At 68.3% G+C, this 111,095-nt stretch carries 110 protein-coding genes and 1 tRNA gene (2 of these 111 running past the window's edge); 50 read left to right on the forward strand and 61 right to left on the reverse strand.

The annotated features are described in order from the left end of the window. Both glmS and glmU read right to left on the reverse strand, forming a co-directional pair. Positions 1 to 10 carry the 5' portion of a glutamine--fructose-6-phosphate transaminase (isomerizing) gene (glmS, locus tag I7X12_RS00840; protein ID WP_198062006.1) on the reverse strand. It extends 1,799 nt beyond the left edge of the window, so only the first 10 of its 1,809 coding nucleotides appear in the window; it begins with the start codon at positions 8 to 10; the stop codon falls past the left edge of the window. Further along, complete coding sequence (glmU, locus tag I7X12_RS00845) at positions 10 to 1,215, reverse strand: bifunctional sugar-1-phosphate nucleotidylyltransferase/acetyltransferase (protein WP_198062007.1); 1,206 nt, start codon at positions 1,213 to 1,215, stop codon at positions 10 to 12. The genes glmS and glmU overlap by 1 nt, the downstream gene beginning before the upstream one ends. A 248-nt stretch (positions 1,216 to 1,463) precedes the next feature. Here glmU and I7X12_RS00850 point away from each other — a divergent pair, with 248 nt between their 5' ends. From I7X12_RS00850 to I7X12_RS00860, 3 genes are all read left to right on the forward strand, one after another. Further along, entirely contained in the window at positions 1,464 to 2,045 is a 582-nt protein-coding gene (locus I7X12_RS00850; RefSeq protein WP_198062008.1) for a flavodoxin domain-containing protein, read from the forward strand. Between the two features lie 304 nt (positions 2,046 to 2,349). Continuing rightward, complete coding sequence (locus tag I7X12_RS00855) at positions 2,350 to 2,898, forward strand: winged helix-turn-helix domain-containing protein (protein ID WP_394355635.1); 549 nt, start codon at positions 2,350 to 2,352, stop codon at positions 2,896 to 2,898. Continuing rightward, entirely contained in the window at positions 2,895 to 3,371 is a 477-nt protein-coding gene (locus I7X12_RS00860) for a hypothetical protein (RefSeq protein WP_198062010.1), read from the forward strand. The genes I7X12_RS00855 and I7X12_RS00860 overlap by 4 nt, the downstream gene beginning before the upstream one ends. 7 nt (positions 3,372 to 3,378) lie before the next feature. Here I7X12_RS00860 and I7X12_RS00865 read toward each other — a convergent pair whose 3' ends face one another. Beyond that, complete coding sequence (locus I7X12_RS00865; protein WP_198063752.1) at positions 3,379 to 3,603, reverse strand: type II toxin-antitoxin system RelE family toxin; 225 nt, start codon at positions 3,601 to 3,603, stop codon at positions 3,379 to 3,381. A 189-nt stretch (positions 3,604 to 3,792) separates the two neighbouring features. Between I7X12_RS00865 and I7X12_RS00870 the strand changes: the two genes are divergently transcribed. Next, entirely contained in the window at positions 3,793 to 3,930 is a 138-nt protein-coding gene (locus I7X12_RS00870; RefSeq protein WP_198062011.1) for a hypothetical protein, read from the forward strand. Next, positions 3,927 to 5,246: a transposase gene (locus tag I7X12_RS00875; RefSeq protein WP_232342962.1), complete on the forward strand. Its 1,320-nt coding sequence runs from the start codon at positions 3,927 to 3,929 to the stop codon at positions 5,244 to 5,246. The genes I7X12_RS00870 and I7X12_RS00875 overlap by 4 nt, the downstream gene beginning before the upstream one ends. A gap of 127 nt (positions 5,247 to 5,373) precedes the next feature. Here I7X12_RS00875 and I7X12_RS00880 read toward each other — a convergent pair whose 3' ends face one another. Next, positions 5,374 to 5,649, reverse strand: coding sequence for a ribbon-helix-helix domain-containing protein (locus I7X12_RS00880; protein ID WP_198062012.1), 276 nt, complete (start codon positions 5,647 to 5,649; stop codon positions 5,374 to 5,376). 269 nt (positions 5,650 to 5,918) lie between these two features. Here I7X12_RS00880 and I7X12_RS00885 point away from each other — a divergent pair, with 269 nt between their 5' ends. Then, the gene (locus I7X12_RS00885) at positions 5,919 to 6,839 is read left to right on the forward strand and encodes a polysaccharide deacetylase family protein (RefSeq protein ID WP_198062013.1); all 921 of its coding nucleotides are present in this window, start codon (positions 5,919 to 5,921) and stop codon (positions 6,837 to 6,839) included. A gap of 115 nt (positions 6,840 to 6,954) precedes the next feature. Here the strand turns inward: I7X12_RS00885 and I7X12_RS00890 are convergent, their stop codons facing one another. Next, entirely contained in the window at positions 6,955 to 8,205 is a 1,251-nt protein-coding gene (locus tag I7X12_RS00890) for a carboxylate--amine ligase (protein WP_232342964.1), read from the reverse strand. 202 nt (positions 8,206 to 8,407) lie between these two features. Here I7X12_RS00890 and I7X12_RS00895 point away from each other — a divergent pair, with 202 nt between their 5' ends. The 4 genes from I7X12_RS00895 to I7X12_RS00910 all read left to right on the forward strand — a co-directional run bounded on the left by I7X12_RS00895 (position 8,408) and on the right by I7X12_RS00910 (position 15,198). After that, positions 8,408 to 9,667 (forward strand): glycoside hydrolase family protein, encoded by a 1,260-nt coding sequence (locus tag I7X12_RS00895; RefSeq protein WP_232342966.1) that lies wholly within the window; start codon positions 8,408 to 8,410, stop codon positions 9,665 to 9,667. 133 nt (positions 9,668 to 9,800) lie between these two features. After that, positions 9,801 to 10,982, forward strand: a complete 1,182-nt coding sequence (locus I7X12_RS00900; RefSeq protein ID WP_198062014.1) for a glycosyltransferase family 4 protein — start codon at positions 9,801 to 9,803, stop codon at positions 10,980 to 10,982. Between the two features lie 343 nt (positions 10,983 to 11,325). Further along, entirely contained in the window at positions 11,326 to 13,800 is a 2,475-nt protein-coding gene (locus I7X12_RS00905; RefSeq protein WP_198062015.1) for a PKD domain-containing protein, read from the forward strand. A 366-nt stretch (positions 13,801 to 14,166) separates the two neighbouring features. Continuing rightward, positions 14,167 to 15,198 carry a polysaccharide deacetylase family protein gene (locus I7X12_RS00910; protein ID WP_198062016.1) on the forward strand — a complete coding sequence of 344 codons (1,032 nt, stop codon included), beginning with the start codon at positions 14,167 to 14,169 and terminating at the stop codon, positions 15,196 to 15,198. Positions 15,199 to 15,361: 163 nt separating this feature from the next. On the opposite strand, the gene I7X12_RS00915 is transcribed toward I7X12_RS00910, so the two are convergent. Beyond that, a complete protein-coding gene (locus I7X12_RS00915) occupies positions 15,362 to 17,152 on the reverse strand; it encodes an asparagine synthase-related protein (RefSeq protein ID WP_198062017.1) in 1,791 nt (596 codons plus the stop codon). A 269-nt stretch (positions 17,153 to 17,421) separates the two neighbouring features. Here I7X12_RS00915 and I7X12_RS00920 point away from each other — a divergent pair, with 269 nt between their 5' ends. Beyond that, the gene (locus I7X12_RS00920) at positions 17,422 to 18,372 is read left to right on the forward strand and encodes an alkaline phosphatase family protein (RefSeq protein WP_198062018.1); all 951 of its coding nucleotides are present in this window, start codon (positions 17,422 to 17,424) and stop codon (positions 18,370 to 18,372) included. A gap of 38 nt (positions 18,373 to 18,410) precedes the next feature. Here I7X12_RS00920 and I7X12_RS00925 read toward each other — a convergent pair whose 3' ends face one another. Together I7X12_RS00925 and I7X12_RS00930 are read right to left on the reverse strand one after the other, a co-directional pair. Next, positions 18,411 to 19,304, reverse strand: coding sequence for a methionyl-tRNA formyltransferase-like protein (locus I7X12_RS00925; protein WP_198062019.1), 894 nt, complete (start codon positions 19,302 to 19,304; stop codon positions 18,411 to 18,413). 25 nt (positions 19,305 to 19,329) lie between these two features. Beyond that, the gene (locus tag I7X12_RS00930; protein ID WP_198062020.1) at positions 19,330 to 20,511 is read right to left on the reverse strand and encodes a beta propeller repeat protein; all 1,182 of its coding nucleotides are present in this window, start codon (positions 20,509 to 20,511) and stop codon (positions 19,330 to 19,332) included. A 213-nt stretch (positions 20,512 to 20,724) separates the two neighbouring features. Here I7X12_RS00930 and I7X12_RS00935 point away from each other — a divergent pair, with 213 nt between their 5' ends. Beyond that, on the forward strand, positions 20,725 to 21,747 hold the full coding sequence (locus tag I7X12_RS00935) for a DUF1616 domain-containing protein (RefSeq protein ID WP_198062021.1): 1,023 nt from the start codon (positions 20,725 to 20,727) through the stop codon (positions 21,745 to 21,747). A gap of 51 nt (positions 21,748 to 21,798) precedes the next feature. On the opposite strand, the gene I7X12_RS00940 is transcribed toward I7X12_RS00935, so the two are convergent. Continuing rightward, positions 21,799 to 23,238, reverse strand: coding sequence for a hypothetical protein (locus I7X12_RS00940; protein ID WP_198062022.1), 1,440 nt, complete (start codon positions 23,236 to 23,238; stop codon positions 21,799 to 21,801). Between the two features lie 491 nt (positions 23,239 to 23,729). On the opposite strand from I7X12_RS00940, the gene I7X12_RS00945 reads away from it, so the two are divergent. The 3 genes from I7X12_RS00945 (at position 23,730) to I7X12_RS00955 (ending at position 28,541) form a co-directional block, all read left to right on the forward strand. Next, positions 23,730 to 25,118: a sulfatase gene (locus I7X12_RS00945; protein WP_198062023.1), complete on the forward strand. Its 1,389-nt coding sequence runs from the start codon at positions 23,730 to 23,732 to the stop codon at positions 25,116 to 25,118. A 128-nt stretch (positions 25,119 to 25,246) separates the two neighbouring features. Continuing rightward, positions 25,247 to 27,046 (forward strand): hypothetical protein, encoded by a 1,800-nt coding sequence (locus I7X12_RS00950; RefSeq protein ID WP_198062024.1) that lies wholly within the window; start codon positions 25,247 to 25,249, stop codon positions 27,044 to 27,046. 7 nt (positions 27,047 to 27,053) lie between these two features. Beyond that, positions 27,054 to 28,541 carry a flippase gene (locus tag I7X12_RS00955; protein ID WP_198062025.1) on the forward strand — a complete coding sequence of 496 codons (1,488 nt, stop codon included), beginning with the start codon at positions 27,054 to 27,056 and terminating at the stop codon, positions 28,539 to 28,541. 50 nt (positions 28,542 to 28,591) lie between these two features. Here the strand turns inward: I7X12_RS00955 and I7X12_RS00960 are convergent, their stop codons facing one another. From I7X12_RS00960 to I7X12_RS00985, 6 genes are all read right to left on the reverse strand, one after another. Beyond that, the gene (locus I7X12_RS00960; protein WP_198062026.1) at positions 28,592 to 30,088 is read right to left on the reverse strand and encodes a hypothetical protein; all 1,497 of its coding nucleotides are present in this window, start codon (positions 30,086 to 30,088) and stop codon (positions 28,592 to 28,594) included. A gap of 133 nt (positions 30,089 to 30,221) precedes the next feature. Continuing rightward, positions 30,222 to 31,724 carry a TrkH family potassium uptake protein gene (locus I7X12_RS00965; protein WP_198062027.1) on the reverse strand — a complete coding sequence of 501 codons (1,503 nt, stop codon included), beginning with the start codon at positions 31,722 to 31,724 and terminating at the stop codon, positions 30,222 to 30,224. 7 nt (positions 31,725 to 31,731) lie between these two features. Continuing rightward, positions 31,732 to 33,063 (reverse strand): Trk system potassium transporter TrkA, encoded by a 1,332-nt coding sequence (trkA, locus tag I7X12_RS00970; protein ID WP_198062028.1) that lies wholly within the window; start codon positions 33,061 to 33,063, stop codon positions 31,732 to 31,734. A 157-nt stretch (positions 33,064 to 33,220) separates the two neighbouring features. After that, positions 33,221 to 34,417 (reverse strand): cation:proton antiporter, encoded by a 1,197-nt coding sequence (locus I7X12_RS00975; RefSeq protein ID WP_198062029.1) that lies wholly within the window; start codon positions 34,415 to 34,417, stop codon positions 33,221 to 33,223. Next, positions 34,414 to 34,896, reverse strand: a complete 483-nt coding sequence (locus I7X12_RS00980) for a cation:proton antiporter regulatory subunit (RefSeq protein ID WP_198062030.1) — start codon at positions 34,894 to 34,896, stop codon at positions 34,414 to 34,416. Before I7X12_RS00980 ends, I7X12_RS00975 begins: the two co-directional genes overlap by 4 nt. A gap of 95 nt (positions 34,897 to 34,991) precedes the next feature. Further along, the gene (locus tag I7X12_RS00985; protein ID WP_198062031.1) at positions 34,992 to 36,551 is read right to left on the reverse strand and encodes a TrkH family potassium uptake protein; all 1,560 of its coding nucleotides are present in this window, start codon (positions 36,549 to 36,551) and stop codon (positions 34,992 to 34,994) included. Positions 36,552 to 36,866: 315 nt separating this feature from the next. Here I7X12_RS00985 and I7X12_RS00990 point away from each other — a divergent pair, with 315 nt between their 5' ends. Next, complete coding sequence (locus I7X12_RS00990) at positions 36,867 to 37,415, forward strand: universal stress protein (protein WP_198062032.1); 549 nt, start codon at positions 36,867 to 36,869, stop codon at positions 37,413 to 37,415. Then, on the forward strand, positions 37,408 to 39,645 hold the full coding sequence (locus I7X12_RS00995; protein WP_198062033.1) for an amino acid permease: 2,238 nt from the start codon (positions 37,408 to 37,410) through the stop codon (positions 39,643 to 39,645). Before I7X12_RS00990 ends, I7X12_RS00995 begins: the two co-directional genes overlap by 8 nt. 33 nt (positions 39,646 to 39,678) lie before the next feature. Here the strand turns inward: I7X12_RS00995 and I7X12_RS01000 are convergent, their stop codons facing one another. Then, positions 39,679 to 40,428: an Lrp/AsnC family transcriptional regulator gene (locus tag I7X12_RS01000; protein WP_198062034.1), complete on the reverse strand. Its 750-nt coding sequence runs from the start codon at positions 40,426 to 40,428 to the stop codon at positions 39,679 to 39,681. A gap of 228 nt (positions 40,429 to 40,656) precedes the next feature. On the opposite strand from I7X12_RS01000, the gene I7X12_RS01005 reads away from it, so the two are divergent. Further along, entirely contained in the window at positions 40,657 to 41,148 is a 492-nt protein-coding gene (locus I7X12_RS01005) for a universal stress protein (protein ID WP_198062035.1), read from the forward strand. Continuing rightward, the gene (locus tag I7X12_RS01010; RefSeq protein WP_198062036.1) at positions 41,145 to 43,394 is read left to right on the forward strand and encodes an amino acid permease; all 2,250 of its coding nucleotides are present in this window, start codon (positions 41,145 to 41,147) and stop codon (positions 43,392 to 43,394) included. Before I7X12_RS01005 ends, I7X12_RS01010 begins: the two co-directional genes overlap by 4 nt. On the opposite strand, the gene I7X12_RS01015 is transcribed toward I7X12_RS01010, so the two are convergent. The 27 genes from I7X12_RS01015 to I7X12_RS01145 all read right to left on the reverse strand — a co-directional run bounded on the left by I7X12_RS01015 (position 43,388) and on the right by I7X12_RS01145 (position 61,541). Further along, positions 43,388 to 44,323: a DNA adenine methylase gene (locus I7X12_RS01015; protein WP_198062037.1), complete on the reverse strand. Its 936-nt coding sequence runs from the start codon at positions 44,321 to 44,323 to the stop codon at positions 43,388 to 43,390. The genes I7X12_RS01010 and I7X12_RS01015 overlap by 7 nt on opposite strands. 78 nt (positions 44,324 to 44,401) lie before the next feature. Then, positions 44,402 to 46,909: a bacterio-opsin activator domain-containing protein gene (locus I7X12_RS01020; protein ID WP_198062038.1), complete on the reverse strand. Its 2,508-nt coding sequence runs from the start codon at positions 46,907 to 46,909 to the stop codon at positions 44,402 to 44,404. Positions 46,910 to 47,126: 217 nt separating this feature from the next. Then, a complete protein-coding gene (secY, locus tag I7X12_RS01025; protein ID WP_198062039.1) occupies positions 47,127 to 48,611 on the reverse strand; it encodes a preprotein translocase subunit SecY in 1,485 nt (494 codons plus the stop codon). Between the two features lie 2 nt (positions 48,612 to 48,613). Continuing rightward, positions 48,614 to 49,111, reverse strand: a complete 498-nt coding sequence (locus tag I7X12_RS01030; RefSeq protein WP_198062040.1) for an uL15m family ribosomal protein — start codon at positions 49,109 to 49,111, stop codon at positions 48,614 to 48,616. Beyond that, positions 49,108 to 49,572 (reverse strand): 50S ribosomal protein L30, encoded by a 465-nt coding sequence (rpmD, locus tag I7X12_RS01035; RefSeq protein ID WP_198062041.1) that lies wholly within the window; start codon positions 49,570 to 49,572, stop codon positions 49,108 to 49,110. The genes I7X12_RS01030 and rpmD overlap by 4 nt, the downstream gene beginning before the upstream one ends. Further along, positions 49,572 to 50,204, reverse strand: coding sequence for a 30S ribosomal protein S5 (locus I7X12_RS01040; RefSeq protein ID WP_198062042.1), 633 nt, complete (start codon positions 50,202 to 50,204; stop codon positions 49,572 to 49,574). Before I7X12_RS01040 ends, rpmD begins: the two co-directional genes overlap by 1 nt. Next, complete coding sequence (locus I7X12_RS01045) at positions 50,201 to 50,761, reverse strand: 50S ribosomal protein L18 (protein ID WP_198062043.1); 561 nt, start codon at positions 50,759 to 50,761, stop codon at positions 50,201 to 50,203. The genes I7X12_RS01040 and I7X12_RS01045 overlap by 4 nt, the downstream gene beginning before the upstream one ends. After that, positions 50,761 to 51,198, reverse strand: coding sequence for a 50S ribosomal protein L19e (locus tag I7X12_RS01050; protein ID WP_198062044.1), 438 nt, complete (start codon positions 51,196 to 51,198; stop codon positions 50,761 to 50,763). Before I7X12_RS01050 ends, I7X12_RS01045 begins: the two co-directional genes overlap by 1 nt. After that, positions 51,191 to 51,934 (reverse strand): 50S ribosomal protein L32e, encoded by a 744-nt coding sequence (locus I7X12_RS01055; protein ID WP_198062045.1) that lies wholly within the window; start codon positions 51,932 to 51,934, stop codon positions 51,191 to 51,193. Before I7X12_RS01055 ends, I7X12_RS01050 begins: the two co-directional genes overlap by 8 nt. After that, the gene (locus tag I7X12_RS01060; protein WP_198062046.1) at positions 51,934 to 52,470 is read right to left on the reverse strand and encodes a 50S ribosomal protein L6; all 537 of its coding nucleotides are present in this window, start codon (positions 52,468 to 52,470) and stop codon (positions 51,934 to 51,936) included. Before I7X12_RS01060 ends, I7X12_RS01055 begins: the two co-directional genes overlap by 1 nt. A 2-nt stretch (positions 52,471 to 52,472) precedes the next feature. Continuing rightward, on the reverse strand, positions 52,473 to 52,865 hold the full coding sequence (locus I7X12_RS01065; RefSeq protein WP_198062047.1) for a 30S ribosomal protein S8: 393 nt from the start codon (positions 52,863 to 52,865) through the stop codon (positions 52,473 to 52,475). Beyond that, on the reverse strand, positions 52,862 to 53,041 hold the full coding sequence (locus tag I7X12_RS01070) for a 30S ribosomal protein S14 (protein WP_198062048.1): 180 nt from the start codon (positions 53,039 to 53,041) through the stop codon (positions 52,862 to 52,864). The genes I7X12_RS01065 and I7X12_RS01070 overlap by 4 nt, the downstream gene beginning before the upstream one ends. Next, entirely contained in the window at positions 53,038 to 53,568 is a 531-nt protein-coding gene (locus I7X12_RS01075; protein ID WP_198062049.1) for a 50S ribosomal protein L5, read from the reverse strand. The genes I7X12_RS01070 and I7X12_RS01075 overlap by 4 nt, the downstream gene beginning before the upstream one ends. Next, positions 53,565 to 54,332: a 30S ribosomal protein S4e gene (locus I7X12_RS01080; protein WP_198062050.1), complete on the reverse strand. Its 768-nt coding sequence runs from the start codon at positions 54,330 to 54,332 to the stop codon at positions 53,565 to 53,567. The genes I7X12_RS01075 and I7X12_RS01080 overlap by 4 nt, the downstream gene beginning before the upstream one ends. Then, positions 54,329 to 54,691 carry a 50S ribosomal protein L24 gene (gene rplX, locus I7X12_RS01085; protein WP_198062051.1) on the reverse strand — a complete coding sequence of 121 codons (363 nt, stop codon included), beginning with the start codon at positions 54,689 to 54,691 and terminating at the stop codon, positions 54,329 to 54,331. Before rplX ends, I7X12_RS01080 begins: the two co-directional genes overlap by 4 nt. Further along, positions 54,688 to 55,086, reverse strand: coding sequence for a 50S ribosomal protein L14 (locus I7X12_RS01090; RefSeq protein WP_006884834.1), 399 nt, complete (start codon positions 55,084 to 55,086; stop codon positions 54,688 to 54,690). Before I7X12_RS01090 ends, rplX begins: the two co-directional genes overlap by 4 nt. Then, the gene (locus tag I7X12_RS01095) at positions 55,086 to 55,412 is read right to left on the reverse strand and encodes a 30S ribosomal protein S17 (protein ID WP_006884835.1); all 327 of its coding nucleotides are present in this window, start codon (positions 55,410 to 55,412) and stop codon (positions 55,086 to 55,088) included. The genes I7X12_RS01090 and I7X12_RS01095 overlap by 1 nt, the downstream gene beginning before the upstream one ends. Then, the gene (locus tag I7X12_RS01100) at positions 55,403 to 55,687 is read right to left on the reverse strand and encodes a ribonuclease P protein component 1 (protein WP_198062052.1); all 285 of its coding nucleotides are present in this window, start codon (positions 55,685 to 55,687) and stop codon (positions 55,403 to 55,405) included. Before I7X12_RS01100 ends, I7X12_RS01095 begins: the two co-directional genes overlap by 10 nt. Positions 55,688 to 55,751: 64 nt before the next feature. Beyond that, on the reverse strand, positions 55,752 to 55,958 hold the full coding sequence (gene rpmC, locus I7X12_RS01105) for a 50S ribosomal protein L29 (protein WP_198062053.1): 207 nt from the start codon (positions 55,956 to 55,958) through the stop codon (positions 55,752 to 55,754). Beyond that, entirely contained in the window at positions 55,955 to 56,902 is a 948-nt protein-coding gene (locus I7X12_RS01110; protein ID WP_198062054.1) for a 30S ribosomal protein S3, read from the reverse strand. Before I7X12_RS01110 ends, rpmC begins: the two co-directional genes overlap by 4 nt. Next, complete coding sequence (locus tag I7X12_RS01115) at positions 56,902 to 57,369, reverse strand: 50S ribosomal protein L22 (protein ID WP_179918219.1); 468 nt, start codon at positions 57,367 to 57,369, stop codon at positions 56,902 to 56,904. The genes I7X12_RS01110 and I7X12_RS01115 overlap by 1 nt, the downstream gene beginning before the upstream one ends. A gap of 1 nt (position 57,370) precedes the next feature. Continuing rightward, positions 57,371 to 57,793, reverse strand: coding sequence for a 30S ribosomal protein S19 (locus I7X12_RS01120; RefSeq protein ID WP_198062055.1), 423 nt, complete (start codon positions 57,791 to 57,793; stop codon positions 57,371 to 57,373). Continuing rightward, the gene (locus tag I7X12_RS01125) at positions 57,790 to 58,512 is read right to left on the reverse strand and encodes a 50S ribosomal protein L2 (protein ID WP_198062056.1); all 723 of its coding nucleotides are present in this window, start codon (positions 58,510 to 58,512) and stop codon (positions 57,790 to 57,792) included. Before I7X12_RS01125 ends, I7X12_RS01120 begins: the two co-directional genes overlap by 4 nt. Before the next feature lie 2 nt (positions 58,513 to 58,514). Further along, complete coding sequence (locus I7X12_RS01130; RefSeq protein WP_198062057.1) at positions 58,515 to 58,769, reverse strand: 50S ribosomal protein L23; 255 nt, start codon at positions 58,767 to 58,769, stop codon at positions 58,515 to 58,517. A 58-nt stretch (positions 58,770 to 58,827) separates the two neighbouring features. Next, positions 58,828 to 59,571 carry a 50S ribosomal protein L4 gene (gene rpl4p, locus I7X12_RS01135; protein WP_198062058.1) on the reverse strand — a complete coding sequence of 248 codons (744 nt, stop codon included), beginning with the start codon at positions 59,569 to 59,571 and terminating at the stop codon, positions 58,828 to 58,830. Between the two features lie 3 nt (positions 59,572 to 59,574). After that, a complete protein-coding gene (gene rpl3p, locus I7X12_RS01140) occupies positions 59,575 to 60,624 on the reverse strand; it encodes a 50S ribosomal protein L3 (protein ID WP_198062059.1) in 1,050 nt (349 codons plus the stop codon). A gap of 5 nt (positions 60,625 to 60,629) precedes the next feature. Then, positions 60,630 to 61,541, reverse strand: a complete 912-nt coding sequence (locus tag I7X12_RS01145) for a putative RNA uridine N3 methyltransferase (RefSeq protein WP_198062060.1) — start codon at positions 61,539 to 61,541, stop codon at positions 60,630 to 60,632. A gap of 604 nt (positions 61,542 to 62,145) precedes the next feature. On the opposite strand from I7X12_RS01145, the gene I7X12_RS01150 reads away from it, so the two are divergent. Next, a tRNA-Gly gene (locus I7X12_RS01150) sits at positions 62,146 to 62,216 on the forward strand. 192 nt (positions 62,217 to 62,408) lie between these two features. Here the strand turns inward: I7X12_RS01150 and I7X12_RS01155 are convergent. After that, on the reverse strand, positions 62,409 to 62,582 hold the full coding sequence (locus I7X12_RS01155; RefSeq protein WP_198062061.1) for a hypothetical protein: 174 nt from the start codon (positions 62,580 to 62,582) through the stop codon (positions 62,409 to 62,411). Positions 62,583 to 62,831: 249 nt separating this feature from the next. Between I7X12_RS01155 and I7X12_RS01160 the strand changes: the two genes are divergently transcribed. From I7X12_RS01160 to I7X12_RS01210, 11 genes are all read left to right on the forward strand, one after another. Further along, positions 62,832 to 63,656 carry a hypothetical protein gene (locus I7X12_RS01160; RefSeq protein ID WP_198062062.1) on the forward strand — a complete coding sequence of 275 codons (825 nt, stop codon included), beginning with the start codon at positions 62,832 to 62,834 and terminating at the stop codon, positions 63,654 to 63,656. A 113-nt stretch (positions 63,657 to 63,769) separates the two neighbouring features. After that, positions 63,770 to 64,579: an aldo/keto reductase gene (locus tag I7X12_RS01165; protein ID WP_198062063.1), complete on the forward strand. Its 810-nt coding sequence runs from the start codon at positions 63,770 to 63,772 to the stop codon at positions 64,577 to 64,579. A gap of 78 nt (positions 64,580 to 64,657) precedes the next feature. Next, positions 64,658 to 65,815 carry an ABC transporter ATP-binding protein gene (locus tag I7X12_RS01170; protein WP_198062064.1) on the forward strand — a complete coding sequence of 386 codons (1,158 nt, stop codon included), beginning with the start codon at positions 64,658 to 64,660 and terminating at the stop codon, positions 65,813 to 65,815. A gap of 284 nt (positions 65,816 to 66,099) precedes the next feature. Beyond that, positions 66,100 to 67,389, forward strand: a complete 1,290-nt coding sequence (locus I7X12_RS01175; RefSeq protein ID WP_232342969.1) for an ABC transporter substrate-binding protein — start codon at positions 66,100 to 66,102, stop codon at positions 67,387 to 67,389. 32 nt (positions 67,390 to 67,421) lie between these two features. Then, a complete protein-coding gene (locus I7X12_RS01180) occupies positions 67,422 to 68,384 on the forward strand; it encodes a carbohydrate ABC transporter permease (RefSeq protein ID WP_198062066.1) in 963 nt (320 codons plus the stop codon). A 1-nt stretch (position 68,385) separates the two neighbouring features. Next, positions 68,386 to 69,318 carry a carbohydrate ABC transporter permease gene (locus I7X12_RS01185; RefSeq protein ID WP_198062067.1) on the forward strand — a complete coding sequence of 311 codons (933 nt, stop codon included), beginning with the start codon at positions 68,386 to 68,388 and terminating at the stop codon, positions 69,316 to 69,318. 126 nt (positions 69,319 to 69,444) lie between these two features. Beyond that, positions 69,445 to 69,855, forward strand: a complete 411-nt coding sequence (locus I7X12_RS01190; protein WP_198062068.1) for a hypothetical protein — start codon at positions 69,445 to 69,447, stop codon at positions 69,853 to 69,855. Positions 69,856 to 69,930: 75 nt separating this feature from the next. Beyond that, positions 69,931 to 70,944 carry a class II fructose-bisphosphate aldolase gene (gene fba / locus I7X12_RS01195; protein ID WP_198062069.1) on the forward strand — a complete coding sequence of 338 codons (1,014 nt, stop codon included), beginning with the start codon at positions 69,931 to 69,933 and terminating at the stop codon, positions 70,942 to 70,944. After that, positions 70,941 to 72,455 carry an FGGY-family carbohydrate kinase gene (locus I7X12_RS01200; protein ID WP_198062070.1) on the forward strand — a complete coding sequence of 505 codons (1,515 nt, stop codon included), beginning with the start codon at positions 70,941 to 70,943 and terminating at the stop codon, positions 72,453 to 72,455. The genes fba and I7X12_RS01200 overlap by 4 nt, the downstream gene beginning before the upstream one ends. Next, complete coding sequence (locus tag I7X12_RS01205; protein ID WP_232342973.1) at positions 72,452 to 73,489, forward strand: 2-hydroxyacid dehydrogenase; 1,038 nt, start codon at positions 72,452 to 72,454, stop codon at positions 73,487 to 73,489. The genes I7X12_RS01200 and I7X12_RS01205 overlap by 4 nt, the downstream gene beginning before the upstream one ends. Before the next feature lie 79 nt (positions 73,490 to 73,568). Further along, positions 73,569 to 74,546 carry a Gfo/Idh/MocA family protein gene (locus I7X12_RS01210; protein ID WP_198062071.1) on the forward strand — a complete coding sequence of 326 codons (978 nt, stop codon included), beginning with the start codon at positions 73,569 to 73,571 and terminating at the stop codon, positions 74,544 to 74,546. Between the two features lie 127 nt (positions 74,547 to 74,673). On the opposite strand, the gene I7X12_RS01215 is transcribed toward I7X12_RS01210, so the two are convergent. After that, the gene (locus tag I7X12_RS01215; protein WP_198062072.1) at positions 74,674 to 75,435 is read right to left on the reverse strand and encodes an SDR family oxidoreductase; all 762 of its coding nucleotides are present in this window, start codon (positions 75,433 to 75,435) and stop codon (positions 74,674 to 74,676) included. A 202-nt stretch (positions 75,436 to 75,637) separates the two neighbouring features. On the opposite strand from I7X12_RS01215, the gene I7X12_RS01220 reads away from it, so the two are divergent. The 4 genes from I7X12_RS01220 to I7X12_RS01235 all read left to right on the forward strand — a co-directional run bounded on the left by I7X12_RS01220 (position 75,638) and on the right by I7X12_RS01235 (position 78,497). Further along, positions 75,638 to 76,567: an NAD-dependent epimerase/dehydratase family protein gene (locus I7X12_RS01220; protein ID WP_198062073.1), complete on the forward strand. Its 930-nt coding sequence runs from the start codon at positions 75,638 to 75,640 to the stop codon at positions 76,565 to 76,567. A 99-nt stretch (positions 76,568 to 76,666) separates the two neighbouring features. After that, entirely contained in the window at positions 76,667 to 76,984 is a 318-nt protein-coding gene (locus I7X12_RS01225; RefSeq protein ID WP_198062074.1) for an MTH1187 family thiamine-binding protein, read from the forward strand. 90 nt (positions 76,985 to 77,074) lie between these two features. Then, on the forward strand, positions 77,075 to 78,007 hold the full coding sequence (gene mch, locus I7X12_RS01230; RefSeq protein ID WP_198062075.1) for a methenyltetrahydromethanopterin cyclohydrolase: 933 nt from the start codon (positions 77,075 to 77,077) through the stop codon (positions 78,005 to 78,007). 1 nt (position 78,008) lies between these two features. Then, positions 78,009 to 78,497 (forward strand): hypothetical protein, encoded by a 489-nt coding sequence (locus tag I7X12_RS01235; protein ID WP_198062076.1) that lies wholly within the window; start codon positions 78,009 to 78,011, stop codon positions 78,495 to 78,497. A 62-nt stretch (positions 78,498 to 78,559) separates the two neighbouring features. Here I7X12_RS01235 and I7X12_RS01240 read toward each other — a convergent pair whose 3' ends face one another. Both I7X12_RS01240 and I7X12_RS01245 read right to left on the reverse strand, forming a co-directional pair. Further along, the gene (locus tag I7X12_RS01240; protein WP_198062077.1) at positions 78,560 to 78,892 is read right to left on the reverse strand and encodes a hypothetical protein; all 333 of its coding nucleotides are present in this window, start codon (positions 78,890 to 78,892) and stop codon (positions 78,560 to 78,562) included. A gap of 96 nt (positions 78,893 to 78,988) precedes the next feature. Continuing rightward, positions 78,989 to 83,224: a S8 family serine peptidase gene (locus I7X12_RS01245; protein WP_198062078.1), complete on the reverse strand. Its 4,236-nt coding sequence runs from the start codon at positions 83,222 to 83,224 to the stop codon at positions 78,989 to 78,991. 224 nt (positions 83,225 to 83,448) lie between these two features. On the opposite strand from I7X12_RS01245, the gene I7X12_RS01250 reads away from it, so the two are divergent. Further along, complete coding sequence (locus tag I7X12_RS01250; protein ID WP_198062079.1) at positions 83,449 to 83,625, forward strand: hypothetical protein; 177 nt, start codon at positions 83,449 to 83,451, stop codon at positions 83,623 to 83,625. Here the strand turns inward: I7X12_RS01250 and I7X12_RS01255 are convergent. Continuing rightward, positions 83,618 to 84,859, reverse strand: coding sequence for a DUF6498-containing protein (locus I7X12_RS01255; RefSeq protein ID WP_232342975.1), 1,242 nt, complete (start codon positions 84,857 to 84,859; stop codon positions 83,618 to 83,620). The two genes, I7X12_RS01250 and I7X12_RS01255, sit on opposite strands and share 8 nt — an antisense overlap. Positions 84,860 to 85,012: 153 nt before the next feature. Next, complete coding sequence (locus tag I7X12_RS01260) at positions 85,013 to 87,115, reverse strand: hypothetical protein (RefSeq protein ID WP_198062080.1); 2,103 nt, start codon at positions 87,113 to 87,115, stop codon at positions 85,013 to 85,015. 370 nt (positions 87,116 to 87,485) lie between these two features. Between I7X12_RS01260 and I7X12_RS01265 the strand changes: the two genes are divergently transcribed. After that, positions 87,486 to 88,205: a helix-turn-helix domain-containing protein gene (locus I7X12_RS01265; RefSeq protein WP_198062081.1), complete on the forward strand. Its 720-nt coding sequence runs from the start codon at positions 87,486 to 87,488 to the stop codon at positions 88,203 to 88,205. A gap of 31 nt (positions 88,206 to 88,236) precedes the next feature. Here the strand turns inward: I7X12_RS01265 and I7X12_RS01270 are convergent, their stop codons facing one another. The 3 genes from I7X12_RS01270 to I7X12_RS01280 form a co-directional block, all read right to left on the reverse strand. Continuing rightward, positions 88,237 to 88,878 (reverse strand): alpha/beta hydrolase, encoded by a 642-nt coding sequence (locus I7X12_RS01270; protein ID WP_198062082.1) that lies wholly within the window; start codon positions 88,876 to 88,878, stop codon positions 88,237 to 88,239. A 199-nt stretch (positions 88,879 to 89,077) separates the two neighbouring features. After that, complete coding sequence (locus I7X12_RS01275) at positions 89,078 to 89,920, reverse strand: BKACE family enzyme (RefSeq protein WP_198062083.1); 843 nt, start codon at positions 89,918 to 89,920, stop codon at positions 89,078 to 89,080. Beyond that, on the reverse strand, positions 89,917 to 90,144 hold the full coding sequence (locus I7X12_RS01280; RefSeq protein WP_198062084.1) for a hypothetical protein: 228 nt from the start codon (positions 90,142 to 90,144) through the stop codon (positions 89,917 to 89,919). The genes I7X12_RS01275 and I7X12_RS01280 overlap by 4 nt, the downstream gene beginning before the upstream one ends. Positions 90,145 to 90,264: 120 nt before the next feature. On the opposite strand from I7X12_RS01280, the gene pyrF reads away from it, so the two are divergent. Together pyrF and I7X12_RS01290 are read left to right on the forward strand one after the other, a co-directional pair. Continuing rightward, positions 90,265 to 91,122 carry an orotidine-5'-phosphate decarboxylase gene (gene pyrF / locus I7X12_RS01285; RefSeq protein WP_198062085.1) on the forward strand — a complete coding sequence of 286 codons (858 nt, stop codon included), beginning with the start codon at positions 90,265 to 90,267 and terminating at the stop codon, positions 91,120 to 91,122. A gap of 96 nt (positions 91,123 to 91,218) precedes the next feature. Then, positions 91,219 to 91,854, forward strand: coding sequence for a sensor domain-containing protein (locus tag I7X12_RS01290; RefSeq protein ID WP_198062086.1), 636 nt, complete (start codon positions 91,219 to 91,221; stop codon positions 91,852 to 91,854). A gap of 54 nt (positions 91,855 to 91,908) precedes the next feature. On the opposite strand, the gene I7X12_RS01295 is transcribed toward I7X12_RS01290, so the two are convergent. Continuing rightward, complete coding sequence (locus I7X12_RS01295) at positions 91,909 to 92,118, reverse strand: hypothetical protein (protein ID WP_198062087.1); 210 nt, start codon at positions 92,116 to 92,118, stop codon at positions 91,909 to 91,911. Positions 92,119 to 92,513: 395 nt separating this feature from the next. Between I7X12_RS01295 and I7X12_RS01300 the strand changes: the two genes are divergently transcribed. The 4 genes from I7X12_RS01300 (at position 92,514) to I7X12_RS01315 (ending at position 97,324) form a co-directional block, all read left to right on the forward strand. Continuing rightward, a complete protein-coding gene (locus I7X12_RS01300; RefSeq protein WP_198062088.1) occupies positions 92,514 to 93,590 on the forward strand; it encodes an outer membrane protein assembly factor BamB family protein in 1,077 nt (358 codons plus the stop codon). A 69-nt stretch (positions 93,591 to 93,659) separates the two neighbouring features. Next, the gene (locus tag I7X12_RS01305) at positions 93,660 to 94,247 is read left to right on the forward strand and encodes a DnaJ domain-containing protein (protein ID WP_198062089.1); all 588 of its coding nucleotides are present in this window, start codon (positions 93,660 to 93,662) and stop codon (positions 94,245 to 94,247) included. A gap of 587 nt (positions 94,248 to 94,834) precedes the next feature. Next, on the forward strand, positions 94,835 to 95,506 hold the full coding sequence (locus I7X12_RS01310) for a phosphoglycolate phosphatase (RefSeq protein WP_198062090.1): 672 nt from the start codon (positions 94,835 to 94,837) through the stop codon (positions 95,504 to 95,506). Positions 95,507 to 95,641: 135 nt separating this feature from the next. Further along, entirely contained in the window at positions 95,642 to 97,324 is a 1,683-nt protein-coding gene (locus I7X12_RS01315; RefSeq protein ID WP_198062091.1) for a GTPBP1 family GTP-binding protein, read from the forward strand. Between the two features lie 260 nt (positions 97,325 to 97,584). On the opposite strand, the gene I7X12_RS01320 is transcribed toward I7X12_RS01315, so the two are convergent. The 3 genes from I7X12_RS01320 to I7X12_RS01330 all read right to left on the reverse strand — a co-directional run bounded on the left by I7X12_RS01320 (position 97,585) and on the right by I7X12_RS01330 (position 99,583). After that, positions 97,585 to 98,400 (reverse strand): hypothetical protein, encoded by an 816-nt coding sequence (locus tag I7X12_RS01320; protein ID WP_198062092.1) that lies wholly within the window; start codon positions 98,398 to 98,400, stop codon positions 97,585 to 97,587. 166 nt (positions 98,401 to 98,566) lie between these two features. Beyond that, positions 98,567 to 98,842, reverse strand: a complete 276-nt coding sequence (locus I7X12_RS01325) for a hypothetical protein (protein ID WP_198062093.1) — start codon at positions 98,840 to 98,842, stop codon at positions 98,567 to 98,569. A 78-nt stretch (positions 98,843 to 98,920) separates the two neighbouring features. After that, positions 98,921 to 99,583 (reverse strand): helix-turn-helix domain-containing protein, encoded by a 663-nt coding sequence (locus tag I7X12_RS01330; RefSeq protein ID WP_198062094.1) that lies wholly within the window; start codon positions 99,581 to 99,583, stop codon positions 98,921 to 98,923. Positions 99,584 to 99,668: 85 nt separating this feature from the next. On the opposite strand from I7X12_RS01330, the gene I7X12_RS01335 reads away from it, so the two are divergent. After that, complete coding sequence (locus tag I7X12_RS01335) at positions 99,669 to 100,508, forward strand: SDR family oxidoreductase (RefSeq protein WP_198062095.1); 840 nt, start codon at positions 99,669 to 99,671, stop codon at positions 100,506 to 100,508. A gap of 39 nt (positions 100,509 to 100,547) precedes the next feature. On the opposite strand, the gene I7X12_RS01340 is transcribed toward I7X12_RS01335, so the two are convergent. The 3 genes from I7X12_RS01340 to I7X12_RS01350 form a co-directional block, all read right to left on the reverse strand. After that, positions 100,548 to 101,228, reverse strand: a complete 681-nt coding sequence (locus tag I7X12_RS01340) for an HAD family hydrolase (RefSeq protein ID WP_198062096.1) — start codon at positions 101,226 to 101,228, stop codon at positions 100,548 to 100,550. Positions 101,229 to 101,297: 69 nt separating this feature from the next. Beyond that, the gene (locus tag I7X12_RS01345; RefSeq protein WP_198062097.1) at positions 101,298 to 101,702 is read right to left on the reverse strand and encodes a hypothetical protein; all 405 of its coding nucleotides are present in this window, start codon (positions 101,700 to 101,702) and stop codon (positions 101,298 to 101,300) included. Next, positions 101,702 to 102,151, reverse strand: coding sequence for a DUF2240 family protein (locus I7X12_RS01350; protein ID WP_198062098.1), 450 nt, complete (start codon positions 102,149 to 102,151; stop codon positions 101,702 to 101,704). Before I7X12_RS01350 ends, I7X12_RS01345 begins: the two co-directional genes overlap by 1 nt. A 135-nt stretch (positions 102,152 to 102,286) precedes the next feature. Here I7X12_RS01350 and I7X12_RS01355 point away from each other — a divergent pair, with 135 nt between their 5' ends. After that, complete coding sequence (locus I7X12_RS01355; RefSeq protein ID WP_198062099.1) at positions 102,287 to 102,658, forward strand: 30S ribosomal protein S8e; 372 nt, start codon at positions 102,287 to 102,289, stop codon at positions 102,656 to 102,658. Positions 102,659 to 103,072: 414 nt separating this feature from the next. Here the strand turns inward: I7X12_RS01355 and I7X12_RS01360 are convergent, their stop codons facing one another. After that, positions 103,073 to 104,071, reverse strand: coding sequence for a phosphate uptake regulator PhoU (locus I7X12_RS01360; protein WP_198062100.1), 999 nt, complete (start codon positions 104,069 to 104,071; stop codon positions 103,073 to 103,075). 462 nt (positions 104,072 to 104,533) lie between these two features. On the opposite strand from I7X12_RS01360, the gene I7X12_RS01365 reads away from it, so the two are divergent. From I7X12_RS01365 to pstB, 4 genes are read left to right on the forward strand one after another with little or no spacing between them, the layout of a single operon-like run. Further along, positions 104,534 to 105,619 (forward strand): PstS family phosphate ABC transporter substrate-binding protein, encoded by a 1,086-nt coding sequence (locus tag I7X12_RS01365; protein WP_198062101.1) that lies wholly within the window; start codon positions 104,534 to 104,536, stop codon positions 105,617 to 105,619. Continuing rightward, the gene (pstC, locus tag I7X12_RS01370; protein WP_198062102.1) at positions 105,616 to 106,659 is read left to right on the forward strand and encodes a phosphate ABC transporter permease subunit PstC; all 1,044 of its coding nucleotides are present in this window, start codon (positions 105,616 to 105,618) and stop codon (positions 106,657 to 106,659) included. The genes I7X12_RS01365 and pstC overlap by 4 nt, the downstream gene beginning before the upstream one ends. Continuing rightward, positions 106,656 to 108,296 carry a phosphate ABC transporter permease PstA gene (pstA, locus tag I7X12_RS01375; protein WP_198062103.1) on the forward strand — a complete coding sequence of 547 codons (1,641 nt, stop codon included), beginning with the start codon at positions 106,656 to 106,658 and terminating at the stop codon, positions 108,294 to 108,296. Before pstC ends, pstA begins: the two co-directional genes overlap by 4 nt. Beyond that, on the forward strand, positions 108,293 to 109,222 hold the full coding sequence (pstB, locus tag I7X12_RS01380; RefSeq protein WP_198062104.1) for a phosphate ABC transporter ATP-binding protein PstB: 930 nt from the start codon (positions 108,293 to 108,295) through the stop codon (positions 109,220 to 109,222). Before pstA ends, pstB begins: the two co-directional genes overlap by 4 nt. A gap of 36 nt (positions 109,223 to 109,258) precedes the next feature. Here pstB and I7X12_RS01385 read toward each other — a convergent pair whose 3' ends face one another. Then, a complete protein-coding gene (locus I7X12_RS01385) occupies positions 109,259 to 110,296 on the reverse strand; it encodes a phosphate signaling complex PhoU family protein (RefSeq protein ID WP_198062105.1) in 1,038 nt (345 codons plus the stop codon). A gap of 195 nt (positions 110,297 to 110,491) precedes the next feature. Between I7X12_RS01385 and I7X12_RS01390 the strand changes: the two genes are divergently transcribed. Further along, positions 110,492 to 111,095 carry the 5' portion of a PhoU family transcriptional regulator gene (locus I7X12_RS01390; protein ID WP_198062106.1) on the forward strand. 329 nt of this gene lie beyond the right edge of the window, so the window shows 604 of its 933 coding nt (coding positions 1-604); it begins with the start codon at positions 110,492 to 110,494; its stop codon lies off the right edge, out of view.

The following is a 111,095-nucleotide window of genomic DNA, read 5'->3' on the forward strand; positions in this document are numbered from 1 at the left end:
TGCCACACATCAGCGAGTCACCTCCGCGCGGCTCGCGATGCGGCCGCTCGCGCGGACGCTGGTCCCGATGTGCGCGCCGGGGCCGACGAGCGTCCCCGGCGAGAAACTCGCGTCGCCCTCGGCGGTGACGCGGTCGGCGACGACGGCACCGAGGCGCTGGTCCTCGAACACCTGGCGGCCGACGCGCACGTCCGCGGGACCGCCCGGGACGACGGTCCCGGCGCCGAGGGTCACGTCCTGGCCCGTCACCGCGTCGATGAGCGTCGAGCCCGACTCGACGCGGGTGTCCGTGTCGAGGACGGAGTTCCGGACCGTCGCGTTCGCGCCGACGGTCACGTTCTGGCCCAGCGCCGCGTTCGGCCCGACGACGGCGCCGGGACCGACCTCGCAGTCCGGTCCGACCACGACCGGTCCCTGGAGGACTGCCGTGTCGTGGACGGTCGCCACGGGATCGACCCACACGCCGGCGTCACGGCCGCCGTCGCCGCTCGCGGGTTCGTCGACGTGCCCGCGGGCGAGCACTTCGTCGGCCACCGCCAGCAGGTCCCAGGGGTAGGTCGCGTCGACCCACATCCCCTCGGTCCGGATACCGCGCACCCGGCCGTCGTCCATCAGCCGGCCGATCGTGTCGGTCAGCGCGAGTTCGCCGTCCGAACGCTCGGTCGCGTCGATGGCGTCGAATACCGACGACTCGAAGGCGTAGACGCCGGCGTTGATCAGTCGGTATTCGTCGGTCTCGGGCTTCTCGACGAGTTCGGCCACGTCGCCCTCGTGGAGGACGACCGCGCCGTACTGGCTGGTCTCGGGCCGTTCGAGGACGGCCATCGACGGGTCGCCGCTGCGCTCGAACTCGTCGACCACGTCGCGGACGATGTCGGCGTCGACGACCCGGTCGCCGTTGACGACCAGCGCCGGCCCGTCGACGACTTCGCGAGCCTGGAGGAGGGCGTGCCCGCTGCCGAGTTGCTTGTGCTGGGTGACATACTCGATCTCGACCCCCTCGTAGGCCGGCCCGAAGTGGTCCTGTACCCGACCGCGCTTGTACCCCACCACGACCACGATCTCCCGCACGTCCGCCGAGACCAGCGCGTCGAAGACGTACTCCAGGATCGGCCGGTTGGCCGCGGGTAACATCGGCTTGGGCCGGTTGCGCGTCAGCGGCCGCAACCGCGTCCCCTCACCCGCCGCGAGGACCACCGCCGTATCGATGCTCATACAGAGTGGTCGTGGTCGCCCACTTTCAAGTTTCTGGGCCGAGGATCCCACGCCCGTCGGGGATCCCCTCCCGTTTCGCCCCAGAACGACGGTCTCACGTCGTCCCACTCGTCGACCAGCCGAGATGCTCCCGAGCCCGTCGGTACCGCTTTCGAACCGGTCGATACCGCCCCAGTCAGGAGAGTCTCACCTGTACTGCTTGTGTTTCCAAAGACACAGTTCATCCTGTCCGCGATACGAGACTCCGCATGGCATCGTTTCTCGTCGCCTACGGAACGGGGGAGGGGCAGACAGCCAAGGTGGCCGACCGGATCGTCGCGACGCTCGGCGACCGCGGTCACGACGCGACGGCGGTGAACATCACGGCGGGGGCCGAGGACGTGGACGCTACAGAGTACGACGCGGTGCTGGTCGGGGCGTCGGTTCGCGTCGGGAAACACCAAGGAGCGGTCGTCGACTTCGTGACCGACGAGCGCGAGGCGCTCTCGGCGCGGCCGACCGCGTTCTTTCAGGTCTCGCTGGCCTCGGCGTCCGACCGAGGCGTCGAGCAGGCCGCGGAGTACGTCGAGTCGTTCTGCTCGGAGACGGGGTGGAACCCCGACCGGATCGCGCAGTTCGGCGGCGCGCTGCGATTCTCGGAGTACGGCTTCCTCACGCGGCTCGCGATGAAACTGATCGCGAAACGACGGCTGCCGGGGGTCGACACGACCCGGGATTCGGAGTTTACCGACTGGCACGCGGCGGCGGACTTCGCCGACGACGTCGCCGCCTTCGTCGAGGGTCGCCACGGTATCGACGCACCGAACGTCGACGCGTCGGAGGGGCGATGACAACCGGCTGAGTTCCACGGGCAGCCTGCGAAATCGATCAGGTACAGCCGACGACGAGTGAATTTTGAGCGTCGAACAAGAGTTAATCTCCCTAATGGGTCTCGGTAACGGGAGAGGGCTTCTTGAGTTGAGGAACCGAGCGTTCGAACTCGGACCCGCGATTCGATGCCGACAGCGAGAGGACAGCGAAAATCAGTATGCTGGTCCGTGGATTCATATACTTGTGCAGCCTACCGTACCGTAGATGCCCGAAGACGAACCACGGGGTCGTCCCCAGGAAAGCGGGGGCGCTGATACGCGGGACGTGAACGAGGCCGTCGAAGCGGAGTGGGTCGACGAAACGACGCCGTTCGAACGAGTATACGAAGTCGTTCGACGGACGTACGAAGCCGAATCGGCCGACGAACTCGCCGATCGCGCCCGCGTCTCTCCGACGACCGCGCGAAAGCACCTTCGAACGCTCACCGATGCCGGCGAGGTCACGACGACCGAAGACGGGGGGACGACGCTGTACCGGCGGTCGGAGACGGCCATCGTGACGGAACACGCCCAGACACTCCTACAGGAGCGGTCGCCCGAAGCGATCAGCACCGGGATCGCCGAAATGAAGGCGACGATCCGGGGGTGGCGCGAGGAGTACGGCGTCGACTCGCCCGAGGAGTTCGCCCGCGAGTTGGCCGTGGCCGACGCCGACGGCGAACACGGGTCCGTACTCACCGAGTGGCAGACGACTCGGCGCAATCTCGCGCTCGCACAGGCGGCGTTAGCGATCGCCGACGCGCAACGCGACGGCCACCTCACGGGAACGGACGACGGAGACGGCGGCCACGGCGACTCCTCGCTGCCGGTATGACTGAAGACGGTCCGACAGCGGACGATACGGACGGACACTCCGAAGTGTTCGGTCCGATCGACGCCAGCGCACTCCGCGAGATCCGTGATCTGTTCCTCGACCACGAACCGCTCGTCGAAACCGCGTCACTGGACGACCCGCTGAACCCACAGACGCTGTCGATCGAACTCGCCGACGGTATCGGGGAGGCGGCGACCGCCAGGTTCGACGTGCGCTGGAGCCTCTCCGACAATTACGCGTTCCACTACAGGGACGCGCTCGGCCGAGATCTCCGGTTCGACTGCCATCCCAAACCCGACGCGCCGGCGCGGCATTTCCATCTGCCTCCGAACGCCCCGAGTCGACCGGTCGAACCCTCCTGTATCACCGTCATCGAAGTGTCACTGGTCGCTCGTGCAGTCGTTCGACTGTGGCGTGATGCCTACGAACGCGGTAGCCTAGACGGGATCAACGACGCGGAGAATCCGCCCTGAGATCCGTTCAGTCGTCATCAGCTGTGTACGCGCCTTCGCGTTTCCGGACGCTCTCGACGCGGAGTGTCTTCGACTCGTGGAGTAGGCGACAGCCCACTCGATATCCACCGACCCGAAGTTTTCGGTAAGGAGACCCCGTTAGCGGTTCGAGAAAATCGCTCGGCTCGCGCCACTCGGAGGAGACTACCTCGTCCAGCTTGTCCATGATCCTGTCCTGCGTGGACGGGTCTATCTTTTAACAGCGAGAGAATCCCGCCGTCGACGGCGCTTCGCGCCGTCTGCCCGTGGCGTCTTCGACGCCACGCTGTTCACGGCGGGCGTGAATCGCGTCACTCCACTACGCAAACCACGAGCGACAGCCCTCTGAATACCCCACGCCAACACGAACCATTAAGATACGAAGAAACGTACTGAAAAACGGATGCGGGTTGACATCGCCATCGACCGTAGAAGCGACCTCCACGAACGAGTGAAAGAATACTCTCGTGAGAACGGACTGCGAATGGACTTCGCATACGCCGAACTCGTCGAAGAAGGACTCGATACTGTTGAAGAATGAGTGAGGAATGCAAGACGCTCGAAGCGTATCTTGCTACACCCACTCAGCACAAGCAGCGCAAACTCCACGACGAACACGACCGATACGAAGCGTTGCTCCGAGAGAGCTTCAACGACGAGTGTGACACGATGACTGCCGTCAACGAGGTCGTCACAGGTGAAGACCTCAACTGGCACTCCAAAAATGCACTCAAACAATACGTACCAAACCTCCTTGACGAGGACACGTACAACGCGAGTCAACTCGCAGACACCCATCCAATCCGCTACGCCAACACCGCAGCCGTCTTCGACCACGATGACAACCGCCACCACGAGATCTGCTGGGAAGTCCCTCTTCCCGGTCGTGGAACGAACGTCTGGATACCGCTCCAGTTGAACCCAGAGCAAGAAGACTGGTGGCACTCTCTGATTGACGACGAAGACGGCAGCGTGTGCGCGGGCGAACTCCGTCTGCAACGCGACGGCAACCGTTGGGTGTTGCACGTCACGGCGAACTACGAAGTTGAACCAGACCACTCGTGTTCGCGCGTGAGTGACGACGTGACGCCAGTCGGGTTCGACGTGGGTGAGTCGAAACTCTTGGTGGGCTGTGCCCTCCGAGACGACACGCCCGTTGACCCGTTGTTCGTGGATGGTGGTCGCGTTCGACACCTCCGACAAAAACAAGCGAGCGCTGAAGACCGCTTGAAATCACGGTATGCTTCGAAACTCCTCGATGACCTCGTGTGGGGGCGGTGGCAAGGCACCATCGAAGATGAAATCGAGAAAGCCTCCAGACAGGCTGTCGAATACACCTCTCAGTTCGAGAACCCAGTTATTGTCCTCGAATACCTCGACGGAATCACCGACGAGGACATCGGGAAGTACTGGAACCGACGCCTCGGCAAGTGGCTGTTCTCCCGCTTACAGTCACGCATTGAGGATAAGGCAGCGGATCACGGCATTCCTGTGGAATACGTGTATCCGCATCACACGTCGAAGACGTGCCACGCCTGTCAACACATCGGGTACAGGCCGCATCAGGGCACGTTCAAGTGTACGAACGAGGAGTGTTGGGTGTCGGAGTATCAAGCGGATTTGAACGCAGCTGCGAACATAGCCAACCGGCTGAATCCGTGGGGAGAGAGCCTGCCCGTGAAATGGGTGGGCGATGACTCGCCACGGAGTGGGGGCCAGTGGCAGGCCCACGAAGACACGTCACCGAGAGAGGGACTCCTGTCCGAGAGGCGGGCTTCCGATGACAAGGTTTCGTCTAGCTCACCAGCAGTGGGAGCAGGGGCGGAGCCGGAGACCGGTGACGCGAACACGTCTTGAAACCTCAATCCAGCATCTTGCTGGTATTCCACCTGCGGTGGAAGCCCCGGCGTTCACGCCGGGCGAGGATGTCACCTGTGCGAACTGGGATTCTCCGCGCGGAGAGAACTTCCAGGTCCACCCGTCGTCACTCGGCGTCTGTCCCATACTTCTCCCGCATCTCCTCGCTCGAAGTCCCCTCACCCTTGTCGAACTGCGCTTCACTGATCGCCAGATCCTTCCAGACGCCCGCTCCCTCGGGATGATTTACGGAGTCGCGGAGCGCATAGCGAATAAACTCACTCCGGCTGTTGAATCCACGTTCGCGCCACGTCTCGTCGACCACGTCGAGAAACGACCGTGAAATTCGGAGATTGATCCGGTCGATCTCGGGATCGTTTCCGTCCGAATCGGTTTTCGACATACGTTCGTACGTCGGACGCACACACACAAACCACTACTGGCGCTCCCGGGACCCTCTGTCCGCCTGTCTCTTCGCTGGCGACTGGGTTCCCGTGAGTCGGTGTCCCACCCTCAGGACGCTTGCGGATATCCCGTCGATCATATCCACTCACTGCTCGCCCAACGGTTCGCCGGTGCGGATCGCTTTCGAGAGCCCTCGTATGGACTCTATAATTAAGCAGTCCATGCGCCACCTCTCGATCCGAACGAGCACACTCGGACGGATCCCCAATGAGCGATAGCGAACACGAGTTCGGTCTGTGTCTCACGCACGACGTGGACCGGCCGTACAAGACCTGGGCGCACGCGCTGTTCTACACCGCGCTGGAGCGAGACCCGAGCCACCTCAGCGCGCTCCGGTACGAGAGAAACCCCTACTGGCAGTTCGACCGGATCGCCCGACTCGAAGACGACCTCGGCGTCCGCTCGGCGTTTTACTTCCTCTCGGAGCCGTCGCTGCGCTCGAAATCCGCGTCACAGCTCCGCGACTGGAACGAGTGGGTCCAGCTGCTCTTCCGGTACGACCTCACCCAGCCGGAGCTCGCGGAGGCGATGTGGAAACTCGCCGACGGCGGCTGGGAGGTTGGCCTCCACGGTTCGTACGACTCCTACGACGACCGCGAGCGGCTGGCCCACGAGAAAGAGCGCATCGAACGCACCCTCGGCGAGGAGATCACGGGCGGTCGCCAGCACTACCTCAACCTCGACCCGCCCGCGTCGTGGCGCCACCACCGGGCGATCGGGCTCGACTACGACGCGAGCCTCGGCGCCGACACCTACGGCTTCCAGCACGGCTACGACGTGCGACGGCCGTTCGACGACGAGTTCGTCGTCTTCCCGCTGACGTTCATGGAGACGGACCTCCCCGACCCAGGTGAGTCGTTCGAGGCGGCGTGGGCCGTCTGCGCGGAGCTGCTCGAGGAGGCCGCGGCCAACGACGCCGTGATGACCGTCCTCTGGCACCCCCGCTACTTCGCGACCGACGAGTTTCCCGGCCACGCGCGGCTGTATCGCCGACTGATCGAGACGGCCGAGGAGATGGGCGCCTGGGTCGGGTCGCCCGGCGCGTACTACGAGCGATATCTCTCGGGCGAAGACGAGCGCGAGCGAGCCACGGCGACCGACGACCGAGCGGAGACGGCCGACGACTGAGCTAAGGCGACCGACGACTGAGTGGAAGCCATCGACGACCGAGCGGAACGGTTTCTCGACGGCCGCGGACTGCGGTGGGAGAAACCCCTCGGAGCGGCGGCGTCGCGCTCGACGTCTATGCGGGCGGCTCGTCGGTGGCCGTCCCGGCGACGTACTGTCTGCCACCGGACTCGTCCGAGGAGAGGGCGTTTCGGACGGCGTCGACGAAAAACTGCGGGTCGTCGAGTCGGATGTTGTCGAATCGAGGGTCCACGACGCACGAGGTGGCGATGTTCAGGAGCGTCTGTCCGAACGCCGGGCGGTCGAGGAACGGCGAGTCGTCGGTGCGGATGCTCAGCAGGTGCGAGAGTTCACCGTAGGCCATGTGCGTCCCGACCCCGGTCTCGTACGTCGGGTCGATCGCTTCGGGTCGACCCTGCGCCCGAAGCCAGTAGTAGTACGGGAAGTCGGCGTTCGCGCGGGTGGCGGCGGGCAGCGACTGCCAGACCCGCGGATTGAGTTCGAGGAACTTCCACTCGCCGGTCTCCTCGTCTCTGGCGTACTCCGCACAGACCAGGCCGTGCCAGTCGAGGTGCGAGAGCAGCCGGGTCGCCACCCGGTTGACCTCCTGGGAGTACGCGGACACGCGGTAGACCGCCCCGCCGCCGACCCAGGAGTTACTCCGGATCTGCTTGTGCTGGGACGACGCCAGCGGCTCCCCGTGGTCCCACAGCCCGCAGTACAGATACCGGTCGCTCTCGTGGATGTAGTCCTGGACGATGGGGTCGTGAGCCATCTCGGCGCGGATCGCATCCGGGTCGGGTTCCTCGCCCGCCCGGAGGAATCGGACGCTCCGGGACTCCTCGGCGTCGTCGGCCGACAGCGAGTCGACGTAGTCGCTCGTCAGCAGGTTGTACCGGGACTTGATCACCACGTCCGAGTCCCACTCGTCGACGTCGGAGAGCCGGCGCGTCCGCGCCTGCGGGACGCCCGCTCGTCGCGCCTCCTCGGAGAGCCGCATCCGGTCCTGGGCCTTCCCCAGGGTGTCGAGGTCGGGGGTCACGAGCGAGACGTACTCCTCGAACCGATCCCGGTACTTCGCGAAGAGATACGTGTCGCACTCCCGGATGGGGAGGATCGTCTCGACGTCCGACCGGGCGGCGATATCCAGCAGCGCGTCCCTGTAGGCGGTCAGCTCTTCGGGAGCCGCCGACAGCTGTACCTGTTCGGAACAGTACTGTGAGGCGAAATGAGGGATCTGCTCGTGCTCGGACGCCACGACCGTCCGGACGCCCCGCTGGGCGAGCGACCGCATGCACGCGTAACTCTTCATCTGTCGCGCCGTCGGGATGAGCACCGCGCCCTCCGAGTGCCGTCCGGTTGCCATGTTCGATAGGGGAGAAATCCTCGCACGCGGATATCAGTATACAGCCGCTAACGGGGCGTACTCGGTCGCTGTGGTCCGGGTGCAGGCAAGCTATAACAAAGTGCGAGAGCCGAAGATAGCCGGCCGAGACCCAGATGACCGATCCACGAGCCCGACGGGCGAGCCCGGAGGCGATTCCGTCGACCGGGAGCACTGAGCGACCATGAGCGGCCAGCGGGACCCTCCGGCGTCGGACCGCGAGCGCGAGGGACGGAACACCGGCGAGCGCGGTGTCGACACCGGTGGTCGAGACGTCGTGCGACCGACCTTCGAGGACACGCTGGCCTACGCCCGGGAACGCGACTACACCGGCTGGGACCTCTACGACGGCGAGAGCAGCCGGATCCTGCGAGCGCTCCCGGTCGACAGCAAGTGGCTCAACCTCGCCTTCCAGCAGTCGGTCCGTCGCTCGCCCGTGAACGTCCGGCCGCTGTTGTTCGTCGAACAGCGGCCCAATCCGATGGGGACCGCGCTGTTCTCGATGGCGAATCTCACCGCATACGACGTGACGGGCGACGAGCGCTACCGCGCCGACGCCCGCCGGCTCGCCGACTGGGTCGTCGAGAACCAGGTCGACGGCTACGGCGGGTTTTGCGTCGGCCACAGCCACCCCCTGCAGGGGCTCTCGAAGCGCACGACACCGGATATCCCCGGGGTCGTCGGGACGTCGTGGGCGACGAAAGCGCTGATCGCGGCCGGCGACCGCTTCGACGGGCCGTATCACGAGGTTGCGCGTAGCGCCGCCGACTTCGTGTTCGAGAGCCTCGACTACGGCGAGGCGCCCACCGGTGCGCGGATCGACTACAAGGCGACCGACACGGGCGACCACTACACGCTCAACGCCAACGCGCTCGGGGCGCGACTGCTGGTCGACCTCTACGACGCCTTCGGCGACGCGACACACCGGGCCCGCGCCGAGCGCATCCTCGAATACGTGGCCGCCCAGCAGACCGACCGCGGCGGCTGGATGTACCGCGACCCCCCGGAGGCCTCGCACCTCTCGATGGACAACTTCCACAACGGGTTCATCGTCCAGTCGTTCCTCCGGTACCGCGAGGTCTGCGACCCGGAAGCGTTCGCGACGACCGTCGACGACGCGGTCGCGTTCTACCGGGAACTGTTCACCGCCGACGGCGCGCCCCACTTCGACGAATCGAACGTCTACCCCCGGGACGTCCACTCCTCTTCCCAGGGGGCGATCGTCTTCTCGATGCTCGGCGAGTTCGACCGCGCCGAGACGATCCTCCGGTGGGCACGCGAAAATCTCTCGGACGGTCAGGGGCGATTCTTCCACGAGCAGCGGCGCTTCTACACCGACCGCACGACGCTGATGCGCTGGTGTCAAGCCTGGATGGCCTACGCGATGGGGGAGTATCTCCGCCGGTCGGAGACGGCGACCGCGAGCGGGCGCGTTCCGGCCTGACGTGACTGGGCGCGGGCCCGCGAGTCTCCGCCCGACGCGACCGCGCAGGCAGCGGCGGAAAGGGGGCGACGCGGACCGCGCGGGACCGGAATGGCGTCCATAACAAAAGTTCGCTCCCGAGAGGGCCCGATCGATGTCAGACAGTTCGGCGGGTGAGACGGTCCGGGCCGAAACGGTCGCCGGCGGGTCGTCCGAGGGCGTCCGACGACCGGGGGACGACCCCATCGAGTCGGACGCCGACCGAGCGGCGCCACGCATCCCCGATGGCTTCGAGGTACTGGTCGTCGGCCCGACCTACGGCGGCGGGATAGTGAGTTACATCTCCGAGCAGACCGAGCGGTTGGCCGAGTACCTGACGGTCACCGTTCACGACTCGGGCGCGCCGCCGGCGGGGTCGGGGATACGCCGGGTCCTCTACGGGCTGGTGATGGCGGTCGTCGCGCTCGCCCGATTCGCCACCCGTTCGCCTCCAGATATCGTCCACGTACACGCCTCACACCACTTTTCGTTCTACCGGAAGGGTCCGTACGTCTTCTTCGCGAGGCACGTCTGGGACGTGCCCGTCGTCGTCCACGTCCACGGGTCCGGGTTCGACGACTTCGTCGAGACGGATTCCCGAGCGGTCGCCGGGTATCAGCGGGCCGTGTTCGGCGCGTGCGACGAGATCGTCGTCCTCTCGGAGTCCTGGAAAGATATCGTGGCCGCCCGTACGTCCAGGTCGAAACTGCGCGTGATCCCCAACGCCGTCGACCCCGAGGACTACCGGGCAGAGCCGACCGACGACCACCCTCACTTCGTGTTCATTTCGAACCTGATCGAACGGAAGGGGACCGAGGAGTTCGCGTCGGCGGTCGAGACGCTGGCCGATCGCCACCCGGGAGCGTTCCGCGTCTCCATCGCGGGCGATGGCCCGCTGTCGGATCGGATCGAAGCGCTGGCCGCGGCCCACGACGAAGTCACGTATCACGGCTACGTCTCCGAGCAGCGAAAGCGGGAACTGCTCTCCGAGGGGTCGGTGTTCGTCCTCCCGACCTACGCGGAGGGGCTCCCGATCGCGATGCTGGAGGGAATGGCGGGTGCGAACGCCGTCGTCTCGACGGACGTCGCCGCGATCCCGGAAGTAATCGACGACGACCGTGGGGTCCTCGTCGACCCCGGCGACGTTCCAGCGCTGGTCGACGCAATCGAAGCGTTGCTGATCGACCCCGACCGGCGGACCCAGATGGCCGAGACCAACAGACGAACCGTCGAAGCCGAGTACTCCTGGCAATCGGCTGTCGACGAGCTCCTCCGGATGTACGCGAGCTACGCGTGACTCCTCGCCCGTCCCACGCGGGTTCACCGCCCCCTATCTCGCGAACCGGGTAGTCGCGCCGACCCCGTCTGTCCCTATCCTCGATCCACGGGGACGACCGCCCTCGACCGTCGGAAACAGGAGATTACCGCTGGAACCGGTCGGGAAAGCAGTTCCTAACGCCCGTGTTCGACGGTTTCGGACCGGACGGCCGCGGTAGACAGAGTGGGCTGTATCCGGGTACAATTTGGCTCGTTTCCGAGAGCAACTCACACGTTTGCGTGTATTATCCTGGGGTAACCGGAGCGAGAACGACACAGTTACCGAAAGAAGGGTTAATTCAGTATGGTAGGGATACCGGGCCATGTCGCCTCACAACGGCGAGGGTCACGGGCGCGATCGGAACGGGTACGATTACCCTACCGACGACGAGGAGGAGTACACACAGCATACCGAGAACGGGGCCGGGTTCGATCGGCGGTCGTTTCTGAAGTTCGCGGGGGTCGCCACGGCGGGGCTGGCCGCGACTGGGCTGTCCGGGACGGCCGGCGCCGTCCCGACGCGGGACAGTTTCTCTTTCGACCGAGTGGTGAACGCGGTCGAGGACCTGGGGATGGACCCGAACGGGAACACCCCTATCGACGACGCCCTCGACGGGGCGCTCCAGTCGGGGACGCTCGTCGAGTTCCCGCCGGGGACGTACTTCGTCCAGAACACCCACTCGATCGCCGGGATGTCGAACGTCGGGATCCGCGGGACCGGCGAGAACTGGCGCGACGTGACGTTTCGCTCCCCACAGGGGCGGGCGACCGGTCTGCTGTCGACCGGTGGGTCGGGCGGTCGAAACGTGCTCGTCGAGAACCTCTCCGTCGACAACAGAAACGACGACTCGACGCTCGTGTGGTTCCGCCTCAGCTGTCAGGGAGGGGTACTCGTCCGCGACGTGGAGTGGCTCGGGCGGACACCACCGGACGACGACAAGGGGTACAACCTCACCGTCGAGGCGTTCGACCGCGACGGCGTGAATCTCGTCGAGAACGTCCGCACTGGGCTCGACGCGTCGGCGACCACCGTCGAGTACCCGGACGGCGTTCAGTTCGTCCGCGGGGGCCCCTCGCACAAGGGTGAGACCGTCATCCGCGACGCGAAGATCCACAACCACAACTCGGCGGCCATGCGGTACACGCAGGGTGGCGTCGTCACGGTCGAGAACTCGGAGTTCGTGAACAACCAGAACGCCAACCTCCGGTTCACGGGCGGCGACCACCCCGACAAGCACTCCAGCGCGACCGGCTGTTACGTGAAAGTCGACGACAGCGCCACGGACGTCGGGGACGCGATCCGCGTCGACTCCTCCGGACAGGGACAGTCCGGCGCGGTGTTCCGGGATATCGTGATCGAGTGGGACGACCAGAGCGGCCGCGGCGTGATCGCCTTCCCGAGCTGGGGCGACCACGGGCGCGCGGAGTTCTACAACTGTGTCGTCCGCAACGACAGTCCCTCCGCCACCGTCAACGCCACCTCGACCTCGGCCTCCGACGACGCGGTCGTCTTCGAGAACTGCAGCTTCACGGGTGACGGCGGCGGTTTCTTCGCCGACGACCGGCCCGGTTCGGTCATCCGCGACTCCTGTATCGGCATCCCGGACGCGACGATCGAAGGGTTCGAGACGGAGAACGTGAGCGATTCCGCGTGCCGAACCCCCTCAGATGTCGAGGGAAACGGTAGCGGCGGTGACGAAACGTCCGACGAGACCGACGGGTCGGCAGAGACCGACAGCACCGACGAGACCACCGACCTCCCTAACGAACTCGTCGTCCAGGGGACGGGGACGGCGACGCGGTACGCGTTCACCGTCTCGGAGGAGTTAGCGCCTGTCGCGAGTACCATCGAGAGCCACGACACCGTCGACGGGTCGACCGTCGAGGCCTGGGTGACCACGTCATCGCACGTCGACGAGTTCGCGTTTGCCGGGTCGATCACGGCGTTCGAGTACCTCGAAGGCGGTCCCGCCGAGATCACGCTGAACGGCGAGTCGGTCGCGGCCGAAGACCTCGTCGACACCAACGATGGACCGACCGCCGAGGTGACCGTGACCGAGACCGACGGACTGACCGCGGAGCTGTCCGCCGAGGAGTCCTCGGACCCCGACGGCTCGATCGAATCCTACGAGTGGGCGGTCGGCGACGAGACCTACGCGGGGAGTACGGCCACGCACACGTTCGGCGACGCCGGGACCTACGCCGTCTCGCTGACCGTCAGCGACGACGACGGCGCGAGCGCCAGCGCCACGACCGACGTGTCCGTCAGCGACGAGTCCCGGCTGCGCATCCAGGGGGCGGGCACGCCCACGCAGGTCTTCGTCGAGGTCAGCGGCGAACTCACCGCCGTCGAGGACACTATCGAACCCTGGGACGAAGTCGGCGACGCCAGCGCCACCGTCTGGGTGACCGACTCCGAGGACGTCGACGAGTTCACGTTCACCGGCGAACTCACCACCGTCGAGTTCGACGGGGGCGACGCCGACATCTTCCTCGACGGGAGCGCCGTCGACCCCTCCTCGGTCGGCTCGACCGACGAGACGCCCAAAGACCTCGAGATCCGCGGGACCGGCGCGCCGACGCAGGTCGCCGTCGCAGTCGACGGCGAACTCACCGCCGTCGAGGACACCATCGAGGAGTGGGACGAAGTCGGCGATACCAGCGCGACAGTCTGGGTGACCGACGGCGATGACGTCGACCGGTTCACCTTCACGGGCGAGCTCACGACCCTCGAGTTCATCGAGGGGGAAGCCGCGGTCGCCGTCGACGGGACCGCAGTCGAGCCCTCCGAGCTGTAGGCTTCGGTTCCCGATCGGTCGCCCCCGCGTCGGATGCGATAGGCGATCGACCGGCACCGCGTCGGTACGGCCGTTCACTCTCAGCTAGCCGGGCTGACTGGATAGCGTTCCCACGGATCTCGCACGAGAGACGTTCGCATCCAGTTATAGGGAGCATTACAATGGGAACGATCGGTAATTATTCGAATCGAAATGAGACGGCGTTCGTTTCTGAGAGCGGTTCCGGCGGTCGCGGTCGGTGGGTGTGTCTCGCAACCGAACACGGCCGGGCAGGCGATCCCTTCGGCCGCCCCGACCGACGAGCGACCGCGGGAGCTGGCGGCTGGGCGTCTCGATAGCTTCGCAGACCTCTCGCGGTGGTCGGCGATGGACGGGTCGGTCGCGGGCGACGCCGAGCGAACGGTGAGCGGTCCGCAATCGGCCCACCTGCGTGCGGGCGCGACCGACTCACGCGCTCGGATCGCCCGGCGGTTCGAACGGCCGATCGACATCAGCGACATGGGGATCAGGTTGTCGGCTCGCGCGAACCGGAGTATCAACCCGTACGTCCAGGTGTTCGACGTCGACGGGAACAAGATCAACTTCCGGGCGCCGATCCGCGGCGGGCTCTCGTTCCAGCCCTTCGACTTCGGGATCAGCAAGGTGGGCGGGTCGCCCGACCTCTCGGCGGTGGAAGAGATCCGGATCACGGTCTGGGCAGGGGAGGGACAGGCGGTCGACGTGTGGTGTGACGACCTGGCGCTCGTCGAGCGCTCCGAGACGGGGACCGTCGTCGTCCAGTTCGACGACGGGAATCTGACCGATTACAGCGAGGCGTTCCCCGTGCTGGAGGAACACGGGTTCACCGCGTCGACGTTCGTCTGTCCGGGATCGATCGGAGCGGACGGCAAACTCGGCCTCTCGGAGCTCTCGGAGTTGCGGGACGCCGGGTGGGACGTCGCCAGCCACACCGTCGACCACGAACACCTGTCGGCGCTGGACGAGGCGGCCCAGGAGGCGCAGATCGCGGGCGCCAAAGACTGGCTGGTCGACCACGGGTTCGAACGCGGTGCCGAGTACCTCGTCTACCCGTTCGGCGAGTACGACCAGACGACGCTGAACCTGGCCGACCGATATCACGAACTCTCGTTCGCCGGTGGCTACCCAGGGTACGGCCGACCGACGAACCGTCACGTGATCCAGCGCGTCTCCTCGCCGGATGTCGAGACGGCGACCAGAGCGATCGATATCGCCGCCGCCTACGACGGGATCACCGTGCTGTTCTATCACCAGCTCACTGCGAACTCCGAACCGACGCGATCGGCGTTCGCGTCGACCATGTCGCACCTCGCCGACCGGGAATCGAACGGCGACCTGCGGGTCGTCCCCGCGCGGGATCTCGAATCGATTGTCGTCTAAGAAATTCCTCCGACACCCGCACAGAGCACCGCTGTTCTGAAAACCGGTCGAACCACCGAGCCCACGGGGGCGACCGGACCGAGACCGATCCCGCCCAGCGGGCGCGAGATCCACACCCTCTGAACTGGGGTGACGAAGCGGCAATCGGCCGACCGAATCACGGTCAGTCGAAGTGCCGTTGCAGCCAGAGCTCGATCGTCGTGATCGAACAGAGCGCGCTCGACTCGTCGCTCTCGCCGTCGAGGTGGCGCTGGCGGCGGTCCTCGACGGCGACGCCGTCGAGGAACCAGCGGTCGCGCGCGTCGTCGATCAGGTCGTCGAGCCGCGACTGAATTTCGTCGTGATCCCTGTACCACTGGCCGGCCATCGAAGTGCCGCCGTAGGTCGGGTCGCCGAGCAGGTGCGAGAGGCCGGTGCTGGCGAAGAAGCCGGCGACGTGGAGCGGGTACGGGAGACTCGGCTTCAACCGCGACCGTTCGTAGGGGATCTCGGCGAGGTCGGCGTCCAGCAAGCGTATCATCCCGATTTTCGGCTTGACGACGCCGAAGATCAGCTCGCCGTCGGAGCCGGGAAGCGCGCCCATCCGCCACGAGGGCGGGAGCCGCGCGGCGCTCTCGAGGAAGTCGCCGTCGGCGTAGGCGACGCGGGTCCCGCTCCGGCCGCGGGCGACGGGGTTGCTCGCGTGCGCGAGGCGAGGATAGTAGTTCTGGAAGTGGGCGTCCACGACCGCCTGTTCGAAGTCGGTCTCCTCGGTTCGGGCCGCTTCGCGTCGATACGAGCCCATCGGGTCCACGTCGGCGTCGACGATGTCCGTCACCTCCTCGGCCGGCAGCGACGCCTCGCTGTGGTACATCGAGTCGACGAGCGACGACGCCTCCTGCAGGTGATACCGGCTGAGGTGCTGGCCCAACAGTTCGCCGACGATCCCCTCCATGAGGACGTTCGGCTCGCGGCCGTCGATGTTGTCGGTCGCGGTCAGGTTGAGCGCGAAGTTCCAGTTGACCAGCCCGTCGGTGGCGTCCACGGTCTTCTCCAGCGTCGGGAGGAATCGGTCGGGCGTCAACGGGACCGTCTCGTTGGGCAGTTCCAGCGTCTCCGCGACGTCCTCGGCGAGGCGGACGTTGATGCCGCCGCCGGGGTTGGCGTCGTACGTGTAGGTGGTCAGCGAGTCGAAGGCGTCACGCTCGCGCTGGACGCGCGCGAACTCGCTCACCGTCGCGCGGCTGTCGAGCCCCCCCGAGAGCCAGATCCCCACGTCGCCCGAGACGGTGTTGGCAGTCCGGTCGACCGTCCGCTTGAACTCCGCGGTCAGGTCGTGGAAGTACTCCGTCGTCGGTTCGGCGGGGTCGTAGTCCGGCCGCCAGTAGCGTCGCCCGGTCACCTCGCCGCCGTGATACTCGACGACAGTCCCCGGGTGAACCGACTTGACCCCCTCCAGCAGCGTCGTGTCGCTCCACATGTGGCCCATCAGGATCAGGTCGCTCACGCCCTGGGGGTCCACGCTGGGGTCGTCGAGCGCGGGCATGAGCTGTGAGGTCCCTGAGGCGAAGGAGAATCCGTCGTCGTGTCGGTACACCGGCGGCCGGCTGCCGATCTTGTCGGTGGCGAGCAGGACCCGGTCCTCGCTCGCGTCGACCGCGGCGATCGTGAACGGCCCGTCCAGCGTTTCGAGCGTCGGGTCGGGCGCCTGGAGCAGCCGCTCGAAGATCGTCTCCGTGTCCCACCCGAGTTCGGCGCGGTTCGAGACCGCACCGTCGATCACGCCCGCGGCCTGTCCGTCGCGCCAGAACGTATGCCCCTCCGGGTCCTTCTCGCCGTGGTGGCGGATCCCCACGCCGTGGGACCCGGTGTCGAAGCGGTCGGTCCCGTACCAGGACTCCCGGGCCATGGTGTCCAGCATGTCGTCGAGGACCGACTCGCCGACGGTGCCGCCGACGATCCCCGTCAGTGCCATCGCCGCCCCTCGGTCGTCGCGCCGCCGGCCTGTCTCCTGTCCCGCTCGTACGCAGTTCCCGTCATCGCCCCGAAGGTATCCGGCAGTGGGCTTTGGTATACGCCTCCTAAGCGGCGAGCGTGGGGATCGGGCGGCTCGAACGGGCGCCGCCGTGAGCCGGCGTCGACGGGTCGAGCTCCCGGTCGGCGTCGCCCGCATCGGGCAGCCGGCCAGGGTACAAGCCTTATAACAATTCGGCTACGCAGGAAGGCTTACTCGACAGCGAAACGATGCTCTCGAAACGCCAACTGCGACGAGTCGCGACGTGGGCCGTCGACAGCCCGAACCTGCTCGCCCGACAGGTCAACCGGGCCTATCACACCCGGGCGTTCAACCGCGAGTTCAACCACGACGGAGTGTCCGTCGTCGACGAGGACTGGGACACCCTGATCGTACTCGACGCCTGTCGGTACGACCTGTTCGAAGAACGCCACGACCTCCCAGGGACGCTCTCGGCCAGGGAGTCACGGGCCGCCCACACCTCTGAGTTTATCCTCGGGAACTTCCACGAGCGGGACCTGACCGACACCGTCTACGTGACGGCCAGCCCGATCCTCGAACGGGGCTACCAGCACAAGTACGACCCGTCGTTCCACGCGGTCGTCAACGTCTGGCAGGAGGACGGGTGGGACGACGAGTACAACACCGTGCTGCCGGAGACGATGGCCGAGTACGCGCTGGAGACCGCCGAGCGCTACCCGAACAAGCGGCTGATCGTCCACTTCATGCAACCGCACTACCCGTTCGTCGGCTCGGGGCTGGCCCTGGACAAGGAGACCGTGCCCGATCCCGAGGAGATCGAGACCGACGTCTGGCACGAGATGATGCGCGAACGGGCGTCGATCACCCGAGAGGAGATCACCGAGGCCTACCATCGCAACTTCGACGTGGTCCAGCCCCACGTGCGGGAGTTGCTCGACGAACTCTCCGGCAAGAGCGTCGTCACCTCCGACCACGGCAACATGCTTGGCGAACGGGCCCGCCCGATCCCGATCCGCGAGTGGGGCCACCCCGACGGCGTCTACACCCCGGAGCTGGTGACGGTCCCGTGGCTCGAATACGAGAGCGGCCCGAGGCGAGAGGTCGTCGCCGAGGCGCCCATCGACGAGACCGAGGGCGACGACGCCGTCGAGGACGACGTGGTGACCGAGCGACTCAGGAACCTCGGCTACGCCGAGTAGGGGCGCGGTCGAGACGTGATCGAAGCCGGCCTCGCCGTTCAGTCCGAGAGCCGACGTTTGACGCGCCGGTAGTTGTTCTTCAGGAGGAACCGGCCGACGAAGCCGGGCTCCTCGCGCTGTTTCGTGTGGCTGTGGTAGGTCCCGAGTTCGTCTGGCTCCCACGGTTCGAAGTCGGGCGAGCGGAGCTTCTCGACGCCGGTGGCGAAGATCTCCCGCTGGATGGCCGCGGTCGCTTCGCCGATGTCGGCGTACGTCGGGTCGGGCGGGAGTTCCCGGGAGTCGATCTCGACGATCCGCCCGCCGTCGATGTCCTCCGTGAGCCGCTGGAGCGTCACGGCGACCCTGTCGTCGTCGTTGACGAAGGTGATCTTCGGTCCCATCCCGCGGTAGTCGCGGATGTCGCAGCCGTGCGTGCTGAGGACGCCGTGTTCGGGCGCGTCGAGGACCGGCCCCTTGAGGAGGCCGAACCCGAATCGGACGAGCACGTCGCACTCCTCGCCGAGGGTCTCGGTGACATCCTCGGGGAGCGTGTTCCAGGCGCCGCCGGCCGGGACCGGGTCGACCTCGTGGGTCCGCACGTCGGAGAGGACGTCGACCGACTCGATAGGCTTGGACTGGCGCGCCTCCATCTGCTGGCGCTCGTCGAACAGCATCCACCCCAGCTTCCGGTCGGCGTAGATGAACGCCTTCAGTTTCTCGTCGCGCAGCACGTCGAAAAAGAGGCCGACGTCGGACGGGGCGACGCTGGCGCCGCGGTTGATCGCGTTGGCGCCCTGTTTGACTACCGAGGAGTCGTCCCTGACCGACGCGTCGACGACGACGCGTTCGATGCTCGCGCCGTCGACGGCGTCGACGTTTTCGAGGGCCGCTTCCTGCCAGTGCAGTACCATGGGGTTCGCGAGAACCCCGACTCGGATCGTGTTCTCAGTCATGGGTTCGGTCCAGTCGTGGGTTGGGTCAGTCGTTCCCGGCGGCGCCCACCGCCGGGACGGCCGCCGGGTCGTCGTCGAACAGCAGTCGTTCGAGGTCGCTCGGCGGAACGCGGAGTATCTCGCCGTGGTGGCGGCTCGTGTTGTACGGGTTGATCAGCACGCCCAGGTCGTCGTCGGCGCGGACGAACACGTAGGCGCTGGCGGCCGGGAGCGCCGCCAGCGCCTCGCCGAGGGCGGACCGACGGGTGAACGTGCACAGCTCGTGCCACTCGCGGTAGTCGGTCGCCGACGTAGTCGCGAGCACGCGGGCCGTCCGACTCCCGGAGTCGTCCCGGTCGGCGGTCGGCGCCGTGCTGTCGTAGCCACACTCGGCGGCCGTCGCGGCGACGACGACCGACTCGCCGCCCACCGACAGCGTCTCGACGTAGTAGACCGACTCCGCGGTCGTCCCGACCGTCACGGGTTCGGGCTCCTCGTCGCCGATCCGCTCGCGCGGCAGCGCGAGCAGTTCGACTGTGTCGACGTACGGACAGTCCATCCCCCAGAGGACGGCGTCGGGCGTGAACGCCAGCCCGACCGCGCGCCAGCGCTGGCTTCCGGTCCCCACGGACCGAAACTCGCCGTCGACGAAGTAGCCGACCGCACTCTCGTCGTCCGTGTCGCCGGTGGTCCCCCAGAGCCGTTCGCCGTAGGGGTCGTGGAACAGCCCGTGGAAGTGCCGGGCGTCCGCCCGGACATGATACGTCGACCACGAGTGCCCCGCATCGTCACTGTGGAGGACGCGCGCGTCGTCGTCACCCAGCGGGTACTCCGCGAGATACAGACCGCCCTCGTGTTCGCACAGCGACGTGGGGAGTACGCCCATCGGGCCGGATGGGTCGGGCAACTCGTGGGCGACCGACCACGACCGCCCGCCGTCGGCGGAGGCGAACACCCACTGCCCGACGGTGGCGACCAGGCCCTCGGCGCCGACCGGCCAGACGTTCGTCGTCGTGTACGCCCCGACGAGCGGTCCGAGCAAGCGCTTGGTCCGTCCCGCGTTCAGGACGCGGAACCGAACCCCGTCCAGCCCGCGACCGGGACTCGGAATCGTCCCGCGGTCCGTAATCTCACTCCCTGGCCGCCACGCCGAGACGCGACGACCGTCCGCGCAGTAGCCGACCTGATTCCGGATCCCACCGAGTTGCATCGGTGTTCCGTACCCCACGGTCGCCCTTTGTTAACGACTCAATACAGGGTCGGCCGTTCGTCTCACCCGACCGCCAGTCCAGCGTCGTCCGGCGCGATCCGCCGCGTCGAGGCCAGCGACACTCGACCACAGCGAACGAGCCCATAGACTCGGGACGGTTCGTTTAAGCTGAAAATAACAAGACCACCACGGGTCGATAGCTCGAACAGCATCTAGGTGACCACTCCAGCAATGTCATTCATCACCGACGCGGGCGGCGCTCACAGCGAAGCGAAATCCCTTCTGAAGGCAGCCGTGAGCCACCCGACAGCGTTGGCCGTGTTCGTCACCACCGGCGGGCTCGTCGTTCAGCTCGACGGGGTCCCGGGACCCGTCCGGACGGTCGTCGCGCTGCCGCTGGTGTTTTTCGCCCCGGGCTACATGCTCGCGGCGACGATATACCCCGAGCGGTACACTGGATCGCACGGCGACGACGCGCTGCTGTCCGGCGGCGGGCGGGACCGCCACGGGCTCCACCCGCTCGAACGGATCGCCCTCTCCATCGGCCTCAGCGTCGCGATCGTTCCGCTGCTCGGCGTGGCCGTCTGGGCCGCCTTCGGCGAGTTCACTCGCGCACTCGTTCTCGCCGGTCTCGTGAGCGTCGTCGGTCTGCTGCTCCCGGTCGCGCTCGCTCGCCGCTACGGTCTCGCCCCGGACCGACGACTGGTCACCCGGCCCCGGACCCAGATCCGGCGTTTCGGTCGATGGCTCTCCGGGTCGTCGACCGCGGAGACAGCGACGAACGTGGTCCTCGTGGCCAGTATCGTCCTCGCGGCGGGCGCGTTCACGTACGGGGTCGCGGTCCCCGTCGACGGCGAGTCCTACTCTACCGCCGCGCTGCTCACGGATCAGGACGGCGGCCCGACCGCCGAGGGCTATCCGACGAACTTCACCGCCGGTGAGCCGGAGTCGCTGACGATACAGGTGACCAACAGCGAGAACGCGGAGACGAAGTACACGATCGTCGAAACGGTCGAACGGGTGACGATACGGAACTCCGGGATCGACGTCGTCGACCGGTCGGAACTCGGTCGCGAACGGGTCACGCTCCGGGAGGGAGCGACCGCACGGCTCGACCGCGAAGTCGCGCCCGATTTGACGGGCGAGTCGCTCCAGCTCTCCTACTACGTGTACAAGGGATCCGCACCGGAGCAGCCGAGTCGATCGACCGCGTACCGCGATCTCCACCTGTGGATCACCGTCGAGCCGGCCTGAGAGACCACCGGTTCGGCGCTCCGGCGGAATCGCCTCCCGTTCCCTCCCCGGTCACGGCTGGGCGTATTTGAGATACTCCGGCGACCGGTCCAGCACCCGCCCGAAGTAGGTTCCGCCCTCGTTGCGGGTAGAGGCGACCGAGTACGGCGCGGTCGCGGACATCTCGACGCAGACGTTCGAGTCGGTTCCTGATTCGTCCGTCCCGAACACCTGTGTCTGGTCGGCGCCGGCCGATGCCTCGGTCGCGATGGAGATCCGCGGCCCGAGACAGAGCAACTCTTCGGCGCTGTCCGACGAGTCGTCGGTGTACACCCAGAGCGGGTACCGGCTCGATTCACAGGCGTAGCGCGTCACTCGCGACCCGGCGGAGTTCGCCAGAAAGAGCCCGTCTCGCCCGCGGGCGTCCCGCTGGGTGATCGTCAGCCCGTCTATCTCCGACCCCGGCCGACCGTTGACGAGCACGTCGACGGCCTGCGACGCGGTGGTGTCGATCTCGATGTCCCGGAGCGTGATATCCCAGGGCCGCTCCGGGGCTCCGCCCATCTCACTGGCGCCCGGCGGCGCGACCTGTATCGCTCGGAAGCCGTCTCGGTCGATATCGAAGGTGCAGTCGCGCACGGCCAGCCGCCCCGCGGTCCCGTCGACCTCGACGAGTCCGCGGGCGTATTCGGCCGATCTGACCGCGAACTCGCAGCTCTCGATGGCACCGCCGGTCTTCCCCTGCCAGCCCGACTCCCACCAGATACCACGGACGGCGTTGTAGTCGCCGGCGACGCGGTCGGCGGCGTCCGTGTCTATCTCGATGGTCGCGTCCCTGACGAACGAGTCCTCGCCGCAGACCCTGATCTGGGAGACCGCGTTGTTCCTGAACGTCCCGCCGGTGATCTGGACCGGACCGTTGGTTCTGCTGGCGTAGACGCCGTTGCTTCCGCACTGTTCGATGTGACAGTCGAGCAGCTGCAGCGTGCCGTAGTGATGGGGGCCGCTGAAGAACGCGACGAACGCGTCGGGGTACACGCCCACTTCCCCGCCGCCTCTGTTCACGTACCGTTCGACCGTGCCCCGTCCGGACGAGTCGGTGACCTGGACGATGAGATCCTTCGTGCCGTTCTCGGTCGGGGAGAATCCCCCGACCTCGACGTCGCGGACGACGAGCCCGTCTCGCTGGTGTATCAACAGCCCGGAGTTGGTCACCCTGTCGTCGGTCTGGTCGGCAGTGAAGTTCTCGAACAGCGAGCCGCTGCCGGAGGTGACGTGTAGCAGCCGACTGCTGTACCCCTCCGGGTGGACGAACCGCACGTCACGCCGGCTGTCGCCCGTGCCTCGCATACCGAAGGAGATGTCGCCGTCGACCTCGATCGGTCTGGTCACCAGGTACTCGCCCGGCGGGAACTCGATCAACGTCCCGTCGGCGATCGCCGCCTCGATGGCGTCGTCGCAGGGCTCGGAGCCGTCGGGCGCACACCCGCTGTCGGCCACGGCGTCGACCACCGTCCGGAATTCGGGTTCCGGCGTCGGCGTCGGTGACGGCGTGGACGACGCCGTCGAGAGGGCGCGCGCGTCCGTCTCTGCCGGAGGGGACCGCGTCGCGGTCGGAGGGGTCGCCCGCGACCGCTCCGGCCGCTCGTCGGATCCCAACCAGTTACACCCCGCGACGGAGCCCGTCGCGCCGACACTCACGAGTCCGAGGAACTGACGCCTGTTCATTTCGTCGGCGGACGTTTCGGCGGTACGCACATTGTTATACCCAGAGTCACTCGCCGGTAAGGCCCGTTTTCGCCGCGCAGTACGGCCGTTTCCGGCCCGCTCGCGCGTTCCGGCTCGACTCGTGGCGCCGACTCGGGACCCGGCTCGCGCCCGGGCCGAGCGTCGGCGATCGAGCGGTGGAGTCGGTCCCGGACCGCGTCCGGTGTCGTCTCGACGCGCTCCCCGCCGGTAGTATGGATTACATTACATTGGCGGTGGAACGCGCGTCCCCACGCATGAGCCAACAGGACGTGGTCTGGGTGACGCTCGAAAGCGTCCGGTGGGACCACACGTCGCTGTCGGAACACGCCCGGGACACGACGCCGACGCTGTCCCGACTCGCGGCGGAGGGCCGGGGGTACGACGACTGCTTCTCCCACGACATCTGGACGCGGGCCTCGACCGCGTCCATCCTCACCGGCCGGGCGTCGTCGGCCCACCGAACCTGGTCGAACGACGCGGGCCTCCCCGACCCCATCGAGACGATCCCCGAGGCCTTCCGCGAGGCGGGCTATCGGACGGTCGGGATCTCGCCCAACGGCCAGTTCGGGCCGGGGACCGGACTCGACCGCGGCTTCGACGACTTCCACTATCTCACCAGGTCGACGCTGTCGAGCGAAGTCGGACTCGTCTCGCTCGTGCGGTGGGCCGCGAACCTCCGCCGGCACTCGGGCGGGTTCACCCGCGACGGGAACCAGCACTGTCTCGGCTACCTCAGCACGAACGTTGCCAAGCGACACGTCCGCCGGGCCGCGACGGACGACCGACCGCTCTTTCTCTACGTCCACTACGGCGACTCTCACCACGCGTACGTGCCGCCGATCGCCTGGCGCGAGCGGTTCGCCGACGACCTCCCGATGCCGGTCGACGAGGCGGTCGACGTCGCGCTCGACATGTCCGACCGGATGTACGAACACATCGCCGACGGGGTCCCGTTCGACGACGACGAGTGGACGGCGCTCCGGACGCTGTACGACACCGCCGTCGCCTACGTCGACCACCTGACCGGGGAGCTGGTCGCCGCGGCCCGACGCGACCTGGCGGACCCGGTCATCGTCGTGACCGCCGACCACGGCGAGCTGTTCGGCGAGCGGGGGCTGCTCGCGCACATGCTCGTCAACAACGCCGCCGTCTCGAACGTCCCCCTGGTCGTCGCCGGCGGGACGGACTTCCCCGAGACGGGGCCGATACAGCACGCGGACGTGATGAAGATGCTCTGTCGCGACCTCGGCGTGGACCACCCGGTCCCGGTCGGTCGCGACCTGCGCGAGCGAGACAGGGAGTTCGCCGTCGTACAGCGGAGCGGCGCTCGAACGCGGCACAAGCTGGACCAGATCACGAGGCACAATCCGGAGTTTCCACAGGGAGAGTACCACACCGACGACGTCACCGCACTGTTCACGTCCGAGTGGTGCTACCGACGCACCGACGACGACGAGGAACTCGTCGCCCGGGGCGGAGAATCGGTCGACGCGAGCGCCGACCGACCGGCGGTGACGGCCGAACTGCGGGCCGAGTGCCAGCGATGGCTCGAAGAGCACGGCCGACCCGTCGGCGAGACCGAGCGCGTGGACTTCGACGAGAACACCGAGGCGCAGCTCCGCGAGCTCGGATACCTGCAGTGACCGACGCGGGCACCGTCCGTCGACCGGGCGGAACCGGACACGACCGGCCGGGGACGGAGACCGGGTATGCGTGGTATAATACGGGATCTACGGGCTATAACAAAGGGCCGAGTCGCTGATGTCCCGATATGCTCACGGGGACCGGATCGGTTCGACATCGGTCCGATACGGCATCGAAGGGCGCACTCGCCGTCGGGTATCTCGCGTTGCTGGTCGCGGTCGTCGCCGCCCACACGTCCCCCGCGACCGGGTACGAGCTCTCCGTCTACGCGCGGACGCCGACCGCGTTCTGGATCGGCGTCGGCGTGGCGACGGCCGTCGGACTCGTCACGGCGCTGTTCGCGAGGACCGTCGCGAGTCGAGTGCTCGGGCTCGGACTGGGCGTGGGTTCCTACGCCGCGCTCGTCTGCCTCCCGCTGTTGCGAAACTACCACTACTTCGGACGCGGCGACGGCCTGACTCATCTGGGCTGGACCCGGGGGATCCTCGCCGGCCAGAAGGAGGTGCTCTCGATGCTTTACCCCGGGATCCACACGTTCGCGATATTCGTCGGCGAGTCCGCCGGCCTGCCGCTCACTCGGTCGCTGCTGTACGTCGTCTCCGCGTTCGCGGTGGTGTTCGCGCTGTTCGTCCCGATGTGCGCCTGGGCACTCACCGGGGACCTGCGGACGACCACGATCGCGGCGTTCTCGGCGTTCCTGCTGTTGCCGATCACCAACGTCAGCACGCAGCTCGCGCCCCACACCACGACGCAGACGGTGTTGTTCCTGCCCGTGGTCGTCTATCTGTTCGTCCGGTACCTGCGCTCGGACCGGGACGGAACGCTCGTCCCGACCGGCGTCGGGGCACTGTTCGCGCTCGTGCTCGCCGCGCTCGTGGTCTATCACCCGCAGCAGGCGCTGAACTTCCTGTTGATGCTGGCGACGGTCTGCGGTCTGCAACTGGTCGCCCGTCGATGGACCTCGCACCCGTCGGTCACCGAACCGCGCCGGGTGTACGCCCCGACGGGATTCCTCGCGGTGTTCTGGATCGCCTGGTCCCGAGGCCACGAGCGATTCCAGTCGGGCGCGACCAACGCCCTGGGGGAAATCGTGACGGCGCTTACCGGCGGCGGCGGGGTCGCGGCCGACACGGCCCAGCGAGGCGGGTCGCTGGCGGCGATCGGCTCGGGTCTGGTCGAGATCTTCCTGAAGATCTTCTCGGTCGCGAGCGTCTACAGCGCCGTCACCGCCGCCGTGCTACTCCTCGCCCTGTTCTGGAAACTCGGCGGCGACGACCCCGTCGAATCGTCGTTTCACCGCTACGTGGCGGCTGCGCTCGTCCCGGTGACGGCGCTGTTCGGCCTCTACCTGGTCGGGAGCGTCAGCACGCAGGCGTTCCGTCACCTCGGATTCCTGCTGGTCTTCGTCACGCTGCTCGGAGCGGTCGGGCTCGGCCGAGGGTGGGACACGCTCTCCGACCGGCTGCCGGGGGCGCCGGTGGGGTCGGCGATCGCGGCCTTCCTCGCGGTCGCACTCGTCGTCTCCGCCCTGACTGTCTTCCCGTCGCCGTGGATCTACCTGCCCTCCCAGCACGTCTCCGAACAGAGCATGTCCGGGTACGAGACGACCTTCGAACACGCGACCGTGAGCGATGGAGTGTACAGCGTCCGGGGCGGTTCCGACCGCTTCGCGGACGCATACTACGCCCGGAAGGTGCCCAACACGCCGTTCGGGTCGGTCAACGAGACCGCCATGCGGACTGACCTCTCGACCTATCACGGGACTGGGTGGTACTTCGCCGTCAGCGAAGCCGACCGCAAACGCGAGGTGTCTGCCTACGACCAGCTGCGGTACTCCCGCGAGAGCTTCGCGCTCGTTCGCACCCAACGCGGCGTGAACAGTATCGTCGACAACGGCGATTTCGAGCTGTACTACGTGACCGGGTGAGTCCCGAATGAGCGAGCAAACGACGGTCCGACGGCTGCTCGTCGGCCTTCAGGCGAAGCTGGGCGCCGATATCCTCCGTACGGGATCCAAGGGGCTGCTGTTGTTGGTACTCACGCGATATCTGTTGGCCCCGGAGGAGTTCGGGCTCCTGTTTTTCGCGATATCCGTCCTGGCGGTGGCGCGGCTGGGCGCGAACCTCGGCTTCGCCAAGTCCACGGCACGGTACGTCTCCGACTACATGCAGAGCGACGAGTCCCAGATCCGACACATCGTCCGCACCGGTGTGGCGTACAATCTGGTTGCGATAACCGTCGTCGGTCTCGCCCTGGCGGGCTTCCATCGCGAGATAGCGGCGCTACTGAACGAACCCGCGCTGGCACCGTTCCTGCTGCTGGGTCCGTTGTTCGTCATGTTCACGTCCCTGCGGGTGTTCGCGCGGTTGATCTTTCAGGGGTTCAACGAGGTGTGGTGGAGCGCGCTCGTCTCGACGGTCTCCAGCGTGGCACAGCTCGCACTCGTGGTGGGGTTCGTCCTGCTGGGCTACGACGCGGTCGGCGCCTTCCTCGGGTACATCGGCGCGGCCGCACTCGCGTCACTGGCGGGGTTCGCCGTCCTCTACTGGAAGTTCTATCGACGGCTCCCGGAGACCGACGCCGTCGACGAGAGCCTGAGAGGGAGGATCCTGCGATACAGCTTCCCGCTCGCCGGGACCCGCGGGGCCGGCGTGCTCACGAACAGAGTCGACCAGCTCCTCATCGGATACCTCCTCACGCCGGCGGCCGTCTCGTTCTACACGCTCGGTAAACAGATCTCGGAGTTCGTCATGACGCCCGCGATGTCGCTCGGGTTCGTCGTCTCGCCGGCGTACAGCAGCGAGAAAGCCGACGACCAGCTCGGGCGCGCCAGCCGGATGTACGAGAAGAGCTTCGAGAACATCGTGTTGCTGTACGTGCCCGCCGCCACCGGGCTCGTCCTGGTCGCGAGGCCCACCATCCGATTCGTCGTCGGACAGGAGTACCTGGGCGCGGTCCCGGTCATTCAGGTGCTCTCCGTGTTCGTCGTCGTGAAGTCTATCGACAACATCACCAACGACGGGCTGGATTACCTCGGTCGAGCGCGCGAGCGCGCGGTCGTCAAAATCTCCGGTGCGGTGGCCAACTTCGTCCTGAACGTCCTGTTCATCCCGGTGATGGGGGTCGTGGGGGCCGCGGTCGCAACGGTCCTGACGACGTCGGCCGTCGTCGCCGTCAACGTCTACATCATCGGGCAAGAGCTGGAGATCTCGCTGTGGGCGCTCGGTGCGGCCACGGTCCGGATCGCCGCGATCGCGGCCGTGATGGGGGGTATCGTCTGGGCCGCCCTCCCGTTCGTCTCGGGGATCCCGTCGCTGCTCGCCGTGATCGCCGCCGGCGCGATCGCCTGGGCGGTCATGGCGACCGTCGGCGGGTTCATCGACCCGGACGATGTGGAGACGGTTCTGGCGAACATCACCTGACCGCGGGACCGAGCGAGCCGCTCCGACCGCCCCGCCGCGCGACGACCGTCTCAGAGCCAGCCGACCAGCGGCGCGAGCAGCAGGGTGACCCACAGTAGGGTGCCGGCGGCGACGATCCGGTCGACCGTCTCGGTCGACGCGCGCGGACTGACCGATCCCGCCGCGAGGAGTCCGATCGCGACGACGATCCCGACGCGGTGGACCACAACGTCGAGCGACAGCACGGTGACGCCGAGGCTCTGGTAGTCGACGACGATAGCCGAGCCCACGCCGAGGGCCGCGACCGCGAAGCTCCGGATGGGGTCCAGATTCCGCCCGAACACCTGTGCGGCCGCCGGGAGCCCGAGCGCCAGAATCGGGTACAGCAGGGCGGCGATGACCTTCGGCGAGGTGTCGGCGAATCGGTGTTCGAGCGCGATCCCACCGAACCTGACCGCCAGGTACAGCCCGAACAGCGCCGCGAACAGCGAGAGGTACGACAGTCCGCGGACGGCCAGGATCGACCGCTCGCGGTCGAGCCAGCCGCGCGTGACCAGCCCGGAGACGAGCGCGCGCCGTGCGGTCCCGACGGGGCCCGTCTTCAGGCGTCCGGATCGGCCAGCCCCGCCGGACCCGGTCGCCAGCGCGCCGTCGGCGGACGCGCTTCCCCATCGGCGCCGCCGGGTCAGCGCGGCCGCGTCCCGGCCGGCGACGAGCCCCATCGCGGCGAGTCCCGACCCGAGGTTCGGAACGCCGACCAGGCCGGCGAAGTCGACGACCGTCGCCCAGCCGTCGGAGCCCAGCGCCCGCCTGTTCCCGAGATACATCCGCCAGACGGTGTCGACCGAGGGCTCGCCCATGAACTCGGCTTCGAGTCGGTCGCGCGTCCCGTCGGTCGAGTGGACGGTGTGACGCAGCCGGAACCAGTCCCAGTGGTCGCTGTGGGCCTGGACGGCGACCCACTCGTCGGACTCGAACGGTGACTCGTAGATCCGGAGGTGGTCGCGAGCGCCGAAGTAGGTCCCGTCGTGTAACTGGTAGGTCTCGTCTATCCACCGCCCGCCCGGATTGGGGTCGAGGTGGCCGGTGAACGGCGCCGCGCGGTAGGGTCGGCGCGTCTCGTTGGGACCCGGTTCGGTCAGCGCGTAGTTGTGAACGTAGAGATACCGGGTCGCGCCGCGCGCCCCGGCCCACTCGACGACCGTGCCGTTCGCCGCCTCGACCGGCGGCCCACCGGTGTCGGGGCCCACGTCTTCCCACTCGGCGGCCGTCTCGTTCCAGGTAGCGCCGCCCCGTTCGGCCAGGAAGTACCGGACGGTCTCGGCGTCCGCGTAGACGACGAGGTTGATCGCGAGGGTCCGCCCGCCCGCCGACTGGCGGGTGCTCGTGTACGGCCAGAAGACGTTCTCGCCCGGCCGGGGTTCGACCAGTGTCGCCGGCGTCGTCCCGACCGCGGGGTCGGCCGGGCCCGCCGCCGAGAGCACGAGCGATCCCGCGCCCGCGACCAGCACGACGGCGACGAGCAGGCCCAGCGCGGTCGACGTCTTCGGGGGCCACGACTGCTTCACGCGCGCCGTATGCGGCCGACGCGTTTACGCGTTCCGGGCGACCGCGCGCGGTTCGCCGACCGAACGGACTCCGGTGTGAGGCGGGGGCCGACCGGCCGACGCGGCGGGCACCGAGCAACGGGGTGCCCAGCCGTCACGACCGCCAGAACGCCGGCGTCAACAGGACGAGCACGGGGATTATTTCGATCCGGCCGATCCACATCAGGAGGATGAACGCCGCCTTCGTCGTCCAGGGGAAACCCACGTAGCTCCCGTAGGGCCCGGCGTCGCCGAAGGCGGGACCGACGTTGAGGAACGTCGCCGCCGACGCGCCCATCGCCTCGAACTCGCCGATCCCGTTCCCGACCCTCGCGGCGTCGGTGACGACGAACACCGTCAGCAACACGAAGATGATCCCGCTCAGGAGGACGTAGGCGTACACGTCGCGGACGACCTCCTCGTCGACGACCTGCCCGGACAGCCGCACCGGCCGGATGGCGTCGGGGTGGACCTCCCGGAACAGGTCCCGGCGGAACGACTTGACGACGACCAGCCAGCGCAGCGTCTTGATCGAACACGTCGTGCTCCCGGCCATCCCGCCGGAGAACATCGCGAGAAAGAGCATGTGCTTGGCCGCCGGCGACCAGTCGACGAAGTCGACCGTCGCGTACCCCGTCGTCGTCAGGATCGAGACGACCTGGAACAGTGAGTGGCGGGCCACCTGCTCGATCCGGGTGAACTGGTCGGAGGCGACCAGGAAGCCCGCGGTCAGTCCCGTCAGCCCGAGCACCACCGCGAGGTAGAAGCGGAACTCGTCGCTGTCGACCAGCCGCGAGAGGTTCCCACGCGTCAGGTGATACAGCAACACGAAGTTCGTCGCACCGAGGAACATGAAAGGGATCGTCGCCCACTGGACCGCCGGCGAGAACGCGCCCAGGCTCTCGGCCCGCGGCGAGAACCCGGCCGTCGAGACGGCGGTGAAGGCGTGGGCCACGGCGTCGTAGAGCGTCACCTCCGGCCCCAGCCCGACCGCGCCGAGCGCGAGCCACGTCGCGACCATCAGCCCGGTCAGCCCGGCGTAGAGCCACCCGAGCAGTCGAGCGGTCGCCTCGATCGACGGGGTCAGTTTGTTCACGTCCTGGGTCTGTGACTCGGTCTCCATGAGCTGGGCACCACCGATCGACAGCTGCGAGAGGACCGCGACGGCGATCACGAGGATGCCCAGCCCGCCCATCCACTGCAGCAGCGACCGCCAGAGGTGGATCGACCGGCCGTGTGCGTCGAAGTTCTCGACGACGGTCGCACCCGTCGTGGTGACGCCGCTGGTCGACTCGAACAGCGCGTTGACGGGGGTCGCGAGGTTCCCCTCGCTCGCGATCAGGAACGGGACCGCGCCGACGACGGCGATCGCCAGCCACGTCAGCGCGACCATCAGGAACCCCTCGCGGATGCCGAGATCGTCCCGGTCGAGCCGTTCGAGCGCGACGCCGGCCGCGAGCGTCAGGACCGCAGTCGCCAGGAAGGGAGCGAGCGGCTCGCGGTACCACAGCGCGACGAGCGCCGTCCCGACCAGCGGCACGGTCAACGCCTTCAGCACGGTCCCGACGAGGCTCAAGCTGGTGGCCCAGTCGACCCTGAGTTCGCCGGCGAAGCTCATCGCGCGCTCAGAGCTTCTCCGTCACTTCGCTCAGGACCTCGGTGTCGACGAAGACGACGACGTGGTCGCCCTCGCGGACGATCGTGTCACCACGGGGCGTGATGTGTTCGTCGCCGCGCGTGATCGCGCCGATGACGACGCCCTCCGGGATGTCCGCCGCCACGTCTCGGATCGACCGGTCGACGAGGACGCTGTCGGGGTCGACCTCCAGTTCGAGCACTTCGGCTTTGTCGCCCTCGATGATCGAGACGTTCTCCGCCCGGCGGGCGCGGGTGAACCGGGTGATCTCCTCGGCGGTCGCCTTCCGCGGGCTGACGGCCACGTCGACGCCGACCGCCTCGAACAGCTCCGCGAAATCGCCCGTGTTCACCACGGTGATCGCCCGGTCGGTCCCTTTCCGTTTGGCCAGCAGCGTCGCCAGGAGGTTCTGCTGGTCGTTTTCCAGCGCCGCGACGACCACGTCCGCCATCCCGACGTTCTCTCGTTCGAGCAGCTCCTGGTCGGTCGCGTCGCTGTTCAACACGGTGGTGTTCGGCAGCTTCTCGGCGAGCCAGCGGGCCCGCTCCTCGTCCTGTTCGATGAGTCGCGGGGAGAACCCCCGTTCCTCGAGCAGCCGGGCGGTCTGGTAGCCGATCTCGCCGCCGCCGACGATCACCACGTCCTCGGGCCCCTGTTCCTCGGGTGCGATCTCGGAGCTAAAGGCGCGGATACTGTCGGGGCTGCCGATCGCGATGACCTCGTCGCCGGCCGTCAGACGGGTGTCCCCGCGGGGGATCACCACGTGGTCGTCGCGGATGATCGCCGCGAACGTCAGCGAATCGAAGCGGTCGGCCTCGGCGACGGTCTGGTCGGCCACCGGGCTCTCGGCCGGGATCTCGAACTCCGTCATCTGGACGAGGCCGTCGGCGAAGGTGTCCACGTCCTGGGCGGTCGGCAGGCCCGCCAGCCCGACGATGGCCTCCGCGGTGAGCAGGTCCGAACAGACCATGAAGTCGACCCCGAAGGCGCCGCGGGCGCGCTGCCACGCCTGGAGGTACTTCGGACTCTTGACCCGGGCGATGGTGAAGGCGTCACTGACGACGTTCGCGGCGCCGCAGGCGACGATGTTCGTCTCGTCGTCGTCCGTACTGGCGATGAACAGGTCGGCGTCGGCCACGTCGGCCTCCTCCAGCGTGTCGATGTCGCTGCCGTCGCCCTCGATCGGGAGCACGTCCAGCGAGTAGGTGAGCGACTCCACGCGGTCGCTGTCGATGTCGATGACGACCACGTCGTGGGACTTGGCGAGGCTCTCTGCGATCGTCGAGCCGACCTCGCCGGCGCCGACGATGACTACCCGCATTGGCTGCCCTCCGCGTGCATGGAGTCGGGTTTTCGCGGCGCGCGTAAGTGGATTTCCCTCCGCCGTGGGATGTGGACCCGGAAGTGAGGGGTTCCCTCCGAAACGAGGGGCCATCTCGGAGGCGACGCCACCGACGACCCCCGCGCCACCGATCGGCTCAGTCCCGCGTCGGGGCGACCGGTACCAGCGTGTCGGTCACCCGGTCGGAGTACTGGATGAGGACCGTGCCGACGACGCTCATGACGAGGACGTACCCGACCGCGAACGGCGGAACGACGTCGCTGATCGGTGCCGGAGCGGTCAGCGCCAGCGCCGCGATGACCAGCGAGAACTCCCCGCGAGGGACCAGTCCGATCCCGGTCCGGAGCGACCGCAGCGGGGAGAGATCGTAGAACCGTCCGGAGACGGTCCCGCTGAGGAGCTTGGTCCCCGTCGACAGGACGACCGCGGCCCCGAGCAGCCCCGCGACCGACGGGAGGACCGTCACGTCGATCGTCAGCCCGATCGAGAAGAAGAAAAACGCCGCGAACAGGTCGCGGACGGCGGCGACCTGATGCTCGATCCGGTCGACGTGGTCGGTCTGGCTGAACCCGGCGCCGACGAAGAAGGCGGCGACGGCCTCGCTCAGTCCCAGCGTCAGCGCCGCGCCCGCGACGAGCGTCGTCGTCGCGAGTACGCCGATGAGGAACAGTTCGTCCGAGTCGACGGCGAACACCCGGTCGAGGACCGCCGTCCCGCCCCACGCGCCGACGGCCAGGACCGCGAGGAACGCGAACGCGACGCCCACGTCGCGTGCGACCGTCGCAGCGTCGCCCCCTCCGGCTGCGAGCGCGGCCAGGACCGCCAGATAGACCGCGATGAAGAGGTCCTCGTAGACGAGCGTCCCGAGGATCGGCCCGCTCTCGGGGTTGGCGATCCACCCCTGTTCGATCAGCGACTTCGTGACGATGGCCGACGAGGAGATGTACACCACTCCCGCCACGAACAGCGTCGGCACGACGCCCAGCCCGAACACCAGACCGATCGCGATCCCGACGCCCAGGTTCAGAGCGAGGTCGACGGTTCCCGCCGCCAGGATCCGCCGGCGGTCGGCGAGCAACTGGTCGACGCTGAACTCCAGCCCGAGAAAGAAGAGCAGGAGGACGACGCCGAGTTCGGCCAGCACGTCGACGAACTCCGTCTCCGAGACGAGCGTGAGCGACATCCCGAACAGCGCCGTGGGCTCGTGGGGCCCGACGACGATCCCAGCCACGATGTAGGCGGGGATGACCGACAGCGAGACTCGGTGGGCGAGATAGCCGGTCAGCGCGAGGGCGGCGAGCCCGATGCCGACCTCGACGAGCGCCGCGCTCATTCGTCCCCGAGCAGGGTCTCGAACTCCGACTGCTCCTCCCGAGTGCCGAGCGTCACCAGGGTGTCACCGGACCGGACTCGCGTGTCGGGCGTCGGATTCGGGATCGTCTCCGCGCCGCGCTGGATGGCGATGATCGACGCGCCCGTCTCTTCCCTGACCGACGCAGTCTCCAGGGAGACGCCCGCCAGCTCCGCGTCGTCACCGACCTCGTGCCACTCGATGATCGCCTCGCCCAGCGGCACCGCGACCTCGTCCAGCTCGACCGGCTGGAAGTACGCCCCCTCCAGGATCGACCCGAACTTGCGCGCCTGGTCGCCCGACAGCGTGAACAACTGTTCGCTGTCGGCGTCCTCGTCCGGTCGCAGATACACGTCGCGCTTGCCGTCGTGGTGGAGCACGACGACCAGTCGCTGCCCGCCGTCGATCTCCATCTCGAACTTCCGGCCGACCCCGGGCACCTCCGTCTCGTAGATAGTCATGGCCCGACGTTGGACCGGAGGACCATTAAGTGGTACCGCCCGCCGCTCCGCAGAGCCCCCGATACGCCGGCACTCTCACGGTCGGTGCGCCGCGCTCACGACCGCCAGTACGCCGGCGTCAGGATGACGAGCACCGAGAGGATCTCCAGGCGGCCGATCCACATCAGGAAGACCATGTACAGCTTCGCCGGGGCCGAGAACAGCTCGAAGCTGTTCATCGGCCCGACCGCGCCGAAGCCCGGGCCGACGTTGCCCAGCGTCGCGATCGCGACGCTCATCGCCTGGAGCCCGGTCAGGTCGATCCCGTCGACGAACAGACTGTCGACGTACAGCAGGACCGTCGAGACGACGAACAGCGTCAGGAATATCATGATGAAGACGAACACGTCCCGGAGCGTCTCCTCGGCGACGGCCTCGTCGCCCACTCGGACCGGCTCGACGGCGTCGGGGTGGACCGACGTGAACAGCGAGCGATACATCGCCTTCCGGACGAGCACCCACCGGACGATCTTGATCGACCCCGCGGCGGAGCCGGCCGACCCGCCCAGGAAGAAGGCGAACAGGAGGACCGTCTGGGCGACGGGGTGCCAGCTGTTGAAGTCCATGCTGGCGTAGCCCGTCGTCGTCACGATGGCCGCGACCTGGAAGGTCGCCTGGCGCAACGAGTGCTCGATGTTCCCCGGGATGGTGCCGACGTTCGGCGTGGCCCCCGAAATTCCCAGCCCGGTGAACAGCAGGGCGGTGAGCGCGGCGGTGACCAGGCCCATCACGGCGAGATAGGACCGGAACTCCGCGTTGCCGGTCAGCTTGTCGACCCGGCCGTCCAGGGCGTACCAGAACAGCGCGAAGTTCGTCCCCGCGACGACCATGAACGGGACGAACGCCCACTGGATGGCCGGCGAGAACGCCTCGACGCTGCGTCCTTCCGGCGAGAACCCGCCCGTCGGAAGCGTCGTGAGCGCGTGGGCGACGGCGTTGTAGGCGCCCATGTTCGTGCCGAGCCCGACGGCGTCGAGGCCGAAGTACACCAGCGCCGCCAGGACGGTGAGTCCGACGTAGATCTTCCAGAGCGCGCGGGCGGTCTCCTGGATCCGCGGCGTGAGCTTCTCGATGGAGATGCCGGGCGCCTCCTCGTTCATGATCTGGGCGCCACCGACCGACAGTTCCGGGAGGATGGCGACCATGAGGACGAGGATGCCCATCCCACCGAGCCACTGGGAGAGCTGGCGCCACATGAGCAACGCGCGGGAGTGGGTGTCGAAGGAGATGCTCCCCATGACCGTCGACCCGGTGGTCGTGAACCCGCTCATACTCTCGAACAGCGCGTTGACCGGGCCGGCGACCGGGCCCGTGAACACGCCGTTCCCGGCGACGAGGTAGGGGACGGTCCCGAGGATCGGGATCACGAGCCACGAGAGACTGACCAGCAGGAACGCCTCGCGGTGGCCCAGGTCGGAGTCGTCGGAGAGCTGCTCGAGGAGGAGTCCGACCGCGACCATGACCGCGCTGGTCGCGACGAACGGGACTACGCTCTCGCCGTAGTAGATTGCGACGAGCACCGGGAAGAGGGGAGCGGCCGCCAGGTACTTGACGACCGTCCCGACCAGCGAGAGGCTGAGACGATAGTCGACGTACCGATCGGTGGCGACCGCCATGAGACAACTGTCACGGTCCGAGCCGTACAAGATGTGTGTTTCGGAACGACCACGCCGGCTCGGACCGGAGTTCTGTGTGACCACGCCGGTTCGAACCGACTACGATCGACTCCCGAGACCGCCAGTTTCCGTCGCTGAAGCGCGGTATCGGCTGTACTGACGGATCGGCGACACCACCGAGCCGTCGTCGGTCACAGCGGTTAAGTCGGGTCGGGCGTACAGACCGAGCATGCAACGGTTCGTCTCCCCCGGTAGCGCTCTCGCTTCGACCGCCGGAGCGGAATCGAACTGCCGCCGACCGCCGGAGCGGCGCCGATGAGCGACCTCCTGAACCGGGTCGTCCTCCCGGTCGCCAGCGACGACGACGCCGAGGCCACCGCCCGCGCGCTCGACGGCCACGAGTTCGGCTCGATGCTGGCGGTCCACGTGGTCGAGAAGGCCGGCGGCGCCCCCGACAAGGCCGGCGTCGAACAGCGCGAGGCGGCCGCCGAGGAAGCGTTCGCGATCCTCGAATCCCACCTCGGCGACGCCGACCTCGACACCGAGATCCGCTACGACACCGACGTGGCCGACGCTATCTTCGCGGCCGCAGACGAGTTCGACGCGTCGGCTATCGTCATCACGCCCCGGGGCGGCAGCCGGTGGATCCAGCTGCTGACCGGCGACGTGGCGCTGTCACTCGTGACCGAGACCGACCGCCCGGTGGTCGTCCTGCCGGACGTCCCCCACCCAGACGGCGGCGAACCGGCGGCCGACGCGACCGACGGAAGCGAACCGGCGGCCGACGCGACCGACGGAAGCGAACCGGCGGACGACGCGACCGGCGAATCGGCCCACGACACCGGAGGATCCGAGAGTGAGTGACGAGGACCTTGCCAAAGACCTCGGGCCGCTCGCGGCGCTGACGATCGGCGTCGGGACGATGATCGGCGCCGGGATCTTCGTCCTCCCGGGCGTCGCCATCGAGGAAGCCGGGAGCCTCGCCATCGCTGCGTTCGTCCTCGGCGGGGTCATCGCGCTGTTCACGGCGATGTCCGCCAGCGAACTCGGGACGGCGATGCCCCGCTCTGGCGGCGCGTACTTCTACGTCAACCACGCCCTCGGACCGCTCTTCGGCTCGGTCGCGGGCTGGGCGAACTGGCTCGGGCTCGCCTTCGCGAGCGCCTTCTACATGTACGGGTTCGGCGACTACATGAGCCAGATAATCGGGGTCGAGGGCACGTTCGGCGTCGGCCCGATTCAGATAACCGCGATCAAGCTCATCGCGCTGGTCGGCGCCGCCTTCTTCACCATGGTCAACTACGTCGGCGCCAAGGAGACCGGCAAACTCCAGAACGTCATCGTCGTCGTCCTCGTCGCTATCCTCACCGTCTTCACCATCTTCGGGTCGCTCCGGGCCGACCCCGCGAACCTCCCGACGGCGGAGGGCTACGGGCCGATGATGGCCACCACGGGCCTGATCTTCGTCTCCTATCTGGGCTTCGTCCAGATCACGAGCGTCGCCGAGGAGATCAAAGAGCCCGGCAAGAACCTCCCGCGGGCGGTCATCGGAAGCGTCCTCATCGTGACGACCATCTACGCGCTCGTCCTGCTGATCATGAGCGCGGCCGTCCCCGAGGGGTTCGTCGCCCAGGTGTCCGCCCGGGGCGACACGGCGGTCGTCGAGGTCGGTCGCCAGATCCAGGGGACGATCATGGCCGGCGCCCTGCTGTTCGGCGGCCTGCTCGCGACGGCCTCGTCGGCCAACGCCTCCATCCTCGCCTCCTCGCGGATCAACTTCGCGATGGGCCGTGACAACATCGTCACGCCGAAGCTCAACGAGATCCACGACCGCTTCGCGACGCCCTATCGCGCCATCGGGATCACGGGGCTGCTCATCCTCGTGTTCATCGTCACCGCCGACCTGGAACTGCTCTCCTCGATCGGCTCGGCGCTGCACCTGATCATCTACGGGCTGCTCAACATCGCGCTCATCGTCATGCGGACGGCCGACCCCGACGAGTACCAGCCCGACTACACCGTCCCGCTGTACCCCATCGTCCCGATCGTCGGAACGTTGAGCTCCTTCGCGCTCCTGTATTTCATCATCGGGACCGCGAAGGTCGTCAGCGCCGTCCTCGTCGTCGGCGCGATGGTCTGGTACGTCTTCTACGCCCGGACGCGCACCGAGAAGCAGGGCATCCTCTCGCAGTACATCCTCGAACGCTCCGACGAGATGCCCGAACCGGCCGTCTCGGCCGCGGCCGGCGTCGCCCCCGACGGCGGCGACTACCGCGTGATGGTCCCGCTCGCCAACCCCGAGCACGAGGAGGAACTCATCACCCTCGCCAGCGCGATGGCCAAAGCCAGGGGCGGGACGGTCGTCGCGACCCACATCGTCACCGTCCCCGACCAGACGTCGCTGGCGAGCGCCCGCGACCGCGCCGACGACATCGACGCCACCTCGGAGACGCTGCTCGACCACGCCCGGACGAACGCCGAGACGTTCGGCGTCCCCGTCGAGACCCACACCATCCTCTCCCACCGCGGGTTCGAGCAGATCTTCGACGCCGCGCGCACCCACGACGCCGACCAGGTCGTCATGGGTTGGGGCCCGGACTCCCACGGCTCGCCCGGACGCGCCGAGTCGGCCTTCGACGAGATGGCCGGCGACCTCCCCGCCGACTTCCTCGTCCTGCGCGACCGCGGGCTCGACACCGAGCGCGTGCTCGTCCCGACCGCCGGCGGCCCCGATTCGGACCTCTCCGCCGAGATCGCTACCGTCCTCCGCCGGGAGTTCGGCTCTGAGGTGACGCTGCTGTACGTCGCCGACGAAGGCGAGAGCGCCGAGGGCGCGGACTTCCTTGCCGAGTGGGCCAGCGACCACGACCTCGGCGACGCGAACATGCGCGTCGAGACCGGCGACGTCGAGACCGCCATCGAAGCGGCGGCCGGCGACGCCACCCTCGTGATACTCGGCGCCAGCGAACGCGGCCTGCTCCAGCGGCTGATCGGCGGGTCCGTGGTCATGGACGTCGTCGACGACGTGGACTGTTCGGTCCTCCTCGCGGAGAAACGCACCCAGCGGTCGCTGCGCGAGCGGCTGTTCGGCTGACCGGCCACGGGTTTCCCCCTCGCGGACCGAGGGCTAGTGCCCCGTGAACACGCGGAGCGTCTCCTCGGCGAGGCCCGTTCTGGAGAACAGCGTCACCGTCTCGCCGCCCGATATCGCGGTCGTCCCGTCCGGCGTCACGCCGTCTTCCCCCTCGCCGCTGTCGACCGACACGACGAGCACGTCCCGGTCCAGCAACCCCTCCTTCGCCGCGTTTTCCAGCGTCTTCCCGACGATGGGCGCGTCCTCACCGACCTGCAGTTCGACCACGTCCGCGTCGTCGCTGATGTCCGCGATGCCCGTCACCGGCGGCGCGGGGTCGGTGCCGTCGGAGCCGAACGCCTCGTAGGGCTGGAAGTGCTCGCGGTGTAGCAGGTCCTCGTCGTCGATGTGGACCCCGATCGCGGCGATCTCCCGCGAAATCCGCCTGATGTCGGCCATATCCCTGCCGACCACGGTCACGTGGAGGTCTTCGTCGCCCGTCATGATCTCCCGGACGTTGACGACGCCGGGGATGTCGAGGACCCGCTGGGCGAACCGCTTGCGGTCCGTCGCCGACGCCGTACAGAGAAACAGGTTCGTCAATCGACCGCCGAGTTTCTCGTAGTCGATCTGGGCGTGGTACCCCTCGATCACTCCCTCCGCTTCGAGACGGCGGATCCGGTTCCGTATCGTCGCCGGCGACACGTCGACCTCGGCGGCGATGTCCGGCGCCGACGTGTGTCGCGCGTCCTCCGCGAGCATGTAGACGATCCGCCTGTCTATCTCGTCGAACCGATCGCTCATATTTATACCAACGACCGGATCGAAAATAAGCACCCCTGTTTCGTCGGCGTTCGTTCCACGAACGGGGGTTTCACGCCGGTATCACTCGCTACCGAGGTCGGAAACGTCGAAAACGAGCGGATAGCGAGGCCCTCGCCCCTTCCAAACGATTACTTAGAAAAGGTGCAAATATTTTCTCGATAGCCAACTTATCGGAACGTATTTTACGGATTCGGTTAATCTAGGAGTATGACAGCGTCGATAGACGGGGAACGGGACGTGATGGCACACGCGCTCGTCCCGGTAGCCGACGATTCGGATGCGAGGGCGACGGCCAGGGCGCTCGCGCCGCACGATCCCGACCGGGTGACCGTCGCGTACGTCGTCGAGAAGGGCGGCGGCGTGCCGGACAAGACCCCGGTCGAACAGAGCGAGGAAGTCGCGAAGGCGGCGTTCGAGGCCTTCCGTGAGGAGTTCGGCCCGGCGGACGACCGAGTGCTGTACGACCGCGACGTGGTCGACGCGATCGTCCGGGTGGCCGAGGAGGTCGACGCGTCGGTGATCGCGTTCCGCCCGCGCGGGGGCAACCGGATCGTCCAGTTCCTGGCCGGCGACAAGACCCTCCGGCTCGTCACCGAGTCCGACCGACCGGTCGTGACGCTCCCCGATCCCGAGACGGACGCGGCGGTCACGGAGATCACTCCCGACGACACGACCGAGACGGGAGACGGGACGGAATGAGCAGCGACGAGGACCTCGCGAAGGACCTGGGCCTGCTCTCGGCGATGACGATCGGGATCGGGACGATGATCGGCGCGGGCATCTTCGTCCTCCCGGGGGTCGCCGCCCAGGAGGCGGGCCCGGTCGTCGTCGCTTCCTTCCTCGTCGGCGGCGTCGTCGCGATGATCAACGCCTTCTCCGTGTCGGAACTCGGGACGGCGATGCCCAAGGCCGGCGGGGGCTACTACTACATCAACCGCTCGCTCGGTCCCCTGTTCGGCTCGATCGCCGGGATGGGCGACTGGATGGGGCTGGCGTTCGCTTCGGCCTTCTACTGCATCGGGTTCGGCCAGTACCTCGCGACGCTCGCGCCGATACCCGGCTTCCTGTTCCTCGCGGACATCCAGGTCGGCGCGCTGATAGCCGGCGTCATCTTCGTCGGCGTCAACTACATCGGCGCCAAGGAGACCGGCGGCATCCAGACGGTGATCGTCCTCACGCTCCTGTCGATCCTGAGTGTCTTCGCCGTCTTCGGCTGGCTCTCCTTCGACTACGCCGTCCTCGTCGGCGACGGGGGTCTCACCCCGATGGGCTACGGCGCCATCCTCCCGGGGACCGCGGTCGTGTTCGTCTCCTTCCTCGGCTACGCCAAGATCGCGACCGTCGCGGAGGAGCTGAAGAACCCGGGGCGGAACCTCCCGATCGCCGTCATCGGAAGCGTCGCCCTCGTGACCGTCGTCTACGGGATCCTCGTGACCATCATGCTGGGGGTCGTCCCATGGCCGGACCTGAGCCGAGACGCCCCCGTCGCCCAGGTGACGAGGATCGCGTTCCCCGGCGGACTGACCGGCATCGCGGTGACGGTCGTCACGCTCGCGGCGCTGCTGGCGACCGCGTCGTCGGCCAACGCGAGCATCCTCGCGTCGGCGCGGATCAACTTCGCGATGGGCCGAGACGGGATCGTCACCGACTGGCTCAACGATATCCACCCCTCATTCGCCACGCCCTACCGGTCGATCCTCGTCACGGGAGCGGTGATCCTCGTGTTCATCGCCGCGCTGGGCCAGCAACTCGAAGTGCTCGCGAAGGCCGCCAGCGTCCTCCACCTCGTCGTCTACGCGCTGATCAACGTCGGACTCATCGTCTTCCGGGAGGCCGACGTCGAGGAGTACGACCCCGACTTCACGGTGCCGTTCTACCCCGTGACGCCGATCCTCGGGGCCGTCGCGTCGCTGGCACTCGTGACGTTCATGGACCCGATCGAGATCGGCCTCTCGATGGCGTTCGTCGTGACCGCCGTGGTCTGGTATCTCGTCTACGCCCGGCGCCACACGGTCTACGAAGGCGCGCTCGGCGAGTTCGTGACCGAACGTTCCGAGGAGATGCCGGACATCGCGGTCTCGGCGGCGGAGACGGTCGCACCGGACGGCGGCGACTACCGCGTGATGGTCCCGCTCGCCAACCCCGAACACGAGCAGGAACTCATCACCCTCGCCAGCGCCGTCGCGAAACAGCGCGGCGGGACGGTCGTCGCGACCCACATCGTCACCGTCCCCGACCAGACGCCCCTGGACCGCGCCCGCGACCGCGCCGACGACATCGACGCCACCTCCCAGGGCCTGCTCGACCGCGCCCGAGCGAACGCCGAGACGTTCGGCGTCCCCGTCGAGACCCACACCATCCTCTCCCACCAGGGCTACGAGGCCGTCTTCGACGCAGTCCGCACGCACGAGGCCGATCTCGCGGTGATGGGCTGGGGGCCGGAGGCCCACTGGTCGCCGGGCCGCACGGAGTCGGCTCTCGACGACGTGGCCGGCGACCTTCCGTGTGACTTCCTCGCCCTGCGGGACCGCGGGTTCGACCCCTCGCGAGTCCTCGTCCCGACGGCCGGCGGCCCCGACTCAGAACTCGGCGCGGAACTGGCGACAGACCTGCGCCGGGAGTTCGACGCCGAGGTGAGCCTGCTGTACGTCGCCGACGAGGGCGAGAGCGCCGAGGGAGCGGACTTCCTCGCCCAGTGGGCGAACGACCACGACCTCGGCGACGCGGACCTCCACGTCGAGACCGGCGACGTGGAGGCCGCCATCGAATCCGCCGCACGAGACGCTACGCTGGTCGTCCTCGGCGCCAGTGAGGAGGGGCTGCTCCAGCGCCTGCTCGGCGGGTCGCTCGTCATGGACGTCGTCGACGACGTGGACTGCTCGGTCGTCCTCGCCGAGAAGCCCACCGAGCGCTCGCTCCGTCAGCGCCTGTTCGGCAATCAGTAGTCCTCGATCGACCGCTGGTCCGGCCCGCCCCGCTCGTCGCCCGGCACGTTCGTCGCGATTATCTCGTCGACCTCGCCGCGAGCGCTCGCGTCGCTGTTTATCGCCCGCGTGGCACCCTCTCGCTCGACGGAAAAGCCCGCTTCGTCGTAGCGGTCGTACGTGACGCCGCTGTTCGACAGGACGACCCACACCCCCCGCTCGTCGAGTTCGACGGCCACCTCCAGCAGCCGCTCCTGGTCGTCGCGGCCGAACCCCGCCGCGCTGTACTCCGCGAAGTCCGCCGTCGGACTCATCGGCTCGTAGGGCGGGTCGAAGTAGACCAGATCGCCCGGCTCTGCGGCGTCGAGGACGTACGCGAAGTCGCCGTTCCGCACCTCGGTCCCGGCGAGCGCCTCGCCCGCCGCGCGCACCCGTTCGGCCTGCACCCAGTCGGGATCGGCGTACCGGCCGATGGGGACGTTGAACCCGCCGTCGCCGTTCTCGCGGTAGAGCCCGTTGTAGCACGTCCGATTCAGATACAGCAATAGCGCCGCCTCTTCGAGCCGTTCGTCGTCGCTCGCGGGCCACCCCTCCCCGTAGGCGCGCTCGTTGAACCGCGCGCGCTGCTGGTAGTAGTACTGCTCGACCGCCTTGCCGCGCCGCGTCTCCCCGTCGAACGGCAGAGACGGGTCCGGGTCGGCCTCGGGATCACGAAAGTCTCGTAACCGTTCGATCAGCGCCTCCGGTCGGTCGCGGACCTGCTCGTAGAAGTTCACGAGCCTGGGATTGGTGTCGTTGACCGTCGCTCGGGCGGGTTCGAGGTCGAAAAAGACCGCGCCACCGCCGAAGAAGGGCTCGTGGTAGCGGTCGAACGACGTCGGGAAGCGCGTGTACAGTTCCCCGAGCAACTGTCGCTTGCCGCCAGCCCACTTCAACACCGGTTTCGCCATTGACCGGACGGTCGTCGGTCACCGTCTTAAGCCCGACTATCGCTCGCGCCCGCGACCGGAGCCCGCCCGGTCGGCGAGTCAACCGACGGACGAGTCACCGTCGAAGATCCGCGCGTACAGCGTCTGCTCGGCGCGGCGCAGGTGGTCGTTGAACGTCGATTGACTGATCCCGAGCGATTCGGCGACCTCTTCGCCGGTCCGGTCCCGAGGCCGTTCGAAGTATCCACTCAGGTACGCGGTCCGGAGTACCTCCCGCTGGCGGTCGGTGAGGCCTTCGAGCGTCTCCGTCGGGTCCGACGCCGGCCGGTCGAGCCGTTCGCCGTCGTGTCTTGCGACCAGTTCCGTCTCCGGGAACGCGGCCTTGACCCGGCCGACGAACTCGCGCACGTCGGTCGACCGGGAGAGTTCCGCGGCGACCGTGGCCACACCGTCGTCGATCCGAACGCGTCGGGCGCGCGCGCCACTCCGAGCGAGCGCCGTCGGGATCGTCACCCCGCTGACGGTCGCCTCGTAACGCGTCCGGTCACCGAAGCCGCTCCCCGGCCCGAGGCGCTCGAACGACTGCATGCTCGTCGTGGCGACCGCGTCTCCCAGCGCCGCTTCGAGGTCGTCGTCCGACGAGAAGAACACCCGGACCTCCCCCTCACCCGCAGGGACAGCACCGTGGACGTCCAGTCGCGTGTCGGCCTCGGTCGCGAACCGACCGAGCGCCGTGTCGACCGCCCGGATATCGAGTTCGACCTCGACGACCGCGTCCGACCCGAGCGCCAGTCGGATCTCCGCAGCGTTCAGTGCCCGCGCGACCGTATCCGACAGCTCGACCAGGACCTCCTTGGTGAGCGGACCGAAGGCGTCTGCCTCGTGGTCGTACACCGCGAGGACACCGTAATCGACTCCGTCGTAGCGGACCGGTGTGGCGATGATGGACCGGTAGCCACGCGCCAGCGCAGTCCTGCGCCAGCGGTCCGCTCGGGTGGTCTCGACCACGTCCGCGACGTGGGTCACGTCCCCGCTCGCGACCGACTCGACTGCCGGATCACCACCGTCCGCGGACAGTTCGAGCGAGATGTCGTCGAGATACCCCGCCCGGTCGCCCGCCCGGGCACGTGGCGTGACTACTTCGCCGTCGCGTTCGCCGAGCCAGGCGAACGCGAACCGACCCTCGCGGGTCAGCCGCTCGCAGACGGCTGCCTCTATCTCCTCGACGCTCGTGGCGCGGACGAGTTCCCGGTCGATCTCCCGGATGATATCGTTGATCCGTCCGAGCCCCTCCAACCGACGGTTCTGTTCGGCCAGCTCCCGTTCGCGCGCCTCGACGGCGGCCTCGCGAGCGATCCGATCGAGCGTCGCCTCGGCGGTCGCCGCCAGATGTTCCGCTACCCGCCTCGTTTCCTCGTCGAACGCCTCGCGCTCGCCGGCCGCGAGGGCGAGGACGCCGTGAGCGGCCAGCGGGATCCAGAGCCCGCTCTCGACGGAATCGGGAACGCCCCCGCGACCCGCCGACCCGCCGAGCGAGACCGTCTCGTCGTTCGCGAACGCGCGCCAGACCATCGGTGACCCGCCCGGCGGCTCCGGAGCCACCTCACCACGGAGGTCGTGGAGCCCGTCGGTCGGAGCGACCGGGCGGAGCACGTTGTCGGCCTGGTCGAGTAGGTAGACGACCGCCGCGTCGATCCCCAGCGCGCCGACGGCGGCCTCGACGACCCGTTCGGCCACAGTCGTCGCGGTCGCCGCCGCCACGATATCGCGACTCGCCTCGTGGAGACGGACCAGCGTCCGCTCCAGGCGCGTTCGCTCGGTGATATCCAGTGCCGCACAGGTCAGTCCGATCACCTCCCCGTCCTCGCGCAACGGCTCGACCGTGAGGTCGTATGTGACCGATCCACTGGGTAACTCGTAGGTGACCACCTCTCTGACCGCCTCGTCCGCCTCGAGGGCACGTCGTTTGGGCTCCATGATCTGCTCGGCGGGCTCGGGCGGAAGCACCTCGTCGTCTCGTTTGCCGATCACCGCATCCGGGTCGAAGTCGTCGTGTGCGCCACCGATCCACGTGTATCGGAGGTCGGTATCGAGACGGAACGCGGTAAACGGCGAGTTCTCGAGGGCGACGCGGAGGTGTTCTCTCTCGGTCCGAAGGTCCCGGTCGAGCCGCCTCCGGTCTGTCACGTCCCTGACGGTCCCGACCGCCCGCCTCGGCGTCCCGTCGTCGTGAGCGATCACACCGTCGGCGGCGAGCCACCGCTGGTCCCCGTCGGCGCGCTGGATCCGGAACTCGCACGACCACTCGCCGCTCGCCAGTGCCGCCTCGTAGCTCTCCTCGACGCGCTCACGGTCGTCCGGGTGGACGTGGTCGAAGAAGCGCTCGACGCTCCACGTGTCGGGCGGATCGTCGTAGCCCAAGAGCCTGTCGTGTTGGGACGACCGCATCGAGACGGTGTCGTCGCGTACGTCGAACTCCCAGACACCGATCGCACCCGCCTCGAGAGCGAGTTCGATCTGACCCCCTTTATCGCCGTGCTCGGTGCCACCCCCCGCCGGATCCTCACCATCGTCCGTCGAGTCAGTCGAACCCTCGAACCCACTCATATCCGACGCTACGTCTCGGATGGGTGAATCTGTGTCGCTCACCTCGCCGACGCCGCCACCGGGTCCGATCCACGCGCCGAGTTCGCCCACGAACGTGACCCTCGGGTCGATACCTCGGTGCGTCCCGGTGTGGCCCACGGCCAGAGACCCGGCGGCGCCGCTGGTCGGGCTGGCCTGGACGTCGAAAAATTGGGTCGCGAACGGATAGTCGGCGGTTCTACCCGAACATCTGGCGCATCATGGGGTGCATCTCCATGAGCTGCTCTTCGGCGATCTCCTCGTAGATCTTGTAGGTGATCGAGACCGTCAGCAGCAGGCCGGTCCCGGAGACGTTCCCGATGGTGCCCATCATGTTGGCGAGGACGGCCAGGAGGCCGACCAGCGCGCCGCCGATGACGGTCACCTGCGGGATGTAGCGTTCGAGCACCTTCTCGATGACGCTGGTGTTGCGGCGGAAGCCGGGGATCTCCATCCCGGAGTTGTGGATCTGCTGGGCGGTCGCTTCGGGGCCCATGTCGGTGGTCTCGACCCAGAAGATGGCGAAGATGGCGCCACCGATGACCATGAAGGTCAGGTCGACGCCGACCCGCAGCATGATCTGCCACGGTTCGGCGTTCGTTTGGCCGAGCCACCACATCCACTGTTCGGGGTTCCGGACCGGGGCCATGTAGTAGAACAGACCGCCCACCGGGTTGGCGATGCCGCCCTGAGTGGACTGGTAGGTCCCGAGCCACGCGGGCAGGCTCCCCAGCTGGGCGTTGAGGATCCGGCCCAGGAACTGGAGGTTGGCCTGCAGCGCGCGGACGAGGATCATCGGCAGGACACTGGCGTAGATGAGCTTCACGGGGAAGCGACCGCGGGCGCCCTTGACGCGCGTGTTCGACAGCGGGATCTCCACACGGACGCTCTCTGCGTAGACGACCACGACGAAGATCATGACCGTCGTGATCAGCGCGAGGATCTGCCCCTGGCCGAACACGAGCGTCTGGAGCCCGCTCCCGAGGATCGGTCCCACGTCGGTACTACCGCTGAGGATACCGATCCATATCGGGATGATACCGAGCTCCTGGGGGTTGCCGATGAAGCTCGTCGAGACGAGCCCGCCGATCAGTCGCTGGCTGACGCCCGCGATGATGAACAGGCCGATCCCGGAGCCGACGCCCCACTTGGAGATGACCTCGTCCATGTAGAGGATGAGGACACCGCCGACGAAGATCTGCGCGAACAGCAGCCACTGGACGCCGAACGTCCCGCCGGGGAACGACTGGGCGAGCGACTGGCTGGCCGGCAGGAACGAGCCGGCGAAGACCATCGGCAGACCCGTCAGGCAGATCATCACGAGCACCAGGAACTTCTGGAGACCCTGGTAGAGGATCTGGTCCCGGGGGTTGTTCTGCGTGTCGAGGCCGAGTAGGTCGGCACCGCCGAGCAACTGCAACACGATGCTCGCCGTGACGATCGGCCCGATACCGAGTTGCAGTATCGTCCCCTGGCCACCGGCCAGGATCGAACGGAACTGTCCGAAGACGTCGCCACCCTGTCCGCTACCGAGGCCGAACAGGAAGACGTTCGTCAGGAAGAAGTACAGCACCAGCACGCCGGCCGTCCAGCCCAGCTTGCGCTTGAAGGGAACGTGCCCCTCGGGTCGCTGGACGGTGGGCATGCGGGTGAGTACCGGTTCGGCGGTGTCCTTCCAGCCCATGGTTATGACTCGTCTTGCTCGTCAGGTGTATCCTTGTCGGTTTCCTCGGCGCGGGCCTGGCCGGCCTCGGTCAGCTCGACCGACCCGCCAGCGTCCGCGACTTTCTCCTCGGCCGCGTCCGAGAAGGCGTCGGCGACCAGGTGCAGCTCGTTGCGGACCTGGCCGGCACCGAGCACCTTCACCACGTCGACCTCGTGGCCGTCTTCGGCCACGTCGCGCGCGTCGATGGCGTAGCCGTCGCCGTCCTCGTCGGCGACGCCCTCGGCCGCCAGCAGCGCGGCGTCCTCGTCGAGCTCGCGGACGTCGACCTCCGCGACCTCGTCCTGGACGCCCTCGGGTCGTTTGAACCCGTGTTTGTCCCACGGGCCGTGGTTGTGCATCTCGTGTTTGCGGCTGCCCGCGTTGCCCCGACCGCCGCGATGGCCGGCGCCGCGGCGGTTCTTGTGCGTACCGCCGCCGTGCGTGCGGGAGCCGCGCTGTCGTTTCTTCTTGGATGTCATCGCATCGCCTCCAGGAGGTCGTCGATAGCCTCGGTGTCGTGCTTGCCGAGCTGGCCGCCCTCCTTGGTGGGGTGTTTGATACCGTCGTGGCCGCCACGGGGCGGGTGCAGGCGCAGCGTCGGCGCCAGCCCCTGCTCGCGCAGCGTCGTCTCCTCGTCGGCGAGCGCCTCTGCGAGCTCCTCGACGCTCATGTAGTCGGTGTTGGCGACGACCCACGAGTCGTCGATGTCGGCCTCGCCCTCCAGCGGCTCGCCGCGCCGCTCGATGAGCAGCGCGACCGTCTCGACGCTGGGCTCGCCGTAGGCCACGTAGTCGTTGACCTTCGTGACCATCCCGCGGTAGGCCTCCGTCTCCGGGACCAAGGCGGCGTGGTTGACGCTGTGGACGTTGAGCATCTCCAGCGTGTCCGCGACGTCCTGGTTCATGTTGACCTCGCCGCGGAGCTGAACGAGCGCTTGCATCACTCGATCACCTCGCGCTTCTCCCAGGTCTCCTGGGGGACGCGGGCCTCGGCGGTGTTCTGGAGCGCGTTGAAGGTAGCCTTCGCGAAGTTGACCGTCGTGCGCGTGTTGCCCGACGAGCGCGTCCAGATGTCCTCGATGCCCGCGAGTTCGAGCACGTGGCGGACCGTCTCCCCGCCCGCGAGCCCGAGCCCGCGCGGCGCGGGCTGCAGTTCGACCTCGACGCTCCCGGCCTTGCCGGTCGTCCGGAGCGCGACGGTGTGGGCGCGCCCACAGCCACACTCCCAGGACCCGCAGCCCCGCGAGACGTCGATGAGGTTCAGCTTCGCCACCTCGATGGCCTTCTGGATGGCGCCGCCGACCTGGTCGTCACGTCCTTCCGCGTAACCGACGAGGCCGTCGCGGTTGCCCACGACGACCACGCAGCGGAACTTCACGCGACGACCGGAGTCGGTCATGCGCTGGACCATGTTGATGTCGAGCACCTCGTCCTCCAGTCCGGGGACGAGCTGGTCGACGATCTCCGGTTCCTTGAGCGGCAGGCCGGAGTTGAGGGCGTCCTGCATGTTGTCGATCTCGCCCTCGGCGACCGCGTTGCCGAGCCGTGTCCGCGGCTCCCAGCCGCTACTCATAGTTCATCCGCCTCCAGCAGTTGTTCTCGCATGTCGTCGAAGTGCTCCGGTAGGTCTGTTGCGTCGAAGTCCCCGCCGTAGAGCCCGTCGTCGAGCTGTTCGGCGTAGTCGGCGATGTGCTCGCCGCGCGTGCGCGACCAGTCGGCGAGCACGCTGTCGTTGTGGGGAACGTCGAGTCCGGCGTCGATTGCGCCTTCCTGTACCGCGAATACTTTGCTACCCGGTGTCGGGGTGTTGAGACCGATGTCGAGCACGGCCTCGTCGAGGCCGGCTTCGACCGCGCGCAGCCCCGCGAGGACGCCGGTCAGGTACGCCGCGGGCATGTTGCCCGTCGGCGCCTCCCAGCCGTACTCCTCGAGGTCGCTCGAATGCGCGCTCGCGATAGTCTCGTCGCCCTCGGCTCCGGTGATGATCAGCTGCGCCGTGACGTGCCGGTTGCTCTTTCGAGCGACCAGGCGCGGTTTGCCGGATTTCAGCAGGCGCAACCTCTGATGGTAATCGGTCCGGGCCTCGCGGCGACGCCGCATCGGCACCGTGTAGCGTGGTCCTGTCGCCATTAGTTGTCCTCCAGTGTCCGCTCGATGTCCGCGACGCTGTCGAACTCCCCACCGCTCGCGCGGTCGTAGAGATCGCGGTAGCGCGACGTCGAGATCTCGCCCGAGTCACGCAGCTCGCGGAGTTTCGCGCGCTGTGCGCGGATCTTCGATTCCCATTTGTCCTTCTGGTTCTCGCGGCCGCCCGCGGTCCCCTTCCGGGAGCCCTGGCCCTTCTGGTGGCCGTAGGCGCGTTTCTCCTGGCGCTCGCGGGCGCGACCGCGCGAGTTGCCTTTCGGCGACTCGGCGCGGATGGCACCCTCGTCGACGAGTTCGCGGATGTCCTCGCGGGTGATCGCGTCCGCGAGCTCGCCCTGGCGTTCGGGGTCGAGCCAGATCTTGTTCTCGCCGACGTCGAGCACGTCCGACGCCATTCGCTTCTGTGCGCTCAGGTCAGTCATCGACTTCGACCTCCTCGTAGGTGGGGTTGAGGACGCGGATCTCCCGGTCCTCGGCCTCGTCCTCGATACGCTCGCGCTTGCGACCGCCGACCTTCGAGGCGATGCGGACGGCTTCCGTGTCGCCGTCCACGCCCTCGAGGTCGTCGAGGTTGTGCACGCGAACCTCTTCGAAGCCCGACGGGTGCAGGTCGCGCACCGCTTTCGGCGAGCGAAAGCCCGCCTGAACGGTGTCGCCCTTGCCCTTGATGCCGATCCGCTGCTTCGAGAGCTGGCCCCGGGGCTTGCGCCACGAGGTCGAGACGCGCTTTTTCTTGTGGTAGTCCTGGCGGTTGAACTGCGGCACGCTCGTCGTCCGCCGCTCGGTGAGCAGCCGCTCGGTGTTCTCGTCCAGGTCCGGCTCGAAGTCGACTTCGATGCGCGGACGCATCTCGGTCTCGACGTCCTCGGCCGGTTCCTCTGCTTCCTCGGCTTCCTCGGTCTCCTCTTCCTCGACCTCGGCCTCGGTCTCCTCGGCGACCTCGAGGCCGCCCACGTCGGCTTTGATGCGGGCCGCCAGGGCGTTGCCCACCACGTCGGCGAGCTCCTCCTGACTGGCGCCGCGCACGTCGTCGACGGTGTCGTAGCCGGCGTCTTCGAGGTCGGAGGCTCGGGACGGCCCGACGCCGCTGATGTCCTCCAGCTCCTCGAACTCTTCGTCGGCCGCGGCCTCCTCGGTGTCTTGGTCGTCGTCTGCCATCAGGCGTCACCTCGGGTCGGTTTCTGTGTGATGTAGACCCCGTCCTGGAAGATGCGGACGTCCTTGTCCGTGACGCGGGTCAGCTGTTCGATGTCCGCCGCCGTCTGGCCGACGGCTTCCACGTCGGGACCGGACAGCGTGATCTGCTCCTCGGAGACCGACACGTCGGTGTCCCCGTGGATCTCGGTGCGGCGCGGCGCGCGCTCGCCGAGGAAGTTCTCGATGACGACTTCCTCGCCCTCGACGTCGACCTGCATCGGGAAGTGAGAGTAGAAGACCTCCATCTCGTACTCCCAGCCCTCGGTGACGCCGTGGAACATGTTCCGAACGTGACTCTCGAAGGTCCCCAGTGTCGACATCGTCTTGGCGTCGTCCTCGTCGCTCTCGATGACGACGCTGTCGCCGTCGGCCGAAACCGACACGTCGGGGTACCAGAGCCGTCGGGTCACGCTGCCGTTGGGCCCCTCGACTGTGAGTTCGAGGTGGTCCATCTCGGCGCTCGCCTCGTCTGGAATCTGTAGTTCTGTGCGTGGCATTGTCAGTATACGTACGCGATGACCTGGCCACCGACGCCCGCCTCGCGGGCCTCGTAGTGGCTCATGATCCCGTGGCTGGTCGTGACGACGAGCGTCCCGTAGTCACGGGCGGGGAGGAACCGCTTCTCCCACTTCTCGAACTCGTCGGCGCCCGCCGAATAGCGGGGCAGGACCGGGCCACATTCGTTGATCGCTCCTTTCAGTTCGACCTCGAACTGACCGGCTTTGCCGTCGTCGACGAACTCGAAGCCGTCGATGTACCCGCGGTCGTAGAAGACCTCGAGCACGCTGCCGATCTCGTTCGAGGCGGGTGATACCTCGTGGTCGAGATGCCCGACGCTCTCGGCGTTGTCGATGCCCGAGAGCGCGTTGGCGAGTGGGTCGTTTCCTGTCATGAGTACTTCCTGAAGCCCATGCTTCGCGAGATCTCTCGGAAGCACTGGCGACACAGCCAGATGTCGTACTTGCCGACCAGTCCCTGTTCGCGCCCGCAGCGCTGACAGGACTCCAGCTGGCCGGTCCGCTTTGCAACCTGCTCGCCGGTTTCGGACTCGGATTCGCTCTCGCTCATTCGCTCACCTCCACGTCGAACGCCCCCTCGACGAACGCGACCGCGTCCGCCACGTCCAGCCGGTGGCTCGACGGGATCTGTCGGGACGCCTTGTCTCGCTTCGATACGCGGTAGCCCGGCCGGACCAGGTTGACCGTCACGTCCAGCCCGTAGATACCGGTGTTCGGGTCGTACTCCTGGCTCGGGAAGTCGGTGTGTTCCTCGACGCCGAAGCTGAAGTTGCCCGTGTCGTCGAACTGCGACTCCGAGAGGTCGGCCAGACCGAGCGCGGTCTCGAGGAACTCGCGGGCGTCCTCGTCGCGCAGGGTGACCTTCGCACCGATGGGGTCGCCCTGGCGGACGCCGAACTCGCCGACGGTCGCCTGGGCCTGCGTGCGGACGGGCTGTTGCCCGGCCACGTCCTCCAGGATCTCCTCGGCGTCCGCGAGCTCGCGGCCGCCTTCGCCGACGCCCATGTGGACGACGACCTTCTCGACGCGCGGTTCGCGCATCTCGTGGAAGCCCGAATCGGCGCTCTCCGAGCTCATTCGTCGTCACCTCCGTCTTCGACGTCGGCCGCGGCCTCCTCGGTCACGTCCTCGGGGCCTTCGCCCTCGTCGTCGGTGAAGTTCTCGTCGATGACGACGACGTACTCCTCGACCGTCTCGAAGCCATCGGCGTCGTCCTGCTCGACGAGCACGTTGTTGGAGGCGCTGCCGGGCGTGACCTGGATGGTCTCGACCGTGCCGACCTCGCCAGCGTGGGCGCCGTCGACGGCCGTCACCAGCGCGCCCTCCTCGTACTCGAAGTGCGCGACGATCTCGCCGTCGTCGTTCGAGACGACCACGGAGTCACCGCCGTCGTAGGGGTCGCCCTCGTCGACGACCAGCGTCTGGCCGTCGTGCAGGGTCAGCTGCACGTCCCCGCCGGGGACGTGCTGTTTGTTCACGATCTTGCCGAGCGCCGAGTCCGCGGCCTCGGCGTCGATCGGGGTCAGCGCGAGCCGACCGCCGTCGCCGGGGAACACGCGGTAGTACTCGTCGCGCTCGACGAACGCGAGGATGTCGAACATCCCGACCGGACGCTCCTCGTCGGAGACGGCCTTGCCGTTGATCAGGACGCTGTCCTGGTCGAGGGCGTAGCGCGCCTCTTTGCGGGTGTCCGCGTAGCCGAGCACGTCCCGCAGGACGATGAGCAGGGGAACCCCCGCCTCGCCGTGGGGACCGGCGTCGGCCTTGACGGTGAACGTCTCGGTCTTGCGCTCGATCGGCCAGCTGTTCGGCACCGAGAGTCGCTTCTGATGTTTCGTCATGCGCTGTCCTCCTCAGATTCGAGACGCTTCTGGCGCAGGTCGTCCTCGAGTGTCAGGTCCGTGACCCGCAGGTTCGAGGCGTCGACCGGACGGGGAACCTCCTCGCCGTCCGCGGCCTCGACGGTCACGTCCTCGACGCGAACCGCGGTCTCGGAGAGGTCCACGTCGACCACCTCGCCGGTCTCGCCGGCGAAGTCGCCGCGCAGCACCTCGACCGTGTCGCCCTCGTTGACGCGAACCGACCGCTGCCCGTACTCGTCACGGAGGTCCCCCGACAGGGTCGCCCGGACCTTCTCGTGGCGTTCGTGCAGCGGCGCCGAAGCGTCGTCGTTCCGCTGTTTGCGTGGTTGCTTGCTCATACTATCATCGTCGCCGTCGAGGCGACCGATCCGAATCGCTCCGCGACCTCGCGGGCGATGGGTCCTTTCAGTTCGGTACCGCGGGGGTCCTCGTTGTCGTCGACGACGACCGCCGCGTTGTCCTCGAACTTCACGCGGGTGCCGTCCGGACGGCGGATCGGCTTGCGCTGGCGGACGACGACCGCCTCCAGCACCTGCCGCCGCATCTCCGGGGTCCCCTTCGTGACCGAGACGGTGATCTTGTCACCGATGCCCGCCTTCGGATGGCGGTTCTTCGCTCCCGAGTAGCCGGCGATGGAGATGACCTTCAGTTCGCGTGCGCCGGTGTTGTCGGCGCAGTTGATCAGCGAGCCCTTCTCCAGGCCCTGGGTCACGTCCGCCTTCATCGCCTCCATCAGTCGTCACCTCCCTCGCGGGAAACGACCACGTGGCTCTTCGTCTTCGAGAGCGGTCGACACTCCGCTATCGTCACTGTCTCGCCCTCGTCGAGGTCGAGGCACTCCGGTGCGTGGGCCGGAACACGACTCCGCCGTTTCATCAGGCGGTCGTATTTCGGCACCGGCACGTCGTACTCTCGCTCGACGACGACGGTCTTGTCCATGTCGGTCGACGCGACTGTGCCCTCGATCGTCTGCCCGCGGACACTCAGCGTGCCGTGGAACGGGCAGTTATCGTCGTCACAGACCGCGTCGGGTTCTTGTACGTTCAATCCTAGCGCCATTTGCTATCACCAGATTTCTCCGTTCGTCGTGCTGGTCGCGCGACCAGCCTGCGCCCTTCGACAGTCACGAGCTCACCCGACGCGAGCTCGAACTCGAAGGTGGTCCCCGCTTTGGGGACCGTCGCGACCCGAGACGCGCGCTCGATTCCGAGGGTGTTCGTCGTCTCCGCGACGACGCGGCCCTCGATGCCGAGCAGGTCGGGGTTGTCGCTCGCGCGAACGCGAGCGGACAGCCCGACCAGTTCGTGTCGTGTGAGCGTCTCGGGTGTCAGCATCGTTACTCGGACTCCTCGAGGTCGCCTTCTGCTTCGCGGCTGACGCCGCTCAGCTGTCGGGACCTCATTCGAGGTCCCCCTCTTCGCGCTGGATCGTCTTGATCCGCGCGATCGCCTTCCGAAGCTCCTTGATGCGACCCGGGTTCTCCGGGGCGCCACCGGCGGCCTTGACCGCGCGGTCGTTGAGCAGCTCCGTCTCCAGCTCTTCGAGTTCCGACTCCCGCTCGGCGGGCGTCATGTCGCGGATCTCCTCGGTGTAGAGGACGGTCATTCGTCGTCACCCTCCTCGTCGTCGGCGTCGGCCTCGTCGGCCTCTTCCATCTCCTCGACGAGTTCCTCGGCTTCCGCCTCGGTCTCCTCGTCGAGTTCCTCGTCGACGGCCTCGTCGAGGTCCTCGAGTTCGTCCTCGATCTCGTCGTCGTCGGGCACGTCCACGTCGTCGAACTCCTCGGTCTCCTCGGCGGCCTCTTCGATGACCTCCTCGTCGACGTCGGGTTCGGCCGACTCCTCGTCGGCCTCGGACTCGGCCGCCGACTCGCCCTCGCCGTCCTCGGGCTCGCCCTCGAGGAGCTCTTCGACGGACTCGTCGTCGACGTCGGCGACGTAGTCCTCGACTTCCATGTCCTCGTAGACCTCGAAGTCGTCCGGAAGCTCGGCCTCCGGCGGGATGATCTTGACCTGCACGCCGATGGTGCCGAGCTTCATGACCGCGGTGCCGACCCCGTGGTCGACGATGTCCTCGGCCGGCTCACCGTTGTGCTTGATGTAGCCGCGGTTAAACTTCTCCACGCGCGAGCGGGCGCCCGTGACCTTCCCCGAGAGGACGATCTCGGCGCCCTTCGCGCCGGACTCCATGATCCGGTCGATCGTGGTGTGACCGGCTTTGCGGAAGTACCAGCCGCGTTCGAGGGCGTTTGCCAGGCGGTCGGCGACGATCCGGGCGTTGAGGTCCGGCTCGTCGACCTCCTGGACGTCCACCTGCGGGTCCTCCAGGTCGAAGCGGTCCTCGAGCTCCGTCGTGACCTTGCGGATGTTCTTCCCGCCCTTGCCGATGACCATCCCGGGCTTCTCGGCTTTCAGGACGATCTGGGTGCCCATCGGGGTCTTGGCGACCTCCATGCCGCCGTAACCCGCGCGGCCCAGCTCGTCGGCGAAGAACTCGTCGATCTGGGTGCGCTGGAGGCCGTCCTCGATGAACTGCTGTTCGTCGGCCATCAGTTCTCACCCTCCGGCTCTTCGAGGATCAACTCGACGTCGACCTGCGGGGAGTTCCAGGGGGATGCGCGCCCCATCGCGCGGGGCTTGCGACCCTGGGACTCGCCGACCTTGTGGGCGGCGACGTGCATGATCTCCATGTTCTCGCCGTCGAAGCCCTGCTCGTCGGCGTTGCCGACTGCGTTCTCGAGCAGGTCGAGGAAGCCTTTACTGGCCTTCTCTGGGTAGCGACCGGCGTCCCAGCCGTCGATGTCGTTTCGGTGACCGACGCCCGAGTTGTGCTGGCGGAACGGCACCGACTGCTCCTCGTCGATGACCGCCTGCAGGTACTCGACGGCGTCGCCCGCCGTCTTGCCCTTGATCTCGCGGGCGATGGCCTTGCTGTGCTTGTGGCTCATCTGACGCTCCCGAAGCATCGCTTTCGCCGTGGTCTCCGGGTCGGCGTCGACTGAGTAGCTGATTCCCATGTTATTTGAGCGGTACGAACTTCGAGGAGCGCGTGGCCCCGATGCCGGCCTGGCCGTGCTCGACGGAGGTCCGTGTCAGCTGGAACTCGCCGAGGTAGTGGCCGAGCATCTCCGGCTCGACGTTCACTCGCTCGAAGCTCTGGCCGGTGTAGACGGCGAAGGTCAGCCCGACCATCTCCGGCACGATCGGCATGTCGCGCAGATGCGTGCGGATGGGGTCGTTGGCGGTCTCCTCTTCGCCGGCCTCGCGGGCCTCGTCGAGCAGCTTCTCCTTCTCCACGGAGAGGCCGCGCGTGATACTTCGCCGCTGTCGAGCGGGCAGCAGTTCCGCGACGTCCTCCAGGCTCATGTCCTGCAGCTCGTCGAGCGTGTGACCACGGTAGGTGAACTCACCTTCGTGGCCGATCTGGTATTCCGAACTCATTTGTTGCCACCTCGGCCGGTACGGCGCGAGGAGATGTCACCCACTTTCCGGCCCGGCGGGGCGTCCCGCGAGACGGACTTGGGCTTGCCGGGGTGCTGGCGACCGCCCCCACCGAAGGGGTGGTCGACCGCGTTCATGGCCACGCCGCGAACGTTGGGCCACTTCGTGCCCCGCGCTTTCATCTTGTGGTGCTTGTTGCCGGCCTTGACGAACGGTTTCTCCGTCCGGCCACCGCCGGCCACGACGCCGATCGTCGCGCGGCACTCGGGGTCCAGCCGCTTGGTCTCTCCCGACGGGAGCGTGACGACCGCGACGTTGCGGTCGTGAGTCAGCAGCTGGGCGTTGACGCCCGAGGCGCGGGCGAACTTCCCGCCGTCGCCGGGGTTGGCCTCGACGTTACAGACGGGGATCCCCTCGGGGATCTCCGCCAGCGGGAGCGTGTTGCCCGGGGCGATCTCGGCGCTGACGCCGACCTGGATGTGGTCGCCGACGCCGACGCCCTCGGGCGCGAGGACGAGACGCTGGTCGCCGTCCTCGAACTCGATGGCCGCGACGGGCGCCGAGCGGGCCGGGTCGTGTTCGATGTCGACGACCGTCCCGTTGACGACGTCGCCGTCCTCGACCGTCCGGTGCGACAGTTCCGCCTTGTAGCGGTGCGACGGCGCCCGGAACGTCGAGGTGCCGCGACCGCGTCGTTGTCCCTGGATTCGTCGTCCCATGGTCAGAACACCCCGATCCGTGAGGCCACGTCCTCGGCCTCGTCGTCTTCAGAGAGCTCGACGTACGCCTTCTTCTCGCCGTCGGGCTGGACCTGCGTCGTCACGTTCACGACGGTGACGTCGAACTGCTCGGAGACGGCGTCGGCGATCTCCGGCTTGCTCGCGTCGCCGGCGACGACGAACTGGAGCTTGTTCTGGAAGTCCAGGTCGTCCATCGCCTTCTCCGTCATGTTCGGGTACTTGATGACGGAGTTCATCGGCTCTCACCTCCGGTGAGAACGATGAGCTCGTCGCGCGCTCCGCGTGCGACGGTGTTCATCGGTCGGCCACCTCCGAGACGGCCGATTCGGTCCAGATCGTGAGGCGACCGGCGTCGCCGCCGGGCGCCAGGTCCTCCGCGTTGACCTCGCGCGCGGTCGTCACGTCCGCGCCCGCGAGGTTGCGGGCGGCCGTCGAGGGCTCCTCGCTCGTCACGAAGAGGATCGACTTCGCGCGGTTGTACTTGCGCCCGCGGGTCGTCCCGCGGCCGGCGCGAACCGTCGCCTCGTCGGCGCGTTCGATGTCGGCGTCGACACCGAGGGTCTCGAGAACGTCGACGACCTCCTGGGTCTTGACCAGGTCCTCGAAGTCGTCGGAGACGACGAGCGGGAGCTCCGCGTCGTCGTCGAAGTCGTGGCCGCGGTCGGCGACGACTTCGGCGTCCGTCGTGGCCGCGAGGGCCGAGCGGACGGCGAGCTTCTTCTCTTTCGTGTTGATGTCGAGGCCCTGGTCTTTCTCCTCTTTCGGCGGATGGGCCTTGCGACCGCCGACGGTCTGGGGCACGCGCGCCCCCTGACCGTTCTCCCGGGGGACGTGGGCCATGCCGCGGCCGCTCCCCTGGGACTCGGCGGGCGTGCGCATCCCGGCGTAGTCGTCGGCTCCGTAGTCCTGCTTGCGGTTGGCCTGCGCGGCGTGGACGGCTCGCCGGATCAGGTCCGGGCGGAGGTCCGTCTCGAAGACGGCGGGGAGCTCGACGCTCCCGTCGTCGTCGCCGTTCAGGTCTCGTACTGTAGCTTCCATACGTTAGTCCTCCTGTGTGGTCGCGGCGGTCCCGCGCCCGCCCTGGTTGGACTGGGTCGAGACGTACCGGACCTCGGGGTCGAGGCGCGGCTGGTCGTTCGGGCGGACCGCCGGTCGGAAGCGCACGACGCGCTGGTCCGGACCGGGGACCGAGCCCTTGACGAGCGTGTACGGCCCGTCGACCTCGCCGTAGTTGACGAAGCCGCCCTCGACGGTGGCGTCGGTGCCCTCACCGATGTCGATGAGGCGCTTGTTCAGCTCGGTGCGCTGGTGGTACCCGGTCTGGCCCTGCTGGGGGACCGTCGAGCGCACGCGCGAAGGGTTCCACGGACCGAGGTTGCCGATGCGTCGGCGCCAGCCCTGGCGGGCGTGTTTGCCCTTCCGCTTCTGGACGCCCCAGCGCTTGACGGGACCCTGGGTCCCTTTCCCCTTGGTGACCGCGGCCACGTCGGCGTACTCGCCGGCGCGGAAGACGTCGGTCATCGAGTGCTCGCCGCCGTCGGCGACCAGATCGAGACCGAAGTCGAGGCGGTCGTCGAGCGAGCCGCCGCCGACTCGGGTCTCCATGACCTCGGGCTTCTTGCGCGGGACGCCGGCGATGTCGTTGGGGACGGTGTGCGTGATGACGCGCACGTCGCCCAGGTCGCCGGCCTCGTGTGCTTGTCGGATCTGTTCCTCTGCGGCGTCAGCGTCGTGGTCCTCCGGCACGTCGATGGTCCGGTCGAGCTCACCGTGGAACTCGTCGGCCCACACTTCCGTGAGGGGACGCTGGCCGTACGGCGTCGATTCGTAGGCTCGGAGCGCGACCGCGCGCATCGGCGGCGTCTCGATGACCGTCACCGGGACGGTCTCCTCCATCCCCTCGCGGGGGGAGTCGGGCTCGTCGTTGATCAGCACGACGTGTGTCATGCCGGCCTTGTAGCCGGCGAAGCCCTGGAGACCCGGCTGGCCGTCGTCGTCGGGCCAGCTGTTGAACCGCGGGGTCTCACTCGCCGCTCGCGTACGCGGGCCGAAGCCCAGCGAGCCTTTGCGTGGTCTGTTCGTTCCTGGCATGTGTCTTACCTCGTCAGCCTGAGGGGCGAGAGCGTGGCGAACACCGCTTCCTCCGTTCGCACGACCTCGCTACCCTGGTCTGGAACCGTATTGAGCCAGAGGTCGAACCTTTCGTCGCCTGTCTCCGCCGCGACGGTGTCCGGGTCCTCGCCGAGGATAGGGGGCAGCCCCCGCTCGGGCGCACCGAAGGCGACCGTCAGGTCGCCCAGGGGCGCCGCCTCGCCGTCGGATGCGTCAGATTCGTCGGATCCGCTCGTCTCGGCACCGGATGCGTCGCCATCGCCGCCACGAAGCCGTCCGACCAGCTGGTCGAGCTTCGTGACGGTCAGCTCCTCGCCGTAGCGAGAGGCCGCGATGGTCAGCCCGGCGTCCGGACGCGCGAGTGCGTCGTCGATATCGGTCGAGTCGACGACGAACCCTGCCGCGGGCTCGTCGACGAGCTTCGCCCGAACCGGTCGTCGCGAAGAGACCCTGACGGAGACGCGCTCCCCCTCCCCGACCTCCATTCCGGAGGGCACGGGCAGGGAGACTGGGTGTTGCAGGCCGCAATTGACCCGTACGCGTCCATCAGCACCGACCTCGGTCACGATTCCCTGTCTTAACGACCCCGATTCGTCCGAACCGGAGCCGGTCCATGAGCGGACCCGGAGCGCCGGCAGGACCCCCGCGTACTCCAGTTCGCCCCGCCTGTCCCATACTTCCTTTCGGAGGTAGGGGGGTGTGGCGGCGTACCGCAGCACCGTTTCGACGAACCCGGCACCTCGCTTCTCGACCCCGTCGGGGTCGGGATAGACCGTCAGGCGGTCCACCCGGAATATCGCGGCCGCACGGGCCACGTAGCCGACTTTGCGAGTCGCCTCGCGTTTGTCTTCGGCTTCCCGGGTGAGGGATGCCGGCACGAGCACGCTGGTGGTCATGCCGTGACGCTTCCGCGCCGCGCCACTAGACTGTAGCGATACATCCCCAGCCCACCCTTAAAAAAAGCGCGCTTCACGCGCGCGGAGGAGAGGCTTTCACATGGCCACCGTTCACACATACACCGTTCGAAGCGCTTCGATACGTACCGGGTGGTCTCCGGTTGCCGTCGGGGTAGATATCGCCGCGATCGGCAGTCGAGCGAGCCGGCGGTCGAGCGCCACGCCGACTAGTCGTGGCTCGGTATCGTCTCGTCGCAGACCGGACAGCTACCGCGGCCCTGTCCGGCGTCGAGGTCGTTCGGCTGGCCTGTCCACCCGCAGACTGGACACTGAACTGGGTCGCCCGGCATAACGCGTATCGACACGCGTCGCCGGCCGGAAAAGCGTGGTGCCGGTCGGCCGACCGGGCGGGCGCCGTTCACCGTCGCGAATCGACAGGGGGCACGCCGGTTCCGTCGGCCACTCCGCCCGTTTCGGAAGTCTTTTATCCCTATCCGCCACTCCGTTATGATGTGAGGCGCGCCGGGTCGACCGGTGGGCGCCGAGCGTGCGTGCGACGGTGTTGAGCGGACGAAGTCCGCGATGCACGTCGCGAACGAAGTGAGCGACGGTGGTGTAGTGGTATCACAGGACCCTGCCACGGTCCTAACGCGAGTTCAAATCTCGCCCGTCGCACTCCTTTCGCGAACTACTCCGCGAGCGACCGCTTCCCGTCTCTCGGACCGACGGGTCTGAGTTCTCTTTCCGTCTCTCGGACGCGTAGCCTCCCTCTTGCGGTCTCGGTCCGAGATAGCGGATCGCCTCCGAGAATCGATTATGATTAATCGTTGCTTTCCGGCCGCAGAGTGCGCGGGAGCGAGAACGGTCTCAGTTCGCGGGCCGAGAGGCGGGCGCCTCACGCCGGATCTCCGCTTTCCGATCCTCGATGGCGCCTTCGAGCGCGGCGCGCATGTCGACGCCAGTCGCGTCGTCCAGCGCCTGCTGTAGTTTCGCGAGCGTCTCGTCGTCCTCGTAGGACGGCGAGTCCGGTAAGCCGGTCATACCACAGGGACGGCGGAGTTCGATACTTAACGTTTCGGTCTGAGTATCTCGTTTGAGAACCGTGCAACCAGTGGGCAGCCGAGCGGCATCGAATCGCGTGCCCGGCCGCGAGCCGCCTCCGTTACCCACAGACTCTCCCACCTCGACAGAGCGACCGTCGAACTCGACGTGCTCGAGCGGTTCCGACGGCGCGGCTCGAGCGTCGACCCGACCGATAGCCACTTGTGGCCTCGGCCCAGAGTACTGCCGATGCAGTGTGACCGGTTGGCACACTCGCTCGCGCTGGCGCTGTTAGTCCTGCTCGCCGGCTGTGGCGCCCTCGCTGGAGGGGAACCGACCGTCGACGAGACGGTGTCTCCGGCCCCGGTTCCGACGGACGCCCCGGAGTTCTCCCCGGGGATCGCCCGTGACGACGTGGCCGCGGAGGTCGTGGCGGGCACCCACGAGCGGCGGCTGAGCGAGACGAACTACACGTTCGTGAGCAAACAGCGCGTGGTCGGTTCGAACGGGACGATGTGGGTGACCAATCGGACCCGGGCGATCGCCAACGACCGGGGGGCGTACTCGGGGCGGATCGACCGGCGGGTGAACGAGTTCCCGCTGGGGCGGTTCGCGGCCCCTATCGAGTACTGGGGCAACGAGAGCGTCTACGCGAGCCGGCGGATCCTCTCCGAGCGGACGAGCTTCTACGGGTGGTCCCGGTCCGACGAGACGGAGGAGTTCACGTCGCTGCCGCTCATCGAGCGCACGCTCTCGGCGACGCGCCTCTCCGTGGTCGAGCGTCCCGACGGGGTGACGCTCGTCGGCAGTTCGCTCCGGGACCCCGCGGCGCTACCGAGCCCCCCCTATCTGGAGAACCCGCGGAACGTCTCGCTGACGGTGGTGCTCTCCGAGCGAGGCGTGATCTCGCGGTGGCGGCTGACCTACGACGCGACGCTGGACGACCGGACGGTCCGGGTGCGGCGAGACGCGCGACTCACCGACATCGGTTCGACGACGGTCCGTCGACCGGACTGGGTCGACGCCGCCAGGGCCGAGATGCTCGCTCGAGGGGAAGCCGACCCGGAGGAGTGACGACCGGATCGTCGTTTCGGGGGAGCGAGCGGCGCGAACGGCTGTGGCCGAACGCGGCGCGAACGTCCGTGACCGAGGAAAGAACTACCAGCGTCCGCTCGTAGGGTAGGGGTATGACGGACGACCGACTCCCGCCGATCGGGCTCGGGACCTGGGAGAACGACGACCCGGAGCAGTGTGCGCAGACGGTGACCGACGCCCTGGAGATGGGGTACCGCCACGTCGACACCGCGCGGTTCTACGGGAACGAGGCCGCGGTCGGCGAGGGTATCGCCGCCGCGGACGTCGCTCGCGAGGACGTGTTCCTCGCGTCGAAGCTCCACCCGATGGCTGAGGGACTCGCCTCCGACGAGGTGTACGACGGCATCGAAGAGAGCCTGTCGCTGCTCGAGGTGGACCACCTCGATCTGGTGTACGTCCACTGGCCGGTCGGCAACTACGACGCCGCCGAGACGCTCTCGGCGTTCGACGACCTCGTCGACGACGGGTTGGCCCGCCGCGTCGGCGTCTCGAACTTCGACATCGAACTCCTCGAGGAGGCTCGCGACCACCTGGGCGCGCCGCTGTTCGCCAACCAGGTCGAACGGCACCCGATGCTTCCGCGCGAGGAACTCGTCGCTCACGCCCAGTCCCACGACTATCACCTCGTCGCCTACTCCCCGCTGGGTCGCGGCGAGGCGCTCGACCTGCCGGCCGTCGAGGCGGTCGCGGAGAAGCACGGCGTCTCACCGGCGCAGGCGTGTCTCGCGTGGGTCACTCACCCCGACAACGTCGTGGCCGTTCCGAAGGCCACCGGACCCGACCATCTCGAGGACAACCTCGCGGCCACGGACCTCGAACTCGACCCGGACGACGTCGAACGCATCGACGCCGTCACGACGCGGGAGCGATTCGTCGACCGCGAAGGCGCACCCTGGAAGTGACAATCGTCTCCCGTGCCGAGGGTTCGTAGACGCTCGGCCCGCCGAAGCATATATTACCTTCTCCCCATACGGTAGGGTATGGCAGACCTTACCTTGAATAAAATTACCAAGGTGTTCCAGGACGGCGACGACGAGATCGTCGCGGTAGACGATCTGGATCTCGACATCGAGGACGGCGAGTTCGTGGTGCTCGTCGGACCGTCCGGGTGTGGGAAGTCCACGACGCTGCGGATGGTGGCGGGCCTGGAGACGCCGACGGACGGGGAGATATCGATCGGTGGAGACCCGATCCAGGACAAACGTCCTCAGGAACGGGACATCGCGATGGTGTTCCAGTCCTACGCGCTGTATCCGCACATGACCGTCCGAGAGAACATGTCGTTCGGGCTCGAGGAGTCGACGGAGATGTCCGGCGACGAGATCGGAGAGACCGTCGAGAAGGCGGCGGGGACGCTGGATATCACCCAGTTGCTCGACCGGAAGCCGAGCGCGCTGTCGGGCGGGCAACAGCAGCGCGTCGCGCTCGGCCGGGCGATCGTCCGGAGTCCGGCGGTGTTCCTGATGGACGAACCCCTGTCGAATCTCGACGCCAAGCTGCGCGCGGAGATGCGTACGGAGCTCCAGCAGCTCCAGGAGGACCTCGACGTGACGACTATCTACGTGACCCACGACCAGACGGAGGCGATGACGATGGGCGACCGCATCGCCATCCTGGACGGTGGGGAACTCCAGCAGCTCGGGACCCCGATGGAGTGCTACCACGAGCCCGCGAACGTGTTCGTGGCCGGCTTCCTCGGGGAGCCGTCGATGAACTTCTTCCAACTCGAACGTGACGGCGAGACCCTGACCAGCGAGGCGTTCGACTATCGCCTCTCCCCGGAAGCGGCGACTGCGGTCGACGGCCACGCGGAGATCACCCTCGGTGTCCGGCCGGAGAGTGTCGAAATCGCCGACGAATACGACGAGACCGACGCCGATCTCGTCCCGGCGACGGTCGACGTTGTCGAGCCCCACGGCGACGAGAACGCCGTCCACCTCCGGCTCGGCGACGCCGACACCCGCCTCACCGTCATGGTCGACGGGATGCGATACCTCGCGTCCGGTCAGGAAGTCGGCGTCCACTTCCCCGAGGAAGCGATCCACCTCTTCGACTCCGCGACCGGCGACGCGCTCCACAACCGCCAGCTCACCAACGTCGAACAGGTAGAAGATATCGGGACGGCCCAATCGGCCTGAGGATCCGACCGCCGTCCCTCGAGAGCCGACCGACGGCCCCGCCTGTCACGACTCGTCTCGTCTCTCGGCCCACCCCGGTCTGGTTCGCCTACGCAAATTCCTCGTTAATTAATATTTAACGACCGAAAGTATGCGGAGCATAGGGCCTAAAACGCCTGTTTTGTATCAATAGGCGATAAACTTCCCAAATGATTATGTAGGTAGAATCGTTAGCAGGGTGCATGTCACGAGATGGCAGTTCCGACAGTGACAGAGTGGATCTGACGCGACGTCGCATGATACAGATGAGTTCGCTAGGTGTCGGTGCTCTCGTCGCGGGCTGCAGCGGTGGTGGTAACGGTGGCGACGGTGGCGACGGCGGTGACGGCGGTGACGGTGGCGACGGCGGAGGCACCGCCACGATGTCGGACAACGCCATGGAGGCGCTCCACGGCTGGACCGGCGGCGACGGCGCCGCCGCCGTCGGCAGGCTCGTCGAAATGTTCGAGGAGCGACACCCCGACGTCGAACACGACATCAAACCCATCGGTGGCGACGCGAACGAGAACCTCAACGCGACGGTCGCACGGCGCCTCGCCAACCGCAACCCCCCGGACGCGTTCGCGTCCTGGCCCGGCAAGACCATGGAGCAGTACGGCGGGCGACTGCGGAGCATGGACGACGTGTGGGAGGAGAACGACTACACCGAGACGATACACCCGAAGGCGCGGGAGGCGAGCCGGCTCAACGACGCGTACCGCTCGATCCCGCTCGGTTCACATCGACTGAACAACCTCTTCTACAACGTGAGCGTCCTCGAAGACGCGGGGGTCGACCCCGCGTCGATCACCTCCTACGACGCGTATATCGACGCGCTCGACGCCGTCCAGAGCGAGACGGACGCGATCCCGATGACGATGACTACGCGCGGGTCGTGGGCGCCGCTGCAGTACTTCGTCCAGGTCATGCTCGGCACCGAAGGGCAGGAGGCCTACGAAGCGTGGCTCGACGGCGAGGGCGACCGCGCGGCGCTCGTCCGCTCGCTGGAGAAGACGGCGAACATCATCGAGAACTACACGAACGAGGACAAGTCCTCGATCAGCTTCCCCGAGGCCAACGACAAGCTCATCGCGGGCGACGCCGCGTTCTTCACGATGGGCAACTGGGCCTACGGGATGTACCGTAACACCGACGGCTTCGAGTACGAAGAAGACTGGGGCTGGGTCGCCTGGCCGGGCACCGACGACATGTACGTCTGGCACCTCGACAACTTCCTGTTCCCCCGGGACGGCAACGCGCCGCGGAAGGCCGAGGTGTTCGCCGAGTTCATCGGCACCAAGGACGTGCAGGTCGAGTTCAACAACCTCAAGGGATCGATCCCGCTGCGCACCGACGTCGACGGTAGCCGATTGACCGACTTCCTCAACCTCAACGTCGAGGACCTGAACAACTTGGAGAAGTTCCCCCCGACGCTCGCCCACGGGCTTGCGGCCACCGCCGACGAACTCAGCGCGTGTAAAGACGCCATCGCCTCGAACTTCATGGGCCCCTACGAGCCCGAACCCACCGCCGATAGCCTCATGCAGGTCTTCTGAGCGGTCCTGGCGACCACCATTATCTACAATTTATGGCAAGCTCACAAGACACAGTGTCCGGATCCCGGAACGTGGAGAGCGCCAGCGAGGCCGACTGGCGTGCCCGGCTCGTCGCGTTCTCGAAGAGCGACTTCGTCCGTTCGTTTCCCTTCTGGTTCGTCCCCTTCTCGGTCATGGCCCTCGGCGTCTACGGCGGGATCGGCTACAACACGCTGATCTCGCTGACCGACTACGAGGGATTCAACCAGGGCCCCGACTTCACCCAGCTGGACTTCGAGATGTACGTCCAGGCGATGAACGACCCCTGGGTCTGGACCACCGGCAAGAACACGTTCGTCCTGTTGATCGTCTTCACCACGGTCACGATGCTGCTCGGGCTGTTCCTGGCGATCATGCTCGACCGTGGGATCCGGTTCAAAGAGCAGATACAGACCATCTACCTGCTGCCGATGGCGCTGTCGTTCGTGGTGACCGCCCAGTTCTGGCTCTGGATGTACAACGTCAACAACGGGCTGGTCAACACGCTGTTGGGGGTGGTCGGGCTCGGTCCGTTCAACTGGATCGGCAACCCGGATCTCGTCCTGGGCGCGGTCATCTTCGCGTTGATCTGGCAGTTCAGCGGGTACGCGATGATCGTCTTCCTCGCCGGGCTCCAGTCGCTGCCCGACGACCAGTTCGAGGCCGCACAGGTCGACGGCGCGAGCATCCTCAAGACCTACTGGCGAGTGATCATTCCCCAGCTCAAGTCCTCGTCGGTCAGCGCCGCGGTCGTGTTGATGATCTTCGCGCTGAAGGCGTTCACCTTCCTGTTCTCGATGTTCGGGCAGTACCGCGTGCCGAAGGCGACGGACATCCTCGCGACGCTGATGGTCCGCGAGGCGTTCAAACTACAGAACTGGGCGTACGCCGCCGCCATCGCCACCATCCTGCTGCTGATGGCGCTGGCCGTGATCGCCCCGTACCTCCACTATCAGCACAAGCAGGGGAGTCTCTAAGATGGCCAAAGCAACCCAATCCCAGGACGAGTCGTTCGCAGACATCCTTCCGGAGCTCGACTACTGGAAGATAGGCCTGTCGCTGATCATCACGATCTTCTTCGCCTTCTTCATCGCGCCCATCTGGACGGGACTGGTCACTTCGCTGAAAACGAGCCAGGCCGTCACGTTCACGACACCGTTCGTACCGCCGGGGCCCGACGGGTTCACCACGGGTAACTGGGCCCGAGCGTACCAGAACCTCGCGACCGGGTTCGTCAACTCGCTGGTCATGACGGTCCCGTCGACGATCGTCTCGGTGTTTCTGGGGAGCACGGCCGCCTACGGCCTGACGCTGGTCGACTGGGGCGACCGCGCGCAGTTCACCGTGTTGATCCTGTTCCTCATCGGGATTTTCATCCCCTACCAGGCGGTGCTGGTCCCGCTGTCGGACTTCTGGATCAACATCTTCCCGCTCGTGGAGATCCTCGCCCCGGTCTGGGAGCTGTCGTTCATGCAGCGCGAGCACGCGCGACTGCTGTCGCTGACGATCACCCACGTCGTCTACGGCATCCCACTGTGCATGCTCCTGTTCCGCGGCTACTACCTGACCCTGTCCGACGAACTCGTCGAGGCGGCGAAGATCGACGGCGCGTCGATCGCCACGATCTACCGACGGATCGTGTTGCCGCTGTCGAAACCGATGATCGGCGTGGTGTTCATCTACCAGTTCACCGCCATCTGGAACGAGTTCCTGTTCAGCCTCACGCTGATCGGGAGCTCCTCCAGCCCGGCGGCGACGGTCACGCTCGTCCTCTCCGGACTGGGTGCCGACCTCTCGGGCATCGACTACGGGCTGCGCATGGCCGGCGCGCTGTTCGCCGCCCTGCCGACGCTGATCATCTACGCGCTGTTCGCCGAGCAGTTCGCCAAGGGGCTCGCGTCGGACGCCTGACCGACGGGCCCAGCGGCGATTTTCCGCGTCTCGAAACCATTACGAATGCGTCCGTCGAACTCGAGGGACGATGGAACGGACCACCGGACCGATGGCTGAAGCCGGCGGGAGGCGGTCGGCGTGGCGGTGAACTTCGGACACCCGGCGTCGTGGGCGCTGGGACTGGGCGTGCTCGGCGGCGCCATCGCCGGGTCTATCGTCCCCGCCGGCAGCGACGCCGAGGAACTACGCCACGTCCTCGGGTTCGTCCTCCTGTTCGGACCGGCTATCTACGTGGCTATCGAGCACCGACCCGAGCGGTGGGAAGCGAAGCACCCGTATCTGCGATTTTCCGTGTTCACGATAACGATGATCGTGGCGGCGATCGCCATCGTGCAGTTCGTCGTCTTCCTCCCCCTCGGCACGGGAATAGTCGCGCAGGCCGCCGGGTTTCTGGCCGGGGTCGCCGCGTTCGCGGTGACGGCGTGGATGACGTTCTACGGCGGCGCCGAGTCGATCTGGGCGCAGCTTCTCGAGCGGACCGACACGGAGTGGTGACGCCGCGGCGCCCGCGAACCCGACCGATTCGCCGCGGGCGGCACGTATAGGTGAACGGCGTGCTATCGTGAGCCTATGCCATACAAGGACGGGGCGGCTCTCTCGTCGGTGTACGCGGCGGCGCGCGAGGCTGGGTACGGCTTCTTCGCGAGCAACGTCACGCAGCTCGACATCCTCGTCGGTTTGCTCCGGGGCGCCGACCGCGTCGGGGCCGACGCGGTTTTCCAGGTGAGCCGCGAGTCCGCCGCCTTCTACGGCGACGGCGACCCGGCCGTCGGTCTCGACGCCTTCGGCGCCTACCTCGAACGCTTCGCCGAACGCACCGACGTGGGCGTGTTCTGCAACGTCGACCACGTTCGTCTGCCCGACCAGCGCGACTTCCTCGACACCGTCGTCGGGACCGGCGTCGCTTCCTCGGTGATGGTCGACGCCTCGGACAGACCGTTCGAGGAGAACGTCGACCTGGTGAGCGAGGCCGTCGAGCGGGTGCGAGAGAGCGAGCGTGAGACGCTCGTCGAGGCCGAACTCGGCCGGGTGGCCGGCACCGAGAGCGGCGTCGAGACCGCCGCGGAGGACGCCTTCTACACGGACCCCGAGCAGGCCGTCGAGTTCGTCGAGCGGACGGGTGTCGACCTGCTGGCGATCTCGGTGGGGACCCAACACGGCGTGGCGTCGGGCGTGGATCTGGACGTGCGTCCCGACGTGGCGCAGGAGGTCGACGACGCGCTCCGCGAGGCCGGTCACGATATCCCGCTGGTCGTCCACGGCGCCTCGGGCCTCTCCGACGAGCAGATCGCATCCTTCCTCGACGCGGGCGTCCCGAAGTTCAACAAGAACACCCGCTACCAGTACGAGTACGCGCGCACCGCGGCGGACTTTTACCACGAGCACGACGACGCCGTCCGCCCGCCCGAAGGCGCCGCCGACGACCGCGGGTCGATGTTCTCGGGCGCGGAGTGGTCGCCCGACAAGACGTACTTCCACCCGCACGTCGTGGGCGGCGAGGTCCGGGATCGGTTGGCCGACGTGATGGCCGACCTCGCCGAGGTGACCGGCTGCGCCGGCGAGAGCCTGTACGCCGAGCGATGAGCGAACCGCTACTGCTCGGGGTCGACGCCGGGCTGACGAACGTCAAGGCGGTCGCGTTCGACCGATCTGGGACCGCGGTCGCTGGATCGTCGACCGACACCCCCGGTCGCTCCCCCGCGCCGGGCCGCGACGAGCAGGACCACGACGACCTCTGGGCGGCCGCGGTCGACGTGATCGACTCGGTACTGGCAGAGGGAGCGGTCGACTCCGAGGCAGTCGCAGGCGTCGGGCTCTCGGGGCACGGGCACGGGCTCTACGCGCTCGACGAGGCCGGCGACCCGGTCTGCGGTGTCAAGTCCACCGACGACCGCGGGGCCGCGGTGCTCGACGCCTGGGCGGCCGACGGACGGCTCGACGAGGCGGCCGACCTGTTGGGCTGGCGCCCGTTCGGCGCGGACCCGTACTGTCTACTGGGGTGGTTCGACCGCGAACGCCCGGCCGTCGCCGAGCGGATCGATACCGTCCTGTTCTGCAAGGACGTGCTGGCCAACCGGCTCACGGGCGCGCGCAGTACCGACGCGATGGACGGCTCGGCGCTCGTGCCGCCGGACGGAGACACCGAGGCCGTCTTGGACGCGCTCGACCTCGACGAGTACGCCGGCGCGGTGCCCGACGTGATCGACAGCACCGACGCCTGCGGGACGGTCACTGCCGACGCTACGGCCGAGACCGGACTTCCGGAGGGCGTGCCCGTGGCTGCCGGCCTGCACGACGTGGGTGCCTGCGCGCTCGGCGCGGGCGTGACCGGGCCCGGCGAGGCGACCGTCATTCTCGGTACCTGGGGCCAGAGCGTCGTCGTGACCGACGGGCCGGACGCGGGCTCGGGCGGGCTCCCGCGGCGCTATCTCGACGGGTGGCTCCGGTATCGCGGAACCAGGGCAGGCGCGGCTTGCCTCGACTGGTTCGTCGACGAGTTCGGCGACGAGTGGCGCGCCGAGGCCGACGAGCGTGGCGTCGACCCCTACGAGGTGTACGAGGAGCGCGCCGCGAGCGTCCCCGCCGGGGCCGAGGGGGTGCTCTTCCATCCCTATCTCAACGGCTCGACGGACCACCCGGAGGCGCGTGGCGGGTTCTACGGGCTGGACCTCGACGCGTCGCGGGACCGGATGCTCCGCGCGGTCTACGACGGCGTCGCGACGGCACTGGCGCTGGGTGTCGAGGACTTCGACGTGGCGGTCGACGACCTGCGAGTCAGCGGGGGTGGCGCGCAGAGCCACCTCTGGACCCGAACGTTCGCGGACCTGCTCGACGACACGGTTCGCGTGCCCGACGGGACCGAGATGGGCGCCCGCGGCGCGGCGGTCTGTGGCGGCGTCGCCGCGGGCGTCTACGCCGACGTGGACGGGGCGGTCGCAGAGACGGTCGGAATCCAGCGACGCCACGACCCCGACTCCGAGCGCGCAGAGCGCTACCGGACCGTGGCGGCGGCGTTCGAGGAAGCCCGCGACGCGATGGGGCCGGCCTGGGGAACACTAATGCGACTCTCGGGGCAAAGAGGAGGAAGAGAATGAGCACAACAGTGCTACTATGTGGCGACCCCCAACAGCCGAGCGAGTACATGTACGAGGCGCTCGGCCACCTCGAGGACCGCGGCGTCGAGTTCCGCCGGATGGACTGGATGGGCGACGCCACGCCCACCGCGTTCCGCGACGAGACGATGAGCATGGAGGCCGAGGGACCGGGCTCGTTCGACGACGGCGACATCCGTGAGGGGGTCGTCGGCGCCGACGTCCTCGTGGTCCACAAGGCGCCGGTCTCGCGGGGACTGGTCGAGTCGACGGAATCGCTGGATCTGGTCGCGGCCGCGCGCGGCGGCACGGAGAACGTGGACGTCGAGGCCTGCCGCGAGCGCGGCGTCGAAGTCCTCCACGCACCAGGTCGGAACCGCGACGCCGTCGCCGACTACGCGGTCGCCATGCTCCTCTCGCGGTTCCGCGAGATACCGTTCCACCACGACGCGCTCTCGGGCGGCGAGTGGGACCAGGTGTTCGACCCCGAGCGGTTGCCCCCAGACGTTCGGACCACGGAGATCGGCGTCGTCGGTTTCGGCAACATCGGCCGCGGCGTCGCCCGGCGGCTCTCCGGCTTCGAGCCGACGGTCCTCGCCCACGACCCCTACGTCGACGACGCGGCCATCGAAGAGACGGGCGCCGAGGCGGTCGGCCTCGACGAGCTCCTCGACCGCGCCGACGCCGTGACCCTGCACGTGCGCCTCTCCGAGGCGACCGAGGGGCTCGTCGGCGAGGACGAACTCGCCCGGATGAAGCCCTCGGCGTTCCTCGTCAACACCGCCCGCGGCGGGCTGGTCGACGAAGACGCGCTCGTCGAGGCGGTCGAGTCGGGCGAACTCGCCGGCGCCGCCCTCGACGTGTTCCGCGAGGAACCGATCGCCGAGGACCACCCGCTGCTCGACTGTGAGGGGGTCGTCCTGACGCCCCACGTCGCCGGGTCGACCCGCGACGCGGTGTTGGGCGGCCCGCGCATCGTCTCCGAGGATCTGGCCCGCTGGCTCGACGACGAGGCTCCCGTGAACACCGTCGAGTAGCGCGCCGACTATCCGCCCCTCCCGGAGAGAACGCCGGGCTCCCCCTGTCTTTACGGTCGTTCCGGCCGTGGAGCAGCCCATGCGATTCGGAATCATCAGTACCGCTGACATCGGGGTCGAGTCCGTCATGCCGGCGATCGCCGCGAGCGAACACGAGATCGGCGCGGTCGCCTCGCGCGACGAGTCGGCCGCCCGGGCGCTGGCCGACGACTTCGGCGTCGACGCGGCCTACGGGAGCTACGAGGCGATGTTCGAGGACGACAGCCTCGACGCCGTCTACAACCCGCTCCCGAACGGACTCCACGGCGAGTGGACGAAGAAAGCCGCCGACGCCGGCCTGCACGTCCTCTGCGAGAAGCCCTTCACCGGGACCGCCGCCGAGACACGCGAGGTCTTCGACTACTGCGAGGCCCGGGGCGTCACGGTGATGGAGGCGTTCATGTACCGTTTCCATCCGCTGACCGAACGCGCCGCCGAGATCGTCGACGAGGAACTGGGCGAGGTGCGCGCGGTCACCTCGGCCTTTACCTTCCGGATGGCCGACGGCGCCGCGGACATCCGGCTGGACCCCGATCTCGACGGCGGCTCGGTCTACGACGTGGGTACCTACGCCGTCAGCGCCGCACGGCTGTTCCTCGGCGAGCCCGACCGCGTCTACGCGACCACCCACGACGGCCGCGACTGCGGCGTCGAGACGGAGATGGCGGGCGTGCTGGAGTACGACTCGGGCGCGGTCGCCCGCGTCCAGTCGGGCTTCGAGACGCCGCTGACCCAGTACTACCGCGTCGAGACGACCGACGGCTGGCTCAGAGCCGAGCCGACCTTCGACGTCGACGTCGAGGGCGAGACCTCGCTGACCTACGGCGTCGGCGGCCGCGAGGTCACCGAACGGTTCGACCCGACCGACCACTACCGGCTGGAGGTCGAACACTTCGCCGACTGCATCGAGGCGGGTGAGACGCCACGGATCGACCGCGAAGAGAGCGTGAACCAGGCGCGCGTCCTCGACGCCGTCTACGAGAGCGGTGCGACCGGCGACCGCGTCGATCTGGACTGATACGGATTGTTGCAAGCGGTTCTCGGGTCGAGCGACGACTGCGTGCGGTCGATCCCGACTGTCTCGCAACGATCCGTACGAGCGGCCCTCGGACCGGTTCTCCCGAGCGGATCGGTCCCGACCCGACTCAGAAGTGCGAGAGTTTGTCGCGGCGGTAGAGGTCGAGCGAGGTGATCGAGTTGGGCGACTCCTGGCGGACCATGTAGGCGACGGCGTCGGCGACCTCGATCGCTTCGGTCACCTCGCCCGGCTCGAAGGCGTCCTTCGAGGGCGTGCCGCTCTCGGACCCGAACTCCGTGCGGACCTCCGTCGGGTTGACCGTCGAGACGGCCACGTCGTCTTCGCCGAGGCTGGCCTGCAAGCTGATCGCGAACCCGCGAGTCCACCACTTCGTCGCCGCGTAGACGGGGTTCGCGGGCCGGGGGTGGTTGCCCGACATACTCCCCATGAACACGAGGTGGCCCGCCGTCTCGGTCAGGTGGGGGATCGCCTCCCGGGCGGTGTAGAACATCCCGTCGACGTTGACGCCGCGCATCAGTCCGTACTCCTCGTCGGTCAGGTCGGCGACGGGCTCGTCGACGGCGAGCCCGGCGTTACAGACCGCGATATCGAGGCGGCCGAACCGCTCGACGGTCGCCTCGACGAGCGCGGCGACCGCGTCGGAGTCGGTCACGTCGGTCGGGACGACCTCGACGCCGGCGCCGTATTCCTCGCGGATGTCCTCGGCGAGCGCTTCGAGTTCGTCGGTCCGACGGGCGGCGACCGCCACGTCCGCGCCGTCCTCGGCCAGCACGCGAGCGATCTCGGCGCCGATCCCCGAACTCGCCCCCGTGACGAGCGCTGCCTGTCCGTCGAGCGGGTCCGTCCGTCGGCTGGGTCTCTCTGCCATACCCACACTCGCGGCGCATCGATTGTACGTGTTTCCCCGTTTCGACCACAAATATAGAATTCACGACACTACTCGGCGGGTCGACGAGCACCGAACGGACGCGCCGAACCAGCCGGTAGCGGCCGATCTCTCCGGGATCGGGTATCACAGATGATCGATGGGGCAGAAATTATATACTCGATGCTACCGTACCGACGGAGGAATGTCACGAGCAGTGGTCACTGGCGGTCTCGGCGGTGCGGCGAGTTGGGTCGTCTCGTCGCTGGCACGACAGGGCTGGGACGTGCGGAGCATCGACTTCCGGCGCCCGAGCGACCCGGGTGCCGGCCCGGCGAACGTCGACTTCCGCGCCGCGGACCTCACGGATCAGGGACAGACGTGGGAACTCATCTCCTCGTTCGACCCGGACTACGTGATCCACTTCGCCGCCTACCCGAACCCGCTGGGTCACGGCGGCGCCCACGTCTACGAGAACAACACGATCAGCACGTACAACGTCCTCTCGGGCGCGGGGAGCGTCGGCGCGGACGTCGTGTGGGCCTCCAGCGAGACGGTGTACGGCACCGTCTTCGCCGAGCCCTCCTTCCTCCCGGACTACTTCCCGATCGACGTCGACCACCCGCTGCGTCCGGAGGACCCCTACGGGACCTCCAAGGTCTCCGGCGAGGAGATCGCGAAGATGGTCACCCGGCGACACGGCGTCAAAGTCGCCTCGATCCGTCCGTCGTGGATCAACTACCCCGGCAACTACGACGCGACCACAATCCGCGAGAACTTCGACTTCGAGAAGGCGAGCCTCGAGGAGGACTTCGGGATCACCTTCCACAACGCCGCGGGGAACTTCTTCTCGTACGTCGACATCCGCGACGTGGTGTCGCTCGTCGAGCGCGCCATGGAGGTCGACTTCGAGGGCCACGAACCGTTCATGGCCGTCGCGAAGGAGAACCTGCTGGGCGTCGACACCGCCGAGGCCGTCGAGGCCACCTACGGCGAGTTGCCCCCCGAGGTCGACCTGGAGGGCGACCAGTCGGCCATCGACTACAAGAACGCCCGCGAGGTCCTCGACTGGGCGCCCGAACACTCCTGGCAGGAGGCCGAGGACGAGCAGGTCGACGGTCCGAGCTTCGTCTGAGCGGCGTTCGAGACACGCGGCTTTCTCGGTCCGCGCTCGGGATGCGACGTCGCGAGCCCGAGCGCGGGACCTTTGAGGCGCCCGGTCGTGGGGACAGGTATGACTGTCATCGGGTTCCTGAGCGTCGCACCGGTCGTCGAGGGGAGCATGTCCGAGGAGGTCGCCAAAGCCGTCGCCGCCCTCGACGAGTTCGACGTGGGCTACGAGACGACGCCGATGGGGACGATAATCGAGGCCGACGACTCCGCGGAGCTGTTCGCCGCGGCCGGGGCCGCTCACGAGGCGGTGGACGGCGACCGCGTGAGCACGTTCCTGAAGGTCGACGACAAGCGGACCGTCGACCAGGCGGCCAGCGAGAAGGTCGACGCCGTCGAGGAGCACCTGGGTCGCGAGGCCAGGCGGGAACGGTCCGAGTGAGGCGAGTGCGGGCCGAGCGAGTCGGCCCGACACGGAACGCGGGGAGCGCCGAACCGAAGACCGAAGTCCCAGCGGCGTGGATGGCGGGGTATGGAGAGTCTCAACCGGACCGCGACGGATCTGGTCGACGAAGCCCTGGACTTCGCCGACGAGCTGAACGTCGCGGCCCACCAGCTGGACAGCGAGGCGCTGGTCGTCGACTTCGGCGTCGACGTGCCGGGCGGCGTCGAGGCCGGGATGATGCTCGCGGAGATCCAGACCGCCGGGCTCGCGACCGTCCAGAGTTCCCTGGCGGAGGTAGCGGGCGCGCCCCTCACCCACGTCGAACTGTCGACCGACCACCCCGCGATGGCGCTGCTCTGTTCGCAGAAAGCCGGCTGGGAACTCAGCGTCGACGGCTTCGAGGGACTGGGCAGCGGCCCCGCTCGCGCCCTCGTGGCCGAGGAGGACGAGTTCGGACGCGTCGGCTACCGCGACGACTTCGAGTTCGCCGTCCTCGCGATCGAGACGGAGACGCTCCCGGACGAGGCCGTGATCGAGCACGTCGCCGAGCGCGCGGGCGTCGCCGAGAGCGGCGTCTTCGCCCAGGCGTTCTCGACGGCCAGCCTCACCGGCAGCGTCGCGATGGCCGCCCGCGCGGCGGAACTGGCGACGTTCCGGCTCTCGGAGCTGGGCTACGACCCGCTCGATATCCTCTCGGTGACGGGGTCGGCGCCCGTGGCGCCCGTCGCCGACGACGAAGAGGAGGCCATCGCCCGGACGAACGACGCGCTGGCCTACGGCGGGCAGGCCCACCTCGTCGTCGACGAGCCGTTCGACCGGTTCGACGAGGTGCCATCGAGTGCGACCGACGAGTACGACACCCCCTTCGCCGAGATCTTCGCCGACGCCGACTGGGACTTCTTCGAGGTGCCCGAGTCCGTGTTCGCGCCCGCGCAGGTGACCATCGACGTGGTCGGCGGCGACACGCACGTCCTCGGCGACGTGAACGACGAGCGCCTCGCCGAAAGCTTCGGTCTCTGACGTGCGCTACAAGATCGTGCCCCCGGTTCGGGATCGAGCGTTCCTCGCCGACGCCCAGCGGGCCGTGCCGCTGGTCCCGGGGACGGTCGAGGACTGCTGTCTCCGGATCGTCGACGAGACGACGGCGCCCTCGCGGGACGCCGCCCGGGAGTATCTGACCTTCCTCGAAGCGCTCGAACTCGTCGCGGAGACCTCGCGCGGGTTCGAGCGACGGCGCGTCGACGCGGCGGAAGCCGACCTCGCCGACGCCTTCGAGCGCCGCGTGTTCGGCGCGAGCGAGTTGCTCGACGCCCTCCGCGAGGCGGATTCGCTGACCGTCGAGGAGGCGTTCGACGCGCTCCGCGAGCACGTCCCCCGGTGGGAACGCGACCGACACACCGACTGGGAGGCCGAGTGGCGCGAGCGAACGGAGCGGCTGCTCGACTGGAGCGTGACCCTCGGACTCGCCGTGAACGACGGCGACCGCTACCGCCCGGCCGAACGCGAGTGAACGGCCGAGTCCGTCGAGTTACGTGCCGGCGAGCCACTCGCGCGCCTCGGCCACGTCCGCCGTCAACAGCGGTTCGACCGGTGAATGGCCCCGTCGTCCACCATGTTTTCCACGTCCATTTCTGAGATCACGCTGTCGGGGTGGACCGTCGCTACGTACCCCATACCCGTCTCGTGCGCTCTCGGCATCCAGTCGGTCTGCATCCGTCGTTGGTCCTCCGCATCGTGTGCGTTGATCCCGCGCGTGTCTACCAGCGCCTTCGTCGCGTTTCGGCGTCGGATCGCGTCGAGCAGTGCCTCACACCCCTCGCGGAACGGAGCTCCCGACACGTAATTATCCCACGTAAAAACTACCGCCTCGATCTCGTCGCCCCACTCGATCGTGAAGTTTTTCACCGTTAGTGATGATTTCAGCGACTATCTCTCGACAATTCGGATCATCTCTCGTAAACTGATCTGCTGTAGTTTCGATTTTGATACTGGAGCTACCGATCACGGTCTGCCGGTCCGAGCCACCTGCGCGGCCGCGGAAACGGGACGATCGGGAGTGGGCGAAGTCCGCGTCGCCGGATCGGCTGAGGATCCGCCAGAAAGAGCGCCAGCCCCGGATCCACCGGTCGACGCGTTCGAGCCGTCGGTGGCCTCGCCGCGTCCGGTCGCGTTCCGGTCGATCCGGGTCGCGTTCGCCTCCTGGACGACCGAGAGCGTTGCGTTCGGTCCCACGACGACTCGGTCGGCCGTCAGGTCCTCCGTGACTCGCAGCGTCGCGCCGGACAGGACCCGCACGGTCTCGGCGGCGGTGAGGTCGCCGTTCACGACGGTCCCGTTACCGGAGACGACGACCGTCCCGTTGGCCTCGATCCCGCCGTTGAACCGGGCGTCGCGCGCGACGACGTTGTGCCCGGAGAACGCGCCGTTGACTCGCGAGTCGGTCACCGCGACGGTGCTGTTGTCGCCCGCCCGGACGCCGGCGTTGCTGTCCCCGGTCGCGAACAGCAGCGCTCCGGCGGCGACGACTCGCCGCCCGTTCGAACGCCCGGCGGTCGCGACGCGGTCGGCCGTCACCGCCGCCCGGAGGTCCCACCGGACCGACGCCGGCAGCTCTCGGGACCGTTCGGGGAGTCGTTCTGCGACGGCCACCGAGACCGTCGCGGTGTCCGTGAACCCGTGCGCGTCGGCGACAGTCAGTCGGGGTCGGACCTGCCCGGTCGACTCGTACGTCCGACTCGCCTCCGGGACGGTCGTGACGCGGTCGACGGTTCCGTCACCGTCGAAGTCCCACCGGTACTCGGAGATCGCGAGGTCGTCGTACGCCCCCGTCGCGTCGAACCGGACCGTCCCGTTGGCGGGTAACAGCGTGCGGTCGGCCGCCAGCCGGGCCGTCGGGCGCCGACTGTCGACGACGACCGCGTCGGTGGCCGTCGTCTCGACGTAGTTCCCCGCCTCGTCGGTCACCCGGACGGCGACGCTGAGCGCGCCGCGGTAGGACCCCTCGGACAGCGTGGCGGCGTACGTGCCGTTACCGCGAGCGTGCAGCGCCACCGAACGCCACTCCGACTGGTCCGCGAACGGGGTCGACGCGGGCGACCCGGTCGCGGTGCGCTCGGCGACGTACAGCGTCACGTTCGCGACGCCGCTGCCCGCGTCGCGCGCGCCGACGGTCACGGTGAGGTTCCCGTTGGGAACCACGTTCGTCCGGTCGAGGCCGTCGAAGGTGACGCTCGGTGTCGCCGGCGGGCGGTCGTCGTCGCCCGCGGTCGTCGCACCGAAGGTCGTCACGGTGTCGTTCGACAGCGGCGACACGTCGTGTCGGTCGTCGACGCGCAGTCGGACGGAGTCGATCCCGTCGCCGCCGAGGGTGATCGGCACCTCGATGGCGTTGCGCGTGATCGACCGCGCCCGCTCGCCGTCGATCCAGACCGTGTACTCCTCGGACGGGCGGTCGCTGATGACGTACCCGCGCGGCGGCTGGCCGACCGTCGGGAAGACGGTGGCGCTGAACCGGTCGGCCGACAGCGACCACGACCGGAGCGTCGACCGGAACGGGTGTTTCTTGACCGCCGTCTCGACCGTCGAGTCGCCCTCGAAGCGCTGGATCAGTCGCTGGGGAGTGGCCGACCACGAGAGGAAGCCGAAAGACCCGACGGTGAAGGCGTCGTGGTACTGGGCGAGATCCGGCGAGACGTAGATCCGCTGTGCGAAGCGGTCGCCCAGCTCGCCGGTGACGTACTCCGCCGTCAGCGGCACGTCGTCGAACTCGCTGGCCGCCAGCGTGGCCGAGTACGTCTCCCCGGGGGCGCCCCTGTAGTAGCGCACCCGCTGCTCGTCGAGTCGGTCGACGTCGACCGCCAGCGCCCGGTCGCCTTCGACCCGCTCGGAGACGTGTTTCAGGTGGTAGACAGTCGGGGTATCGAACGCCCCGTCGTCGGGTGCGACCGTGAGCACGCGCCGGACCGCCACGGTCAGCGCGGGCGTCTCGCTGACTCTGACCGCCGGCGACGGCGGCCCGTTGACCACGACCCTCGCGTCGAACGGGCCGCCGTCGACGGTCGCGTTGACCGCGACCAGCCGCGTCGTCAGGTTTCCGGCCGCCACCGGCAGCGACGCCGGGTCGACGGTCCGGGTGGCCGTCCGTCGCTCGTCGAGAACGAGCCGTCCCCGCGCGTCGACCTCGGTTGCGTTGGCCGTGATCACCGGGGTCCCGTCGTCGCGACCGGTCGAGACCGCGACGTACCGACCGGGCTCGTCGACCGCGACGGTCACCGATCCGCCCGAGAGCTGTCGGGGCCCGTAGACGGTGTCGGTGTCGGTGTTGACCAGCGTGACGGTGTCGCCGGCGACATCGTCGATCCCCCGCTTCGCGACCGTCACCGTCCGGAGCGGGACGTAGCCGAAGATCACCGTCCGATCCCCCACGGTCAGGCGTCCGGAGTGAGGCGTGTACAGTCGATCGTCCGGCGAGACGGTGAGCCGGACCGTCGCCGAGTCCCCGGCCGCGAGCCGGAGCCGCGACCGGTTGAGCACGACCGCGTCCGTCGGTCCGCCGCCGATCGGTCGAACCGTCGCGGAGAGGTTCACCGTTCGCGGGCCCGCGCCGGTGTTCGTGACGGTGACCGTCCGGCCGGTAGGGCGCCCGGCGGGGATCCGCCCGAAGTCGACGGTCCCGGGCGCGACCACGACGTCGGCCCCCACGGCCGCCGTCACGTTGAGCACGCCGGCACCCTGCGTGTAGATGTCCGCGCCGGCGATCGGGTCCGCGGTCGCGGTGAGGCCGGCGCGCACGCGGCGCGGTCCCCAGTCGGGATGGGCCGCCCGGACCAGCGCGGCCGCGCCGGACGCCAGCGGGACGGCGAAGGAACTCCCGTCGCGGGGCGCGTAGCCGCCGTCGGCCGCCGGCGCCTGGACGTCCACGCCCGGGGCGACGAGATCCGGCTTCACGAACTGTCCGTCCGGTGTCGGCCCCCGAAGCGAGAACGGCGCGACGCGGTCGTCCCCGTCGCTCGCTCCGACGGTCAGCGCCTCGTCGAGCGTCCCCGGAGATGTGACCGTCCCGTAGCCGCTCGTCCCGGTCCCGCGGAGATTCCCCGACGCGGCGACGACGAGCGCTCCCGAGCGCGTCGCACGCACGACCGCCTGCCGGAGCGGGTCGCCGGCGCGGTCGCCGTCCGGCGTCACCCCGAGGCTCATCGAGACGACCTCGACGTCGCGGTCGACCGCGTACCCGATTCCGGCGACGATGTCGGAGACGCGCCCCGACCCGTCGCTGCCGAGGACGCGAACGTCGAGGATCGACGCGTTCGGCGCGACGCCGACGTAGGTCCCGTTCGAGGCCGTCCCGTCCCCGACGACCAGACCGGCGACGGCCGTCCCGTGCCCGAACCGGTCCGCGGTCGTCCCCTCCCCCGTGAAGTCCCGCTCGGCGACCTCGGCCCCGGCGATGTCGGGGTGGGATTCGTCGACACCCGTGTCCAGGATCGCCACCGTGACACCGTCGCCCGAGACGCCGTACCGCTCGCGGGCGGCGCCGCTCTCGATGGCCGCCCTGTCGGGCGTGTCGGACAGTTCGACCGCCGCGTCGTAGTGGACTCGCTCGACCCGGTCGCTGTCCCGCAACCGCTCGTAGATCTCCCCGATCTCCGCTTTCGGGAGCGCCGCGGCGCTTCCGTTTACCAGCGCGAGCGGACGGCGGTCGGCGCTGTCGAGGTCCACCACCCGTCTGCCGCCGCCGTCGCGTGGCTGTCGGTCCGACCACTCGAGTATCACCGGCAGGACCGCCGAGTCGCCGTCCGCTACGCCCTCTTCACGCAGCCGGTCGACGTCGAACAGCGCCCGGTCGAACCGCGTCGTGTTCACGCCCTCCGGGAAGACGTACGTCCCCGACTCGGTCCGGTGTTTGGTCACGTTCGCGTCGCCCTGGACCCGGTACAGGGTGCCGTTCGTCCCGTTTATCACCGCGACCGTGTGCCCGGTTATCAGCGTCACGCGCGCGGTCACCTCCGGTCCCGACCCGTTCGTCGGCCCGTCGGCCGCCGTCGAGGGCGGTCCCGCGTCGCTACTCTGCTTCGCGAGCGCGTCTCCCGTCGGCCCGCTCGCCTCGACCGACGCGGCCGCGCCGCCGACCGCCGCTCCGGTCGCGACCGCGATCACCGCCAGAGCCACTGCGACGACCGCGACCCCACGAACGCTACTCGCCACGACCGCTCCGGACAGCCGCGAAGTGATCTCCATCTCGTTCCCGGAGTGTTACGTACAGCACTAAAGTAATTCGAAAACACATACCACGTTGATACGTATACGATGCAGACAGTCGATCCACGCATCAGGCCGTGTCCGACGGACTCCGGGCTGCGCCCCGCATCAACACAAAGTGACTTCTTATAAATGAATGTTAGAAAACATAGTCGGAGAGTAACACAGACAGATTGATGTCACGTGCGATCGAGCGGTCGACCATGTCGATAGCGCTCGAGCCCGGCACCTGGGCCTACTTCGCGGTGCTGTTCGTCGGGATCGTCGTCGCGGTGACGCTGGTGAACGTGGTCGCGCTCGACGCGCCGGTTCCCGGTTCGGTCGTCCGCGGGATCGCGATCGGCGTCGGTGCCGTCGTCGCGAGCTGGTACTTCAGCTAGCTGACCCGGGGCGTCGGCCCCGGGTAGCGTCGATCGCCTCCGCGATCGCCTCGGGGTCGGAGACGTGCCCGACGAGGCGGTCGTCGCCCGAGTAACTCTTCAATCGCGCTATCCCGAACCACTCGGGCAACAGCGAGCGCAGACGGCCGTCGGCGACGGTGAACTCGGAGATATTCCCCCGGGCCACCGCCCACTGCGGTTCGTCGGTGAGTTCGTTGTACTCGACGACGGCGTCGGGATAGACCCGGTAGACGGTGTAGGCCCCCATGACCCAGCCGGCGACGACCTGCACGGCGGAGCGGAGAGCGACGACGACCGCGACTCCGGCGAGAGCGCCGACGGCCGGACCGCGCGGAGGCCCCCACACCGCGCCCCCGACGAGCATCCCCGCGAGGCCGCCGAGGAGGACGAGGAAGAGGGTCACGCTGAACACGGAGACGAGGACGCCGAACAGCGCCGCGACGACCACGACGGCGCGCCGGTCGGTACGGAACTCCGCTATCGGTTCCCCGTCGGGCGCGTCGACCGGTGAGTCCTCGCCGACCGTCTCGGCGTCGAACACAGTCGAGTGGACGAATCCGGGGTTCCGGAGTTCGAGCGCGTCGTAGGCGACCTTGGACGCGACGAGCACGAGTCCGAGGGCGATCCGGGGGAACCCGGTCGCGGTCGCGAGGCCGACGACGAACGGTGCGACGAACGCGAGGACGAACAGCAGCGACAGGTACGTCCGAGAGACCCCGCCCGTCGCGGCGACCGCTTCGTACTCACCGGTGCGGAGCCAGTCGGCGGTCTCGAACGACTGCTTGAGCAGAATCGCGAGCGCGGCGACGGCGGTCGACGCCGGCGCCACGACCGGGTCCAGCCACGACACGACCAGCCCCGAAAGCACGAGTCCCCCGAGCGGCCAGAAGGCGGCCCACGGGATCAACCCCGTCAGGACGTACGGGACGTTCCGCGGATACACCGGCGGGAGCCACCGGGTCGGTCGGAACCCGCCCCGCACGTCCGCGAGCGACGCCAGGGGGACCGGCGCCCGGAGCGGCCGATACTCGTCGGAGGGCGGCAGTTCCGCGAACAGCCCCTGCAGGGCCTCTCTGAGGACGACGACCCCCGCCTCGAACCAGTAGAGCAAGAGGAGCAACCGGGGGTTCCAGTCGAAGACGAACAGACCGACGAGAAGCACCACGTTCGAGAGCACCGCCGCGTACAGCGTTCGCCGTGACTCACCCCCCATCGTTCACGATCGGATATAGGTCAGGCACATGTGTATAACTGTCGTTATCATTGCGGGGGAGACCGCCCGTCGAAACCCGATCCGAGCAGCCGCCGCCCGGCGGTCGACGGGTCGGTACCTCGCCGCGTCGGAGCGGGCGCTATCGGTCGGGCGCTAACAGACCTCCCATCCGGTCGGTTCGTTCGCGTACGAACACATCTCCTTGGCGTCGGGCAGGAGCGTCACGGCGTACGAGCAGACGGCGCCGAGCGCGATCGTACACGGAGCGGCTCCGAGACCGAGGTTCCACCAGTTCGTCCCCGCACAGAAGGCGCCGACGCCGAACCCGCAGATGCCGACGTCGAGCACCAGACGGATGACCGAGATGCAAGCGCCACAGGACCAGTCGCCGTCCCCGAACTCACCGAGCGCCTGGCTCGTGGCGATGGAGACGATCGAATCGTACCCCGTCAGCCGGACCTTCCAGAGAACCTTGCCCAGGTCGACGTCCTCCCACCTCGCCACGTCGTAGACGTACTTCGTGTTGATGAGTTCGGTGGCGAGGTCCTGGAGCGCCGTGATGGAGTTACAGACGATCTGGCCGCTCGTGACCGCCAGCTCGCCCATGTCCACCGGCGCCGCCTCGATGGCGTCTTGCATCATGTCACCGGTGAGCCCGGCGACGTCCCCAGCGACGTCGGTCAGGCCGTCCCAGATGTCGCCCAGAAAGTCCGTCGCGTCGTCGATCAGCCCCTGGGCCTCGACCTGCTGGGACGCCGCGCGCGCCCCGTTCTCGGAAACGTCGTACTCCGCGGTCGTCGTCTCGAACGACGCCGACTGGACGCTGGCGGCGCCGGCCAGCGCGAGTGACTCCGCCTTCACCTTCGACGTCGTTCCGTACGACGTCTTCCACTGGTAGGTGTTCTCGACGTTCGTCACGTCACCGGACCGGCGGCGCCGCGACAGCGTGACCGTCGCCTCGTCGCCCTGACCCACGTCCGTGAGCCGGTAGACGACGGAGTCGGTCCGGTCGCCGTCGGCGACGTACGAGACGGTGTAGATCCCGTCGGCGTCGTGGCGGACGCGCCCGTCGGCCTGTGCTGCCGCCCGGTCGTAGGCGTCGGTCCGTTCGAAGGCCGCGGCGGCCTGGAGCCGCGCCGAGTCCCCCGCTTCGGGGTAGCGCACGGGGTCGAACTCGGCGGTGACGCCGCCGACGCCGAGGGCGGTCACGTCGCCGAGGAACTTGATCCGCTCCGTGCTCCCCGCCGAGACGGTCGTCGTCAGCGTCTCGTGGGCGGCGTCCTCGTACAGGATCGCGTCCGTCGCGTCGATGGTGAACTCGACGGCGCCGTCGGCGGGCGCCGAGCAGATCACGCGCTTTTCCTCGACGCTGATCGTCGCGGTCGCATCGCCCTGTGAGAGCGACAGGAGGTTGCCGTCGAAGCGGGCCTCCGTGCCGCCTTCGGTCGCGGTCCCGGTGACCGTCCCGTCCTCGGCGCTGGCGGCGGTGCCGACGGCCTCGGCCCTGTCGCTGGTCTCGACCGCGAAGGACTGGCCGCTGCCCGAGACGGTGACGCCGCCGGGCATCGCCGACGGGAGCACCTCGGCGGCGTCGACCACGTCGCCGTTCTTCCGGACGCGCACGTCGCCGTCGGCCTCGAAATGCGTCAGCTCGCCCGCGTACGACAGCGTGACCGGCGAGGAGATCGTGCCGCGGAGCGTCCGGTCGTTCACCCGGTCGAGCGGGCCAGAGCCGTCCCCGCTCGCACCGCCACCGCGGGTGCGGCGACCGCGACCGCCCCCACCGGCTTCGAGCCGGCCGCTGGCGGAGATGTCGACCGACACCGACCCGCTGGGGGCGATTTCGACGGTCTGTCGGGGGAACGAGTCGACGTAGAAGGGCTCCCCGTCGACCCGGACCCTGGCGTCGCCGGCGAGGTCGAACGCCGTGAACTCCCCGGTGAACTCGAACGTGTGGGCGCCATCGGTCAGCGACGCGCTCGCCGCGCCGGCGTCGACGGCGTCCTCGGGCGCGTCGGTCGCGACCAGTACGCCCGAGACCGAGAACTCGTAGCTCGCCTCCCCCGAGGCGTCGACCGTCACCGTACGCCGGTCGCCCTCGGCGTCGAGCGACCCTCGCTCCGTCGTGTCGGCCATGCCGCCGGCCGCGCTGCCGACGCCGCTCAGGCCCGTGGCCGCCGCCGCGCCGGCCGCCCCGACCGATCGCAGAACGTTTCGCCTCGAAATGCCTTCTGATTCACCATTATTGTCTGACATCTACAACAAAATCTGTTGTCACGTATATATTAAAACTAACTAATTCTGTTTAGATTACTATTTTGTGGTGGATAGCTGATAGACGGGCGAGAAACGTACCGCAACAAGCTGGGTAGGACGGCCGGATCGCGGTGGAGCGGGTGCACAACACGGGGGTCAGCGACCGTCGCGGCGGACGACCCTCGGACGCGGCGACGGTCCCGCTCGCGAAGGGATACCGACCGGCGTGGCGTTCACTCCCGCTCCGATGCTGGAACCACATTGTAGATACCCAACCCTCGGACCGACAGTTCGTCACTTCACCTGCATACCGCGTCCCGAGGCGTCACGTATCGAAACCGATTAGCTATGGCCAACACAACGTGTCCTCATGCGCGAGTTCGAGTTCGTCCTCACCTACCGGGCGGGTGCCGACGAGTTGATGGACGTGTTCGTCGAGCGGCCGGGGCTCCGGGCGCAGACGGCGGCGTGTTTCGCGAACGACCGGTCGATGTGGCGGGTCGACCACGTGCTGGGGTCGCCCGAGGCGCTCGACGCCGTCGAGACGCACTTTCTCGACGAGACGACGTGCAACGAGTGTCTGGACGTGGCGGGCTGTACGTCCAGCCGCGAGTACCAGGTCGTCAGTTCCGACCCCGAACATCGCGTCTACTTCACGCGCCGCGAGGAGATCCAGCACTGCCACTCGATCCCCTACCTCGCCGTCGACCACGTCGGCGACGGCCTCCTGATCGAGGCCGAACGACGGGACGACGAGTACGTCTGGCGGCTGTTGATCCCGGACGACTGCGCCGTCGGCGAACTGTACGACCGGATCGACAGCCAGCTTCGCGACGGCATCTCGCTGGAACTCGGCCACGTCTCCGACCCGCAGAACTGGAACGGCGGCTTCGGCACAGCCGGTCTGTTGACGCCGGAGGAACGGGAGGCCGTCGCGAGCGCGGTCGAAGCGGGCTACTACGGCACGCCACGGGACGCGACCGTCGAGGACCTGGCCGACGAACTCGACACGCCACACTCGACGGTGCAGTACCGGCTCCAGCGCGCCGAGGAGAAGATCGTCGAACGCTTCGCGTCCGAGACGCTCTGACGGGCAAAAAAAGACGGCGTCGCCGAGCGGCTCAGTCGTCGACCAGATCCGCGACCATCCCGCTCACGTACTCGACCTCGTCGTCGTTGACGCCGTGGCCCATCCCCGGGTAGATGCGCTCCTCCACGTCGGCGTCCAGCTTTTCCAGCACTTCGGTCGTCACGTGGACGCGTTCCTCGGGGATGTGGGGGTCGACGTCGCTGCAGCCGACGAACGACGGCGTCCCCTCCAGCGACCCCTCGAACTCTGCGGGGTCGATCGTCTCGCCGATGAGCCCGCCCGAGAACGCGACGTGGCCGCCGTAGCGTTCGGGGTTGCGCGCCACGAACTCCGACCCGAGACAGGCGCCCTGGGAGAACCCGAGGATCAGCACCTTCTCGGTGGGGATCCCCGCGTCGTTCACCTGCTCGACGGCGTCCTCGATGGCCTGCAGGCCCGACGATCGGCCGGGCTCGTTCGTCTCGACCGGTTCGAGGAACGAGTTCGGATACCAGGTGTTGCGTGCGGCCTGGGGGGCGAGCAGGGCGACGCCCTCGGCGTGGAGTTGCCGGCCCATCCCGAGGATGCTCTGGGCGGTCGCCCCACGGCCGTGGACGAGGATCATCGCCGCCTCGGCCTCGTCCAGCGGCGTCCCGCCCGTCGCGAGCCCCTGTCCCTGGTGGGGGCCGTCCATTCAGGCCACCTCCGCGGGATTCGCGGCGGGTTCGTCGGTCGATTCGGCGCCGAACGTGCGTCGCTGGACAGTCACACCCGGTTATACGGCGCCGTCCTACAAAGGCGCTCGCCGACACCCGCGTCACCCGATGACATCGGCGTCACCGACCCGGGGCAGCCGATCGGTCGCCCGCTCGTCCGCCCTCACCCGGCGGCGCTCAGAGCCCCAGAATCTCACGCGCCTGTGAGGTGTCGGCTACCTCGCGACCGAGTTCCTCGGCGATCCCGACCACGCGTTCGACGAGTTGCGCGTTGCTCTCGGCGAGTTCCCCCTGCCGGTAGTAGACGTTGTCCTCCAGCCCGACCCGGACGTTCCCGCCGAACAGGGTCCCCATCGTCGCGAACGGCAGCTGGTGGCGACCGAACCCGAGCGTGTTGAACAGCGCGCCTTCGGGGAGGTCGTCGACTGCGTTGAGGAAATTGGCGGGTCGCGGTCGCGTCAGCGTCCCCGGCCCGAAGACGAGCGTCGCGTAGACCGGCTCGGCCAGGTCACGCCGCTCCAGCAGCCCGTGGACCTCGTTGCGGTGGCCGTCGTTGAACACCTCCAGTTCGGGCTTGATCCCGCGGTCGGCCATCTCGTCATACAGCGCGTCGATCGTCGCCAGCGTGTTCTCGCTCGTGAGTCGGTCGTACCGGTTCAGCGGTCCCATATCCAGCGACGCCATCTCCGGCGGTGGGTCGGTCCGCAGCGACAGGTGTCGCTTCTCCGTCGACGCCTGTGTCGCGCCGGTCGTGTGCTGGACGATCACGTCGTCGGTGTACCGCCGGATCGCCTCGTCGATCGCCTGGAACCGCTCGGTCGAGAACGCCCGCTCCCCGTTGTCTCTCCGGGCGTGGACGTGGACGACCGACGCGCCCGCGGCCTCGACTTCCCCCGCCGCCTTCCCGATCTCCTTGGGCGTCTCGGGGAGGTTCGGGTTGGCCTCCTTGCCGTGGATCCCACCGGTCAGCGCCGCCGTGACGACCACCGGTTCGTCCGCGAGGAATCGCTCGTAGCTCACGCGTCGTCGCCCTCCCCGTCGTCGCCGTCGGATTCAGATACGTCGGCGTCGGCGTGTTCCAGATATATCTCGCAGTCCTCGGCGTGGTCGAGGTCGAACCGGTCGTTGCAGATGTCGGCGCGCATCGGCTGGACGAACCGCTCTTCGGCCTCGCAGTAGGCGCGCTCCTCGTCGAAGGACTTCCCGTCGGCCGACTCGCGGTAGGAGAGGTAGGGACAAGACATACTCGGCGTTTCGGCTACAGCGAGTTAACGGTTCGGCGGAGCGAGTCCGGAACGGGGTAGTTTGGGGACCAGCGGTGCAGAGTCGCAACATTGTTTATCGGACTCGGCGACTCGGGAGGTATGAACTTCTTCGACCGTCTGGCCGACCGGATCGCGACCGTCGACAGCGTCGTCTCGGTCGGGCTGGACCCCGACCCGGCGCGGATCCCCGACCACCTCGACGAGTACGACCTGCCCCGCTGGGCGTTCAACCGCCGCATCATCGACGCGACGCACGAACACGCCGCCGCGTTCAAACCAAACGTCGCCTTCTACGAGGACCCCGACGGCTGGACGGCGCTGCGGGAGACCGTCGCCTACGCCCACGGCAAGGACGTGCCGGTCCTGCTCGACGCCAAGCGCGGCGACATCGGCAACACCGCCCGTCAGTACGCCGAACTGCTCGACGACGACGGGTTGGGCGCCGACGCCATCACCGTCAACCCGTACATGGGCCGGGATTCGCTCGAACCGTTCCTCTCCCGCGAGGACAAAGGCGTCGTCGTCCTCTGTCGCACGTCCAATCCCGGCGGGGCCGACTTACAGGACCTCGAACTCGAAACCGGCGAACCGCTGTACGAGCGGGTGGCCGCCACGGCCGACCTGTGGAACGCCAACGACAACGTCGGCCTCGTCGTCGGCGCCACCGCGCCCGAGGAACTCGAAGCGGTCCGCGAGATCGTCCCGGACATCCCGTTCCTCGTCCCGGGCGTGGGCGCGCAGGGCGGCGACGCCGAAGCGGCCGTCGAGTACGGCCTCGCCGACGGCGTCGGGCTCGTCAACTCCTCGCGGGGGATCATCTTCGCCGGGGAAGACAGCGAGGCGCACAGCGCCTCGGGAAGTCGAGCGGCGGAGCCGCGAGACCAGGGCGAGGGCTTCGCCGACGCGTCCGGACAGGCCGCCAAACGGCTGAAGAAGCGACTGAACCGATACCGGTAACTGTCTGCTTCAGACACATATTTAAATTTTTGGGACCGGTTCTGCCGTGGAAACCGAGTTCCCGTTTATACGGAATCGGGGTACGACGGTGTAGATATGACGACGACAGTCAGTACGGCGTTGCGGCGCTTCGTCGGCGTCGCGGTCGATCCGCAGACGTACAGGAACGTGACCTACCTGCTGTTGGCGTTCCCGCTGGGAGTGCTGTACTTCACGGTCCTGTGGGGCGGCGGCGTGGCGGGAGTCGCGCTCCTGCCGCTGTTCCTGCTGGGGGTGCCGATACTCGTCGGGGTACTGGCGGTGGCCGCACAGCTCGCGACTCTGGAGACGCGTCTCGCGCACGGGCTCCTCGACAGCGACGTGGGCTACGAGCGGCCCGAGCCGTCCGACGGGGACGTCGTCGAGTACATGAAAGGGATCGCGACCGATATCCGCAGCTACAGCGCCCTGGGGTACCTGCTCTCGAAGTTTCTGATCGGGACGGTCGCGTTCACGCTGCTGACGACGGCCGCGGTGCTCTCGGTCGCGTTGACGTTCGCTCCCGTCCTCTACGACGTGCCCGGGGTCCACTACGACTTCGGCGTTCTGACGGTCGAATCGTTCCCCGTCGCGCTCGGGCTCTCGGGCGTCGGCGTCCTCGTCGCCCTCCTCTCGCTGCACGCCTGCAACCTCGCGGCGCGTGCGCTCGACGAGTACGCGAAGCTGATGCTGGGGAGCGAGCGTGCGAACTGAGTGAGGCCTCGCGAGCGGCGACCGATCGGCGGTCGGCACCCCACACTGCGGTGTTCAGAACCGGTAGATGTCGACGCCGTCCGGCATGTCGTCGCCGGTCCCGGTCGGGTCGGCGGGGTCGCCGCCCTCGATCTGGGTGACGCACTCGCTGCAGATCTCCCGTCGGGCGTCGAAGTGGCGGTCACAGACCAGGTTCCCGCAGCGGTCGCAGGTGTGGTCGACCGCGGGGCGCTGGCAGACTTCGCAGAGCCCGGATACGCTCATGATCCGCGATCGGGCCCCGACGCGTTTAGGGGTTGGGTGGCCGGATGCTGTCGGCCACAAGACACTTATCTGACTTCGGAGTGGTCGACGGTATGGACGCGCCCTCCCGTCGACGGTTCCTCGCCGTCGTCGCCGCGGCGGCCGGTGCGAGCGGTTGCCTCGGCTCCGGCGACGCAGGAACCGACCCCACGTCGACAGAGCCGTCTTCGACGACAGAGAGACCCGGGACGCCCACCGCGTCACCGACTGCGATGGCTCCGGAAACGCCGACTCCGACTGACCCACCCACGGCGACCGATCCGCCCACGGCCAGTGACACGGCCACCGACCCACCGACAGAATCGCCCACTCCGGGATCGACGGCCGTCGCGTGGCGGGACGCCTTCGACGGACCGGTGACCGCGAAGCCCGTCGTCTCCGAAGAACGGCTGTTCGCGGGGTCGGAAGCGGGAGCGCTCCGCGCCTACGCTCCGAGCGGAGACCTCGCGTGGCAGCGCGACCTCTCGTCGCAGGTACGGGACCTGACCGTCGCGGACGGGACCCTGCTGGCGCTGGTCGGGACGGACGAACTGTGGTCCAGCCACACCGTCCACGCGCTCGACGCCGCCTCCGGTCGGGAGCGCTGGACGTTCAGCCCGACCGACTGGTGGCTCGAAGTCATGGCCGCGTCGGACGGAACGGCCTACGTCGCGACGGCCGACGACTCGATATCCGGGTCGGGCGAGACGCTCTACGCGCTCGCGCTCGACGGCGGCGACGTGGAGTGGTCGACGGAGGTGGGTGACCCGCGCGAGGCGGTCGTGACCGACGACGGGGTGTTCGTCTCCGCGCACGGACGGGTCCACGGGTTCGACCGCGCCGACGGCCGCAAGCGGTGGGACCGGTCGGCCGAGGAGGTCTACTCGACGCTCGCTGTCGTCGACGGGACGGTCGTCTACGCCGACCAGTCGGAGGCCGACGGCGTCTACAGCGAACTCCTGGGCCTCGACGCCGCCTCGGGCGAAGAGCGGTGGCGGTTCGACTCGTGGGCGGTCACCGCGACGGTCGCCGGCGACGGCGACCTGTTCGCCGGCGGCGCTCGCACCGCCAGGCTGGACCCCGCCGACGGGTCGGCCCGCTGGACGGTCGAGAAGCCCGGTTTGCTCACCGACGCCAGCCTGATCGGGAGCCGGCTCTACGCGGGCGGCGACGAACTGCACGCGCTGGCCCGCGACGGCGGCGAACGAGCGTGGACGTGGGCCCCCGATCCGCCACAGGGCGGCGTCTCGGCGGCCGGCGTCGTCGACGGAACCCTCTACCTCGACGCGTATCACGACGCCGAAATTCGCGATCAGTACAAGTTCGCGGTCGACACCGCGACCGGGGACGGTCGCTGGACGTTCGAGACCGGCACCGAACTCACGGGTCTCGCCGTCGACACCGATCTCGCGGTCGCCGGCGGCCAGGACGGGGTCCTCTACGCGCTCCGGTAGCGACGAGCACCAGGGAACTCTGACCGAGCGTCCGAGACGTTTAGGGGGCACCGACGCCAAGGAGCGATCGTGTACGGTTCCCGACTCGTCTCGGCGGTCGCCGCGGTGTTCGCGGCCATAGCCGTTCTCTTCGCTATCTTCGGGTTCGCCGCGAACGTCGGCTTCTTCCTCGTCGCTGCGCTGTTCGGCGCGGTCGCGTACTTCATGTGGTACCACGCCTCCGGTCGGTTCGCCCAGCGGCTCTACCGCGGCGTCGAGGAGCGGGCCGCGCCCGGTGGCGGCCGGCGTGGCGGCCGCGGCGGCTTCGGCGCCGCCCCCCGCGAGGACTGGGACCCGCCGCGCGACGAGGACGCGCGTCAGCGGGCCCGAGCGACTGGCAGCCAGGCCCGCGGCGGTCGCGCGCGCGGCGGTGGTCGACGGCGACAGACCCGCACGGGAGGCCAGCGTCGGCGCCGGCGGGCGGCCGCCGCCGCACAGCCCAGCGGTCCGACGGCCGCCGAGGCCTACGACACCCTCGAACTGGACCGCGGCGCCGACGAGGACGCCGTCAAGGCGGCCTACCGCGAGAAGGTCAAGGAGGTCCACCCCGACTCCCCCGACGGCGACGAGGATGAGTTCAAGGAAGTCCAGTCGGCCTACGAACGGCTGACGGACTGAGTGCCACCGAGTTCAGTTCGATGTACTTGTTGAGCGGGTGTTTCTGGTCGAGGAAGTGTACAAGGACGTCGAACGACCGTGACCGCACTCAACGGCAGGCGTTGAACGCCCTCGACGCGCGCGCTAGCTGTCGTCTCGGCCGCAGAGAACAGCAAGCGGTGAACCCCCTCGACGCGCTCGCGGTCGCTGAGACGGGATATCCGCGCTCTCGGCACCGCCCGCTCACGGCAGGGCCGTTCGCTTCGAGGCGCTGCGCGCCTCGCACCGCGCGGATAGTGCCCGCCCAGGCGACTACCGGCGCGAGCGCGTCTCGCCCTTTCAGTCCGCCAGGACTGCACAGCACCGCAGACAGCCTCACACCTCCCCAGCCGATTCGCTCGCCTTCGGCTCTCTCATCCCTCGCGCGACTGTTTCGAGCGGCCCGCCAGGAGGCGGGCACGCTCGACAGCGCACGCCGACCGCACAGCACCGCAACCGCACCGCTACCTCAACTGCAACGACCTCACCCTGCACTGACCGACCATCGAACGCGGTGTCGCCGGCGGTTTCACACACGTTTTTGCCCACAGACCCCCGAGGAGCGACCAGTGACGCCACCGCTCGCCGTCGACATCGACGGAACGCTCACCGACGAGGACCGCGCCGTTCACCCGCCCGTCCTGCCCGTCCTCCGGGAGTGGGACGCCCCCGTGGTGCTCGCGACCGGGAAGGCGCTGCCGTACCCGGTGGCGCTGTGCGAGTTCGCGGGCATCGAGCGGACGGTCGTCGCCGAGAACGGCGGTGTCGCGTTCGTCCACGCGACCGACGACCTCCTGTTCCTCGGCGATCGCGAGGCGGCCCAGCGCGTCGTCGACGAGTACGTCGAGACCGGCCACGAGCTGGGCTGGGGGTCCCACGACCTGATCAACCGCTGGCGCGAGACGGAGGTGGCCGTCAGTCGCGAGGCGCCGCTGGAACCGCTCCAGCGGATCGCCGCCGACCACGGCCTCGAAGTCGTCGACACCGGCTTCGCATACCACGTCAAATCGCCAGACGTGAGCAAGGGTCGGGCGCTCGAAGCCGTCGCCGAGCGACTCGGTCGGGACCCCGGGGAGTTCGTCGCCGTCGGCGACTCCATCAACGACGTGTCGACGTTCGAAGTCGCGGGGCGGTCGTTCGCGGTGGCCAACGCCGACGAGCCGGCCCGGGAGGCCGCGGAGACGGTCCTCGACACCGCCTACGGCGAGGGATTCCTCGAGGCGGTCGAGCGGGTGCGGTAGCGCTGGGGTCGCTCCGGACCGTCGAACCCGCTCACGACCGCTGGGGACCGATACGGAGCGCTCGGGAGTGCTACGGACGGGAATCGGGCCCAAACCCGGAGAAGGCTTTTGTACTGGCCACCGTTACCGACTCCCATGAGCCCCGACCGGGCCGCCCTCGAACGCGCCATCGAGCGCGGTGAGCGCGAGGGCGGCAGCGTCGAGTTCAAAGAGCGGCTCACGAAGGACCTCCACCTGGCGGACGGCCGCCGTGAGTCGCTGGCCGCCCAACTGCGCCACCGCGTCCTCTCCGGCGACGGCGAGGCCACCTACGTCGTCGGCGTCACCGACGACGGCGCCCTCGCGGGCATCGCCCCCGACGAGTTCACCGAGTCGATGGACGTACTGAGCCTGCTGGCCGAGGAGGCCGACGCCCACATCGAGAACGTCGAGACCTGGGGCGTCGACGCCGACGGCCGCGCCAAGCCGAAAGGTGACGCGCGCTCCGTCGAGTCCGCCGACCCGGTAGGGTCCGCAGACGCGCCCGCCGAGGGCATCGTCGGCGTCGCGACGGTACGGGAGGGCGCGGTGCTGGAGGACGACGAGCACATCGTCGTCGGCACCGCCGGCCACGTCGACCACGGCAAGTCGACGCTCGTCGGCACGCTCGTTACCGGCCAGTCCGACGACGGCGAGGGCGGCACCCGCTCGTATCTCGACGTCCAGCCCCACGAGGTCGAACGTGGCCTCTCCGCCGATCTCTCCTACGGCGTCTACGGCTTCGACGACGACGGACCCGTTCGGATGGACAACCCCGACCGCAAGTCCGACCGGGCGCGCGTCGTCGAGGAGGCGGATCGACTGGTGTCGTTCGTCGACACCGTCGGCCACGAGCCGTGGCTGCGGACCACGATTCGCGGCCTCGTCGGCCAGAAGCTCGACTACGGCCTGCTGACCGTCGCGGCCGACGACGGCCCGACCAAGACCACACGCGAACACCTCGGCATCCTGCTCGCGACGGACCTGCCGACGATGGTCGTCGTCACGAAAGCCGACATCGTGAGCGACGAACGGCTGGCGGAGGTCGAACGCGAGGTCGAACGCCAGCTTCGGGAGGTCGGGAAGACCCCCCTCTCCGTGGCCCGCCACGGGGTCGGCGCGGCCGTCGAGGAGATCGACGAGACCGTCGTCCCCGTGCTCGCGACCAGCGCGGTCACGATGGACGGGATGGACGCCCTCGACGAGCTGCTGGAGCGGCTGCCCAAGACCGCCGGCCCGACCGACGACGAGTTCACGATGTACGTCGACCGCTCGTACAAGGTCACCGGCGTCGGCGCCGTCGCCTCGGGCACCATCCGCTCCGGTCGTGTGGAGGCCGGCGACGACCTCCTGCTCGGGCCGATGCAGGACGGCAGCTTCCGCGAGGTCGAGGTCCGGTCGATCGAGATGCACTACCACCGCGTCGACCGGGCGAAGGCCGGCCGCATCGTCGGGATCGCGCTGAAGGGCGTCCGCGAGGCGGACGTCGAACGCGGGATGGTCCTCCTCCCCCGCGAGGCCGACCCCGACCCCGTCCGGGAGTTCGAAGCCGAAGTCATGGTCCTCAACCACCCGACGCGCATCGGCGACGGCTACGAGCCGGTCGTCCACCTCGAAACGGTCAGCGAGGCCGCCGTCTTCTCCCCCGAGGACGGGCGCCTGCTCCCCGGCGACTCCGGGACGACCCGCGTCCGATTCAAGTTCCGATCGTACATGGTCGAGGAAGGCCAGCGGTTCGTCTTCCGTGAGGGGCAGTCGAAGGGCGTGGGCAAGGTAACCGACGTCCGTCCCGACCAGTAGCGCCCGCACTCGCACGCCGCGTCGATCACCGCCCGCATACCCGATCTACTCGTCGGTATCCGGGGCCAACCGACCGTCGGTTACTGCGTAGGCTCTCGCTACGATCGTCGTAGCCGGCAGAACGGAATCCAACTCCCGTCCTTCGATTCCTACCGGCACGCTACCGCTCGAACAACCGGCCGGTAACTTTGACCGGTGGCGACCAGGGCACCACACGCGTGCGGGACGGCGCGACGAGCGCGCGTCTCACGCGCGAGAGATCACCCATGAACTTCGAACAGCAGCCCAACCGACAGGAACCGTTCGAGCAGCAACAACTGAGCCAGCAGCCCCAGTCGCAGCAGATCGGTCGGCAGCCCCAGACACAGCAGCCCCAGACACAGCAGCCCCAGACACAGCAGCAGGGGTCCATCCCGGCCACACAGCAGCCGAGCGGCCAGCAGGCAAGCTTCTCCGGCCAGCAGATCCAGAGCGCCGATCAGGGCGTTCAGGGTCGCGGCCACTCCCAGCAGTTCCGGCAAGGAACGAGCCCGCTCGCCCAACAGCGGTCCCACGACCCCCAGACCGAGCAGTTCCTGCCGACGGAACCGGAGGGCGCTCGACAGCAGCGCCAGCAGCCGAGTCGCCAGCCGCCAACGCTGCAACCCGGCCAGCAGCCACAGGCCCAGCAGATGGACCAGCACCCACAGGCCCAGCAGATGAATCAGCAGCCACAGGCCCAGCAGATGAATCAGCAGCCACAGGCACAACGGATCCAGACTCAGCAACCCCAGGCCCGGCAACTCGGCCAGCAATCCCAGAGACAACAGCAGGGATTCGTTCCCGCGGCTCGGCAGCCGAGCAGCCAGCCGGCCGGCTTCTCCGACCAGCAGCGCCTCGGCGCCGACCAGGGGGTTCGGGGCCGAGGCCAGTCCCAGCAGTTCCGACAGCAGGCTCACGAGGGGGCCGAAAACCAACCGCGAGACATCCAACCCAGCCAGTTCCCCTCCGAGAACCAGGAGGCTCGGCAGGGGCAGCAGCGCCGCCAGGGTCAGTCCGGCGGTCAGATGTACGCCCAGCGCTCGGAGCAAGCCCACCAGCCCGACGTCGGGTCCCAGCAGGAGAACTGGCCGTAAGCCCCCGAACGACCGTCACCGTCCGTCGCCGGTCGACACCGCGAGACCGGTTCTCTTTCGGGTCGCGTTCGCCGTAGCGTCGGATGGCGGCGGCGCGCGTTCGTGGAAGAGAGCGACGATACCAGCGTCAGGAATCCATCTTCGCGACGATTTCGTCGGCCGCGTCGCGCCCTTCGCTCTCGTCGGCCACGCCGTCGACGGGGATCAGGACGCTCTGGGCCGTCCACTCGTCGTTGCCGTGCTCGTCGCCGGTTCGGACCTCGGCGCCCGAGACGACCGACCCGGCGACCGTCGCCGCCCAGTCGGGCGTTCGGATCTCGTCGAACTCGTCGGGGTCGCGATAGCGCACGTGGTAGTAGTTCTCTGTCCGTTCGACCCCCTGAATCGATCGGGAACTCGCCATACCGAACGGTAGGACCGCCTCGACCGAGAACCGTTTGCCGGCAGTGGAAAGGACCGTCCCCGGTTCGGAACACGGCCGCTACTCCCCGCGCAGGACGGCCCGGAGGAGCTTCGACTCGGCCTTGCGCAGGTGCTCGGCGGCGGTGCTGGGCGAGCACGCCAGGGCGTCGGCGACCGCCTCGTGGTCGGCGGTCCGGGGCACGTCGTAGTAGCCCAGGTCGATCGCGGCCTCGGCGGCCTCGCGCTGGCGGTCGGTGAGCCGCGCCGTCGGAGCGACTCGGGAGGTCGCCAGCGACCCGACCGCCTCGACGGTCACCTCGATGGCGTCGGGGATCTCGTTCATCGCCGCCTGTAGCTCCTCGTCCGGGCCGAAGACCGTGAGCGTCACCGCCCCGTCGGCGCCGTAGACGATCGGCGGGACGACGACGAGCCCGCCCCGGCTGACCGGGCCGAACAGCTCCGCCAGCGACTCCGTGGTCGCGTCGCGGACGTAGGCGTAGAAGGCGTCGTCGCCGGCGGGTTCGATATCGTAACCCACCACCACCTCGATGTCGTCGGCCGCCGCGGCGAAGGCTTCGGCGTCGCCCTCGACGTAGTGGAGGATCCCCAGCGCGTCGCCCGTGAAGTTCCACTGCAGCGCCGTCGCCCGCTCGACGAACGGCGACCGCGTCAGCACGCCGTACATCGGGTGGATATCGCCCTCCCGCCCGTCGGCCGTGATCGAGACGCGAAGCCGCTTCACGGTCGCCGTTCGTTCGGATTCGGTTATAAATTCCCCGGATAGATGCGGCAGTGTCGACTCGGTGGTCGCCGGCGTGTGTCCGAGTATGAGCGACGTACTCGTGACCGGTGCGACGGGGACGCTCGGCGGGGCGCTCGTCGACCGGCTGGCCGACGACGGGTGGCGGGTGCGCGCGGCGAGCCGGACGCCGACGGACGCCCCGACATCGGGGGACGGGCCCGGCGACGGAGCCATCGAGTGGATCGAGTTGGACCTCACCGCGGGGACGGGGATCGAGGCTGCGGTCGCCGACGCCGATGCCGTCGTCCACGCGGCGACGGCACCGCGGGGCGACGCGGCGGCAGTCGACGTTCGGGGGACCGAGCGCCTGCTCGCCGCAGCCGAGTCCGCGGGCGTCGGGCACCTCGTCTATCCCTCGACCGTCGGCGTCGACGCGATCCCGTTCTCCTACTACGAGCGCAAGCGCGAAGCCGAGCGGGCGGTTGGGGCCAGTCCGGTCCCGTCGACGGTCCTGCGGGCGACGCAGTTCCACGCGTTCGTCGACGAGATCCTGAGCGCCGTCGCGAAGCTCCCCGTGTGGCCGCTGCCGACGAGGCTGCGGGTCCAGCCGGTCGACCACCGGGAAGTGGCCGATGCGCTCGTCGACCGTCTCACCGACGACCCTCGCGGCCGCGCCGACACTGTCGGCGGGCCCGCCGTACACACGCTCGGCGACCTGGCGAGGGCCTACCGCGAGGCGAGGGGGCTGCGGCGGGCGATCGTTCGACTCCCGGTCCCCGGGGGCGTCGCGAACGGGTTTCGCACCGGGGAGGCCACCTGCCCGGACCGCGCCGTCGGGACCGTCACCTGGGAGTCGTGGCTGGCGGAGCGATACGGCGGCTCGACGGAGGCGTCGACCGAACGGACGGGCGCGGCCTCCGGGTGACGGCACCGGATCGGACGCGGCCGCGGCTCCGGACCGCTCTCAGCCCCAGGGCTCTTCGGCGAGTTCGTGCAGCGACTCGACGACGTGGTGGGGTTCGGGGTCGAGTGCGGCGGGGCGGTCACCGTCGGCGAGCCAGACCGAGCGCAGCCCCGCGGCGTGGGCGCCGGTCACGTCGGCGGCGTGGGAGTTGCCGACGTGGACGGTCCGGTCGGCGGCGACTCCGAGTTCGTCTATGGCCAGATGGAACGGTTCGGGGTCGGGCTTGTACGGCGCGTCGTGGCCGCCGTGGACGACCACCTCGAAGTGGCTCTCGATGCCGAGGCCGTCGAGTTTCTGGGACTGCATCCACGGGTCGCCGTTCGTGACCATGCCGACCCGGTAGGCGTCGGTCAACGCGTCGAGCGCGCGCTCGGCGCCGTCGAGGAAGCGGACGTTCGACTGGTCCCGTTCGTCGGTGTAGATGTCAGCGATCTCCTCGCCGACGGTCTCGCCGTGGCCCGCCTCGGCGGCGAAGGTGCCGAACGCCGCCCGACGGGTACCGCGGATGTCGTCGCCGGCGTCGGCGAACTCGCCCAGCCGGCCGACGTACTCGGCGCCGTCGAAGAACGGATCGACGCCGACGCGGTCGAAGGCGAGCGCGAGGATATCGTCGGCGCTGCGCTCGTACGTACAGATGGTGTCGTCTAGGTCGAAGAGGACCGCCTCTACTGGCCCCGTCATTGCACGATAGGAGCCGCCCGGCGGTCAAAAACTGGTCGGTCCCCTACGACCCGTGCGGAGCGACCGAACTCAGTCCTCGTCCGAGAGCCCGGCCACCAGCGCGTCCACCGCCCGCTTGACCGCGGCTCCCGACTCGATGCGGACCGCCCCGTCTTCGGTCACGGACAGGTCCGGCCCCGCGACCGCGTCGGCCACTCGCTCGGCGAGCGAGTGGTCGGTCGCCGGACCGTCGTCCGTCGGGTCTACGGCCGATTCGACCGTCAGTGCCGCCGCGTCCGGGTAGATGCGGACGGTCCCGACCCGCTCGTCGCGGTAGGCGACGCCGTAGCCGACGGTGCCCTCGGGCGAGGGCTCTGCGTCGGGGTCGGCGTCGACGACGGCCACGTCCCCGAGGGTGTCCCGGTCGCGCCCGGAGAGCTCCGAGGAGAGCAACTGTGCGACGCGCTTGCCGTCTGTGACGCGGTCTTCGACCATCACTCGCCCCCCAGTTCCCCCGCGGCGCGGTCGGCCAGGTCGCCGAGTTCGACGCCTTCACGGCGCGCGTAGACGACTGCAGCGGCCTCGACGGTGACGCCCAGCTCCGACTGCAGGCGGTTGACCGCGGCGACGGCGTCCTGTTTGTCGACGTCCGACTGGACGATCGCGTCGAGCGCCCGCTCGAAGTTCGACCGCTGGCGCAACACGTCGTCGCCCGGGACGAATTCGTCGGGGATCGTCACCTCCCGCGGTTCGAACGTCGGTCGGAGCTCGTCGTCCTCGCGGTCGAGCAGCCCCTCGGTGGCGGCCACGTCGACGAGGCGCTTTGCCTGATCGGGGGAGAACCACTCGCGGTCGAGCGAGAGCGCGACGACGAACTCGCTCTCGGAGAGGGACTCGCGACCCTTCGCCCGGAACGGAACGGCGACGGCGCGGCGCAGACTCATCGTCCGTCGATGGGCGCGCCCCGGAACGTAACACTGCCGGTCGCCGGCCGCCGCCCGGATCCGACTCGGCCCGAGCGGGGTCGACGGCGAGCGGGAGTCGAGAGGTTCAAGTAGACGCTGGGCGACAGCACGGGTATGAAGTACCAGGGACGCTCCCCGCGCAAGCGTACCGGCGGTCGCCGCCGGAACTTCCGGAAGAAGAAAAAGCACGAACTGGGCGACCAGCCGACCGAGACCCGCGTCGGCGAGACGAGCCTGAAGACGGTCGAGGCCCGCGGCAACACCGAGAAGGTCCGCGCGGTCACCGCCGACACCGCCAGCGTCGCCACCGACGGCGAAGTCGTCGCCGCCGAGATCGAAGACGTCGAGGAGAATCCCTCGAACCCCAACTACGTCCGCCGGAACATCATCACCAAGGGTGCGATCGTCTCCACCAGCGAGGGCCGCGCCCGCGTCACCTCCCGCCCCGGCCAAGACGGCCAGATCAACGCCGTCCTCGTCGAGTAACGGCAGTCTTCTCTCCGATTTCACGCGTCCGACAGCATCGGCCCCGTGGCCCGCTTCGGTCGAGTCTATATAGCGTTCCGGTGCCCCACGTGCCGGTGGGGAGCCGCCCGTACCCCTCTTAGCGACCCTTATACCGGTCGGTCTCCCAGGCAGCAGTGGCGTGCGGCGTCGACCACCGAGCACGCACCGAACACTGCCACCTCGTTCGACGCGCGTGCCGCACGTCCCACTCGCGACTGCCACTTCGTCCGGGGCACCCATCCCCGTTTTCGTACTCCCGGTAGCCGCGGCTCGGGGACTCTCGTGAGCGACGGGGACAACGACAGGTCGAACTCGTTTCCGTCGACTACCGGGTGTTCGGAAGTTTCCGCAGCGATCGAACCCGCTCGGGTGACGAGCGGGACAGTCGCCGGCTCAGGGAGAGGGTGCCGCTTTCTGGAGGGCGCTCTCGGCGATGTTGCCGCCGTAGTCGGCGGTGCGGGAGAGGGAGTCGACGACGAGCCCGAGCGACTGGGCGAGTTCGGGGTCGTCGAGGTCGCGGATCACGTCGTCGACGTCGCGGGCGCGCTCGTCGATATCCGGCAGGTCGGCTCGCGCGTCGGTCGCGAGCGAGACCGCCTCGTCGGGGTCGTCCTCGAGCAGGGCGTCCATCGCCGTCTCGGGGACGGTGACCGCCGCGGTCTGGAGGTCACTCAGCACCTCGGCGACGGACTCGTTGACCGGGCCGATCTCCAGGGCGATGCTGGCGATCTTCGTCGCGTGGTCGGCGATCCGCTCCAGCTGGCGGGCGCTGGACTGGTAGTCGAAGACGGTCTCGCGGGGAAACCCGATCTCGGTGGCGGCGGCCGGGTTGCGCAGGACCGTGCGGAACACCCGGGAAACCATGTACCACAGGCGGTCGACGTCGTCGTCGCGCTCGATCACGTCGTGGGCGAGCTCGTCGTCGTCCTCCAGCAGCGCGGTCACCGCGTCCGAGAGCATCGTCAGCGAGACCAGCCGCATCCGCGTGATGGCGTTGTGAACCGACAGCTCCGAGGAGTCGAGGAGATCCTGCAGGACGACCCGCTCGCCGGTCTCCTCGATGACCTCCAGGCCGACCAGGCCCTGGGTCGCCTCGCGGATGGTGCGGCGCTGGCCCGCGGTGACGCGGGGCGCCTCGAAGTTGATGACGTCGAAGCCGCTGACGTACATCGTCATGACGGCGCGCGTGAGTCGATCGCCCTCGAGTCCGTCGATCTCGATCGACCCCTTCTCCCGTTCCTCCTCGCTCTTGGGCGAGAGCAGGAGGATGTCCTCCTCGGAGTGGAACTCGACGACGCTCCCCGCGCTCACGTCGTTCTCCGTCGCCCAATCCTTCGGCAGAGACACCGTGTACGTGGACCCGCCCGTGACCTGGACCTTGCGCGTCTCCATAGGGAGGGGTCGTCCGCACTGACCAATAAATCAACCCCTTTCTATATATTTACAACTACATACCAGTATATTGCGGAATATATCGACCAGAATCGGCTCGCCTCCGTCGGATATCCGCGACGAACTCTGAGACACGCGATTTCCTACCGTCGTCTATATATCCATCAGTGGTAGGTATGATGGGCGTATTCGGCCGATCGAGCGAATCCGTCGGGACACCGATTCGACCCGCGACGGCGGAGCGCTTCGAGCTACCGCTGACTCCGTGGTGGGTCGGGATGTCGTCCGTCCGCGCGCGTCTTCCGACGCGGTGGAGTCCCGAAATCCGGCGTTGGACGCGTTCGTCGGCGATACGCTCCCCCTACCGACGCTGGCCCGTTCCGGACCGGTACGCATGAGTATATATGTCTATATAGTTGTAATAGTAGCGTATTTAGTTAATCTGGGGGCACTGATCGGGTAATGCGGGACACACCTGTAACCCGCCGACAACTGTTGGCGGGCGCGGCTGGCGTCGCCGCGTCGCTGGGTGGCTGTATCAGTACGAGTCCGACACCGCCGGGACAGGCCGCGGGCGGGGCCGGTGGCGGCGGCGGCTCGAGTACCGAACTGCTCAAGGCGGGCGGCTCGTCGACGCTGTTCCCGATGGTCCAGCGCGCCGCGTCGTACTGGGCGTCGAACTACCCGCCGACGGACCGGGAGTACTGGGGTCCCGGTCAGTACGACATCGAGACCGACATGCGCCTGGCCGACTACTGGGCGAGCAAGTACGGCTTCGAGGCCGACGGCGACGTGTCCCCGCCGTTCGAGGTCAACGTCGGGCTCAGCCACTCCGGGACCGGCCTGGAGAAGCTCCGCGACCAGCAGATCGACATCGGGAACGCGAGCGCGTCCGCGAGCGCGGAGTTCCCCGACGAGTCCGAGGAGGAGCTGTCGAAGTTCACCGAACACGTCATCGCCGTCGACGCCCAGCCCATCGTCGTGAGCACGGATATCTACGACGCGGGCGTGACGAAGCTCACCGCCGAGCAGGTTCGGGGGATCTACACCGGCGAGACAACCGAGTGGTCGCAGATCCCGAGTTACGACGGCCCCGACAAGGAGATCCAGGCCGTCGGGCGTGCCGAGGGGTCCGGGACCGACACCGCGTTTCGGTCGAACATGCTGGGCGACCCCAACGCTCCGATGGACGGCGTCGACGCGCGGAAGGGACAGAACCAGCAGGTCAAGACCACCGTCTCGAACTCCAACAACGCCATCGCGTACATGGCGCTGGCCTTCACCGACGACTCGGTCCCGGCAGTCGAGCTCGAGTTCGACGGAACGACCTACACGCCGGGCGAGAACCTCTCGGACGCCTCCTACCCGCTCGCGCGTGACCTCCACTGTTACACCTGGGAGGGGACCTCGGAGATGGAGGCCGCGTTCCTCCGGATGATCCTCAGCGACTTCGGCCAGCAGAACTTCGTCGAGGTCGAGGGGTACTCGAAGCTGACGGCCGAGCGCCAGCAGGCCGAGTTCGAGAAGCTGCCGGAGCCCGAAGCATGAGCGTCGCGACGCGACTCGGTGGCCTGGACACCCGGACGAGCGTGATCGGCGGTGTCGGGACCGCCCTCGTCGCGGCCGCGATCCTCTCGTTTCTTGTCGCACCGGCGCTGACGTGGCCTATCGCGGTCGCGTTCGCCGCGTTCGTCGTCGTGAGCTACCTCGTCGCCGAGGGGAGTACCGCCCGCTTTCTCCTCTTCCTGACGACCACCTCGACGGTGCTGATACTCGGGTTCATCACCGTCTATCTGGTCATCAACGCGCTCCCGGTCGCCCGGGAGATGGGACTGTACCTGCTCGTCGGTTCCGACCCGTTCTGGAACACCGGCACGAACGTCTACTCGCTCGTCCCGATGATGTGGGGGACGCTGGTGACGACCGTCATCGCGACGCTCGTCGCGGCGCCGCTCGGCGTCGCCGGCGCCGTCTTCATCAGCGAGATCGCCCCAGCGTGGGCCCGGGAGATCGTGAAGCCGGCCGTCGAGATGCTGGCGGGCATCCCCTCGATCGTCTACGGTTTCATCGGCTTCACGCTCATCAACCAGTTCATGCAGCAGGAACTTTCCCTGCCGACGTTCGGGAGCCTCTTCGTCACCGGGCTCGTCATCGGCGTGATGGCCCTGCCGACGGTCGTCTCCGTCGCCGAGGACGCCATCGCGAGCGTCCCGGACCCGATGCGCGACGGCGCGCAGGCGCTGGGCGCGACCGACTGGCAGACGACCACCAGCGTGACGCTGCCCGCCGCCTTCTCCGGCATCTCCGCGGCCGTCCTGCTGGGCGTCGGCCGCGCGGTCGGCGAGACCATGGCCGCGACGGTCATCCTCGGGAACGTCACGAACCTGCCGGACCCGCTGATGGACGTGTTCGGCAACACCATCACGCTGACGAGCCTCATCGCCAGCCAGTACGGCGCCGCCAGCGGCCTCCAGTTCTCCGCGCTGTTCGCGGCCGGCGTCGTCCTGTTCGTCACCGTCATGGGATTCAGCATCGGCTCGCAGCTCATCGAGCGCCGCATGCGCCGGACGCTGGGGGGTGACTCGTGAGCCTCGGTACCCCCGGCGACACCGCCGACGCGCTGGTCGCGGGCGACTCCTCGACCCGCGAACTGGTCGGCGGCGGCCTCTCGGCGCTGTCGTTCGCCGCCTTCGTCGTCGGACTGGTCGCGCTCTTCCAGTACGTCCCCGTCGACACGAGCGTTGCCGGCGTCTCCGTCGCCACCGCGATCGGCGGGGCGCTGACGCTCGTCGGCGTCGGCGTCGTCGCGCTCGGTGCGGCCTCCTACGGCGGCGTCTTCGAGACCGAACCCGGCCACACGGGCGGCGTCCTCTCCGCCGCGTTCCTCGGTCTCCTGTGGTTCGGCGTCGGCGGTCTCGTCGGCGCCCAGACGCTCGGGCTCTCGACCGCCTGGCCGGCCGCCGCGCTGGCCACCGGCGGCCTCGGCGCCGGCGTCGCGCTGTTCGCCCGCGAAGATATCGGTGTCACGCTCTCGGCCGGCCTGTTCGTACTCCTGTCCGGCCTCGTCGTCGTGACGGGACTGGTCGGCCCCGGCTGGTCGTGGGACCCAGCGGGCTTCTCGGTCGTCGTGACCGGCGCCGTCGGCGTCCCGGTCGTCGCGCTGTTCGCCGGGCTCGTCGGCGCGTGGACCGCCGCCCGCGTCTACGGCGGCTTCGGCGCGCAGGGCCGACAGACCGGCGCGTACGTCCTCGTGACCACCAACGCCGCGGCCATGATCGCCCTGCTCGGTTCCATCGTCGGATTCATCGCCGTCCGCGGCTTCGGCCCGATGACCGAAGGGGTCGAGTACGGCCTCTTCTGGGGACCATGGACGTGGTTCAACCCGCCCCTGCTGGACAGTTGGGTCGTCGTCGAGGGGCCGATCGTCTGGTTCTACTGGCCGTTCGTCATGGAGGGATACAGCTCGCTCGGCGGTGGCATCGACGGGGTTCTGCCCGCCATCGTCGGGACCGTCTGGCTCGTCGTCGGCGCGGTCGCGCTCGCGGTGCCGCTGGGCGTCGGCGCGGCCGTCTTCCTCACGGAGTACGCCGAACAGGGCCGGTTCACGGCGCTGGTCGAGGTCTCGACGAACAGCCTCTGGAGTACGCCGAGCATCGTCTACGGCCTGTTCGGCCTGGCGTTTTTCGTCCCGCGGCTCGGCAACACCAACTCGATCCTCGCCGGCCAGCTCGTCCTCGGGTTCATGCTGCTCCCGCTGGTGGTCATCACCAGCCGCGAGTCGCTCAAGAGCGTCCCCGACGAGTACCGCGACGCCAGCGCGGCGCTGGGCGTCTCGAAGTGGGAGACCATCAAGAGCGTCGTCCTCCCGGCGTCGCTGCCGGGGGTCATCACCGGCGTCATCCTCGGCATCGGCCGCATCGCCGGTGAGACGGCGCCCATCCTGCTGGTCACGACCAGCTCTCCGTTCCCCTCGGAGGTCGCCGGGGTCGTCGAGGGCGGGTTCCGGTTCACCTCGGCGTTCCCCTTCGTCGCCGTCCCCGACCTGAACCTCGTCCAGTCGTCGAGCGCGCTGCCCTACCAGCTGTTCGCGGTCATCGGCGCCGGGCTCGGGGAGAACCTCGACTTCGCGTGGGCTACGGCGCTGGTGCTGTTGCTCGTCGTCATGAGCTTCTACGCGGTCGGCATCGGCTCGCGGATCTACTTCAGGAGGAAACTCGACCAATGAGCGAAACGGACTTCACCCAGACCGACACCGACGAACCGACAGCCGAAACTGACGCGGCCGCAGAGAGCGAGACCACGGCCGGCGAGACCGACGAGCGCGTCCGCGAGGAGTGGCGTGACTACGAGTTCGCCGGCGAAGCGAAGCTCAGCGTCGAAGACCTGGACGTCCACTACGGCGACGACCACGCGCTGAAGGGCGTCTCGATGGACATCCCCGAGGAGAGCGTCACCGCGCTCATCGGCCCCTCGGGCTGTGGCAAGTCCACGTACCTCCGGTGTCTCAACCGGATGAACGACCGGATCGAGGCCGCTCGCATCGACGGCTCCGTGCAGCTCGACGGCGAAGAGATCTACCAGGACGGCGTCGACCTCGTCGAACTCCGCAAGCGCGTCGGCATGGTGTTCCAGGCCCCGAATCCATTCCCGAAGTCGATCCGCGACAACATCTCCTACGGCCCGCGCAAACACGGCGACCTGGACACCGGGCTGGTCGCTCGCCTGCTCGGCCGCGACGACACCGACGACGAGCTCGAACTCGTCCAGCAGTCGCTCCAGCAGGCCGCGCTGTGGGACGAGGTCAAAGACCGGCTGGACGACAACGCGCTCGGCCTCTCCGGCGGCCAGCAACAGCGGCTGTGTATCGCCCGCTGTCTCGCCGTCGGTCCCGACGTGATCCTCATGGACGAGCCCGCGTCGGCGCTGGACCCGGTCGCCACCTCGAAGATCGAGGACCTCATCGAGGAGCTGGCCGAGGACTACACGGTCGTCGTCGTCACCCACAGCATGCAGCAGGCCGCACGCATCTCCGACCAGACCGCCGTCTTCCTGACCGGCGGCGAGCTGGTCGAGTACGACGACACCGACAAGATCTTCGAGAACCCCGAGAGCCAGCGCGTCGAGGACTACATCACCGGGAAGTTCGGGTAGTCCCCTCTTTCGACGCCGATGTGACGCCCGGACCGGTCACCGCGGGGTCGCCGCGGCCCGGTCGAGGTCGAGTTCCTGTCGGGACACCTGCTGGATAGCGACGGCCGCGACGTTCGCCCCGTACTCGGCGGTTCGCCGGAGGCTGTCGAGCAGGAGCCCGGCGGTGTGTGCCTCGCCGGGGGCGTCGTGGTCGTAGAGGTCCCGGTCGAGGCGCTCGATGGCGGCGACGAGGTCGTCGCGGCTGGACAGCGCCGAGTGGGCGGCCTCGACCCCGGCGTCGGCGAGGATCACGTCGCCGGCTTCGTCGACGACGCCGCAGGCGTCTTTACCGAGCGAGACGATCCGGTCGGCGAACCCGTCGGGCAGCGCCGCGTCGGGGTCGAGCGCGAAGCGGGCCACCTTCACCGCGTGGTCGGCGACGCGCTCGAACTGGCGGCAGGCGTAGTAGTACTCGAACAGCTCGTCGCGCTGGTGGTCGAGCTTCTCGACCTCGTGGAGGTCGGTGAGCGCCCGCCGGAAGTGCCGTGTCACCATCGCGAACAGCTTGTCGGCCTCCGCGTCGCGGTCGACCACGCGCTCGGCCAGCGCCGCGTCGCCATCGACGACGGCCGTCACCGCGTCGCGGTGCATCGCCAGCGTCACCAGCCGGAGCCGGAGCGCGCTCTTGCGCACGTCCACGTTCTCGGCGTCGATGAGGTTCGTCAGCCGGATCCGCGTCTCCGAGACCTCCAGGAGCTCGAACCCCGAGAGCTCGCCGACTGTGTCCTCGACCAGCGCGCGGCGGTCGCCGCCGTGACCGCTCGCGTCGACGAGCGTCACCTCGTCGAACCCCACCGCGTGCAACGCCTGGATCCGCTGTTCGACCGCGCTGTCGCTGCTGGTCGACACGTCGACCGTCGCCGACCGCGTCTCGTCGGCGCGCTCGGCCGCCGCCTCGACGAGCAGCGACCCGTCGGCGTTCGGGTACAGCGACAGCACCGACCCCGCCTCGATCCCGTGTTCGTTCGCCCAGGCCTTCGGCAGCGACACCGTGTACGTCGTCCCCCCGGACAGCTGGACCTTTCTCGTCTCCATACGCGATTGTATCCCCACCGGCCCCAACTTAACGTTTATATTAACTGAACGTTCCGCTCCAGGGCCATATATATCCGTACGAGATCGACGACGGGAGGATAGAGACGAGCGCCGTCGATTCGCGAACGGACGTTATATAGCCGTCCGGACACTCCGTGGAGCACCCCTTTGTCCCGACCGGTCACACGGCGGAGTATGGCTCGCAGAACCTGGCACCGCTCGCGCGACGCGACCCGCCAGGGCCGTGACGCGACGCTCGCCCACGTCGTCGAGGCGATCGACCGGACCGCCCCGGAGACGAAGGCCGACCTCGCCGAGACGGTCGGCATCTCCGAGCAGTACCTCTCGGAGTTGCTCCAGGAGCTCAAGCGCGACGACGTGGTGACCAAGGCCTACGTCGTCGACGACGAGGCCGTCTACGAGACCGCCGAGAGCGTCTCCCGGCTCCTCGAACCTGTCGGCGCGCCCCGACCCGAGACGGACGAAGCCGGGGCGAACGGCCACAGCCCGGCCGGCGAACGCCGCGGCCCCGCCGTCCTCGACCTGCTCGAACGCCTCGACGAGGTGACCGCCACCCAGTTCGAGGCCGCCCGGCTGGCCGTCGTCGGCGACGAGCCCGACCAGCCCGCGGGCGCGCTCGAATCGTTGACCAACGAGCGGTACTTCGCCGTTCTCGAAGAGCTCAAATCCTACACGCTGACGAACGACTGGCCCGGCAACCGCGTCGCCTCCGACCTGGCGACCGTCGCGACGAATCTCGAGATCGTCGGCGACCGCGCCTGCTTCATCGCCGACGTGA

Origin of the sequence: Halosimplex litoreum (genome assembly GCF_016065055.1) — an archaeon.
Taxonomy (GTDB): domain Archaea; phylum Halobacteriota; class Halobacteria; order Halobacteriales; family Haloarculaceae; genus Halosimplex; species Halosimplex litoreum.

Coding starts and splice junctions, on each gene's coding strand:
- glmU (WP_198062007.1), bottom strand. CDS start 1,215: ATGAGCATCGATACGGCGGTGGTCCTCGCGGCGGGTGAGGGGACGCGG.
- I7X12_RS00850 (WP_198062008.1), top strand. CDS start 1,464: ATGGCATCGTTTCTCGTCGCCTACGGAACGGGGGAGGGGCAGACAGCC.
- I7X12_RS00860 (WP_198062010.1), top strand. CDS start 2,895: ATGACTGAAGACGGTCCGACAGCGGACGATACGGACGGACACTCCGAA.
- I7X12_RS00870 (WP_198062011.1), top strand. CDS start 3,793: ATGCGGGTTGACATCGCCATCGACCGTAGAAGCGACCTCCACGAACGA.
- I7X12_RS00875 (WP_232342962.1), top strand. CDS start 3,927: ATGAGTGAGGAATGCAAGACGCTCGAAGCGTATCTTGCTACACCCACT.
- I7X12_RS00880 (WP_198062012.1), bottom strand. CDS start 5,649: ATGTCGAAAACCGATTCGGACGGAAACGATCCCGAGATCGACCGGATC.
- I7X12_RS00885 (WP_198062013.1), top strand. CDS start 5,919: ATGAGCGATAGCGAACACGAGTTCGGTCTGTGTCTCACGCACGACGTG.
- I7X12_RS00890 (WP_232342964.1), bottom strand. CDS start 8,205: ATGGCAACCGGACGGCACTCGGAGGGCGCGGTGCTCATCCCGACGGCG.
- I7X12_RS00895 (WP_232342966.1), top strand. CDS start 8,408: ATGAGCGGCCAGCGGGACCCTCCGGCGTCGGACCGCGAGCGCGAGGGA.
- I7X12_RS00900 (WP_198062014.1), top strand. CDS start 9,801: ATGTCAGACAGTTCGGCGGGTGAGACGGTCCGGGCCGAAACGGTCGCC.
- I7X12_RS00905 (WP_198062015.1), top strand. CDS start 11,326: ATGTCGCCTCACAACGGCGAGGGTCACGGGCGCGATCGGAACGGGTAC.
- I7X12_RS00910 (WP_198062016.1), top strand. CDS start 14,167: ATGGACGGGTCGGTCGCGGGCGACGCCGAGCGAACGGTGAGCGGTCCG.
- I7X12_RS00915 (WP_198062017.1), bottom strand. CDS start 17,152: ATGGCACTGACGGGGATCGTCGGCGGCACCGTCGGCGAGTCGGTCCTC.
- I7X12_RS00920 (WP_198062018.1), top strand. CDS start 17,422: ATGCTCTCGAAACGCCAACTGCGACGAGTCGCGACGTGGGCCGTCGAC.
- I7X12_RS00925 (WP_198062019.1), bottom strand. CDS start 19,304: ATGACTGAGAACACGATCCGAGTCGGGGTTCTCGCGAACCCCATGGTA.
- I7X12_RS00935 (WP_198062021.1), top strand. CDS start 20,725: ATGTCATTCATCACCGACGCGGGCGGCGCTCACAGCGAAGCGAAATCC.
- I7X12_RS00945 (WP_198062023.1), top strand. CDS start 23,730: ATGAGCCAACAGGACGTGGTCTGGGTGACGCTCGAAAGCGTCCGGTGG.
- I7X12_RS00950 (WP_198062024.1), top strand. CDS start 25,247: ATGCTCACGGGGACCGGATCGGTTCGACATCGGTCCGATACGGCATCG.
- I7X12_RS00955 (WP_198062025.1), top strand. CDS start 27,054: ATGAGCGAGCAAACGACGGTCCGACGGCTGCTCGTCGGCCTTCAGGCG.
- I7X12_RS00965 (WP_198062027.1), bottom strand. CDS start 31,724: ATGAGCTTCGCCGGCGAACTCAGGGTCGACTGGGCCACCAGCTTGAGC.
- trkA (WP_198062028.1), bottom strand. CDS start 33,063: ATGCGGGTAGTCATCGTCGGCGCCGGCGAGGTCGGCTCGACGATCGCA.
- I7X12_RS00975 (WP_198062029.1), bottom strand. CDS start 34,417: ATGAGCGCGGCGCTCGTCGAGGTCGGCATCGGGCTCGCCGCCCTCGCG.
- I7X12_RS00980 (WP_198062030.1), bottom strand. CDS start 34,896: ATGACTATCTACGAGACGGAGGTGCCCGGGGTCGGCCGGAAGTTCGAG.
- I7X12_RS00985 (WP_198062031.1), bottom strand. CDS start 36,551: ATGGCGGTCGCCACCGATCGGTACGTCGACTATCGTCTCAGCCTCTCG.
- I7X12_RS00990 (WP_198062032.1), top strand. CDS start 36,867: ATGAGCGACCTCCTGAACCGGGTCGTCCTCCCGGTCGCCAGCGACGAC.
- I7X12_RS01000 (WP_198062034.1), bottom strand. CDS start 40,428: ATGAGCGATCGGTTCGACGAGATAGACAGGCGGATCGTCTACATGCTC.
- I7X12_RS01005 (WP_198062035.1), top strand. CDS start 40,657: ATGACAGCGTCGATAGACGGGGAACGGGACGTGATGGCACACGCGCTC.
- I7X12_RS01010 (WP_198062036.1), top strand. CDS start 41,145: ATGAGCAGCGACGAGGACCTCGCGAAGGACCTGGGCCTGCTCTCGGCG.
- I7X12_RS01015 (WP_198062037.1), bottom strand. CDS start 44,323: ATGGCGAAACCGGTGTTGAAGTGGGCTGGCGGCAAGCGACAGTTGCTC.
- I7X12_RS01020 (WP_198062038.1), bottom strand. CDS start 46,909: ATGAGTGGGTTCGAGGGTTCGACTGACTCGACGGACGATGGTGAGGAT.
- secY (WP_198062039.1), bottom strand. CDS start 48,611: ATGGGCTGGAAGGACACCGCCGAACCGGTACTCACCCGCATGCCCACC.
- I7X12_RS01030 (WP_198062040.1), bottom strand. CDS start 49,111: ATGACATCCAAGAAGAAACGACAGCGCGGCTCCCGCACGCACGGCGGC.
- rpmD (WP_198062041.1), bottom strand. CDS start 49,572: ATGCAAGCGCTCGTTCAGCTCCGCGGCGAGGTCAACATGAACCAGGAC.
- I7X12_RS01040 (WP_198062042.1), bottom strand. CDS start 50,204: ATGAGTAGCGGCTGGGAGCCGCGGACACGGCTCGGCAACGCGGTCGCC.
- I7X12_RS01045 (WP_198062043.1), bottom strand. CDS start 50,761: ATGGCGACAGGACCACGCTACACGGTGCCGATGCGGCGTCGCCGCGAG.
- I7X12_RS01050 (WP_198062044.1), bottom strand. CDS start 51,198: ATGACTGACCTGAGCGCACAGAAGCGAATGGCGTCGGACGTGCTCGAC.
- I7X12_RS01055 (WP_198062045.1), bottom strand. CDS start 51,934: ATGGCAGACGACGACCAAGACACCGAGGAGGCCGCGGCCGACGAAGAG.
- I7X12_RS01060 (WP_198062046.1), bottom strand. CDS start 52,470: ATGCCACGCACAGAACTACAGATTCCAGACGAGGCGAGCGCCGAGATG.
- I7X12_RS01065 (WP_198062047.1), bottom strand. CDS start 52,865: ATGACAGGAAACGACCCACTCGCCAACGCGCTCTCGGGCATCGACAAC.
- I7X12_RS01070 (WP_198062048.1), bottom strand. CDS start 53,041: ATGAGCGAGAGCGAATCCGAGTCCGAAACCGGCGAGCAGGTTGCAAAG.
- I7X12_RS01075 (WP_198062049.1), bottom strand. CDS start 53,568: ATGAGCTCGGAGAGCGCCGATTCGGGCTTCCACGAGATGCGCGAACCG.
- I7X12_RS01080 (WP_198062050.1), bottom strand. CDS start 54,332: ATGACGAAACATCAGAAGCGACTCTCGGTGCCGAACAGCTGGCCGATC.
- rplX (WP_198062051.1), bottom strand. CDS start 54,691: ATGAGCAAGCAACCACGCAAACAGCGGAACGACGACGCTTCGGCGCCG.
- I7X12_RS01090 (WP_006884834.1), bottom strand. CDS start 55,086: ATGGAGGCGATGAAGGCGGACGTGACCCAGGGCCTGGAGAAGGGCTCG.
- I7X12_RS01095 (WP_006884835.1), bottom strand. CDS start 55,412: ATGGCGCTAGGATTGAACGTACAAGAACCCGACGCGGTCTGTGACGAC.
- I7X12_RS01100 (WP_198062052.1), bottom strand. CDS start 55,687: ATGCTGACACCCGAGACGCTCACACGACACGAACTGGTCGGGCTGTCC.
- rpmC (WP_198062053.1), bottom strand. CDS start 55,958: ATGACCGTCCTCTACACCGAGGAGATCCGCGACATGACGCCCGCCGAG.
- I7X12_RS01110 (WP_198062054.1), bottom strand. CDS start 56,902: ATGGCCGACGAACAGCAGTTCATCGAGGACGGCCTCCAGCGCACCCAG.
- I7X12_RS01115 (WP_179918219.1), bottom strand. CDS start 57,369: ATGGGAATCAGCTACTCAGTCGACGCCGACCCGGAGACCACGGCGAAA.
- I7X12_RS01120 (WP_198062055.1), bottom strand. CDS start 57,793: ATGAGTTCGGAATACCAGATCGGCCACGAAGGTGAGTTCACCTACCGT.
- I7X12_RS01125 (WP_198062056.1), bottom strand. CDS start 58,512: ATGGGACGACGAATCCAGGGACAACGACGCGGTCGCGGCACCTCGACG.
- I7X12_RS01130 (WP_198062057.1), bottom strand. CDS start 58,769: ATGAACTCCGTCATCAAGTACCCGAACATGACGGAGAAGGCGATGGAC.
- rpl4p (WP_198062058.1), bottom strand. CDS start 59,571: ATGGAAGCTACAGTACGAGACCTGAACGGCGACGACGACGGGAGCGTC.
- rpl3p (WP_198062059.1), bottom strand. CDS start 60,624: ATGCCAGGAACGAACAGACCACGCAAAGGCTCGCTGGGCTTCGGCCCG.
- I7X12_RS01145 (WP_198062060.1), bottom strand. CDS start 61,541: ATGACCACCAGCGTGCTCGTGCCGGCATCCCTCACCCGGGAAGCCGAA.
- I7X12_RS01155 (WP_198062061.1), bottom strand. CDS start 62,582: ATGACCGGCTTACCGGACTCGCCGTCCTACGAGGACGACGAGACGCTC.
- I7X12_RS01160 (WP_198062062.1), top strand. CDS start 62,832: ATGCAGTGTGACCGGTTGGCACACTCGCTCGCGCTGGCGCTGTTAGTC.
- I7X12_RS01165 (WP_198062063.1), top strand. CDS start 63,770: ATGACGGACGACCGACTCCCGCCGATCGGGCTCGGGACCTGGGAGAAC.
- I7X12_RS01170 (WP_198062064.1), top strand. CDS start 64,658: ATGGCAGACCTTACCTTGAATAAAATTACCAAGGTGTTCCAGGACGGC.
- I7X12_RS01175 (WP_232342969.1), top strand. CDS start 66,100: ATGAGTTCGCTAGGTGTCGGTGCTCTCGTCGCGGGCTGCAGCGGTGGT.
- I7X12_RS01180 (WP_198062066.1), top strand. CDS start 67,422: ATGGCAAGCTCACAAGACACAGTGTCCGGATCCCGGAACGTGGAGAGC.
- I7X12_RS01185 (WP_198062067.1), top strand. CDS start 68,386: ATGGCCAAAGCAACCCAATCCCAGGACGAGTCGTTCGCAGACATCCTT.
- fba (WP_198062069.1), top strand. CDS start 69,931: ATGCCATACAAGGACGGGGCGGCTCTCTCGTCGGTGTACGCGGCGGCG.
- I7X12_RS01200 (WP_198062070.1), top strand. CDS start 70,941: ATGAGCGAACCGCTACTGCTCGGGGTCGACGCCGGGCTGACGAACGTC.
- I7X12_RS01205 (WP_232342973.1), top strand. CDS start 72,452: ATGAGCACAACAGTGCTACTATGTGGCGACCCCCAACAGCCGAGCGAG.
- I7X12_RS01210 (WP_198062071.1), top strand. CDS start 73,569: ATGCGATTCGGAATCATCAGTACCGCTGACATCGGGGTCGAGTCCGTC.
- I7X12_RS01215 (WP_198062072.1), bottom strand. CDS start 75,435: ATGGCAGAGAGACCCAGCCGACGGACGGACCCGCTCGACGGACAGGCA.
- I7X12_RS01220 (WP_198062073.1), top strand. CDS start 75,638: ATGTCACGAGCAGTGGTCACTGGCGGTCTCGGCGGTGCGGCGAGTTGG.
- I7X12_RS01225 (WP_198062074.1), top strand. CDS start 76,667: ATGACTGTCATCGGGTTCCTGAGCGTCGCACCGGTCGTCGAGGGGAGC.
- mch (WP_198062075.1), top strand. CDS start 77,075: ATGGAGAGTCTCAACCGGACCGCGACGGATCTGGTCGACGAAGCCCTG.
- I7X12_RS01245 (WP_198062078.1), bottom strand. CDS start 83,224: ATGGAGATCACTTCGCGGCTGTCCGGAGCGGTCGTGGCGAGTAGCGTT.
- I7X12_RS01250 (WP_198062079.1), top strand. CDS start 83,449: ATGTCGATAGCGCTCGAGCCCGGCACCTGGGCCTACTTCGCGGTGCTG.
- I7X12_RS01255 (WP_232342975.1), bottom strand. CDS start 84,859: ATGGGGGGTGAGTCACGGCGAACGCTGTACGCGGCGGTGCTCTCGAAC.
- I7X12_RS01260 (WP_198062080.1), bottom strand. CDS start 87,115: ATGTCAGACAATAATGGTGAATCAGAAGGCATTTCGAGGCGAAACGTT.
- I7X12_RS01265 (WP_198062081.1), top strand. CDS start 87,486: ATGCGCGAGTTCGAGTTCGTCCTCACCTACCGGGCGGGTGCCGACGAG.
- I7X12_RS01270 (WP_198062082.1), bottom strand. CDS start 88,878: ATGGACGGCCCCCACCAGGGACAGGGGCTCGCGACGGGCGGGACGCCG.
- I7X12_RS01280 (WP_198062084.1), bottom strand. CDS start 90,144: ATGTCTTGTCCCTACCTCTCCTACCGCGAGTCGGCCGACGGGAAGTCC.
- pyrF (WP_198062085.1), top strand. CDS start 90,265: ATGAACTTCTTCGACCGTCTGGCCGACCGGATCGCGACCGTCGACAGC.
- I7X12_RS01290 (WP_198062086.1), top strand. CDS start 91,219: ATGACGACGACAGTCAGTACGGCGTTGCGGCGCTTCGTCGGCGTCGCG.
- I7X12_RS01295 (WP_198062087.1), bottom strand. CDS start 92,118: ATGAGCGTATCCGGGCTCTGCGAAGTCTGCCAGCGCCCCGCGGTCGAC.
- I7X12_RS01315 (WP_198062091.1), top strand. CDS start 95,642: ATGAGCCCCGACCGGGCCGCCCTCGAACGCGCCATCGAGCGCGGTGAG.
- I7X12_RS01325 (WP_198062093.1), bottom strand. CDS start 98,842: ATGGCGAGTTCCCGATCGATTCAGGGGGTCGAACGGACAGAGAACTAC.
- I7X12_RS01335 (WP_198062095.1), top strand. CDS start 99,669: ATGAGCGACGTACTCGTGACCGGTGCGACGGGGACGCTCGGCGGGGCG.
- I7X12_RS01340 (WP_198062096.1), bottom strand. CDS start 101,228: ATGACGGGGCCAGTAGAGGCGGTCCTCTTCGACCTAGACGACACCATC.
- I7X12_RS01345 (WP_198062097.1), bottom strand. CDS start 101,702: ATGGTCGAAGACCGCGTCACAGACGGCAAGCGCGTCGCACAGTTGCTC.
- I7X12_RS01350 (WP_198062098.1), bottom strand. CDS start 102,151: ATGAGTCTGCGCCGCGCCGTCGCCGTTCCGTTCCGGGCGAAGGGTCGC.
- I7X12_RS01355 (WP_198062099.1), top strand. CDS start 102,287: ATGAAGTACCAGGGACGCTCCCCGCGCAAGCGTACCGGCGGTCGCCGC.
- I7X12_RS01360 (WP_198062100.1), bottom strand. CDS start 104,071: ATGGAGACGCGCAAGGTCCAGGTCACGGGCGGGTCCACGTACACGGTG.
- I7X12_RS01365 (WP_198062101.1), top strand. CDS start 104,534: ATGCGGGACACACCTGTAACCCGCCGACAACTGTTGGCGGGCGCGGCT.
- pstC (WP_198062102.1), top strand. CDS start 105,616: ATGAGCGTCGCGACGCGACTCGGTGGCCTGGACACCCGGACGAGCGTG.
- pstB (WP_198062104.1), top strand. CDS start 108,293: ATGAGCGAAACGGACTTCACCCAGACCGACACCGACGAACCGACAGCC.
- I7X12_RS01385 (WP_198062105.1), bottom strand. CDS start 110,296: ATGGAGACGAGAAAGGTCCAGCTGTCCGGGGGGACGACGTACACGGTG.